Origin of the sequence: Streptococcus timonensis, from assembly GCF_047463455.1 — a bacterium.
Lineage (GTDB): Bacteria > Bacillota > Bacilli > Lactobacillales > Streptococcaceae > Streptococcus > Streptococcus timonensis_B.
This window is the reverse complement of the sequence record NZ_JASHDV010000002.1, coordinates 1-115,343: the sequence shown is the minus strand read 5'-3', so window position 1 is coordinate 115,343 and position 115,343 is coordinate 1. Positions and strand designations below refer to the sequence as shown.

At 38.2% G+C, this 115,343-nt stretch carries 107 protein-coding genes and 1 tRNA gene (1 of these 108 running past the window's edge); 86 read left to right on the top strand and 22 right to left on the bottom strand.

All coding sequences use genetic code 11. From position 1 onward, the window contains the following. On the top strand, positions 1-394 hold the 3' portion of the coding sequence (pyrF, locus tag QM847_RS03805) for an orotidine-5'-phosphate decarboxylase (protein WP_269797419.1). Its footprint begins 308 nt before the window's first position; the window shows 394 of its 702 coding nt (coding positions 309-702); its start codon lies off the left edge, out of view; its stop codon occupies positions 392-394. 31 nt (positions 395-425) lie between these two features. Further along, positions 426-1,058, top strand: coding sequence for an orotate phosphoribosyltransferase (pyrE, locus tag QM847_RS03800; protein ID WP_269797418.1), 633 nt, complete (start codon positions 426-428; stop codon positions 1,056-1,058). 206 nt (positions 1,059-1,264) lie between these two features. Here pyrE and QM847_RS03795 read toward each other — a convergent pair whose 3' ends face one another. Then, the gene (locus QM847_RS03795) at positions 1,265-1,456 is read right to left on the bottom strand and encodes a helix-turn-helix domain-containing protein (protein WP_006155562.1); all 192 of its coding nucleotides are present in this window, start codon (positions 1,454-1,456) and stop codon (positions 1,265-1,267) included. 132 nt (positions 1,457-1,588) lie between these two features. Here QM847_RS03795 and QM847_RS03790 point away from each other — a divergent pair, with 132 nt between their 5' ends. The 9 genes from QM847_RS03790 (at position 1,589) to manA (ending at position 11,294) form a co-directional block, all read left to right on the top strand. Beyond that, complete coding sequence (locus QM847_RS03790) at positions 1,589-2,494, top strand: hypothetical protein (protein ID WP_269797417.1); 906 nt, start codon at positions 1,589-1,591, stop codon at positions 2,492-2,494. A 27-nt stretch (positions 2,495-2,521) separates the two neighbouring features. Continuing rightward, positions 2,522-2,953, top strand: a complete 432-nt coding sequence (locus QM847_RS03785) for a hypothetical protein (protein ID WP_269797416.1) — start codon at positions 2,522-2,524, stop codon at positions 2,951-2,953. Between the two features lie 319 nt (positions 2,954-3,272). Further along, a complete protein-coding gene (gene lctO / locus QM847_RS03780) occupies positions 3,273-4,409 on the top strand; it encodes an L-lactate oxidase (protein ID WP_269797415.1) in 1,137 nt (378 codons plus the stop codon). Between the two features lie 216 nt (positions 4,410-4,625). Beyond that, positions 4,626-5,021 (top strand): CopY/TcrY family copper transport repressor, encoded by a 396-nt coding sequence (locus tag QM847_RS03775; protein ID WP_414353933.1) that lies wholly within the window; start codon positions 4,626-4,628, stop codon positions 5,019-5,021. A gap of 10 nt (positions 5,022-5,031) precedes the next feature. Beyond that, the gene (locus QM847_RS03770; protein WP_004252344.1) at positions 5,032-5,403 is read left to right on the top strand and encodes a cupredoxin domain-containing protein; all 372 of its coding nucleotides are present in this window, start codon (positions 5,032-5,034) and stop codon (positions 5,401-5,403) included. A 9-nt stretch (positions 5,404-5,412) separates the two neighbouring features. Then, the gene (locus QM847_RS03765; RefSeq protein WP_414353931.1) at positions 5,413-7,635 is read left to right on the top strand and encodes a heavy metal translocating P-type ATPase; all 2,223 of its coding nucleotides are present in this window, start codon (positions 5,413-5,415) and stop codon (positions 7,633-7,635) included. Positions 7,636-7,957: 322 nt separating this feature from the next. Then, positions 7,958-9,733, top strand: a complete 1,776-nt coding sequence (spxB, locus tag QM847_RS03760; protein WP_414353929.1) for a pyruvate oxidase — start codon at positions 7,958-7,960, stop codon at positions 9,731-9,733. Positions 9,734-9,841: 108 nt separating this feature from the next. Next, complete coding sequence (locus tag QM847_RS03755) at positions 9,842-10,189, top strand: VOC family protein (protein ID WP_414353927.1); 348 nt, start codon at positions 9,842-9,844, stop codon at positions 10,187-10,189. A 160-nt stretch (positions 10,190-10,349) separates the two neighbouring features. Beyond that, on the top strand, positions 10,350-11,294 hold the full coding sequence (manA, locus tag QM847_RS03750) for a mannose-6-phosphate isomerase, class I (protein WP_414353925.1): 945 nt from the start codon (positions 10,350-10,352) through the stop codon (positions 11,292-11,294). A gap of 42 nt (positions 11,295-11,336) precedes the next feature. On the opposite strand, the gene QM847_RS03745 is transcribed toward manA, so the two are convergent. Continuing rightward, positions 11,337-12,677: a sodium-dependent transporter gene (locus tag QM847_RS03745; RefSeq protein WP_414353923.1), complete on the bottom strand. Its 1,341-nt coding sequence runs from the start codon at positions 12,675-12,677 to the stop codon at positions 11,337-11,339. 249 nt (positions 12,678-12,926) lie between these two features. On the opposite strand from QM847_RS03745, the gene QM847_RS03740 reads away from it, so the two are divergent. After that, positions 12,927-13,667, top strand: coding sequence for a MerR family transcriptional regulator (locus tag QM847_RS03740; RefSeq protein ID WP_414353921.1), 741 nt, complete (start codon positions 12,927-12,929; stop codon positions 13,665-13,667). Positions 13,668-13,695: 28 nt separating this feature from the next. Here QM847_RS03740 and QM847_RS03735 read toward each other — a convergent pair whose 3' ends face one another. The 3 genes from QM847_RS03735 to QM847_RS03725 are packed head-to-tail and all read right to left on the bottom strand — an operon-like array spanning position 13,696 to position 16,249. Beyond that, positions 13,696-14,151, bottom strand: a complete 456-nt coding sequence (locus QM847_RS03735; RefSeq protein ID WP_414353918.1) for an 8-oxo-dGTP diphosphatase — start codon at positions 14,149-14,151, stop codon at positions 13,696-13,698. A gap of 19 nt (positions 14,152-14,170) precedes the next feature. Continuing rightward, on the bottom strand, positions 14,171-15,346 hold the full coding sequence (locus tag QM847_RS03730) for an NAD(P)/FAD-dependent oxidoreductase (RefSeq protein ID WP_414353916.1): 1,176 nt from the start codon (positions 15,344-15,346) through the stop codon (positions 14,171-14,173). 57 nt (positions 15,347-15,403) lie between these two features. Then, on the bottom strand, positions 15,404-16,249 hold the full coding sequence (locus tag QM847_RS03725) for a DegV family protein (RefSeq protein ID WP_414353915.1): 846 nt from the start codon (positions 16,247-16,249) through the stop codon (positions 15,404-15,406). A 124-nt stretch (positions 16,250-16,373) separates the two neighbouring features. Here QM847_RS03725 and QM847_RS03720 point away from each other — a divergent pair, with 124 nt between their 5' ends. The 22 genes from QM847_RS03720 to QM847_RS03615 all read left to right on the top strand — a co-directional run bounded on the left by QM847_RS03720 (position 16,374) and on the right by QM847_RS03615 (position 31,810). Next, complete coding sequence (locus QM847_RS03720; RefSeq protein ID WP_414353912.1) at positions 16,374-16,931, top strand: TetR/AcrR family transcriptional regulator; 558 nt, start codon at positions 16,374-16,376, stop codon at positions 16,929-16,931. Positions 16,932-16,949: 18 nt separating this feature from the next. Continuing rightward, a complete protein-coding gene (locus QM847_RS03715; protein ID WP_414353911.1) occupies positions 16,950-17,417 on the top strand; it encodes a deoxycytidylate deaminase in 468 nt (155 codons plus the stop codon). An 88-nt stretch (positions 17,418-17,505) separates the two neighbouring features. Then, on the top strand, positions 17,506-18,135 hold the full coding sequence (upp, locus tag QM847_RS03710; protein ID WP_269797399.1) for a uracil phosphoribosyltransferase: 630 nt from the start codon (positions 17,506-17,508) through the stop codon (positions 18,133-18,135). A gap of 115 nt (positions 18,136-18,250) precedes the next feature. Beyond that, entirely contained in the window at positions 18,251-18,841 is a 591-nt protein-coding gene (gene clpP / locus QM847_RS03705) for an ATP-dependent Clp protease proteolytic subunit ClpP (protein WP_142557883.1), read from the top strand. Positions 18,842-18,919: 78 nt separating this feature from the next. Continuing rightward, a complete protein-coding gene (locus tag QM847_RS03700) occupies positions 18,920-19,189 on the top strand; it encodes a YlbG family protein (RefSeq protein ID WP_075566868.1) in 270 nt (89 codons plus the stop codon). An 88-nt stretch (positions 19,190-19,277) separates the two neighbouring features. Further along, positions 19,278-20,438, top strand: a complete 1,161-nt coding sequence (locus tag QM847_RS03695) for an ABC transporter substrate-binding protein (RefSeq protein WP_075566870.1) — start codon at positions 19,278-19,280, stop codon at positions 20,436-20,438. 104 nt (positions 20,439-20,542) lie between these two features. Then, the gene (locus QM847_RS03690) at positions 20,543-21,412 is read left to right on the top strand and encodes a branched-chain amino acid ABC transporter permease (RefSeq protein ID WP_250306974.1); all 870 of its coding nucleotides are present in this window, start codon (positions 20,543-20,545) and stop codon (positions 21,410-21,412) included. A gap of 3 nt (positions 21,413-21,415) precedes the next feature. After that, complete coding sequence (locus tag QM847_RS03685) at positions 21,416-22,372, top strand: branched-chain amino acid ABC transporter permease (RefSeq protein ID WP_414353909.1); 957 nt, start codon at positions 21,416-21,418, stop codon at positions 22,370-22,372. Further along, complete coding sequence (locus tag QM847_RS03680; protein ID WP_414353907.1) at positions 22,372-23,136, top strand: ABC transporter ATP-binding protein; 765 nt, start codon at positions 22,372-22,374, stop codon at positions 23,134-23,136. The genes QM847_RS03685 and QM847_RS03680 overlap by 1 nt, the downstream gene beginning before the upstream one ends. Continuing rightward, positions 23,136-23,846 (top strand): ABC transporter ATP-binding protein, encoded by a 711-nt coding sequence (locus tag QM847_RS03675; protein WP_075228228.1) that lies wholly within the window; start codon positions 23,136-23,138, stop codon positions 23,844-23,846. The genes QM847_RS03680 and QM847_RS03675 overlap by 1 nt, the downstream gene beginning before the upstream one ends. A 288-nt stretch (positions 23,847-24,134) precedes the next feature. After that, positions 24,135-24,791 carry a CBS domain-containing protein gene (locus QM847_RS03670; RefSeq protein ID WP_414353904.1) on the top strand — a complete coding sequence of 219 codons (657 nt, stop codon included), beginning with the start codon at positions 24,135-24,137 and terminating at the stop codon, positions 24,789-24,791. Positions 24,792-24,921: 130 nt separating this feature from the next. Beyond that, a complete protein-coding gene (gene rpsF, locus QM847_RS03665; RefSeq protein ID WP_414353902.1) occupies positions 24,922-25,212 on the top strand; it encodes a 30S ribosomal protein S6 in 291 nt (96 codons plus the stop codon). Between the two features lie 11 nt (positions 25,213-25,223). Further along, complete coding sequence (ssbA, locus tag QM847_RS03660) at positions 25,224-25,694, top strand: single-stranded DNA-binding protein SsbA (RefSeq protein ID WP_414353900.1); 471 nt, start codon at positions 25,224-25,226, stop codon at positions 25,692-25,694. Positions 25,695-25,725: 31 nt separating this feature from the next. After that, positions 25,726-25,965 (top strand): 30S ribosomal protein S18, encoded by a 240-nt coding sequence (rpsR, locus tag QM847_RS03655; protein ID WP_000068664.1) that lies wholly within the window; start codon positions 25,726-25,728, stop codon positions 25,963-25,965. 187 nt (positions 25,966-26,152) lie between these two features. Next, positions 26,153-26,662 (top strand): GNAT family N-acetyltransferase, encoded by a 510-nt coding sequence (locus QM847_RS03650; protein ID WP_414253427.1) that lies wholly within the window; start codon positions 26,153-26,155, stop codon positions 26,660-26,662. An 81-nt stretch (positions 26,663-26,743) separates the two neighbouring features. Then, a complete protein-coding gene (locus QM847_RS03645; RefSeq protein WP_414353898.1) occupies positions 26,744-28,144 on the top strand; it encodes a bifunctional Cof-type HAD-IIB family hydrolase/peptidylprolyl isomerase in 1,401 nt (466 codons plus the stop codon). A gap of 1 nt (position 28,145) precedes the next feature. Then, positions 28,146-28,508, top strand: a complete 363-nt coding sequence (locus tag QM847_RS03640) for a S1 RNA-binding domain-containing protein (protein WP_004252382.1) — start codon at positions 28,146-28,148, stop codon at positions 28,506-28,508. Positions 28,509-28,556: 48 nt separating this feature from the next. Then, a complete protein-coding gene (locus tag QM847_RS03635) occupies positions 28,557-29,306 on the top strand; it encodes a tRNA1(Val) (adenine(37)-N6)-methyltransferase (RefSeq protein ID WP_254729660.1) in 750 nt (249 codons plus the stop codon). Continuing rightward, positions 29,296-29,580, top strand: coding sequence for a GIY-YIG nuclease family protein (locus QM847_RS03630; RefSeq protein WP_006148132.1), 285 nt, complete (start codon positions 29,296-29,298; stop codon positions 29,578-29,580). The genes QM847_RS03635 and QM847_RS03630 overlap by 11 nt, the downstream gene beginning before the upstream one ends. An 84-nt stretch (positions 29,581-29,664) precedes the next feature. Beyond that, complete coding sequence (locus QM847_RS03625) at positions 29,665-30,600, top strand: manganese-dependent inorganic pyrophosphatase (RefSeq protein WP_414353896.1); 936 nt, start codon at positions 29,665-29,667, stop codon at positions 30,598-30,600. 63 nt (positions 30,601-30,663) lie between these two features. Further along, complete coding sequence (locus QM847_RS03620; RefSeq protein WP_414353894.1) at positions 30,664-31,176, top strand: YiiX/YebB-like N1pC/P60 family cysteine hydrolase; 513 nt, start codon at positions 30,664-30,666, stop codon at positions 31,174-31,176. Next, positions 31,160-31,810 carry a DUF1803 domain-containing protein gene (locus QM847_RS03615; RefSeq protein ID WP_414353892.1) on the top strand — a complete coding sequence of 217 codons (651 nt, stop codon included), beginning with the start codon at positions 31,160-31,162 and terminating at the stop codon, positions 31,808-31,810. Before QM847_RS03620 ends, QM847_RS03615 begins: the two co-directional genes overlap by 17 nt. 34 nt (positions 31,811-31,844) lie before the next feature. Here the strand turns inward: QM847_RS03615 and QM847_RS03610 are convergent, their stop codons facing one another. After that, positions 31,845-33,290 carry a UDP-N-acetylmuramoyl-L-alanyl-D-glutamate--L-lysine ligase gene (locus tag QM847_RS03610; protein ID WP_414353890.1) on the bottom strand — a complete coding sequence of 482 codons (1,446 nt, stop codon included), beginning with the start codon at positions 33,288-33,290 and terminating at the stop codon, positions 31,845-31,847. A gap of 105 nt (positions 33,291-33,395) precedes the next feature. Between QM847_RS03610 and QM847_RS03605 the strand changes: the two genes are divergently transcribed. The 19 genes from QM847_RS03605 to QM847_RS03515 all read left to right on the top strand — a co-directional run bounded on the left by QM847_RS03605 (position 33,396) and on the right by QM847_RS03515 (position 54,533). After that, entirely contained in the window at positions 33,396-35,018 is a 1,623-nt protein-coding gene (locus QM847_RS03605) for a putative polysaccharide biosynthesis protein (RefSeq protein ID WP_414353888.1), read from the top strand. A 188-nt stretch (positions 35,019-35,206) separates the two neighbouring features. After that, positions 35,207-37,165 carry a peptide ABC transporter substrate-binding protein gene (locus QM847_RS03600; RefSeq protein ID WP_414353886.1) on the top strand — a complete coding sequence of 653 codons (1,959 nt, stop codon included), beginning with the start codon at positions 35,207-35,209 and terminating at the stop codon, positions 37,163-37,165. Between the two features lie 142 nt (positions 37,166-37,307). Then, entirely contained in the window at positions 37,308-38,402 is a 1,095-nt protein-coding gene (locus tag QM847_RS03595) for a cystathionine gamma-synthase (RefSeq protein ID WP_414353885.1), read from the top strand. A 4-nt stretch (positions 38,403-38,406) separates the two neighbouring features. Beyond that, positions 38,407-39,573 (top strand): MalY/PatB family protein, encoded by a 1,167-nt coding sequence (locus QM847_RS03590; protein WP_414353884.1) that lies wholly within the window; start codon positions 38,407-38,409, stop codon positions 39,571-39,573. Between the two features lie 90 nt (positions 39,574-39,663). Further along, complete coding sequence (locus QM847_RS03585) at positions 39,664-42,750, top strand: SNF2 helicase associated domain-containing protein (RefSeq protein WP_414353882.1); 3,087 nt, start codon at positions 39,664-39,666, stop codon at positions 42,748-42,750. Positions 42,751-42,808: 58 nt separating this feature from the next. Further along, positions 42,809-43,399 (top strand): cystathionine gamma-synthase, encoded by a 591-nt coding sequence (locus QM847_RS03580; protein ID WP_414353880.1) that lies wholly within the window; start codon positions 42,809-42,811, stop codon positions 43,397-43,399. Positions 43,400-43,413: 14 nt separating this feature from the next. Next, on the top strand, positions 43,414-44,748 hold the full coding sequence (gene murC, locus QM847_RS03575) for a UDP-N-acetylmuramate--L-alanine ligase (protein WP_414353878.1): 1,335 nt from the start codon (positions 43,414-43,416) through the stop codon (positions 44,746-44,748). A 9-nt stretch (positions 44,749-44,757) separates the two neighbouring features. Next, positions 44,758-45,273 (top strand): GNAT family N-acetyltransferase, encoded by a 516-nt coding sequence (locus QM847_RS03570; RefSeq protein WP_414353877.1) that lies wholly within the window; start codon positions 44,758-44,760, stop codon positions 45,271-45,273. Continuing rightward, positions 45,270-45,770, top strand: a complete 501-nt coding sequence (locus QM847_RS03565; protein WP_269797376.1) for a GNAT family N-acetyltransferase — start codon at positions 45,270-45,272, stop codon at positions 45,768-45,770. Before QM847_RS03570 ends, QM847_RS03565 begins: the two co-directional genes overlap by 4 nt. A 74-nt stretch (positions 45,771-45,844) precedes the next feature. After that, positions 45,845-47,488, top strand: a complete 1,644-nt coding sequence (gene mltG, locus QM847_RS03560) for an endolytic transglycosylase MltG (protein WP_414353874.1) — start codon at positions 45,845-45,847, stop codon at positions 47,486-47,488. Between the two features lie 74 nt (positions 47,489-47,562). Then, positions 47,563-48,045: a transcription elongation factor GreA gene (gene greA / locus QM847_RS03555; RefSeq protein ID WP_269797375.1), complete on the top strand. Its 483-nt coding sequence runs from the start codon at positions 47,563-47,565 to the stop codon at positions 48,043-48,045. A gap of 80 nt (positions 48,046-48,125) precedes the next feature. Continuing rightward, positions 48,126-49,499 carry an amino acid permease gene (locus QM847_RS03550; protein ID WP_414353871.1) on the top strand — a complete coding sequence of 458 codons (1,374 nt, stop codon included), beginning with the start codon at positions 48,126-48,128 and terminating at the stop codon, positions 49,497-49,499. Positions 49,500-49,595: 96 nt separating this feature from the next. Beyond that, positions 49,596-50,006: a GNAT family N-acetyltransferase gene (locus tag QM847_RS03545; protein WP_414353868.1), complete on the top strand. Its 411-nt coding sequence runs from the start codon at positions 49,596-49,598 to the stop codon at positions 50,004-50,006. A 55-nt stretch (positions 50,007-50,061) separates the two neighbouring features. Beyond that, the gene (locus QM847_RS03540; RefSeq protein ID WP_414353866.1) at positions 50,062-50,658 is read left to right on the top strand and encodes an HAD family hydrolase; all 597 of its coding nucleotides are present in this window, start codon (positions 50,062-50,064) and stop codon (positions 50,656-50,658) included. 148 nt (positions 50,659-50,806) lie between these two features. After that, entirely contained in the window at positions 50,807-51,016 is a 210-nt protein-coding gene (locus tag QM847_RS03535; RefSeq protein WP_006150074.1) for a helix-turn-helix transcriptional regulator, read from the top strand. Then, positions 51,006-51,494 carry a DUF6773 family protein gene (locus tag QM847_RS03530; RefSeq protein ID WP_414353865.1) on the top strand — a complete coding sequence of 163 codons (489 nt, stop codon included), beginning with the start codon at positions 51,006-51,008 and terminating at the stop codon, positions 51,492-51,494. The genes QM847_RS03535 and QM847_RS03530 overlap by 11 nt, the downstream gene beginning before the upstream one ends. Positions 51,495-51,601: 107 nt before the next feature. Next, the gene (locus QM847_RS03525) at positions 51,602-53,062 is read left to right on the top strand and encodes a nicotinate phosphoribosyltransferase (protein ID WP_414353862.1); all 1,461 of its coding nucleotides are present in this window, start codon (positions 51,602-51,604) and stop codon (positions 53,060-53,062) included. Beyond that, on the top strand, positions 53,059-53,883 hold the full coding sequence (gene nadE, locus QM847_RS03520) for an ammonia-dependent NAD(+) synthetase (RefSeq protein WP_414353860.1): 825 nt from the start codon (positions 53,059-53,061) through the stop codon (positions 53,881-53,883). Before QM847_RS03525 ends, nadE begins: the two co-directional genes overlap by 4 nt. A 107-nt stretch (positions 53,884-53,990) precedes the next feature. After that, on the top strand, positions 53,991-54,533 hold the full coding sequence (locus tag QM847_RS03515) for a GNAT family N-acetyltransferase (protein ID WP_414353857.1): 543 nt from the start codon (positions 53,991-53,993) through the stop codon (positions 54,531-54,533). A gap of 46 nt (positions 54,534-54,579) precedes the next feature. On the opposite strand, the gene QM847_RS03510 is transcribed toward QM847_RS03515, so the two are convergent. The 4 genes from QM847_RS03510 to QM847_RS03495 all read right to left on the bottom strand — a co-directional run bounded on the left by QM847_RS03510 (position 54,580) and on the right by QM847_RS03495 (position 59,308). Continuing rightward, positions 54,580-55,662, bottom strand: coding sequence for a M24 family metallopeptidase (locus QM847_RS03510; protein WP_414353855.1), 1,083 nt, complete (start codon positions 55,660-55,662; stop codon positions 54,580-54,582). Positions 55,663-55,777: 115 nt separating this feature from the next. Further along, the gene (gatD, locus tag QM847_RS03505; protein ID WP_414353854.1) at positions 55,778-56,560 is read right to left on the bottom strand and encodes a lipid II isoglutaminyl synthase subunit GatD; all 783 of its coding nucleotides are present in this window, start codon (positions 56,558-56,560) and stop codon (positions 55,778-55,780) included. Beyond that, complete coding sequence (gene murT, locus QM847_RS03500) at positions 56,560-57,903, bottom strand: lipid II isoglutaminyl synthase subunit MurT (protein WP_414353852.1); 1,344 nt, start codon at positions 57,901-57,903, stop codon at positions 56,560-56,562. The genes gatD and murT overlap by 1 nt, the downstream gene beginning before the upstream one ends. Before the next feature lie 88 nt (positions 57,904-57,991). After that, entirely contained in the window at positions 57,992-59,308 is a 1,317-nt protein-coding gene (locus QM847_RS03495) for an FAD-containing oxidoreductase (RefSeq protein ID WP_414353850.1), read from the bottom strand. A 339-nt stretch (positions 59,309-59,647) separates the two neighbouring features. Between QM847_RS03495 and QM847_RS03490 the strand changes: the two genes are divergently transcribed. The 17 genes from QM847_RS03490 (at position 59,648) to QM847_RS03410 (ending at position 75,541) form a co-directional block, all read left to right on the top strand. Beyond that, on the top strand, positions 59,648-61,222 hold the full coding sequence (locus QM847_RS03490; RefSeq protein WP_414353848.1) for a DEAD/DEAH box helicase: 1,575 nt from the start codon (positions 59,648-59,650) through the stop codon (positions 61,220-61,222). A gap of 271 nt (positions 61,223-61,493) precedes the next feature. After that, on the top strand, positions 61,494-62,282 hold the full coding sequence (gene codY / locus QM847_RS03485) for a GTP-sensing pleiotropic transcriptional regulator CodY (RefSeq protein ID WP_142557805.1): 789 nt from the start codon (positions 61,494-61,496) through the stop codon (positions 62,280-62,282). Then, on the top strand, positions 62,282-62,857 hold the full coding sequence (locus QM847_RS03480) for a cysteine hydrolase family protein (RefSeq protein ID WP_414353846.1): 576 nt from the start codon (positions 62,282-62,284) through the stop codon (positions 62,855-62,857). The genes codY and QM847_RS03480 overlap by 1 nt, the downstream gene beginning before the upstream one ends. A 77-nt stretch (positions 62,858-62,934) precedes the next feature. Then, positions 62,935-63,020 (top strand) — tRNA-Leu (locus QM847_RS03475). Positions 63,021-63,302: 282 nt separating this feature from the next. After that, on the top strand, positions 63,303-63,914 hold the full coding sequence (locus QM847_RS03470; protein ID WP_269797362.1) for a CPBP family intramembrane glutamic endopeptidase: 612 nt from the start codon (positions 63,303-63,305) through the stop codon (positions 63,912-63,914). Between the two features lie 125 nt (positions 63,915-64,039). Then, the gene (locus tag QM847_RS03465) at positions 64,040-65,317 is read left to right on the top strand and encodes an ABC transporter permease (RefSeq protein ID WP_414353844.1); all 1,278 of its coding nucleotides are present in this window, start codon (positions 64,040-64,042) and stop codon (positions 65,315-65,317) included. A gap of 13 nt (positions 65,318-65,330) precedes the next feature. Continuing rightward, positions 65,331-65,978: an ABC transporter ATP-binding subunit Vex2 gene (vex2, locus tag QM847_RS03460; RefSeq protein WP_414353842.1), complete on the top strand. Its 648-nt coding sequence runs from the start codon at positions 65,331-65,333 to the stop codon at positions 65,976-65,978. Between the two features lie 47 nt (positions 65,979-66,025). Next, the gene (gene vex3 / locus QM847_RS03455; RefSeq protein ID WP_414353840.1) at positions 66,026-67,405 is read left to right on the top strand and encodes an ABC transporter permease subunit Vex3; all 1,380 of its coding nucleotides are present in this window, start codon (positions 66,026-66,028) and stop codon (positions 67,403-67,405) included. Between the two features lie 71 nt (positions 67,406-67,476). Continuing rightward, a complete protein-coding gene (locus QM847_RS03450) occupies positions 67,477-68,133 on the top strand; it encodes a response regulator transcription factor (protein ID WP_414353838.1) in 657 nt (218 codons plus the stop codon). After that, a complete protein-coding gene (gene vncS, locus QM847_RS03445) occupies positions 68,130-69,452 on the top strand; it encodes a sensor histidine kinase VncS (RefSeq protein ID WP_414353836.1) in 1,323 nt (440 codons plus the stop codon). Before QM847_RS03450 ends, vncS begins: the two co-directional genes overlap by 4 nt. Positions 69,453-69,593: 141 nt before the next feature. Beyond that, a complete protein-coding gene (locus tag QM847_RS03440) occupies positions 69,594-70,475 on the top strand; it encodes a class II fructose-bisphosphate aldolase (RefSeq protein WP_001018999.1) in 882 nt (293 codons plus the stop codon). Between the two features lie 130 nt (positions 70,476-70,605). Next, on the top strand, positions 70,606-71,538 hold the full coding sequence (locus QM847_RS03435) for an alpha/beta fold hydrolase (protein WP_414353833.1): 933 nt from the start codon (positions 70,606-70,608) through the stop codon (positions 71,536-71,538). Between the two features lie 51 nt (positions 71,539-71,589). Continuing rightward, positions 71,590-72,135 (top strand): histidine phosphatase family protein, encoded by a 546-nt coding sequence (locus tag QM847_RS03430; protein WP_414353831.1) that lies wholly within the window; start codon positions 71,590-71,592, stop codon positions 72,133-72,135. A 314-nt stretch (positions 72,136-72,449) separates the two neighbouring features. Continuing rightward, complete coding sequence (locus tag QM847_RS03425) at positions 72,450-73,442, top strand: ABC transporter ATP-binding protein (RefSeq protein ID WP_414353829.1); 993 nt, start codon at positions 72,450-72,452, stop codon at positions 73,440-73,442. Between the two features lies 1 nt (position 73,443). Then, positions 73,444-74,262 carry an ABC transporter permease gene (locus QM847_RS03420; RefSeq protein ID WP_003017344.1) on the top strand — a complete coding sequence of 273 codons (819 nt, stop codon included), beginning with the start codon at positions 73,444-73,446 and terminating at the stop codon, positions 74,260-74,262. Position 74,263: 1 nt separating this feature from the next. Next, complete coding sequence (locus QM847_RS03415; protein ID WP_414353827.1) at positions 74,264-75,049, top strand: ABC transporter permease; 786 nt, start codon at positions 74,264-74,266, stop codon at positions 75,047-75,049. 180 nt (positions 75,050-75,229) lie between these two features. After that, entirely contained in the window at positions 75,230-75,541 is a 312-nt protein-coding gene (locus QM847_RS03410) for a hypothetical protein (RefSeq protein ID WP_414353825.1), read from the top strand. Positions 75,542-75,714: 173 nt separating this feature from the next. On the opposite strand, the gene QM847_RS03405 is transcribed toward QM847_RS03410, so the two are convergent. The 8 genes from QM847_RS03405 to QM847_RS03370 form a co-directional block, all read right to left on the bottom strand. Then, positions 75,715-76,362, bottom strand: a complete 648-nt coding sequence (locus tag QM847_RS03405; protein WP_414353823.1) for a hypothetical protein — start codon at positions 76,360-76,362, stop codon at positions 75,715-75,717. 184 nt (positions 76,363-76,546) lie between these two features. Beyond that, entirely contained in the window at positions 76,547-78,184 is a 1,638-nt protein-coding gene (locus QM847_RS03400) for an N-acetylmuramoyl-L-alanine amidase (protein ID WP_414353822.1), read from the bottom strand. Between the two features lie 122 nt (positions 78,185-78,306). Continuing rightward, positions 78,307-78,660, bottom strand: a complete 354-nt coding sequence (locus QM847_RS03395; protein WP_414353820.1) for a DUF3397 domain-containing protein — start codon at positions 78,658-78,660, stop codon at positions 78,307-78,309. 114 nt (positions 78,661-78,774) lie between these two features. Then, complete coding sequence (locus QM847_RS03390) at positions 78,775-79,635, bottom strand: YihY/virulence factor BrkB family protein (protein ID WP_414353818.1); 861 nt, start codon at positions 79,633-79,635, stop codon at positions 78,775-78,777. A gap of 39 nt (positions 79,636-79,674) precedes the next feature. After that, positions 79,675-81,729 carry a cation:proton antiporter gene (locus tag QM847_RS03385; protein ID WP_414353816.1) on the bottom strand — a complete coding sequence of 685 codons (2,055 nt, stop codon included), beginning with the start codon at positions 81,727-81,729 and terminating at the stop codon, positions 79,675-79,677. A gap of 11 nt (positions 81,730-81,740) precedes the next feature. Further along, positions 81,741-81,995 carry a hypothetical protein gene (locus QM847_RS03380; RefSeq protein WP_414353814.1) on the bottom strand — a complete coding sequence of 85 codons (255 nt, stop codon included), beginning with the start codon at positions 81,993-81,995 and terminating at the stop codon, positions 81,741-81,743. Beyond that, the gene (locus QM847_RS03375; RefSeq protein ID WP_414353812.1) at positions 81,988-82,545 is read right to left on the bottom strand and encodes a class I SAM-dependent methyltransferase; all 558 of its coding nucleotides are present in this window, start codon (positions 82,543-82,545) and stop codon (positions 81,988-81,990) included. Before QM847_RS03375 ends, QM847_RS03380 begins: the two co-directional genes overlap by 8 nt. Further along, complete coding sequence (locus tag QM847_RS03370; RefSeq protein ID WP_414354353.1) at positions 82,529-83,485, bottom strand: TIGR01212 family radical SAM protein; 957 nt, start codon at positions 83,483-83,485, stop codon at positions 82,529-82,531. Before QM847_RS03370 ends, QM847_RS03375 begins: the two co-directional genes overlap by 17 nt. Before the next feature lie 194 nt (positions 83,486-83,679). Between QM847_RS03370 and QM847_RS03365 the strand changes: the two genes are divergently transcribed. From QM847_RS03365 to QM847_RS03345, 5 genes are all read left to right on the top strand, one after another. Next, positions 83,680-85,866 (top strand): PTS transporter subunit IIBC, encoded by a 2,187-nt coding sequence (locus QM847_RS03365; RefSeq protein ID WP_414353810.1) that lies wholly within the window; start codon positions 83,680-83,682, stop codon positions 85,864-85,866. A 52-nt stretch (positions 85,867-85,918) separates the two neighbouring features. Continuing rightward, complete coding sequence (locus QM847_RS03360) at positions 85,919-86,737, top strand: endonuclease/exonuclease/phosphatase family protein (RefSeq protein WP_414353809.1); 819 nt, start codon at positions 85,919-85,921, stop codon at positions 86,735-86,737. A 149-nt stretch (positions 86,738-86,886) separates the two neighbouring features. Next, entirely contained in the window at positions 86,887-87,612 is a 726-nt protein-coding gene (locus QM847_RS03355) for a CppA N-terminal domain-containing protein (RefSeq protein ID WP_414353808.1), read from the top strand. Next, the gene (locus QM847_RS03350) at positions 87,609-88,541 is read left to right on the top strand and encodes a serine hydrolase domain-containing protein (RefSeq protein WP_414353806.1); all 933 of its coding nucleotides are present in this window, start codon (positions 87,609-87,611) and stop codon (positions 88,539-88,541) included. Before QM847_RS03355 ends, QM847_RS03350 begins: the two co-directional genes overlap by 4 nt. Positions 88,542-88,550: 9 nt before the next feature. Next, on the top strand, positions 88,551-89,462 hold the full coding sequence (locus tag QM847_RS03345) for a DMT family transporter (RefSeq protein ID WP_414353804.1): 912 nt from the start codon (positions 88,551-88,553) through the stop codon (positions 89,460-89,462). 77 nt (positions 89,463-89,539) lie between these two features. Here the strand turns inward: QM847_RS03345 and QM847_RS03340 are convergent, their stop codons facing one another. Both QM847_RS03340 and rsmG read right to left on the bottom strand, forming a co-directional pair. Next, positions 89,540-90,823 (bottom strand): uracil-xanthine permease family protein, encoded by a 1,284-nt coding sequence (locus QM847_RS03340; protein WP_414353802.1) that lies wholly within the window; start codon positions 90,821-90,823, stop codon positions 89,540-89,542. Between the two features lie 360 nt (positions 90,824-91,183). Beyond that, positions 91,184-91,897: a 16S rRNA (guanine(527)-N(7))-methyltransferase RsmG gene (gene rsmG, locus QM847_RS03335; protein WP_414353801.1), complete on the bottom strand. Its 714-nt coding sequence runs from the start codon at positions 91,895-91,897 to the stop codon at positions 91,184-91,186. Between the two features lie 94 nt (positions 91,898-91,991). Between rsmG and QM847_RS03330 the strand changes: the two genes are divergently transcribed. Together QM847_RS03330 and htpX are read left to right on the top strand one after the other, a co-directional pair. Continuing rightward, positions 91,992-92,552, top strand: coding sequence for a LemA family protein (locus tag QM847_RS03330; RefSeq protein ID WP_414353798.1), 561 nt, complete (start codon positions 91,992-91,994; stop codon positions 92,550-92,552). A 1-nt stretch (position 92,553) separates the two neighbouring features. Continuing rightward, positions 92,554-93,453 carry a zinc metalloprotease HtpX gene (gene htpX / locus QM847_RS03325; protein WP_414353796.1) on the top strand — a complete coding sequence of 300 codons (900 nt, stop codon included), beginning with the start codon at positions 92,554-92,556 and terminating at the stop codon, positions 93,451-93,453. Between the two features lie 43 nt (positions 93,454-93,496). Here htpX and QM847_RS03320 read toward each other — a convergent pair whose 3' ends face one another. Together QM847_RS03320 and QM847_RS03315 are read right to left on the bottom strand one after the other, a co-directional pair. Beyond that, on the bottom strand, positions 93,497-95,056 hold the full coding sequence (locus QM847_RS03320) for an ATP-binding cassette domain-containing protein (protein WP_414353795.1): 1,560 nt from the start codon (positions 95,054-95,056) through the stop codon (positions 93,497-93,499). A gap of 245 nt (positions 95,057-95,301) precedes the next feature. Further along, positions 95,302-95,631 (bottom strand): helicase BlpT, encoded by a 330-nt coding sequence (locus tag QM847_RS03315; RefSeq protein ID WP_414353793.1) that lies wholly within the window; start codon positions 95,629-95,631, stop codon positions 95,302-95,304. Positions 95,632-95,799: 168 nt separating this feature from the next. On the opposite strand from QM847_RS03315, the gene QM847_RS03310 reads away from it, so the two are divergent. The 9 genes from QM847_RS03310 to QM847_RS03270 all read left to right on the top strand — a co-directional run. After that, the gene (locus QM847_RS03310) at positions 95,800-96,342 is read left to right on the top strand and encodes a YceD family protein (RefSeq protein ID WP_414353791.1); all 543 of its coding nucleotides are present in this window, start codon (positions 95,800-95,802) and stop codon (positions 96,340-96,342) included. Then, positions 96,343-96,972, top strand: coding sequence for an endonuclease III (nth, locus tag QM847_RS03305; RefSeq protein ID WP_414353789.1), 630 nt, complete (start codon positions 96,343-96,345; stop codon positions 96,970-96,972). It begins immediately after the preceding gene. A 208-nt stretch (positions 96,973-97,180) separates the two neighbouring features. Further along, a complete protein-coding gene (gene pyrR, locus QM847_RS03300; RefSeq protein WP_142557742.1) occupies positions 97,181-97,702 on the top strand; it encodes a bifunctional pyr operon transcriptional regulator/uracil phosphoribosyltransferase PyrR in 522 nt (173 codons plus the stop codon). An 18-nt stretch (positions 97,703-97,720) separates the two neighbouring features. Continuing rightward, positions 97,721-98,644, top strand: a complete 924-nt coding sequence (locus tag QM847_RS03295; RefSeq protein WP_414353787.1) for an aspartate carbamoyltransferase catalytic subunit — start codon at positions 97,721-97,723, stop codon at positions 98,642-98,644. Positions 98,645-98,690: 46 nt separating this feature from the next. Beyond that, positions 98,691-99,770, top strand: coding sequence for a carbamoyl phosphate synthase small subunit (locus tag QM847_RS03290; protein WP_414353785.1), 1,080 nt, complete (start codon positions 98,691-98,693; stop codon positions 99,768-99,770). Between the two features lie 201 nt (positions 99,771-99,971). Continuing rightward, a complete protein-coding gene (carB, locus tag QM847_RS03285) occupies positions 99,972-103,148 on the top strand; it encodes a carbamoyl-phosphate synthase large subunit (RefSeq protein WP_414353783.1) in 3,177 nt (1,058 codons plus the stop codon). Positions 103,149-103,528: 380 nt separating this feature from the next. After that, positions 103,529-111,409: an SspB-related isopeptide-forming adhesin gene (locus QM847_RS03280; protein ID WP_414353781.1), complete on the top strand. Its 7,881-nt coding sequence runs from the start codon at positions 103,529-103,531 to the stop codon at positions 111,407-111,409. Positions 111,410-111,613: 204 nt separating this feature from the next. Then, positions 111,614-112,321, top strand: coding sequence for a glucosamine-6-phosphate deaminase (locus tag QM847_RS03275; protein WP_414353779.1), 708 nt, complete (start codon positions 111,614-111,616; stop codon positions 112,319-112,321). Positions 112,322-112,621: 300 nt separating this feature from the next. Further along, the coding region (locus tag QM847_RS03270) for a Spy0128 family protein (RefSeq protein WP_414353777.1) at positions 112,622-115,343 on the top strand (2,722 nt) is incomplete at its 3' end.

The window sequence follows — 115,343 nt, the reverse complement described above, 5'->3', positions numbered from 1 at the left end:
ACTTGGAAATCAGGCAAAGTTGATTGCTGTTACACAGTTGACTTCAACTTCTGAAGAGCAAATGAGAGACTTTCAAAATATCCAAACCAGTCTTCAAGAATCTGTCATTCATTATGCCAAAAAGACTGCTGAAGCAGGCTTGGATGGAGTTGTTTGTTCAGCTCAGGAAGTCAAACTCATCAAGGAAGCTACCAGTCAAGACTTTATCTGTTTGACACCTGGAATCCGTCCATCAGGAGCTGCTCTTGGAGACCAAAAACGTGTCATGACACCTGCTGATGCCTATCAAATAGGCAGTGACTTTATCGTAGTTGGAAGACCAATCACTCAAGCCACTGATCCAGTAGCAGCTTATCATGCCATAAAGGATGAGTGGACACGAGACTGGAAATAAGAATATAGTTTAAAATACAAAGGAGAATCCCATGACACTTGCTAAAGACATTGCTAGCCATCTATTGAAAATTCAAGCTGTTTACCTCAAACCAGAAGAACCTTTTACTTGGGCATCAGGTATCAAGTCACCGATTTATACGGACAATCGTGTAACACTTGCCTACCCAGAGACACGTACCTTGATTGAAAATGGTTTTGTAGAAGCCATCAAGGCAGAATTCCCAGAAGTTGAAGTGATTGCAGGAATAGCGACTGCGGGTATCCCACACGGTGCCATCATCGCTGATAAGATGAATCTGCCATTTGCTTACATCCGTAGCAAACCAAAAAACCATGGGGCTGGAAACCAAATCGAAGGTCGTGTAGCCCAAGGCCAAAAAATGGTCGTTGTTGAAGATTTGATTTCAACAGGGGGATCAGTTCTTGAAGCCGTAGCTGCTGCCAAACGTGAAGGAGCTGATGTACTTGGTGTTGTAGCAATTTTCAGCTATCAATTACCAAAAGCAGATAAAAACTTTGCGGATGCTGGTGTCAAACTGGTGACACTTTCAAACTACAGTGAGCTTATCCACCTAGCCCAAGAAGAAGGTTACATCACACCAGAAGGACTTGACCTCTTAAAACGCTTTAAAGAAGACCAAGAAAATTGGCAAAAAGTTTAATATATTGAAATTATAGAGACTTAAACTCTAATTTGAACTTAAATATTATATCTAAAATAAAAAAACACATAAAATAAGATAATTCAAATCTATATTTTATGTGTTTTTTCTAGAATAATTTAATAAAGAGTTTATCACAATTATTGGTTAAATAACTCTATTTAGTTGTTTAGTTACATTAAATCTTTTAACTAACCAAGATGCCATTATTGATTTTGATTGTAGTCAGGAGTTTCTTCGATAAATTCTACGATATCATTTGGAAGACAATCTAAAATACAACATAGCTTTTCTAGTGTCAGTAAAGTTATGTTTTTATTTTTCTTCAAACTATCTAGAGTTTTGTTGTCAATCCCTGATTTTAATAATCTATATTGAGAAATTTCTTTTTTCTTCATCGTAGCCCAAAGGGGGTTAAAACTGATAATCGTTATCAACTCCTTTAACTTAATTATAAGTAAAAAAAGCACTTCTTCATATTGTGTATATAACCACAATATGTTAAAATAGGTATGGAAGGAGAAATATATATGAATAGGGCTATATCTCAGGATGAGAAGGAATTAGATTATTTTTTAGGGATTATTCCTGAAGAGTTTAAATCAGCAAGTTTTAATGATTGGACAATTTGGGATGCATATGCGAGAGGTAGGTTACCTAATAAACGTTGGTCAGAAGTATTTGATAATGGGGAATACCATTCAATGGAAATCATTACTAAAGAAGGTAAAACTTATAAATACTACCCAATTGCTAATCCCCAACCATACCAGACGGTAATTCAAGAACATGTTTCAACTCTTGAAGAGCCTGAACGAAGTAGAGAATTGCTCATTGATGCTGCAATTTGGTCAAAACGTATTGAAATAGCAACGCAGTATTTCTATAATTTAGATAGTAAATATGTTGATTTGATTAATGTTAAACTTAGTGGATTTGGATGGGTTGTTAGGATATTAGGATCTTTGTTTCTAGTAGCCTACAAAGAAAGACTTGGTGAATTTAGTAGCTCTGGCTTGGGTTTTTTAAGTGGACCGTTTGAATATACTGTTTGGATAGCTATGTGGGTTATTCTTTGGTCTCCAATTTATTTTGCTTTTCAACGAGTAAAGAAGGATAAGCCAAAAGCTGAACAAATTCGACAGCTACAAAATGAAGTTACTAATGCTAGAGATTATTTTATAGGAAAAATAAATTGTCTTCCATTTGTTACAGCAAGACAACAAGCTGGCTTGGATGTCCATTATAGTGCTTTTATATATATGATTAATTTGATAGATCAAGGAAGAGCCTATGATATAGGACAAGCTCAAAACTTATATGAAGAATTGAAGAGAAATGAGCAATTAAGACAACAGTTTCAAGAGTTACAAAGACAAGTTAGTTACAATAATAAATTGACAACGATCAATACATTTACAAACTTAATGAAATAATGGATAAAAAACTAAAGGAGAACTATTATGTCTAGAAAACCAAAATATCAACGAGATTACGAAGAAGCAATAGAAGGAATGTGGTGGGGAGTTGCAGTATTTATTGGTGCAATGTACTTCTTGGTTAAAGTAACTTATTACATCGCATTACCATTTTATGCCCTATTTACTCATTTGTTTGAAGAAAAAATGCAACAAAAAGAATATCTAAATTGGATGAGATTTTTACCTTTTACTTGGTTTATTACAGGAGAGACAAAGGAGATGCGACGTGCAGCTGTAAGTAGTGTGTTGCTCCCTATTGTTGTACCTCTATTTTTACTATTTAATCATCTATTTAATATTAAAGCAATCGGTGATGGGTTTGCGATTTTTATCTTTATTCTATTTGGTTTAAGTGTAGGAAGTATTATCGGTACTTATAAAAATTATCAATTTTCAAAAAAACATATACGATAAATTTTGTATACTGTAAAAAATTACCAATAATTAAATTTTAAAAATTATGGCATTTAAAAGCAAATTATAAAATTTATGATAAAACACTCAGGTATTCTTAGAACTACCTGAGTTTTTTTATTTAATGGAAGGTTTATAACCATAGTCTCTGTTTAGGGTAGGATAGGCGGAGTGAATCTGTATCATCTTTAACTTCTAGTTCTTAATCTGTTTACCTTTATGATGAAAAGTACAGACAAATTTTTTGAAAACATCATGAAAAAGGTTTAAACTATTCTAGTAAACAAAAGTAAACGTTTACGTTTAAGGAGGACTATTGATGTCATATAAAACAAGCAATGCAGAAGGACCTGTAGATTTTATAAATACCTATGATTTGGAGTCTATGGCCCAACAAGTTATTCCCAAAGCTTCTTTTGGGTATATTGCGAGTGGTGCAGAGGACACTTTTACTTTGAGAGAGAATATCCGAGCTTTTAACCACAAACTCATTGTTCCTCGAACCTTATGTGATGTGGAAAATCCAAGCACAGAGATTGAATTTGATGGTGAAAAACTATCTTCACCAATCATTATGGCACCTGTTGCGGCTCATAAACTAGCTAATGAGCAAGGAGAAGTTGCGACTGCGCGTGGAGTACACGAGTTCGGTTCACTCTATACAACTAGCTCCTACTCAACAGTTGACCTGCCAGAAATTTCTCAAGCCCTTCAAGGTACACCTCATTGGTTCCAATTCTACTTTAGTAAAGATGATGGCATTAACCGTCACATTATGGATCGCGTCAAGGCAGAAGGTTATAAGGCTATTGTCTTGACTGCCGATGCGACAGTAGGAGGTAACCGTGAGGTAGACAAACGCAACGGTTTTGTGTTCCCAGTTGGCATGCCTATCGTAGAAGAATACCTACCTCAAGGTGCTGGTAAGTCAATGGACTATGTCTATAAATCAGCCAAACAACGCCTATCTCCACGAGATGTTGAGTTTATCGCAGAATACTCAGGACTTCCTGTTTATGTCAAAGGTCCACAATGCCGAGAAGACGTTGAACGCTCACTGGATGCAGGAGCTTCAGGTATTTGGGTAACCAACCACGGTGGTCGACAAATTGATGGTGGACCGGCTGCTTTTGACTCGCTACAAGAAGTGGCTGAAGCAGTAAATAAACGTGTGCCAATCGTTTTTGACTCTGGTGTTCGTCGTGGTCAGCACGTCTTTAAAGCCTTGGCTTCTGGAGCTGACTTAGTAGCCATTGGACGACCTGTCATTTATGGTTTAGCCCTTGGTGGTAGTGTTGGTGTACGCCAAGTCTTTGAACATTTGAATGATGAATTGAAGACAGTTATGCAGTTATCTGGAACACAGACAATTGAAGATGTGAAACGATTCAAGCTTCGTCACAATCCATATGATCCAAGTTTCCCAGCTGATTCACATGATTTAAAATTGTATTAGTAGTAAAATAAACCTCCACTCCAAGTGGAGGTTTTTGAGTTATGTCTTTGTAAACATGAAAGAGAGTTTAAAAAGTGAACTTAACGAGTATATAAGAAAGAATTTTAATACATTTTAAACTATTTTAAAATTTTTAGGAAATTTAGTTGACAAATGTAGATTTTAAGAGTATACTTATATTTATAATTGACAAATGTAGATTTTGGAGGGATAGCAATGCAGATTTCGGACGCAGAATGGCAGGTCATGAAGATTATCTGGATGCAGGGAGAGCAGACTAGTACCGATCTTATCAAAGTATTAGAGAAAAGGTTTAGCTGGTCCAAGTCCACGATCCAGACACTCTTGGCCCGTTTGGTGGAGAAAGAATGTTTGACTCGGGAAAAGCAGGGTAAATCATTTGTCTATTCGGCCCTTTTAACTCTAGACGACAGTAGAGGTTTATTGGTTCAGGATATCAAAGACAAGCTTTGTTCCCGCAGGATGAAGCAGTTACTTGCCGATTTGATCAAAGAATGTGACTTTACCCTAGCTGATTTGGAAGGCTTGGAAGAAGTGATTTCAAAGAAAAAAGCAAGTGCTGTAACAGAAGTAAGATGTAATTGTATGTAAAGGAGACGCTATGTTAAATCTATTTGTATCTATTGTTGTTTTAGGAATGATTGCTTTTATCCTCTTTTGGTTTTTCAAAAAACCGCAAGAAGATGCTAAGAGAGCCCAACAAAAGAATGGCTATCAAGAAATTCGAGTGGAAGTCATGGGGGGATACACTCCAGGAACTATTATCCTTAAAAAATCGCAACCAGCTCGTATTATTTTTGATCGAAAAGATCCTTCACCTTGCTTGGATCAAATCGTTTTTCCAGACTTTGGAGTGCATGCAGATCTGCCTATGGGAGACCAATATGTAGTGGAGATTACTCCTGAAGAAGCAGGAGAATATGGTTTCTCTTGTGGCATGAATATGATGCACGGTAAGATGATTGTAGAATAGGAGAAGACTATGACCGAAATTGTAAAGGCAAGCCTTGAAAATGGTGTGCAAAAAATCCGTATCACAGCAGAAAAAGGCTACCATCCAGCCCATATTCAACTGCAAAAAGGAATTCCTGCTGAGATTACCTTTCATCGTGTGACACCTTCAAACTGTTATAAAGAGATTCTCTTCGAAGAAGAAGGGATTCTAGAACCAATCGCTCAAGACGAGGAAAAAGTCATTCGCTTTACGCCTCAAGACTTGGGTGAGCATGAATTTTCATGTGGTATGAAGATGCAAAAGGGGACCTACACCGTTGTTGAAAAAACTAAAAAGTCTCTCAGTCTTTTACAACGTTTTTGGATTACCAGCATTTTTACCCTACCATTAGTCCTCCTCATGTTTGGTATGCTGACTGGCAGTATCAGTCACCTAGTCATGCACTGGGGAACCTTCTTAGCTACAACACCCATTATGCTGGTAGCTGGAGTTCCCTATATTAGAAGTGCTTGGGCTAGTTTTAAAAAACATAATGCCAACATGGATACCTTGGTGGCTCTAGGAACCTTGGTAGCCTATGTCTACAGTCTATTCGCTCTCTTTGCAGGCCTACCTGTATATTTTGAGAGTGCAGGTTTTATCATCTTCTTCGTTCTTTTAGGTGCAGTATTTGAAGAACGTATGCGCAAAAATGCTTCGCGAGCAGTCGAAAAATTATTAGACCTACAAGCAAAAACAGCAGAGGTTTTGCGTGATGATGTTTATGTTCAAATCCCTCTAGAACAAGTCAAAGTTGGGGATCTCATTCGCGTTCGACCAGGTGAAAAAATTGCCGTTGATGGGACTGTGTTAGAAGGTGAAACGAGTATTGATGAATCAATGGTGACTGGGGAAAGTATTCCAGTCGATAAATCAGTTGGAGATGCTGTTATTGGTTCAACCATCAATAATAGTGGTACGATCATCTTTAGAGCTGAAAAAGTTGGTTCTGAGACTATGTTGGCTCAGATTGTGGACTTTGTGAAAAAAGCGCAAACGAGTCGTGCTCCTATTCAAGATTTGACCGACAAGATTTCTGGGATTTTCGTACCAGCAGTTGTCATTTTAGGACTTCTTACTTTTTGGATTTGGTTTGTTTTCCTAGGAGATAGCTTTGTGACGTCGCTTCTCTACGGAGTTGCTGTTTTGATAATTGCCTGTCCTTGTGCACTAGGACTCGCGACACCGACAGCACTCATGGTTGGAACAGGACGAAGTGCCAAGATGGGGATTCTTCTCAAAAATGGTACAGTTCTACAGGAAATCCAAAAAGTCCAAACCATTGTTTTTGATAAGACAGGAACCTTGACCGAAGGCAAACCAGTGGTAACAGATGTTATCGGAGATGAAGGAGAAGTGCTAAGTTTGGCTGCTTCACTGGAAGATGTATCTCAACACCCGCTAGCTCAAGCTATTGTTAATCGTGCATCTGAACTAGGAATTAGCCTTTACCCAGTGGAAAACTTCCAAGCCTTGCATGGAAAAGGTGTGACTGGGATTATTAATGGTAAGCAAGTCTTGCTGGGGAATGCTAAGCTCTTAGCTGACCTTGCTATTCCACATGATTATCAAGAACGATTTGATTTGCTTGAGAAAGAAGCAAAAACAGTTGTCTTCCTATCAGTGGATGGTCAGTTAAAAGGCTTAATTGCCTTGCAGGATGTCCCTAAGGAAAATGCTCAGGAAGCCATTGCTAAATTGAAAAAACGTGGTCTTAGAACGGTCATGCTTACTGGAGATAATGCTGGAGTAGCCCATGCGATTGCAGAGCAAATTGGTATCGAAGAAGTAATCGCAAATGTCTTGCCAGAGGAAAAGGCGCATGAAATTCACAAGCTTCAAAAGAATGGAAAACTTGCCTTTGTTGGAGATGGCATCAATGATGCGCCAGCCCTCAGTGTAGCGGATGTCGGAATTGCCATGGGCTCTGGGACAGATATTGCCATTGAATCAGCAGACCTTGTTCTTACAACTAATAATCTACTAGGATTGGCACGTGCTTTTGATATGAGTAAGAAGACCTTTAATCGTATTCTACTCAATCTTTTCTGGGCTTCTATCTACAATCTCATCGGTATTCCAGTTGCGGCAGGAGTTTTTTCAGGACTTGGTTTAGTGCTCAATCCAGAACTTGCAGGATTGGCCATGGCCTTTAGTTCAGTCTCTGTTCTGATCAGCTCTCTTATGCTTAATTTTACTAAAGTCGATTAATACTCTTCGAAAATCAAATTCAAACCACGTCAGCTTCACCTTGCCGTACTCAAGTACAGCCTGCGGCTAGCTTCCTAGTTTGCTCTTTGATTTCCATTGAGTAAAAAAAGGCGGTCTTAACCGCTTTTTTTGCTATTCTAAAACAGATTTTCAAAACGCTTTCAAACTGTACTGTAATAGAGAATGGAGTATTCTGAGCATATACTTAGAAATCTAAAATCAAATGTGATAAATTAGGATTGTAAATTTACAGAATCGCTTTCAATTACTATATAAAAGCGCTTTTTGTAAATATATGAAATTATTTTGAAGGAGAGTTTTAATGACTCAAGGTAAAATTACTGCTTCTGCAGCAATGCTTAACGTATTGAAAACATGGGGCGTAGACACTATCTACGGTATCCCATCAGGAACACTTAGCTCATTAATGGATGCTTTGGCTGAAGACAAAGATATCCGTTTCTTGCAAGTTCGCCACGAAGAAACAGGTGCTCTTGCAGCGGTTATGCAGGCTAAATTTGGCGGATCTATCGGTGTTGCGGTTGGTTCAGGTGGACCAGGTGCTACTCACTTGATCAACGGTGTTTACGATGCAGCGATGGATAACACTCCATTCCTTGCTATCCTTGGTTCACGTCCAGTTAATGAATTGAACATGGATGCCTTCCAAGAACTTAACCAAAACCCAATGTACAACGGTATCGCTGTATACAACAAACGTGTAGCTTACGCTGAGCAATTGCCAAAAGTGATTGACGAAGCTTGCCGTGCTGCCGTTTCTAAAAAAGGTCCAGCTGTCGTTGAAATTCCAGTAAACTTTGGTTTCCAAGAAATCGACGAAAACTCATACTACGGTTCAGGTTCATACGAGCGTTCATTCATCGCTCCTGCTTTGAACGAAGTTGAAATCAACAAAGCTGTTGAAATTTTGAACAATGCTGAACGTCCAGTTATCTACGCTGGTTACGGTGGTGTGAAAGCTGGTGAAGTAATCACTGAATTGTCACGTAAAATCAAAGCACCAATCATCACAACTGGTAAAAACTTCGAAGCGTTCGAATGGAACTACGAAGGTTTGACAGGTTCTGCTTACCGTGTTGGTTGGAAACCAGCCAACGAAGTGGTCTTTGAAGCAGACACAGTTCTTTTCCTTGGTTCAAACTTCCCATTTGCTGAAGTATACGAAGCATTCAAAAACACTGAAAAATTCATCCAAGTGGATATCGATCCATACAAACTTGGTAAACGTCACGCCCTTGACGCTTCAATCCTTGGTGATGCAGGTCAAGCAGCGAAAGCTATCCTTGATAAAGTAAACCCAGTTGAATCTACTCCATGGTGGCGTGCAAATGTTAAGAACAACCAAAACTGGCGCGATTACATGAACAAACTCGAAGGTAAAACTGAGGGTGCGCTTCAATTGTACCAAGTATACAACGCTATCAACAAATACGCTGATGAAGATGCAATCTACTCAATCGACGTAGGTAACTCTACTCAAACATCAACTCGTCACCTTCACATGACACCTAAGAACATGTGGCGTACATCTCCACTCTTTGCGACAATGGGTATCGCCCTTCCTGGTGGTATTGCCGCTAAGAAAGACAATCCAGATCGCCAAGTATGGAACATCATGGGTGATGGTGCATTCAACATGTGCTACCCAGACGTGATCACTAACGTTCAATACAACCTCCCAGTAATCAACGTTGTCTTCTCAAATGATGAATATGCCTTCATCAAGAACAAATACGAAGACACAAACAAACACTTGTTTGGTGTAGACTTCACAAATGCTGACTACGCTAAAATCGCTGAAGCGCAAGGTGCTGTAGGATTCACTGTAAATCGTATCGAAGATATCGATGCGGTTGTTGCAGAAGCTGTTAAATTGAACAAAGAAGGTAAAACAGTTGTCATAGATGCTCGCATCACTCAACACCGTCCACTTCCAGTAGAAGTACTTGAGTTGGATCCAAAACTTCACTCAGAAGAAGCGATCAAAGCCTTTAAGGAAAAGTACGAAGCTGAAGAGCTTGTACCATTCCGTCTCTTCTTGGAAGAAGAAGGTTTGCAATCACGCGCAATCAAATAATTCCTCTCGTCGAAAATCAAATGTAAATATTGTAGATTATATTCTTTGATTTTGTAGAGAGAAACTTAAAAGATCGGAGCAATCCGGTCTTTTTATGGAGGATAGTAAATGAATCTAAATCAATTAGATATTATCGTTTCAGATGTTCCCCAAGTCTGTGCTAGCTTGGAGCGTATTTTGGATAAGAAGGCAGACTATGTTGATGATGGTTTTGCTCAGTTCACGATTGGCAGTCACTGCCTCATGTTATCACAAAATCATTTGATACCTTTGGAAAATTTTCAGTCAGGAATCATTCTTCATCTCGAGGTTGAGGATGTAGACCAGAACTACAAACGGTTGAAAGAACTTGGTATCCAGGTTTTAAACGGCCCAGTTGTAACCGATTGGGGAACCGAATCCCTGCTAGTAAGTGGCCCTGCTGGTCTAGTCATTGATTTTTATCGAATGAAATAAGAGCAAAGTGGTGTGTTTTCGACAAAAGTTACAATAGATGAGGGGATTTATTTACTATTTTTATAAAATCTTCTCTCTACTTTATAAGATAAGAAAAAGAGTTCAACTTGAACTCTTTTTTTGCTATAATGAAGGGAGAAAAATCAGACAGGAGATCAAGATGTCAGAACCATTATTTTTAAATTCTGTAATGCAAGAAAAAATCTGGGGTGGGACTAAGCTACGTGATGAGTTTGGTTACGACATTCTGAGCGAAAAAATCGGAGAATATTGGGCAATCTCAGCTCACCCAAATGGTGTGTCTAAGGTAGCCAATGGTCGCTTTGAGGGAATCGATTTAGCTACTTTGTATGCGGAACACCGTGAGTTATTTGGTAACCGTCCGGAACCAGTATTTCCACTATTAACCAAAATTCTTGATGCCAATGACTGGCTCAGTGTTCAAGTTCACCCAGATGATGCTTATGGACTAGAGCATGAAGGCGAACTTGGAAAGACAGAGTGCTGGTACATCATCGCTGCAGATGAGGGTTCAGAGATTATCTATGGTCACAATGCCAAGTCAAAAGAAGAACTCCGCCAGCAAATCGAAGATAAAAACTGGGATTCCTTGTTAACAAAAGTTCCTGTAAAAGCTGGAGATTTCTTTTATGTACCAAGTGGAACTATGCATGCTATCGGAGCAGGTATCTTGATCCTTGAAACGCAACAGTCTAGTGATACAACTTACCGTGTCTATGACTTTGATCGTAAGGACGATAATGGCAACTTGCGCGAGCTTCACCTTGAAAAATCCATCGATGTTTTAAATATTGGTGAGCCTGCTAACAGCCGACCTGTGACTATTAAAGCAGATGACCTGCGTTCAACTCTTCTTGTGTCTAATGATTTCTTCGCAGTTTACAAGTGGGAAATCACAGGAAAAGTTGACTTTGAAAAGACAGCTGACTACAGCTTGTTGAGTGTCTTGGCTGGTCAAGGGAAATTGACTGTAGACGGTAAGGAATATCCTATCCAAAAAGGTAGCCATTTTATCTTGCCAAGTGATGTTGAAGCTTGGACTTTGGAAGGATCAGATTTAGAATTAATTGTAAGCCATCCATAAAAAGAAAAGACTTGAGATTGATTCTCAAGTCCTTTTTTGTATTTACATAAATTGGGCGATAAAGACCACGATGATGATAATTGGGATGATGTAGCGAAGTAGGAAGAGCCAGACTTGGAAAAGTCCTTGTTTCCATGGTCTTTCATCAAGATGGAGTTCCTCCATGGCTAATGTTTTCTTGAAAATATAACCTGTAAAAAGAGACAAGCAGAGGGCACCAAAAGGCATAAGGAGATTGGAAACCAGGAAATCCATGGAATCAAAGAAGGTCTTTCCAAAGATTTGGACGTCTGCCATAAGACCATAGGAAAGAGCTGAAGGAATACCAAAGATAAAGGTCATGATACCTAAAATTAGACTCCATTGATTGCGCTTATTATTGTTCTGATTGGTGATATTACCAACATTAATCTCAAGCATAACGACTGAAGAAGTTATTGTCGCAAAGAGGAAAAGCAAGAGAAAGAGAATATAGAAAATCGTACCAAAAGGCATATTGTCAAAGAGTTGTGGTAACACGATAAAGAGGAGACTTGGTCCACCTTCGGATTGGATATTAAAGGCTGACATAGCAGGGAAAATCGCAAGTCCTGCCATGATAGAAACTGAAATGTTCAAGGCTACGATGGACATACCTGATTGGACCAGCTTGGTCTTCTTGTCTAGGTAGGAAGCGTAAGTCAACATGGCTGTAACACCGAGAGATAAAGCAAAGAATGACTGCCCCAGAGCGTAGAGTAGTCCAGCACTTGTCAGTTTTGAGAAGTCCGGTTTGAGGAAGTAAACCACACCTTCCATGGCATTTGGCAAGCTGAGAGAACGCCCGATAATAATGACAAAGATGATAAAAAGTAGGGGCATCATAACCTTAGATGCTCTTTCAATTCCTTTTTGAACGCCGTTTGAAACGATGAAAATATTCAAGAAGATAAAGGTAGCTTGGGCTCCTAAGGCAATAACTGGATTAGAAATGATGGAAGAGAATTGCTGGGCATAATCTCCATTTTCGATTAGGTGGAATAATCTTCCAATCTCGATACCAAGGTATGCTAGAATCCAACCCCCAATTACACTATAAAATGAGAGAAGGATGAAAAGAGCAAAGGCACCAATCCAACCAATAAAGTTGTACTTTTGATTGTTTCCAAGCTTTCCAAAAGTTTTGATTGCTGATACTCCAGCGCTTCGACCAAGGGCAAACTCTGCCAAGAGGAGAGGAAATCCAATCAATAGTGTCGAGATGAGAAAGACTAGTAAAAATCCTCCACCACCATTGGCAGCAGTCATGTAAGGGAACTTCCATACAGCTCCAAGACCAATAGCAGAACCAGCAGATGCAAGGATGAAGCCCAGTTTTGAGCCCCATTGCGATTTTTCAGACATCGTTAAACTCCAATCTATTTTCTAAAATAAGAAAAGGCTACTTGAGTTGTCAAATAGCCTTCTCTCAATTGCTCTTTTGAGCTTTATTTTTGATTGATAGACTTGATTATCCTATCATGTTTTCTGATGCCTGTCAAGAAAGCGGTTTTCAAGTTTTCACACCTTTCTCAAAAAGTTAAAAATTTTTCGTAAAACCACTTGACTCTGACCTAAGGGGAGGGGTTATACTATACTTGTAAGGAGAAAATCATGTACCATATCAAAGAAGCTGCGCAGCTTTCAGGTGTCTCTGTAAAGACCCTGCACCATTACGATAAGTTAGGACTCTTGGTTCCTTTAAAGTCGGAAAACGGCTATCGAACCTATAGTCAGGATGATTTGGAACGACTTCAGGTTATCCTCTATTACAAGTATCTAGGCTTTTCTTTAGAAAAAATAGCAGAGCTATTGAAGGAAGAAAAGACGGACTTGTTACCACATTTGGCAAGACAGTTGGATTACCTAACTCGAGAAAGGCAACATCTAGACACCTTGATTTCAACCTTACAAAAAACCATTCAAGAACAAAAAGGAGAAATAAAAATGACCATTCAAGAAAAATTCACTGGATTTAGCTACCAAGACAATCAAAAATACCACCAAGAAGCGGTAGAGAAATATGGGCAAGAAGTTATGGATCAAGCCCTCGAGCGACAAAAGGGTCGTGAAGACGAGGCCACAGCCGCCTTCAACCAAGTTTTTCAAGCCTTGGCACAAAACCTTCAAGCTGGTCTGCCTGCAACAGCGGCCGAAAACCAAGAGCAAGCTGCTAAACTCTTGCAAGCCATCCGTACTTATGGATTTGACTGCTCTATTGAGGTATTCGGTCATATCGGTAAAGGTTACGTCTACAACCCAGAGTTTAAGGAAAACATTGACAAGTTTGGTTCTGGAACAGCCCAGTACACATCAGATGTGATTGCAGCTTACGTTCAGACAAATGGAGAATAAATAGGCTAGGAAATTCCTAGCCTATTTTTTACTTCAACTCATAAAACCAATCGTCACCTTCTTTGTAATAAAAGAACTCACTGAGATCTTCTTCAAGAAAAACACGAAGCATATCAGACATATCATCAGTAGCAAGTTTTAGATGAGATAGATTGTCAAAATCCTCCCACCAAACTTTCCCTTCGTCTGAGGACTGGAGTTCACCAGCAAAGTGTTCTGTCTTGTAAAAGAGGACGACATAACGAAAATCCTTGTCATCGTACCAGTTTTTGATACCACAGAGTTGGGGTTTGGAAATGGTCAGACCAGTTTCTTCTTTCACTTCACGAATGACAGCATCGACAAAGGATTCGCCACGTTCAACATGACCACCAGGAAAAGTAATGCCAGGCCAGTCGGGACTAACTCGGTCTTGAACCAGAACCTTGTCTCCGTTTTGAATCATACACATATTGACAAATTCGACTGTTTCTCTTCTATTCATTCTTTATAACCTTTTATTTTTAATCATAATGCAGACTTCCAGCCACCCAGCCAGTACAAAGGGCAGAAGTGATGTTAAAGCCACCCGTGTGGGCATTGATATCTAGCACCTCCCCTGCAAAGTGGAGTCCGGGTACCAGCTTGCTTTCCAGAGTTTTGGGATTGATTTCCTTGAGACTGACACCACCTTTAGTTACAAATGACTTGGCAAGGGACATCTTACCAGTTACTGGGATTTTAAGAGCCTTGATAGACTGAATAAGTTGGTCGCGTTCTTTTTCAGTTAGCTGTTTGACTTTTTCCGGATAGCCTTGGACAAAGAATTCTGCTAGACGTTCAGGGAGCATGGCTTTTAAGGCATTTTTCAAGGATTTCTCACGGTTTTCTTCAAGAAAATTTACTAAGTCGCTCTCAGAAAGTTGTGGCAAGACATCTAGGGAGAGAATTTCTCCACCCTTGACAAAGCTAGACATACGCAGAGCAGCAGGACCAGATAAACCAAAGTGGGTAAAGAGCAAATCATGAGTGATGATGTGTTTGCCATAGCTTAGGGTAACATCGTCTAGGGAAATCCCCTGCAAGGCTTTATGTGGGAAATCCGTCAATAATGGACTCTCGGCTGCCTCAAGCTCGGTAATAGTGTGTTTGAAATGACGAGCGATCTCATGGCCAAAACCAGTTGACCCAGTAGAAGGATAGGACTTTCCACCTGTTGTGACAATGAGTTTATCACAAGTGAAGGTTTGGTCTGCGGACTTAAGGATAAACTGGTCGTCGACCTTTTTAACAGAAACAATCTCCGTTTGAGTAGCAATTTGCCCACCAAGTTCAGTGATTTTCTTTTCCAGAGCTTCGATTATGGTACGAGATTTATCACTGGCCGGAAAGACACGGCCGTGGTCCTCAACCTTGAGTTTTACTCCATTCTCCGTAAAAAAGTTAATAATATCATGGTTGTCAAACTGGGAGAAGACGCTATATAGAAAGCGCCCATTTCCAGGTATGCCAGCTAGTAGGTCATCAAGAGTTCCGTTATTAGTTACGTTACAGCGACCACCACCAGTACCAGCTAATTTTTTTCCGAGTTTCCGATTTTTTTCGATAAGGAGGGTTTTCTGACCGTAAAAGCTACTGGAAATCGTAGCCATCATACCAGCAGGACCACCTCCGATGACAATAGTATCAAAATGTTTCATAAGAGTATTGTACCATAAAAAAAACAAGAGATGATAAGTCATCTCTTGTCTGATTGATTAACCAATTTCATATCCCATGAGAAGTCCGCCATCTTCTGCATAGAAACTACAAAGTCCAGAAGTTGGAAGAATCTTAATTTCAGCTTGCGGGTACTTTTCTCGCAAGAGTTCTGAGAGTTGTTGGCAGAATTTTTCATTGCTGCGGTGAGCCATGACAATACGTCCACCAGCGTAGCCACCTTTAATGATTTCTTCATATGCAGCTTGAAGGGACTTTTTAGCACCACGAGCTTTTTGGAGAAGCTCTAAGGTTCCAGTTTCACTTGCTTCTCCAACCATTCGAATATTAAGTAGTCCGACAACCGCACCGATTAGCTTGCTCAAACGGCCATTTTTAACCAGATTATCTACTTTAGCAAGAACAAAAAGAAGTTTTGTTTTTTCTTGGTAAGCAGTAATTGCTTGGACAACTTCTTCAAATGATAATCCCTGTTCAATTAAGTCGTTTAGCTTTTCAACTAAGAGATCAACCTCTCCACCAGCTGAAAGGCTGTCAATCACATGGATTTTAGTATCGGGATGGTCCTCAAGATAAATATTTTTTGCAAGTTGAGCACTGTTTTGGCTACCAGACAGAGTTCCTGTAATAGTCACAACAAAAATATGTTTTGCTCCATCGAAGGCACGTAAGTAATCATCAGGACTAGGACAGGCTGATTTAGAAGCTTCAGAAGTTGCATACATGGTTTCCATCATCTGATCGATATTAAGATTAGCATCATCAATAAAAATCTGATCAGCCACTTGAATGGTTAGTGGGACACTGATAAACTCAGTATCAATCGCAAGGTTTGGCAGTTGACGATAATCACAACCAGAGTCAGCTACAATCTTCCATGTCATAGAAATTCTCCATCTTTATCACTTATACATTGACAAAGGTTCTGTCTTTTTTTACAATTATATCATGAAAGCTCTTGAAACAAAAGTAGTACATCTCTGTTGTCACAAGTAGAAAGAAATTGTTATGTCTGAACGTAAAATATCTGAAAAATCGCTTGAAAACCTAAGAAAATCAAATCAAGAATCTAATTTGCTAACCAGAGAAGCGATTGAAACAGCTCTTTTGCAACTCTTAGAGAAAAAGGAATTGGCTAAGATTAGCATTTCTGAGTTAGTCAAGCGTGCTGGCGTTTCTCGTGCAGCTTTTTATCGAAATTATGATTCAAAAGAAGAGATTTTAGAAAGTGTCTTTAAACGTAGCGTCCATAACATAATGGAGCAATTGAGTCATTACGATGTTAAAACAGACCTTTATCTCGTATGGGTTCACCTCTTTAGAGAAGCCAAGAAAGAAGCCAAAGTTATTCAGCTTGCCCTAGACTATCACTTAGAAAAAATCTTTGTGCAAGCCATGCAAGAATTTCTAGAAAAATACTATGGAAAGTCAAAAGGAGTCAGCTCTTATCTTCATTCTTTCTGGAGTTCGGCTATTGTCTCAGTCCTTATAAAATGGATTAAAGATGGGATGAAGGTACCCGCTGAAAAGATTGCAGATTTACGCCTACCATTTTTTAAAAAATAGACGATTAGGAGATAAATGATGTCAGATAAAAGACTTGCCTGGGACGAATACTTTGCAGCTCAAGCCTTATTGATTGCCAATCGATCAACTTGTAAACGTGCAAAAGTTGGGGTTGTTCTTGTAAAGGATAACAAAGTGATTTCAACGGGATATAATGGCTCTGTTTCAGGGACTGAGCATTGTATTGATCATGATTGTCTTGTGATAGAAGGACATTGTGTTAGAACTCTTCATGCAGAAGTGAATGCTATTTTACAAGGCGCTGAACGAGGTATTCCAAAAGGATTCACTGCCTATGTTACGCATTTTCCTTGTCTTAACTGTACAAAACAGTTGCTTCAAGTAGGTTGTGAACGTGTTGTTTATATCAACCAATACCGCATGGATGATTATGCCCAATACCTTTACCAAGAAAAAAAGACGGAATTAACACATTTGCCACTTGAGACAGTTCAAGCAGCTCTTAAAGAAGCAGATTTGATGTAGAATTATAAAAAAATAAATGGTTTAGAAAGATTTTTAAACCATTTTTTGATATAATAAGAAGAATAAATTGAAAGAAGGAATTCAGAAAATGGGAAAAATTGAAGTTATTAATCATCCACTGATCCAACACAAACTGTCAATCTTGCGTCGTACTGACACATCTACAAAGGCTTTTCGTGAGCTAGTAGATGAGATTGCAATGTTGATGGGATATGAAGTGCTTCGTGATCTTCCACTTGAAGATGTAGAAATCGAAACACCGATCACTAAAACAGTTCAAAAACAATTGGCTGGTAAAAAATTAGCAATCGTACCTATCTTGCGTGCAGGTATTGGGATGGTTGATGGATTATTGAGTTTGGTTCCAGCAGCAAAAGTTGGTCACATTGGTATGTACCGTGACGAAGAAACCCTTCAACCAGTAGAATACTTGGTAAAATTACCTGAAGATATTGACCAACGTCAAATTTTTGTAGTTGATCCTATGCTTGCAACAGGTGGATCAGCGATTTTGGCTGTTGACTCTCTCAAAAAACGTGGAGCTTCAAACATCAAGTTTGTCTGCCTTGTATCAGCTCCAGAAGGTGTGAAGGCACTTCAAGCAGCACACCCTGATGTAGAAATCTTTACAGCAGCTTTGGATGAACGCTTGAATGAACATGGTTATATTGTTCCTGGCTTAGGTGATGCTGGGGACCGCTTGTTCGGAACTAAGTAGGACACAAAAAGAGGATTATACACATCAAAAAATTGACCTTTTTTGACCAACGAGGTATAATAACCTCATTGTCAGTAGACAACTACTAAATTTAAAAGATCAAAAGGAGAAATGAATGATTCCTGTAGTTATTGAACAAACAAGTCGTGGAGAACGTTCGTATGATATTTACTCACGACTTCTTAAGGATCGCATTATCATGTTGACTGGACCAGTCGAAGACAATATGGCAAACTCAGTCATTGCTCAATTGCTCTTCTTGGATGCGCAAGATAGTACAAAAGATATTTACCTTTATGTAAACACTCCTGGAGGTTCTGTATCAGCTGGTTTGGCGATTGTTGACACCATGAACTTTATCAAGGCTGATGTCCAAACTATTGTCATGGGGATGGCAGCATCAATGGGAACTATCATTGCATCTAGTGGTGCTAAAGGTAAACGTTTCATGCTTCCAAATGCAGAGTATATGATTCACCAGCCAATGGGTGGAACTGGTGGCGGTACTCAGCAGACTGATATGGCTATTGCCGCTGAACACTTACTTAAAACCCGTAAGACTTTGGAGCAAATTCTTGCAGATAATTCTGGTAAATCTGTTGAGCAAATTCATAGAGATGCTGAACGTGATTACTGGATGAGTGCTCAAGAAACATTAGAATATGGTTTCATTGACGAGATTATGGCAAATAATTCTTTGAACTAATAATCCTTAAAAGTAAACTCGACTGAGTTTGCTTTTTTTGATATAATAAAAGGAAGATTTTTAAAAGGAAGCTATATTATGTTTGAAAAAGAGAATCGTTCTGGTCTGATTGTCTATCTTTATTATAATCGTGATGTAAAAAAACTCCAAAGTTTTGGAGATATCTGTTACCATTCTAAAAAGCGTCGTTATATACAGCTTTATGTACCAACAGAAGAAGTAGCTGAATTGGTAGAACGTTTAGAAAAAGAAAAATTTATTAAAAAAGTAAGAGTTTGCCACATTCAAGAACTAGAAACTCCTTTTGTTGGAAACCTTTATCGAAAGGAAGAAAACGTTATCATTTAAAAAAATACAAAAAAGTATTGACAATTTTCTGATAATTCGGTATATTCTTAACATGTCATTAAAAATGAACTTAAGAAGGAGACAAATTATGAAGAAAAAATTCGCATTATCGCTTGTTGCACTTGCAAGTGTAGCTGTTTTAACAGCTTGTGGTGAAGTGAAATCAGGAGCATCGAATGCAACTGGTAACCCAGTAGATGAAAAAGTTATTAAAATTGGTTTCAACTTTGAGGAGACTGGAGCAGTAGCTGCTTACGGTACATCTGAACAAAAGGGTGCTCAACTTGCAGTTGATCAAATCAATGCTGCTGGTGGTGTTGATGGAAAACAAATCGAAGTTGTAGATAAAGATAACAAATCTGAAACTGCTGAAGCGGCTTCTGTTTCTACAAACCTTGTTACTCAATCAAAAGTAGCAGCTATCGTAGGTCCTGCGACTTCTGGAGCAACTGCTGCTGCAGTGGCAAACGCTACTCAAGCTGCTGTGCCATTAATCTCGCCAAGTGCTACTCAAGATGGTTTGACCAAAGGACAAGACTTCCTATTTATTGGAACATTCCAAGATAGCTACCAAGGTAAAATCATCTCAAACTATGTAGCTAATAAATTGAGTGCTAAGAAAGTTGTTTTGTATACTGATAACTCAAGTGACTATGCTAAAGGTGTTGCAAAAGCTTTCCGTGAATCATTTAAAGGTGAAATCGTAGCTGATGAAACATTTGTATCAGGAGATACTGACTTCCAAGCAGCTCTTACAAAAATCAAAGATAAAGAATTTGATGCAATCGTATTACCAGGTTACTACACTGAAGCAGGTAAAATTGTAAACCAAGCTCGTGGTATGGGTATTGACAAACCAATCATCGGTGGTGATGGATTTAATGGTGAAGAGTTTGTTCAACAAGCAACAGCAGAACGTGCATCAAACATTTACTTCATCTCTGGTTTCTCATCAACAGTTGATGTTTCTGATAAGGCAAAAGCCTTCCTAGAAGCTTACCGTGCTAAATACAATGAAGAGCCTTCAACTTTTGCAGCTCTTGCATATGACTCAGTTTACCTTGTAGCAAATGCAGCAAAAGGTGCTAAAACATCTGTAGAACTTAAAGATAATCTTGCTAAAACTAAAGACTTTGAGGGAGTAACAGGAAAAACAAGCTTCGATGCAGATCACAACACTGTTAAAACTGCATTCATGATGACTATGAATAATGGTAAAGTTGAAGCGGCAGAAGTCGTACAACCATAAATTTAAGATAACGAGAATGGGGAATGAGCTTTTTACTCACTCCCTGTTTCGGTATTTTAGAAGCAATTTTATATACAAAAATAATATTAGAAAGAGTGAACTACATGCTCCAACAACTTGTTAATGGTTTAATCCTGGGTAGTGTTTATGCATTATTAGCCCTTGGATATACCATGGTTTATGGAATTATCAAGCTCATCAACTTCGCCCACGGCGATATTTATATGATGGGGGCTTTCATGGGCTATTTCTTGATTAATTACCTACAATTAAATTTCTTTGTTGCCCTACTTCTATCTATGGTCGGTACAGCTATTCTTGGTGTTGTTATTGAGTTTCTAGCTTATCGTCCTTTACGAAATTCAACTCGTATCTCAGTTTTGATTACAGCGATTGGGGTATCTTTCCTGCTTGAGTACGGGATGGTCTATTTCGTTGGTGCCAATACACGTGCCTTTCCCCAAGCCATTCAAACTGTCCGTTACGACTTGGGGCCAATTAGCTTGACAAATATTCAGTTAATGATATTAGGTGTGTCACTTGTATTGATGGTTCTTTTGCAACTCATTGTACAAAAAACTAAGATGGGGAAAGCCATGCGTGCCGTTTCAGTAGATAGTGATGCAGCTCAGTTGATGGGAATCAACGTAAACCGTACAATCAGCTTTACATTTGCTTTGGGTTCAGCTCTAGCTGGTGCTGCTGGTGTCCTTATCGCCCTTTACTATAATTCATTGGAACCATTGATGGGGATGACTCCTGGTATTAAATCTTTCGTTGCTGCCGTTTTAGGTGGTATTGGAATTATTCCAGGTGCAGCTCTTGGAGGATTTGTAATCGGATTATTAGAGACTTTTGCAACAGCATTTGGAATGTCAGATTTCCGCGATGCTATTGTTTATGGTATCTTACTCTTAATCTTGATTGTTCGTCCGGCAGGTATTCTTGGTAAGAATGTGAAAGAGAAGGTGTAAACAATGAAAAATAATTTAAAAATTAATATTCTATGGTTGCTCCTTTTGTTGGCAGGATATGGCTTGATTAGCGCACTTGTTTCAGCCGGAGTACTAAATCTTTTTTACATTCAAATTCTACAACAAATTGGTATCAATATTATCCTAGCAGTGGGACTTAATCTGATTGTTGGTTTCTCTGGGCAATTTTCACTAGGTCATGCTGGATTTATGGCTATTGGTGCCTATGCAGCGGCTATTATTGGTTCTAAATCTCCGACTTATGGAGCCTTCTTTGGAGCTATGCTACTTGGAGCACTTATCTCAGGCTTAGTGGCTTTAGTCGTTGGGATTCCAACTCTTCGCTTGAAGGGGGACTATCTTGCAGTTGCAACACTCGGTGTTGCTGAAATCATTCGTATCTTTATCGTCAACGGTGGAGATATTACTAATGGAGCAGCTGGTATTCTGGGTATTCCAAACTTTACAAATTGGCAAATGGTGTACTTCTTTGTAGTTATCACCACCATCGCAACTCTAAACTTCCTTCGAAGTCCGATTGGTCGTTCAACTCTAGCTGTTCGTGAAGATGAGATTGCTGCAGAATCAGTTGGAGTCAATACAACAAAAATCAAAATTATCGCTTTTGTTTTTGGTGCTATGACTGCAAGTATTGCGGGATCTCTTCAGGCCGGATTTATTGGTTCTGTTGTACCTAAGGATTACAGTTTTATTAACTCTATTAACATCTTGATTATCGTTGTATTTGGTGGTTTGGGGTCTGTTACAGGTGCTATTGTTTCAGCTATTGTATTGGGAATTATTAATATGATTCTGCAGGATGTAGCAAGTATTCGTATGATCATCTATGCTTTGGCTTTGGTGCTTGTTATGATTTTCAGACCAGGTGGCCTTCTTGGAACATGGGAATTAAGTCTATCTCGTCTCTTTAAAAAAACTAAGAAGGAGGAACAAAACTAATGGCATTACTTGAAGTAAAACAGTTAACCAAGCATTTTGGTGGTCTAACAGCTGTTGGAGATGTAACTCTAGAATTGAATGAAGGTGAACTTGTTGGTTTGATTGGACCAAACGGAGCTGGGAAAACAACTCTTTTCAACCTTTTAACAGGTGTTTATGAGCCAAGTGAAGGAACAATTACATTAGATGGTCACTTGTTAAATGGTAAGCAACCTTACAAAATTGCCTCTCTTGGCCTAGGGCGTACTTTCCAAAACATTCGACTTTTTAAAGATTTAACTGTTTTGGATAATGTTCTTATTGCATTTGGCAATCACCATAAAAAGCATGTTTTTGCTAGTTTCTTGCGTTTGCCAACATTTTATAAAAATGAAAAAGAATTAAAAGCTAAGGCAATCGATTTACTTAAAATCTTTGATTTGGATGGGGATGCTGATACTTTAGCTAAAAACTTAGCTTATGGTCAACAACGCCGTTTGGAAATCGTTCGTGCCCTCGCTACAGAACCGAAAATTCTATTTTTGGATGAGCCTGCAGCGGGTATGAACCCACAGGAAACAGCTGAATTGACAGAGTTGATTCGTCGTATTAAGGATGAATTTAACATTACGATTATGCTGATTGAGCATGATATGAACTTAGTAATGGACGTTACTGAACGTATCTATGTGCTTGAGTATGGTCGCTTGATTGCTCACGGAACGCCTAGTGAAATCAAGGCCAATAAACGAGTTATCGAAGCTTATCTAGGAGGTGAAGCCTAATGTCTATGTTAAAAGTTGAAAATCTATCAGTGCATTATGGCATGATCCAAGCTGTTCGTGATGTGAGTTTTGAAGTAAACGAAGGAGAAGTAGTATCCCTTATCGGAGCAAATGGAGCTGGTAAAACAACCATTCTTCGTACCCTTTCAGGCTTGGTCCGTCCAAGCTCTGGGAAAATTGAGTTTTTAGGGCAAGAAATTCAAAAGATGCCTGCTCAGAAAATTGTTGCATCAGGTCTTTCTCAGGTTCCAGAAGGACGTCATGTCTTTTCAGGTTTGACTGTTATGGAAAACTTGGAGATGGGAGCCTTTCTTAAGAAAAATCGTGAAGAGAATCAAGCGAATTTGAAGAAAGTCTTTTCACGTTTCCCACGTTTGGAAGAGCGAAAAAATCAAGATGCTGCTACCCTATCTGGTGGTGAGCAACAGATGCTTGCCATGGGGCGTGCACTCATGTCTACACCTAAACTCCTTCTTTTGGATGAACCATCAATGGGACTTGCACCGATTTTTATCCAAGAAATTTTTGATATAATTCAAGATATTCAAAAGCAAGGGACAACCGTTCTCTTGATTGAGCAAAATGCTAATAAAGCACTTGCTATTGCAGATAGAGGCTATGTACTAGAAACAGGTAAGATTGTTCTTTCTGGAACAGGAAAAGAACTTGCTGCATCAGATGAAGTCAGAAAAGCATATCTAGGTGGCTAAACTAGTCTGGGATACTAGTTTAGGTTGCGAATAAGGATTGCGCAAGTAATCCACATTAGTTCGGGGGACCTTTTTAGTCGGCGGATAGAGAGAGCCTAATAATCCACTCTTTCACCAGACAAGGTAAAACATGAATGAAGAATATTTCTTTCATTCAAAGAGCTCATTTTAGGAGCTCTTTTTTGTAAGGTCATCAGAGTTTTCTGAATCTTGAAAAAGAATTGAAAGCGTTTGATTGCTTTCTTTAAAAGGTGTATAATAAAACTATAAATATAAAGGAGAAGTCCTATGGCAGTTAAAGATTTTATGACACGTAAGGTGGTTTATATCAGTCCAGATACAACAATAGCTCATGCGGCAGACTTAATGCGTGAACAAGGTTTGCATCGTCTCCCTGTTATTGAGAATGATAAATTAGTGGGATTGGTGACAGAAGGTACTATTGCTGAAGCTAGTCCATCTAAAGCTACAAGTCTTTCAATCTATGAGATGAATTATCTGCTTAACAAAACAAAGGTAAAAGATGTCATGATTCGTGATGTCATAACCGTTTCAGGCTACGCTAGTCTAGAAGATGCAACCTATCTCATGCTTAAAAATAAAATTGGTATTCTACCAGTTATGGATAACGGTCAGCTCTATGGTGTAATTACAGATCGCGATGTTTTCAGAGCTTTTCTAGAGGTTTCAGGTTATGGAGAAGAAGGAATTCGTGTTCGTTTTATCACTGAAAATGAGGTCGGAGTTCTAGGCAAGATTGTTTCTTTGATCGTTGAAGAAAATCTTAATATCTCACATACTATTAACGTACCCCGCAAGGACGGTAAAATTATTATTGAGGTGCAAATCGATGGAATGGTTGATCTTCCATTCCTAAAAGAAAAATTTGAAGCAGAAAATATTCAAGTAGAGGAAATATCTCGAACTTCTGCTAAAAAGCTTTAAAAAATAAATTAGAAACACCTTTTTTGCTTGCTAAAAAAATTTTTTTCTAGTATAATAGTTTATTGTGAGCAAACCTCACTTACCCCTTGCAATGTCTTGGGGTCATTAGACCAAAAGGAGGAACATATCAATGACTAAATACGAAATTCTTTATATCATTCGTCCAAACATTGAAGAAGAAGCGAAAAACGCTTTGGTAGCACGTTTTGACTCTATCTTGACTGACAACGGTGCAACTGTTGTTGAATCAAAAGCATGGGAAAAACGTCGTCTTGCATACGAAATCCAAGATTTCCGTGAAGGACTTTACCACATCGTTAACGTTGAAGCTAACGACGATGCAGCTCTTAAAGAGTTTGACCGTCTTTCAAAAATCAACGCTGACATTCTTCGTCACATGATCGTCAAACTTGACGCGTAAGAAGGTAAACTATGATTAACAATGTTGTACTTGTAGGGCGTATGACACGTGACGCTGAGTTACGTTATACCCCATCAAATGTAGCAGTTGCGACTTTTACTCTTGCAGTAAACCGTACATTCAAGAGTCAAAATGGCGAACGTGAGGCTGATTTTATCAATGTCGTTATGTGGCGCCAACAGGCTGAAAACCTTGCTAACTGGGCTAAAAAAGGCTCTCTTGTTGGGATTACAGGCCGTATTCAGACTCGTAGTTACGATAACCAGCAAGGACAACGTGTCTATGTGACAGAAGTCGTAGCTGAAAATTTCCAAATGTTGGAAAGCCGTAGTGCTCGTGAAGGACAAACTGGTGGATCTTATTCTGCACCAACTATTAGTCCTGCAGCACCTACAAATTCAGTACCAGACTTTTCACGTAATGAGAATCCATTCGGAGCAACAAATCCTTTGGATATCTCAGATGATGATTTACCATTCTAATGGACAATTAATACTATAAAGGAGAAAAAACATGGCTCAACAACGTCGTGGCGGATTCAAACGCCGTAAAAAAGTTGATTACATCGCAGCAAACAAAATTGAATATGTTGATTACAAAGATACTGAGCTTCTTAGCCGTTTCGTTTCAGAACGTGGGAAAATCCTTCCACGTCGTGTAACTGGAACTTCAGCTAAAAACCAACGTAAAGTAACAACAGCTATCAAACGCGCTCGCGTAATGGCTTTGATGCCTTTCGTAAACGAAGATTAAAGAAAAGACCCTTACGGGTCTTTTTTTCGGTCCAGTGGACCTCTTTTTTTTGTTCAGGCGTGTCTTTTATCAGACTTTTACAGGACTCCCTGTTTACCTAGTAAGATTCTTTTGTCTTACTAGGTTTTTTCTTTTAATCTTTATTATCGTGCTATAATGGTAGGAGAAAGCTATAAAGGAGAAGCTTATGAAGACGACATGTTCAATTAGAAAAATGCAAGAATCTGACATAAAATATCTATCTCGAGGATTTATCAGACAAGGTTGGCCAAGTAGAGAGGAGGTTTTAACTCGATACTTTGAGGAGCAAGAAAGTGGGGAGAGAGAGGTCTTAGTTGCAGAGGTTGAGGGTGCTGTAGCGGGCTACATTACCATTTTGCCCTCTGCTAAACATGGTCCTTTTGCAGAAGTCTATCCAGAATTATCAGATTTTAATGTATTTGAGCCTTTTCGAAATCAAGGAGTTGGGAGTCAACTGCTAGAAGAAGCAGAAAAACGAGTCGAGCTTGTTTCGATCAAGGTAAGTCTAGGCGTAGGCTTGCACTCAGGATATGGACCCGCCCAAAGATTGTACATCAAACGAGGCTATATTCCAGATGGGACGGGTGTCTGGTATCGAAATCAACCCTTGGAAATGAATGCAACTAGTCAAAACAATGATGATTTAGTTTTGTACTTGTCTAAGGAATTCGAATAAGAGGTAGCAAAATTCTTTGAAGATAGGGGAATTCTCTACTTTATGGTATAATTGAAAGAGTGAATTGAAGGAGGTATTATAATGGATGCCAAGTTAAGATACAAGGCTAAGAAGATTAAGATTATCTTTTTTGATATAGATGATACTTTACGAAATTCAAAGACAGGTTTTGTTCCAACTACTATTCCAACGATTTTTCAACAATTGCGTGAGAAAGGAATCTTGACAGGAATTGCGACTGGTCGAGGTATTTTCGGCGTCGTACCAGAGATTAAAGCCCTCAAACCTGATTTCTTTGTAACCTTGAATGGTGCCTATATTGAGGATAAAAAGGGCAATGTCATTTATAGTAACAAAATTGCTAGAGATAAGGTTGAAGAGTATATTGCTTGGACTAAGGAAGTAGGAATTGACTACGGTTTGGTCGGTAGTCATGCTGCTAGACTATCAAGGCGAACAGAGATGATTAGCCAGGCAATTGACCCGATTTATCCTAATTTAGAGGTGGACCGTGATTTTTATCAAAATGAAGATATTTATCAGATGTGGACCTTTGAGGAGCAGGGAGATGACTTGATTTTGCCTGACAGTTTAGCATCGACTTTGCGTATGGTACGCTGGCATGAACATTCATCAGATGTTGTGCCGATTTCCGGTTCAAAGGCAGCTGGGGTTGCAAAAGTTGTAGACCAATTAGGTTTAAAACCTGAAAACGTTATGGTTTTTGGGGACGGTCTTAACGATTTAGAACTCTTTGATTATGCAGGCATTAGTGTTGCTATGGGAATTTCTCATGATAAAATCAAAGAAAAAGCAGATTATATTACAAAAACATTAGAAGAAGATGGCATCTTTGATGCCTTAGAAGGATTTGGTATGGTAGAAAAAGAATTACATTTTCCACAAATAGACATTGAAGCAGTAGAAGGTCCTTTAGCGACCATTAAAACAAATCATGGGGATATGCGCATTAAGCTTTTTCCTGATCACGCACCAAAAACAGTAGCCAACTTTATTGCTCTATCAAAAGATGGTTACTATGACGGTGTGATTTTCCATCGTATTATTAAAGATTTTATGATTCAAGGTGGAGATCCAACTGGAACTGGTATGGGTGGAGAGTCTATCTACGGAGAGTCTTTTGAGGATGAGTTTTCAGAAGAACTTTACAATGTCCGTGGAGCCCTTTCTATGGCTAATGCTGGGCCAAATACAAATGGTAGCCAGTTCTTTATCGTACAGAACCAACACTTGCCATATTCTAAGAAAGAAATTGCTCGCGGTGGCTGGCCAGAACCAATTGCGGAAATTTATGCTGAACAAGGTGGGACTCCTCATCTAGACCGCCGTCACACAGTATTCGGTCAACTTGCGGATGAAGCTTCTTATGAAGTTCTTGATGCAATTGCAGGTGTCGAAACAGGTGCAATGGACAAGCCAGTTGAAGATGTCGTAATTGAAACTATTGAAATTGAGGACTAAAATGAAAATCGGTGATAAGCTAAATGGCCGTATTACTGGGATTCAGCCCTATGGAGCTTTTGTTGAGTTAGAAACAGGAGTGACTGGACTGATTCATATCTCAGAGATTCGGACAGGATTTATCGAAAATATTTACGAGGTTTTAAAGATCGGTGATGAAGTCCAGGTACAAGTAGTAGATTTTGACGAATATACAGGGAAGGCTAGCCTTTCCATTCGTACCTTGGAAGAAGAAAAACATCAACTTCCTAGACGAAGACGTTTTTCGAATGATCGCATCAAACATGGTTTTGCACCGCTTGGTCGCATGATGCCTGTTTGGACTCGAGAAGCCTTGGAGCATTTAAAGAAAAACAGTAATTGATAAATTTCTAACCATCTTTGATATTATTAAATTTGTGGCAATAGAAGTATGAACGAAGAACAATTATTAAAATCAGGAGAGCGGATTAACCAACTCTTCTCTACAGATATCAAGATTATTCAAAATAGAGAGGTTTTCAGCTATTCGGTGGATAGTGTACTTTTGTCACGTTTTCCTCGCTTTCCTAAAAATGGGTTAATTGTGGATTTTTGTGCAGGTAATGGAGCTGTTGGACTATTTGCCAGTAGTCGCACCAAGGCTAAAATTCTCTCTGTGGAAATCCAGGAACGCCTGGCAGATATGGCAGAACGCTCAGTCCGATTAAATGGCTTAGAAGAGCAGATGCAGGTTATTTGTGATGATTTGAAAAATATGCCTAGCTACATTCAGGGGAGTAAGGTTGATTTGATTTTGTGCAATCCGCCTTATTTTAAGGTAGATCCAAATTCTAATCTGAACGAAAGCGAACATTACCTTTTAGCTCGGCATGAAATTACGACCAATCTTAAGGAAATCTGTCGTAGTGCCCAGAGTATTCTCAAATCAAATGGGCGTTTGGCTATGGTTCATCGTCCTGATCGATTATTAGATATCTTAGCTACGCTCCAACAGCATAATCTGGCTCCAAAACGTCTGCAATTTGTTTACCCTAAACGGGAAAAGGAAGCCAATATGCTTTTGATTGAAGCTATCAAGGATGGGTCCACTAGTGGCTTTAAGGTTTTACCACCACTCATTGTTCATAATAGTGATGGTACTTATACACCAGAAATTCAAGAGATTTACTATGGATCATAAGGCTTATATGTATGTGGTAGAGTGTCGTGATGGTTCCTACTATACAGGCTATACAACAGATGTCAAGAAAAGGATTGCCGTTCACAATAGCGGTAAAGGAGCCAAATATACACGCGCTCGCTTGCCAGTAAAACTCATATTTGCAGAAGGTTTTGATAGTAAGGAAGAGGCCATGTCTGCTGAAGCTCTTTTCAAGCGCAAGACACGTATGCAAAAAGAAAATTATTTCAAAGAGAATCAAAATAGAAATTTAGTCGATTCTTTTGACTTGTAATGAGGAGTCCTTTGACTCCTCTTACTTTTGTCAAAAAGCGAAAAAAATGCTACAATAAAGAGAATAAAGAAACGAGGTATTATCATGTCTAAGATTCTAGTATTTGGTCACCAAAATCCAGACTCAGATGCTATTGGTTCATCTGTAGCTTTTGCTTATCTTGCAAAAGAAGCATACGGTTTGGATACAGAAGCGGTGGCTCTTGGAACTCCAAATGAAGAAACAGCTTTCGTATTGAACTATTTTGGTGTGGAAGCACCGCGCGTGATTACATCTGCTAAAGCAGAAGGTGCAGAGCAAGTCATTTTGACTGACCACAATGAATTCCAACAATCAGTATCAGATATCGCTGAAGTAGAGGTTTACGGTGTTGTGGATCACCACCGTGTGGCTAACTTTGAAACTGCAAGCCCACTTTACATGCGTTTGGAACCAGTTGGATCAGCATCATCTATCGTTTACCGCATGTTCAAAGAGTATGGCGTAGCTGTTCCAAAAGAAATTGCAGGTTTGATGCTATCAGGTTTGATTTCAGATACTCTTCTTTTGAAATCTCCAACCACTCACCCATCAGATAAAGTCATTGCTCTTGAATTGGCTGAATTGGCTGGTGTGAACTTGGAAGAATACGGTCTTGCCATGCTCAAGGCTGGTACAAATTTAGCAAGCAAATCTGCTGAAGAATTGATTGATATCGATGCGAAGACATTTGAACTTAATGGAAACAATGTCCGTGTGGCTCAAGTGAATACAGTTGATATTACTGAAGTATTGGCACGACAAGCAGAAATCGAAGCAGCCATCCAAGCCGCAAATGCAGCTAACGGCTACTCTGACTTTGTCTTGATGATTACAGACATCGTCAACTCAAACTCAGAAATTTTGGCTCTTGGTGCTAATATGGACAAGATAGAAGCAGCCTTTAACTTCAAACTAGAAAACAACCATGCTTTCCTTCCAGGTGCTGTTTCACGTAAGAAACAAGTTGTACCTCAACTGACAGAAAGCTTTAATGCATAATCATAGATGGGGAAAACCATTGTTAAAAAGGAGTTTCGACTCCTTTTTTGCTAGGAGAGAAGTATGTTAGAAAATGGCGATTTGATTTTTGTGAGAGAAGATACAGAAATGGGGCAGGCTATCCAGGCATCTACTGGAAACTATAGCCATGTAGCCATCTTTTTGGACGGACAGATTTATCATGCCACGGTAGAAGGTGGTGTCCTTGCCCAGGCTTCTGAGGACTTCTTTGAAGCTGAAAAAGTCTATGATTTTTATCACTATGAGCAGATTGATTGTACAGAGGTCAAAAAGCGAGCAGAGAGTCTTTTAGGGGCTCCCTACAATGCTTCCTTTTACCCAGATGGAGATGGTTTCTATTGTTCCCAGTTTGTAGCAGAAATCCTCCCTATTTTTGAGACCATTCCCATGAAGTTTGGGGATGATACACAGGAAATCAGTGATTTTTGGAGGGAGTATTACCAGAAACTCGAACTTCCTGTGCCTCTGAACCAGCCGGGGACCAATCCCAGTCAGTTGGCAGCCTCTCCACTTTTAGTATGTAAAGAAAGGAATCTTCATGATTCAGATTTTTAATCCATCACGATTGACACGGCAGCCATTCTTTAGGGACTTGGTGGACTATCTTGATCAGCATGATGATGTTATTCTACGCGAAATTAAGGCTCAGTTTCCAGAAGTTCCAGTTGACAAGCTCTTGGAGGACTACATTAAAGCGGGTTTGATCTTGAGAGAGAATAAACGCTATTATCTCAATCTCCCCTTTCTAGAATCTACAGAATCTCTTGCACTAGACCAAGAAGTCTTTGTAAGAGATGATAGTCCCATCTATCAAGAAATCCTGGAGAAACATTTTCAAACTGAATTGCGCAATCAAACAAATGTAGCTATCCTAGAAGAGTATACGGATTTTGCTCGGGAAAAGATGACCTTGTCTAATTACTTTTATAAGGTTAAGCACCAGTATTCGCTGACAGAAGATCAGCAGAAACTCTATGCTGTTTTGGGGGATGTCAACCCTGAGTATGCTCTCAAATATATGACAACCTTTTTGCTTAAATTTCTAAAAAAAGACCAGCTCATGCAGAAACGTCGTGATATCTTTGTCGATAGTTTAGTTTTATTGGACTACATCATTCAAAATGAAGATGGGAAATATGAGTTGGCTGTAGAATTTGATAAAGAACGCTTCATCTTTATAAAAAAATAAAGGCTAGGAATTTTCCTAGCCTTCTTTAAATATACTATAGATAACGTTCTGCAACAGCAGCATCTCCAGGATAGTCTTCTTTCTTACCTTGGATGATTTGGTAGCAATCAGCTCCTTTACCAGCGATAATCACAGCGTCCAGTTCTTGACTTGTAACAGACATAGCAGCCTTGATAGCTTGCTCACGATCGACAATCTTTTCAACAGGATGATGGATATAGCTACTGATTTCATCTGCAATGGCCATCGGATCTTCATAGTTTGGATCATCAGCTGTTAGAAAGACTTGAATTTCAGGATGTTGATTGAGGAGAAGTCCAAAGTCCTTACGACGACTTTCTCCCTTGTTTCCAGTTGAACCAAGAACTAAAGCAATCTTTCCAGTTTGATGAGTTTCAACAACAGAAATAAGTTTTTTAAGACTGTCACCATTGTGGGCGTAATCGATGAAAACTTTTGCGCCATTTTTCTGTGTGAGAACTTCCATACGACCAGGTACGCGAGTAGTCGCAATCCCTTTTTTGATGTCTTCAAAACTAGCACCTAGACGAAGACAAGCAAGTCCAGCAGCGACTGCATTTTCTTGGTTGAAGTGCCCAATCAACTGGATGTCATAGTCTCCAGCTAATTTACCAGTAGCGGAGAAGCTAAAGGCTTTAGAGTTTTCAATTTGATTACTTGATTGGCTACCGTAGAAGTCATGGTCTTGGTTCTCAACTTGTTCTTTCAGAACAGAGAAGTGATCCATATCGCTATTAATGACAACTGCTCGGCTATTTTTCATCAAAAGACGCTTGTGATAGAAATAATCTTCAAAGGTCGGATGCTCAATAGGACCAATATGGTCAGGACTAATGTTGAGGAAGACACCGACATCAAAGGTCAGGCCGTAGACCCGTTTCACCAAGTAGGCTTGGCTGGATACCTCCATAATAAGATGAGTTCTTCCATTGTCAACTGCCTGCGCCATCATCTCAAAGAGATCAATACTTTCAGGAGTTGTTAGAGCAGATTTAAAGAAAGTCTTACCGTCCAAAGTAGTGTTCATGGTTGACAACATAGCTGGACGATGTTCTTGATTTAAGATGTTATAAGCAAAGTAAGCTGCCGTTGTTTTTCCTTTAGTACCAGTTAAAGCAAGGAGTTTTAGTTTTTCCTGAGGGTTGCCATAAAACTCCATAGCAATCAAACTCATGGCTTTCTTAATATCGCTAACGACGATAACGGGAATACCGACTTCATAGTCCTGCTCAGCTACGTACCAACCAAGCCCTTGTGCGATAGCTGAAAACAGATATTCTTTTTTGAAGGCTGCTCCTTTGACAAAAAAGAGACTATTTTCTTGAGCTTTTCGGCTATCGTAGCAGATGCTATCAAAAACGACATCACTGTGATAATAATGGTAATGTCCTTGGTCAATAATCTCACGGAAGAGATCGTCTTTCTTTAAAATATCTAATATAGTTTCAATCTTTATCATACTTTCTATTGTAAACTGAAAGTCTGAATTTTACAAGTAACAAGGAAAAGTTTATAATGGAAGATAAGGAACTTTTCCTAGTGATTAAAAATGAATGAGGAAGCTATGTCTAACGAAAATAATCATCAGCAAGCCCAGATGTTGCGAGGGACTGCTTGGCTAACGGCTAGTAATTTTATCAGCCGCCTGCTCGGGGCTATTTACATTATTCCTTGGTATATTTGGATGGGGACATATGCCGCTAAGGCAAATGGGCTCTTTACCATGGGTTATAATATTTATGCATGGTTTTTATTGATCTCGACTGCGGGTATTCCTGTTGCAGTCGCAAAGCAAGTCGCTAAGTATAATACCATGAATGAGGAAGAGCATAGTTTTGCCTTAATTCGTAGTTTCTTAGGCTTCATGACAGGATTAGGTGTTTTCTTTGCCCTAATCTTATATTTCATGGCTCCGTGGTTAGCAGACCTTTCAGGTGTTGGAAGTGAGTTAATCCCAATTATGCAGAGCCTATCTTGGGCTGTCTTGATTTTCCCGTCTATGAGTGTTATCCGTGGATTTTTCCAAGGGTTGAATAATCTTAAACCTTATGCCATGAGTCAAATTGCTGAGCAGGTTATCCGTGTTATTTGGATGCTCTTAGCAACCTTTATCATCATGAAGCTCGGTTCAAAAGATTATCTATCAGCAGTTACTCAATCTACTTTTGCGGCCTTTATTGGGATGATGGCGAGTTTTGCAGTACTTCTATATTTCCTATTTAAGGAAGGATTGCTACAAAAAGTCTTTGAAACAAGAGATAAAATAAATAGCAAGCGTCTATTGATTGATACGATTAAGGAAGCTATTCCATTTATCCTAACAGGATCAGCAATTCAGCTCTTCCAAATTTTAGACCAGATGACCTTTATTAATACCATGACTTGGTTGACTAACTATAGCAATGAAGACTTGGTTGTTATGTTCTCTTATTTCTCTGCCAATCCTAACAAAATCACCATGATTTTGATTTCCGTAGGAGTATCAATCGGTAGCGTTGGTTTGCCCCTCTTGACCGAGAACTATGTCAAGGGTGATTTACCAGCAGCTTCTCGGTTGGTGCAAGATAGTATTACCATGCTCTTCTTATTCCTACTACCTGCAACAGTTGGAGTAGTCATGGTTGGTGTCCCTCTTTATACAGTCTTTTACGGTAAACCTGATAGTTTGGCTTTGGGCTTGTTTGTCTTTGCAGTCTTGCAGTCAACTATCCTCGGTTTATACATGGTCTTGTCACCTATGCTTCAAGCTATGTTCCGAAATCGCAAGGCTGTTTTATACTTTGTCTATGGTTCGCTCGCAAAGCTGGTCTTACAATTTCCAGCCATTGCTCTATTCCACAGTTACGGTCCGCTAATTTCTACAACAATCGGATTGATTATTCCAAATGTTTTAATGTACCGTGATATTTGCCAGGTGACGGGTATCCGTCGAAATATTGTTCTAAAACGAACTATCTTAATTTCTATCCTAACCGTAGTGATGTTCCTGCTAGTTGGTTTCATACAATGGATAATAGGATTTTTCTTCCAACCAACTGGACGTCTATGGAGCTTCGTTTATGTTGCTATCATTGGCCTTATGGGAGGAGGCGTCTATGGTGTTCTGAGTCTACGTACTCGACTTTTGGATAAGGTCATTGGACCAGCTAAAGCAGATCGCTTACGTGCACGTTTAAAATTATCATAACAGTTTATAAATAAAACGAACAATTTGAACTTTTTATGTAAAAAAGTCTAAATTGTTCTTTTTTTCTTGAAAAAATACAAAAAAATATAAAAAATGTAGAAAAAAATAAAATTTTAAACATAATTACTTGACTAAAAAAAACATTAGCTGTATAATGATACAAATATTTAAATTTGGAGGTTCTGTTTATGAAAAAGTCTAAGGCAAAATACCTGACGTTAGCAGGCGTCGTCTTAAGTGCTGGTTTGCTTTTGGGAGCTTGTGGTAATTCGACTAGCTCTTCTAAAGTATACAACTATGTATACGCAAGCGATCCTTCTAGTTTGAACTATCTCTTAGAAAACCGTGCAACTACTGGTGATGTTGCTACAAACTTAGTGGATGGTTTGATGGAAAATGACCAGTATGGAAATTATATTCCTTCATTGGCAGAAGATTGGACTGTATCCCAAGATGGTTTGACATATACTTATAAACTTCGTAAGGATGCTAAATGGTATACATCTGAAGGAGAAGAGTATGCTCCAGTTACTGCGCAAGATTTTGTGACAGGGTTGAAATATGCTGCGGATAAAAAATCTGAAGCTTTGTACCTCGTACAAGATTCTGTAGCAGGTTTGGATGATTATATCAACGGAAAAACAACAGACTTTTCAACAGTTGGAGTTAAGGCTATTGATGACCAAACAGTTCAATATACCTTGACAAAACCAGAACCTTATTGGAATTCAAAAACAACTGCAACCATTCTGTTCCCAGTTAATGCTGATTTCTTGAATTCTCAGGGGGACGACTTCGGTAAAGTGGATCCAGCAAATCTTTTGTACAACGGTCCATTTATTCTCAAGTCTTTCACTTCTAAATCTGTCATGGAATACAAGAAAAATCCAAATTACTGGGATGCTAAAAATGTATTCGTAGATGAAGTTAAATTGACCTACTATGATGGTAGTGATCAAGATTCTCTAGTTCGTAGCTTTAGCGAGGGTGTCTATAGTTTTGCGCGTCTCTATCCAAATAGCTCAAGCTTCTCTGGAGTAAAAGAAAAATATAAAGATAACATCATTTATAGTATGCAAAATGCGACATCCTACTATTATAACTTTAACCTAGATAGGAAATCATATAACCACACATCAAAAACGACAGACGCTGAAAAGATGGCCCAACAAGAAGCAGTCTTAAACAAATCATTCCGTCAAGCTATCAACTTTGCCTATGACCGTACTGCTTATGGTGCTCAATCTCAAGGGGAAGATGGAGCAACTAAGATTATCAGAAACTTGCTTGTTCCACCAACATTTGTAACTCTTGAAGGAAAAGACTTTGGTGATGTAGTTGCTTCTAAGATGGTTAACTACGGAAAAGTATGGGAAAATATGAATTTTGATGATGCGCAAGATGCCTACTACAATGCTGATAAAGCTAAGGAAGTCTTTGCTCAAGCTAAGAAAGAACTTGAAGCCAAAGGTGTTCAATTCCCAATTCACTTGGATTTACCAGTTGACCAAACCTTTAAGAAGGGTGTCCAAGAGGCAAGCTCTTTCAAACAGTCTATTGAATCTGTTCTAGGTGCAGATAATGTCGTTATCGATATTCAAATGCTGACTACAGAAGAAATGGATAGTATTGGTTATCTAGCAAATACGGCAGCGCAAAAAGACTATGACCTCTATAACGGTGGTTGGGGACCTGACTATCAAGATCCATCAACCTACCTTGATACTCTAAGTTTAACAAGTGGTGGCTCATTGCAAAACCTTGGTCTAGAACCTGGTGAAACCAATGCTAAAGCAACTGCGGTTGGTTTGGATGTCTATACTAAGATGTTAGAAGAAGCTAATACTGAACAAGTTTTGAACAAACGTTATGATAAGTACGCTGAAGCTCAAGCCTGGTTAGTTGACAGTGCGCTTGCTCTTCCAAACGTTTCTCAAGGTGGAACTCCTGGATTGAGAAGAACTGTACCATTCTCTGCTGCCTTCTCTCAAGCAGGAAATAAAGGTGTTGAATCATACAAATACGTTAAGTTGCAAGATAAGGTTGTTACAACGGCGGAGTATGAAGAAGCTAGACAAAAATGGCTGAAAGAAAAAGAAGAATCTAATAAAAAAGCCCAAGAAGAATTAGCTAAACACGTTAAATAATGACTCTAAATTTAAAAACGGTAATCTTTGATGAGGTTATCGTTTTTCATATAGTTTTAAACTATAACTAGCTCTTGAAAACAAGAAAACGAAGGATCCAAAATAAGTGGTACAATAGTTACTATAGATTTGGAGGTAAAGTATGAGCAAATCATTTCACATCAACACAATTTTAGCCCAAGCAGGTATTAAATCAGATAAAACGACAGGTGCTTTGGTTACACCAATCCACTTTTCAACGACTTATCAACATCCTGAATTTGGAAAATCAACAGGATTTGACTATACACGTACTAAAAATCCAACTCGTAGTAAAGTGGAAGAAGTCTTGGCAGCTATTGAATCCGCCAAGTATGCTTTAGCGACTAGTTCAGGTATGTCTGCGATTGTCTTGGCCTTTAGTGTCTTTCCGGTAGGCAGCAAAGTTTTGGCTGTCCGTGACCTTTACGGTGGTTCTTTCCGATGGTTCAATCAAGTGGAGCAAGAAGGACGTTTCCACTTTAACTATGCCAACACAGAAGAAGAGTTGATTGCTGAGCTAGAAAAGGATGTGGATGTACTTTATATCGAAACACCAACCAACCCTTTGATGTTGGAATTTGATATTGAAAAATTGTCAAAATTAGCTCATGCTAAAGGGGCGACAGTTGTGGTGGATAATACCTTCTACAGCCCTATTTACCAACGCCCGATAGAAGAAGGAGCTGATATTGTCCTTCATTCAGCAACCAAATACCTTGCAGGACATAATGATGTCTTGGCAGGTGTAGTTGTAACTAATAGTTTAGGACTATATGAAAAACTTTTCTACAATCTCAATACGACTGGGGCCGTTTTGTCACCATTTGATAGCTATCAGTTGATTCGTGGTCTCAAGACCTTATCACTTCGTATGGAGCGCTCAACAGCTAATGCTCAAGAGATTGTAGCCTTTTTGGAACAATCACCTGCTGTCAAAGAAGTTTTGTATACAGGTCGTGGGGGAATGATTTCCTTTAAAGTGGCTGATGAGAAGCGTATTCCTCATATCTTAAATACCTTGAAAGTGTTCTCTTTTGCTGAAAGCCTGGGTGGTGTAGAAAGTCTGATTACCTACCCAACCACTCAAACCCATGCAGATATTCCTGTAGAAGTTCGTCATTCTTACGGATTGACAGATGATCTCTTACGCTTATCCATTGGTATTGAGGATGCTAGAGATTTGATTGAAGACTTGCGTCAAGCCTTGGAAGGATAAGACTATGGGAAAATATGATTTTACGACCTTGCCCAATCGTTTTGGACATAATACCTACAAATGGAAAGAAGCCGAGACTGACCGTCAAGTATTGCCAGCCTGGATTGCTGATATGGACTTTGAAGTGTTACCTGAGATTCGTCAGACTGTCCATGACTATGCTGAGCAATTAGTCTATGGCTATACCTATGCTAGTGATGGATTGATTGAAGCGGTTCAAAGCTGGGAGGAAAAACAGCACGGCTATCGCTTTGATAAGGATGCTCTAGTCTTTATCGAAGGGGTAGTACCAGCTATTTCAACAGCCATTCAAGCTTATACCAATGAAGGCCAAGCCGTGCTTATTAACACACCAGTATATCCACCTTTTGCCCGTAGTATTAAGCTCAACAACCGAAAATTGGTCACCAACTCTCTAGTGGAAAAAGATGGACTCTTTGAGATTGACTTTGAGCAATTGGAGAAAGATTTGGTGGAGAATACCGTAAAACTTTATCTACTTTGCAACCCCCACAATCCTGGTGGACGTGTTTGGGAAAAAGAAGTGCTTGAGAAAATTGGACAGCTTTGTCAAAAACACGGGGTCCTGTTAGTATCAGATGAAATTCATCAAGATTTAACCCTATTTGGTCACAAACACCATTCTTTCAATACTGTTAATCCAGCTTTTAAAGATTTCTCTTTGATTCTGAGCAGTGCCACTAAAACTTTTAATATTGCAGGAACAAAAAATTCCTATGTCGTTATTGAGAATCCCAAGTTAAAAATGGCATTCCAAAAACGTCAACTTGCTAATAACCAGCATGAAATATCAGGATTAGGCTATTTGGCTACAGAAACGGCTTATCGTTATGGTAAGGATTGGTTAGGGGAACTCAAAGAAGTCATTGAAAATCATATCAATTATCTAGTTGATTTATTTGGGAAGGAAACTAAAATCAAGGTCATGAAACCTCAAGGAACCTATCTAGTCTGGCTTGACTTTTCAGCTTATGGTTTGTCAGAAGAGGATCTGCAGGGACTATTGAAAAAAGAAGCCAAGGTCATTTTAAACCGTGGTTTGGACTTTGGTGAGGAAGGGGCCCAGCATGCTCGTCTCAATGTGGCCATGCCAACATCAGTTTTAGAAGAAGTTTGTCAACGAATTGTAACCATTTTTGCTAAAGTTTAAAAACTAGCCTTTTAGGACTAAAGTATCCTAGAAGGCTATTTTCATAGGGAGAAATATGGTATAATAAAGAGATAAAGTAAAGGGGAAAATATGGCTAAATTGATTCCGGGGAAGATTCGTACTGAAGGAATAGAACTTTATGAAACTGGAAAGGTTCAAATCATCAAAGAAAAAAACACTCGTCTTTTTGCTCGAGTAGATGAGGAAGAAATTCGCTATAGTTTAGATGATGATTTGGTTTTCTGCGGCTGTGACTTTTTTCAAAAAAGAGGTTACTGTGTTCATTTAGCGGCCTTGGAGCATTATCTTAAAAATGATGAAAAGGGTCGTAAAATTTATATCAATTTAGAGACTGGACAGGAAAAACAAGAAGAAGTTGAGACTCAAGTGTCTTTTGGGAAGCAATTCTTGGATATGATCCAAACTCCTAATTTGCCTAAAAAATATCAAATATCTGTACATGGACAGGTAGAGGCAGGGACTAATCGTATTATTTGGACTTTAAAAATAGGGCTTTCTCCATTTGAAAAATATTATGTCATACGTGACATTCCTTTATTTTTAAAGGTTATAGAAAATCATAAAGGATATATGATTGGTAAAACATATGAATCTGCTATAGAACTTTCTCAGTTTGATGATAGTAGCCAAAATCTCTTGGTTTTTCTACAGGGATTAATAGAAGACCAATCAGATGCTAACCTTTTCTTCAAAAATCAAGGGCGCCATCTTTATTTTCCATTAACCTTTTTTGAGCAAGGTGTAAACCTGTTAATGGAGTTAGACGATTTTCAGTTTGAGCATCAGGTCGCAGCTTATCATCATATCTTGTTTCAAGATTTTGATGGAGCATCAGGTTTTATCTCCTTTAACATTATGGATAATCCAAATTATTATGAGATGGATATTACTGAAGAAAAGCGAAGTAATTCGTTTTATAGAGGTCAGGTTCTGTTTCATAAAGGTACTTTTTATCTTTTGTCAAAAGAGCAAGCTAGTTTATTGGATAAAATAGTAAAATTACCTATGAATAATCAGGGGAGAAAAGTTCTGCAGTTTGATAAAAGTGATCGAGACTTTTTTGCTGCTCAATTAGTTCAACTTTGCAAAATAGGGAAAGTAGTAGCTCCAGAGAGTCTTCAAATCAGAACTTTTCAACCCTTTTTTTACTTTGATAGAGAAGAAGATGGTTCCATTCGATTGGATATGACATTTGACTATAAATCTTGTCTTATAACCTCTCGTAGAGAACTAGAATCCCTCCCCTTTGCAAGCGATATTCAGTTAGAACAAAAGATTTTTCAACTAGCTCTATCCTCTGGATTTGAGGCAGAATTTCAATCTTGGCGTCAAGCTCTTAAATCTGAGGCTATCTTTACTTTCTTTCATAAGGTCATCCCTGAATTTCAATCGTTTGGAGAAGTTTCTATTTCTGGAAAGTTGCAAGAACTTTATCGAGTTCAAAAACCTCAGATTCAGGTTTCTTCACAGGGAAATTTATTAGATATTCATTTTGATTTTCAAGCAATTACTAAAGAAGATATTGACTTGGCTATGAAAGCTTTGGCTAGTCATCAAGATTTTTACATTAACTCATTTAATGAAGTGTTCTTTTTTGATGAGGAGACCAAAAAAGTTCGTCAGGAAATAGAAGATCTGGGTATCGATGAGATTGGAGATGGTTCCTTTAGAGCACGCAAGTCTCTGGCTTATACCATATCTCAGCTATTTAAAAATCAAGAGAACATCTCTTTATCGGATGAATTTCGAGATTTAGCGCGTGATTTGAAACATCCAGAGGAGTTTCCCATGCAAAAAATAGAAATTCAAGCTCAATTAAGAGACTATCAGAAAAAGGGAGTTCAATGGCTTCAGATGCTCCATCACTATGGTTTTGGAGGTGTTTTAGCTGATGATATGGGTTTAGGGAAAACCTTGCAGTGTATCGCCTTTATTAGTAGCCAGATTAAGAAAGATAGTAGAATTTTAATTTTAGCTCCATCTGGTCTAATTTATAATTGGGCTGATGAATTCAAAAAATTTGCACCAGATTTAGACTTGGTCGTTGTCCACGGACTTAAACCGAATCGAGAATCACTTTTGGCAGAAAAACATCAGATATATGTTACTAGTTATGCAACTTTCCGTCAGGATAGTGACATATACAAGCAGATGTCTTTTGACTTTCTATTTTTAGATGAAGCGCAAGTGATGAAGAATGCGCAAACTAAGATTGCTAAAATTTTAAGACAGTTTCTCGTACCATCAATCTTTGCTCTTTCAGGAACCCCAATTGAAAACCATCTTGGAGAACTGTGGTCCATTTTCCAAATCGTCTTGCCAGGTTTACTACCAGAAAAAAATGATTTTATGAAATTATCTGCAGAGCAGGTATCTCAATTTATTAAACCTTTTGTTATGCGACGCAAGAAGAAAGAAGTTCTATCAGAGTTACCTGACTTGATAGAAGTAGTCTATAAAAATGAACTTGAAGACCAACAAAAAGCCATATATCTAGCGCAACTCCAACAGATGAAGGAGCGCTTGGTCCAAGTGACAGAGACAGAATTTCAAAAAAACCGTGTAGATATTTTAACGGGTATCATGCGTCTGCGTCAGATTTGTGATACACCAGCCTTGTTTATGGATGATTATGAAGGGGCCAGTGGCAAGTTAGATAGTTTGCGTGATCTTCTAATACAGATTTCCGAAAGTGGTCACAGGGTTTTAATTTTTTCTCAATTTAGAGGTATGTTGGATCTTATAGAGAAAGAGCTGCCTAGTTTAGGTTTATCATCTTTTAAAATAACAGGTTCTACACCTTCTAAGGAACGTCAAGAGATGACTAAGGAATTTAATCAAGGTGAGAAGGATGTCTTCTTAATTTCACTTAAAGCTGGAGGAGTTGGTCTAAATTTAACAGGAGCTGATACGGTCATTTTGGTTGATTTATGGTGGAATCCTGCAGTCGAATCTCAAGCTATTGGTAGAGCACACAGAATGGGCCAAGAAAAGATTGTTGAGGTTTATAGATTGGTAACACGTGGCACTATCGAGGAGAAGATTCAGGAACTACAAGAACAGAAAAAGAATCTAGTCTCAGAGGTCTTGGATGGAACTGAGTCTCGTGCAAGTCTGTCTCTTGATGAAATCAGGGAAATTTTAGGAATATCGTAAGACAAGACTTGAAAAATCAGGACTTTACGCTATAATGGAGTATTGAAAGGAAATAAAAATGAATCAAAAACGGTTTCCAATAATATCAGATGATGAGATCATGCTATCAGAGATGCCAGTCATGAACTTATATGATGAATCAGACTTTATTAGTAATATCAAGGGAGACTACCAAGACAAGAATTACTTAGAGTGGTCACCAATTATTAAGGATAAACCTTCGAATCAACAACATAATAGGCAAGTTTCTGAAAAAACAGAAAAAAGCTATGCTGAATTGGCTCGCGAAGAAGCAAGAGCGGATTTGAAGAAAAAACGTTCAGCTAGTTATCTGACACAGGATATTACGCATGTAAGACGCCATAAAAGTTCTAAGATTGCTAAACCATCGAAGCAGCCTACGGCTCCTTTCCAAAAGGAGAATCCAGGAGAATATACAAAATACAGTAAAAAATTGACTCAAAGTCATTACATTTTGGCTGAGAATATAGTTCAGATACAAAAGTCTTCTAAAGAGGATAATCTAGGTTCAAAGAAAAACAATTTTGATTTCTTGAAGAAAAGCCAAATATATAACAAAAAAGAAAATCAAGCTGAAAAAGAACGAAAAGTTGCTCAAGAACTTAACTTGACAAATATAACAGAATAATAAAGGGGAATAAGATGGCAAAAATCTATCATTTTATCGGAATCAAAGGATCAGGTATGAGTGCTTTGGCCTTGATGTTACATCAAATGGGACATAAGGTTCAAGGGTCTGATGTTGACAAGTACTATTTTACACAACGTGGATTGGAGCAAGCAGGGATTACTATTCTTCCTTTTGATGAGAAGAATTTGCAGGGAGATTTAGAAATTATCGCTGGAAACGCTTTTCGTCCTGATAATAATGTTGAAATCGCTTATGCAGACCAAAACGGCCTTAGCTATAAACGTTACCATGAGTTTCTTGGAAACTTTATGCGTGACTTTGTCAGCATGGGAGTAGCCGGAGCCCACGGTAAAACTTCTACGACGGGAATCCTATCACATGTTTTATCACATATCACTGATACAAGTTATTTAATCGGAGATGGTACAGGTCGTGGATCTGAAAATGCCAAGTACTTTGTTTTTGAATCAGATGAATATGAGCGTCACTTCATGCCTTATCATCCAGAATACTCCATCATTACCAATATCGATTTTGATCATCCAGACTACTTTACTAGTCTAGAGGATGTATTCAATGCCTTTAATGATTATGCAAAACAAATTACTAAAGGTTTGTTTGTTTATGGTGAAGATGAAGAGCTACGTAAGATTACTGCCAATGCTCCAATTTATTACTATGGTTTTGAAGAGAAAAACAATGACTTTGTAGCAAGCGATTTACTTCGTTCAACGACAGGTTCTACTTTTACAGTCTATTTCCGTGGAGAAAATCTTGGTCAATTCCATATTCCAACCTTTGGACGCCATAACATCATGAATGCCACAGCAGTGATTGGCTTACTTTACACAGCTGGATTTGATCTAGATTTGGTACGTGAGCATTTGAATACCTTTGGTGGAGTTAAGCGTCGTTTCACAGAGAAGGTTGTTAATGACACAGTAATTATTGATGATTTTGCCCACCATCCAACTGAAATTATTGCGACCTTGGATGCTGCTCGCCAGAAATATCCAAGTAAGGAAATCGTTGCTATTTTCCAACCTCACACTTTTACTAGAACTATTGCTTTGTTGGATGATTTTGCACAAGCTTTGAACCAGGCTGATGCAGTTTACTTAGCACAAATCTATGGTTCTGCTCGTGAAGTTGACCATGGTGATGTTAAGGTTGAAGATTTAGCAGCCAAGATTGATAAAAAACATCAAGTTATCACTGTTGAAAATGTGTCTCCTCTCTTAGACCATGACAATGCTGTATACGTCTTTATGGGAGCAGGTGACATTCAATCATATGAATACTCATTCGAACGTCTCTTGTCAAATTTGACAAGTAATGTTCAGTAAGGAATAACTATGGAATTTCCAATATCAATTCGGGAGGCTCAAGCATCTGATTTGGATCAAATCTACTTGATTATAGAAAAGAATGCTGACTCCTGCAGAAATATTAGTAAAGAAATGATAGAAGAACGTATCCGCAACCATGCGGGTACTTTTCTCTTAGCTAGCCTTGAGGAGCAGGTGATTGGTTTTATTATAGGAGCTGATTTAACTGAAACAAGTTCGAAGGATTCAGCTTTTGATATAGACTACGTTCATTCTATTAGTAAAGTGCCTATTATCATTTTAAGTTTGGTGATTCATCCTGATTATCGAGGGCAAGGATTTGGGACACTTTTACTAGCAGCTTTGAAAGAGAGTAGTCGTTTAACCAATAAATCCGGACTTTATCTTCCCTGCACTGATAAAATGCTGTCTTATTTTGAGATTAATGCATTTATCGAACATGGCTTTGCTGAATCGGAAAACAGCAGTGATCCTTATTTTCATATGCATTGGGATAATCCGTATTATCAGGAGGAAATATGATAATCAGAGAAGCAAGACTGGCGGATCTTGATCGTATTCAAGAAATTGAGTTGGAAAACTTCTCTGTGGAAGAAGCGATTCCACGTACTGTTTTTGAAGCACATTTAAGAGAAATTAAGACAAGCTTTTTGGTTGCTGAAAAAGACGGCCATATTTTAGGCTATATTGAAGGACCTGTAGTGCCACATAGATATTTGCAAGATAAATCTTTTACAGAAGAAATTGAAGACCACAGTCATCATTCTGGTGGCTACATTTCAATTACTTGTTTGTCTGTTGCTAAGGAAGCTCAATCTCTAGGTCTTGGCCGAAAATTATTGACAGCTTTAAAGAACATTGCTCTGGAGCACGAGCGCCAAGGTATCAATCTGACTTGCCATGATTATCTTATTAGCTACTACGAAAAGCATGGATTTATCAATGAAGGAAAATCTGAATCTAAGTTTGCAGGAGAAGAATGGTATAATATGGTCTGGCAAAATGAGAAAAAGTTTTAGACAGCCAACTATAGTTGCTTTTATTTGGTTTTTAAGATATAATATTATGGATTATCAACAAGGAGGTAATACCTTTGAGCGAAAATTCAAGAGAAGAAGAAAAGCTAAGTTTTAAAGAGCAAATTTTGCGAGATTTAGAACGACTAAAAAAAGAAGATAGGATTTCAGAACCTACAAGTGACCTATTTGAAACTTTAACAAATACTTATACATCAGAACAAGAAAAACTGGAAAGTAAAACAGCAGAAGAAGAATTAATTGCTAATTCTGTGTCTGCAGTGGATCAATTGATTGCTAATGCACCAAGCGTTCCACCTCGTTCGTTTGCTACCGAAGAAGACTCAGTAGAGTCTGTTGAGTATAATCAACCTGATGTTGTGGAAGAGGAAATTGATTCAACACCTACTAGAGTTACAGTGTCATACCAAACACAAGTTGATTCACAACTTGAAGATCAGGAAAACACTTTTGAGACTAATATTGAAGAAGAAACTGTTGTGATTCCAGTTCAAGAAGATTCAAGCTCAGAGGAAACAGATACCCCTAGACGTAGCCGTAGAGATTCTGTGAAACCAACTAAGAAAAAGAAGAAATTTCGTTTTGTACGATTTTTAGTAACTTTACTTATTCTACTCGCTCTTCTTGGAGTAGGTGGTTTTTATGGATACCGCTATGCTAAGTCAGCATTGCAACCTGTAGATTCATCTTCTAAGCAATTTGTAAAAGTTTATATTCCAAATGGGGCTAATAGTCAAGAAATTGGCTCAATACTTGAGAAATCAGGTTTGGTTAAACATGGTTTACTTTTTACAGCATATGTAAAATATAAAAATTATTCGGATTTAAAATCTGGTTATTTTAATTTACAGAAAAGTATGAGTACTGAAGATCTGATTAAAGCATTACAAGTAGGAGGAACTCCAGAGCCTCAAGAAGTAATCTTTGCAAATCTAACTATTCCTGAAGGCTACACTCTTGAACAGATTTCCCAAGCTGTTGGTCAACTACAAGGTGACTTTAAAGAAGCTTTGACTGCTGAAGCTTTTATGGCTAAAGTTCAAGATGAAAACTTTATTGCTCAAGAGGTTGCAAAATATCCAAAACTTCTTGAAAGTTTACCTGCAAAAGATAGTGGTGTTCGTTATCGCTTAGAAGGTTTTCTATTCCCAGCAACATATACAATTAAAGAGAGCACAACTATTGAAAGCTTGATTGATGAAATGCTTGCTACAATGGACAAAAACCTCTCTCCACATTATGCTACTATCAAGGAAAAGAACCTAACAGTAAATGAACTCTTAACTATTGCTTCACTTGTAGAGAAGGAAGGGGCAAAAACGGAAGATCGTAAGCTTATCGCTGGAGTCTTCTATAACCGTTTGAATCTCGGCATACCACTTCAAAGCAATATCGCTATTCTTTATGCAGAAGGTAAACTTGGTCAAAAAATCAGTCTTGCTGATGATGTGGCTATTAACACAGAAATCAACTCACCTTATAACGTTTATACGAATATTGGCCTAATGCCTGGTCCAGTTGATAGCCCAAGCTTAGATGCCATCGAATCAAGTATCAATCAAACTAAGAGTGATAATCTCTTCTTTGTTGCGAATGTTCAAGATGGAAAAGTCTACTTTGCAGCAACGAAAGAAGAACATGATAAGAACGTTGAAGAGCACATCAATAGTAAACTAAAACAATCAAATAATGCAAACTAAAATTATGTGGTTTTCCACATAATTTTGCTTTAACGAATAAAATATTATAGATAAGTAAAAGAAAGTTGAGAAAAATGGTAGAAAAAACATACCCAATGACGATTGAAGAAAAGGAAAAACTCGAAAAAGAATTAGAAGAGTTGAAACTTGTTCGTCGTCCAGAAGTTGTTGAACGTATTAAGATTGCACGTTCATATGGTGACTTGTCAGAGAACAGTGAGTACGAAGCAGCAAAAGATGAGCAAGCCTTTGTTGAAGGACAAATCTCTAGTTTGGAAACTAAAATCCGTTATGCTGAAATTGTTAACAGTGATGCTGTTGCTCAAGATGAGGTTGCTATTGGTCGAACTGTAACTATTCAAGAAATTGGCGAAGAAGATGAAGAAGTATACATCATCGTTGGTTCAGCTGGGGCAGATGCCTTTGCAGGAAAAGTTTCAAATGAAAGCCCAATTGGTCAAGCCTTGATTGGTAAGAAAAAAGGTGATACAGCTACTATTGAAACACCAGTTGGTAGCTACGATGTTAAAATCTTAAAAGTTGAAAAAACCGTTTAATAGGAAAAAAAGAAGGAGTAGATTTAGGGAAAGCGTTTCCTATCACTCCTTTTCTTAATTCTAAAAATTAAGGAGATTATATGAATTCAGAAAAAAAGCACAAACAGAAAAGTAAAATGGAGCGTGGCTTAACCAATCGCCATGTTCAGGTTATGGCCATTGCCGGAACGATTGGTACGGGATTATTTCTTGGAGCTGGTCGGTCTATCAGTTTAACTGGACCTTCGATAGTCTTGGTCTATATGATTACAGGTGGCTTCATGTATCTCATGATGCGTGCTATCGGGGAAATGTTGTACCAGGATCCAGAGCAACACACCTTTATCAATTTTATTACTCGTTATCTAGGTAAGGGATGGGGCTATTTTTCGGTTTGGTCTTATTGGTTATCAGTAGTCTTTATTGGTATGGCAGAGATTACAGCTATTGCTCACTATGTTCAGTTTTGGTTTCCGTCTTTGCCATTTTGGTTGATTCAGGTTGTCTTTTTAACAATATTAGGGTTGGTCAATCTGATTGCAGTTAAAATATTTGGTGAAGTGGAATTTTGGTTTGCCATGATTAAAATCGTTGCTATTCTTGCCATGATTGTGACGGGTATTTTTATGGTCTTGACTGGCTTTAAAACTCCTTATGGATCAGCAAGCCTTATCAATATCAGTGAGCAATTCTCCCTTTTCCCAAATGGAGGAATAAACTTTATCATGGCCTTTCAAATGGTTTTCTTTGCTTACTTGATGATTGAGTTTATCGGTGTTACAACATCTGAAACTAAGGACCCTAGAAAAGTCTTGCCTAAGGCTGTTAAGGAAATTCCCTTGCGAATTATCTTTTTCTACGGTGGAGCTCTCTTAGCTATCATGTCTATTATTCCTTGGCGTGAGCTTTCTGCGACAGATTCACCATTTGTAACGGTATTTGAACTTGTTGGTCTTAAGTGGGCAGCAGCCTTGATTAACTTCGTTGTCTTGACATCAGCTGCATCAGCCTTGAATTCAACCCTTTACTCAACAGGGCGACACTTGTACCAAATTGCTCATGATTCACCAAACCGTTTCTTGAAAGCTATCAAAGCAGATACACTCTCACGTCACAACGTTCCTCAGAATGCAATCATTGCTTCAGCCGTTTTGATTGGTCTTGCAGCCTTCATCAATGTACTTCCTGGCGTATCAGATGCCTTTGCTTTGATTACAGCTTCTTCATCAGGTGTTTATATCGCTATCTACATCTTGATCATGGTAGCCCATCTCAAATATCGTAAGTCTATGGACTTTATGGCAGATGGCTATCTCATGCCCCAATATCGCTTGCTAAATCCTCTGACTATGCTCTTCTTTATCTTTGTATTTGGAACTCTCTTCTTACAAGAATCAACTGTAATGGGAGCTAGAGGTTCAGCAATCTGGATTGTCGCTTTTGGGATTTACAGCCAATGGAAGTTTAGAAAATAAGTCAGAAGCTCATCAACTCAGGTTGGTGAGTTTTAGTTTGACAGTTCTTTAAAATAGGAATATAATCAAGGCGTAAGTGTCTTTGAGGAGGGTTTGATGCACATTCGATTGGAGAATACAGAGTCTCAGAAAGCGCAAAAAATTGGAGAGTTGGTTCGCTCTTATAATCGTTCCAAAAGGGAAGCAGCTGAAAGTGAGCCACTTAACCTCTACGTTGAAGATGATAGCGGTGAACTCCTGGCTGGTTTAGTAGCAGAGACCTTTGGAAATTGGCTAGAAATCGAGTATTTATTTGTGAAGGAAGACTTGCGAGGACAAGGAATTGGCTCCCAACTATTGCAGCGGGCAGAAAGTGAAGCTAAGAAGAGAAATTGTTGCTTTGCTTTTGTAAATACTTATCAGTTTCAAGCACCAACCTTTTACCAAAAGCATGGCTATAAGGAAGTTTTTACATTGAAGGATTATCCCTTCACTGGACAAAGACACTATTATCAAAAAGATTTGTAAATTAAAATTGGGAATGAAATAAAGTGATTAGATACATAATGATGGAGATAGGCTAATGGATATCATACTAGATATGGGAAATGTTCTATTGGAATGGAACAAGGATAAAATTTTGAAAGCTGTGGCTAAAACAGAAAAAGATTATCTGATATTAGACAAGGCGATTTTCCAGTCAGGTTTATGGGAACGATTGGACCTGGGGACTTTGAGTCGAGAAGAATTGGTTGATAAGATTCTATCCCTATTAGGAGATTGCTATCAGAAAAAGGTTGAAGAAGTCATTTGGAACTGGCCTGCCTATATCGATATTTACACGGAAGTCTTTCCGCTTCTTGCACGTTTAAAGGAAAAAGGCCATCGTATTTTTGTCCTATCTAATACCTCACCAGTTTTTTATGAATTATTGAAAGATCAACTAGCACCTCTAGAAAAGATTTTAGATGGTTTTGTTCTTTCCTGTGATATCAAGGCTATCAAACCTGATCGAAAAATGTTTGAAGAAATCCTCCGTAAATATCAGTTGGATCCAGCAAATTGTGTCTTTCTTGATGATATAGCAGACAACACTAACATGGCTGAAAGTTTAGGCATCAAAGCCTATCAAGTCAAACAGAGAAGTGACGTTGTAGATATTTTGAAAAAATTTGAATAAGCTGAAAACTCTCTATCATTTAGTTGGTAGAGAGTTTTTGTTAAAAAAATCGTACAAAATGACAGATATATATTGCATAATGTAAATTATATGATATAATGAACTTGGAAAGAAGCGAAACTTTTTTAAATCTAAAAGGAGGTAAGAAGTGGCTAAGAATTTAAAATTAAAACTCGCTCGAGTGGAGCTTGAACTGACACAAGGTGACTTGGCAGAAGCTGTGGGTGTGACTAGACAAACTATCGGTTTAATAGAAGCTGGGAAATACAATCCTAGTCTTTCCCTTTGCCAATCCATTTGTAGATGCTTAGGGAAAACTTTAGATCAATTATTTTGGGAGGAAGAAGATGAAAAATAGATTTTATTATTATCAATTATTGGATGAAAGAGAAGAACAACTGATGAATAAAGCTGGTGCAGAGAGTTTTCATATTTCTATCGGATTATTGTTTCTAGCTTATTTCATATCAGTGTTAGCACCAAGCTTTTTTAATCCTAGCATGCTTCTCGCTATTATTATCATAGGGAATTTTTACTTTATCAATCGTGCTCGCAATCTCGGTGTGACCTACTATAGTCGTTTTCATTTTACAATTTTAGGTTGCCTATTATTAACTCTAGTGATTACAGCTACCTTGATGCTACAGAACTACCAGTTCAATATCGAAATTTATCAGCACAACCCTCTACATATTAAGTATATTTATGCATGGGTCATTACATATCTCCTTTATCTTCCTTGGGTCTTTATTGGAAACTTAGGATTAAAAAGTTATGGTGAATGGGCTCAGAAAAAGTATGAAAAAGATATGGATAAGCTCGAGAGCATGGAATAGCTTGTTAGCTTTTTATCAATATCGATAAATTGTGTTATAATAGTACTAAATTATGAGAAAAGAAGAAACATTTTCATCTTTTTACAAATAGGGAAGAAGGACAGTATATGTACCCAGATGACAGTTTAACTTTGCACACAGATTTGTATCAGATTAACATGATGCAGGTTTACTTCGACCAAGGCATTCATAACAAGAAAGCAGTTTTTGAAGTTTTTTTCCGCCAACAACCTTTCAAAAACGGTTATGCTGTATTTGCAGGTTTGGAACGAATTGTGAACTACTTAGAAAACCTGCGCTTTTCTGAGAGCGATATTGCTTATTTGGAATCACTTGGTTATCATGGTGCCTTCTTGGAATATCTCCGTAATCTCAAGTTGGAATTGACTGTACGTTCTGCTCAAGAAGGAGACTTGGTATTTGCCAATGAACCGATTGTTCAAGTGGAAGGTCCTTTGGCTCAGTGTCAATTAGTTGAAACAGCCCTCTTGAATATCGTCAACTTTCAAACATTGATTGCGACTAAGGCGGCTCGTATTCGTTCAGTCATTGATGATGAACCTTTGATGGAATTCGGAACACGTCGTGCTCAAGAAATGGATGCAGCTATCTGGGGAACTCGTGCGGCTGTTATTGGTGGTGCCAATGGAACTAGTAATGTACGCGCAGGGAAGCTCTTTGGTATTCCGGTTTTAGGGACTCATGCCCATGCTTTAGTACAAGTTTATGGAAATGATTATCAGGCTTTCAAGGCTTATGCCTCAACGCACAAAAACTGTGTCTTTCTAGTAGATACATACGATACTCTTCGCATCGGTGTTCCAGCAGCGATTCAGGTTGCGCGTGAACTTGGTGACAAGATTAATTTCCTTGGTGTCCGCATTGACTCTGGAGATATGGCCTATATCTCTAAAAAAGTTCGTCAACAACTGGATGAAGCAGGATTTACGGATGCTAAGATCTATGCATCCAATGATCTTGATGAAAATACCATCCTTAACCTCAAGATGCAAAAAGCTAAGATTGACGTCTGGGGTGTAGGTACTAAACTCATCACTGCTTATGACCAACCAGCACTTGGAGCAGTTTACAAAGTTGTTGCTATTGAAGACGAGAATGGTCATATGCGCAATACCATTAAACTTTCAAATAACGCAGAGAAAGTTTCAACACCAGGTAAGAAACAAGTTTGGCGCATCACCAGTCGTGAAAAAGGCAAGTCAGAAGGTGACTATATTACCTATGATGGTGTCGATGTTGTTAGCATGACTGAAATCAAGATGTTCCATCCAACCTATACTTACATCAAGAAAACTGTCCGTAATTTTGATGCTGTTCCACTCTTGGTAGACATTTTCAAGGAAGGTAAGCTGGTTTATGACTTACCAAGTCTGCCTGAAATTCAAGCCTATGCTCGTAAGGAATTTGATAAGCTCTGGGATGAATACAAACGCGTACTGAACCCACAACATTACCCTGTGGACTTGGCTCGTGATGTATGGCAAGACAAGATGGACTTGATTGATAAGATGCGTAAGGAAGCTCTAGGCGAAGGAGAAGAAGAATGAGTTTGCAAGAAACCATTATCCAGCAACTAGGTGTAAAACCAGTGATTGACGCCAAGGAAGAAATCCGTCGTTCGATTGACTTTCTAAAAAGATATTTAAAGAAACATCCTTTCCTAAAAACTTTTGTATTGGGGATTTCTGGTGGTCAAGATTCGACTTTAGCTGGTCGCCTTGCCCAATTAGCTATGGAAGAAATGAGAGCTGAAACCGGAGATGATTCTTATAAATTTATCGCAGTTCGCCTGCCTTATGGGATTCAAGCCGACGAGGATGATGCTCAAAAAGCTCTAGCATTTATTCAACCAGATGTCAGTTTAGTAGTGAATATTAAAGAGTCAGTAGATGCTATGGCAGCGGCGGTAGAGGCTACTGGAAGTTCGATGACAGACTTTAACAAAGGAAATATCAAGGCTCGAAGTCGTATGGTTTCTCAATATGCCATAGCAGGTTCCTATAGTGGAGCCGTTATTGGTACTGACCATGCTGCCGAAAATGTCACAGGTTTCTTTACTAAGTTCGGTGACGGCGGAGCGGATATTCTTCCTCTCTATCGTCTCAACAAACGTCAAGGAAAACAACTATTGATTGAGCTTGGAGCTGATCCGGCACTCTATGAAAAAGTACCAATCGCAGATCTGGAAGAAGAAAAACCAGGCTTGGCAGATGAAGTTGCACTAGGTGTAACTTACGCAGAGATTGATGACTATCTTGAAGGTAAACAGATCAGTCCAGAAGCTCAAGCAATCATTGAAAAATGGTGGTATAAAGGTCAACACAAACGTCACCTACCAATCACAGTGTTTGATACGTTTTGGGAGTAAAAACCTCCGGGGGAGGTTTTTACCCCGAGTCTAGAAACAGGAGAACGAGGAAGGTCCGGGGGACCTTTTTCTCATATTGACATGAAATAGGAAAGTGAGGTTGTATTATGAAGTCTATTGGTACAAAGACACTACATACCGAACGGTTGATATTGAGACGCTTTTGTGAAGGTGATGCTCAAGCTATGTTTGAGAATTGGGCTTCTCGTCTAGATAATCTAACCTATGTTACTTGGGATCCACACCTGAATGTTGAACAGACTCGAAACTCTATTGGCAATTGGGTAGCATCCTATGACAATCCTAACTATTACAAATGGGCTATTTGTCTCAAAGAAAATCCAGACTATGTCATTGGAGATATTAGTCTGGTCAGTATGGATGAAGAAAAATCTAGCTGTGAGATTGGATATATCTTAGGGATGGACTATTGGGGACGAGGGATCATGACAGAAGCCTTGAAGGCTGTTTTATCATACTGTTTGGATGAGATTGGTTTTGACCAGGTAGATGCTTGCTATGCAAGTTTAAATCCTGCCTCTGGTTGTGTCATGGAAAATGCTGGAATGACTTTTTGGAAGACGATTCCAAATGCAGTTGAACGAAAAGGTTATATAGCTGATAAAATTTATTATCAAATCAAAAAATAAGATGGAAAAGTCTCACTTTTCCATCTTATTTTTTATAAAATACTATTTAACCAAAATAAAGCAAATCTTTGCTGGTACTTGTAAAGAGGTCAAAGCCATCTTTGGTCACAACTCCACAGTCTTCGATGCGGACACCGACTTTACCAGGAATATAGATACCAGGTTCAACTGAGAAGCACATACCCTCTTCGATGACCATGTCGTTTCCTTCCATGATTGAAGGGAATTCGTGGACATCCATACCGATACCGTGACCGAGACGGTGATTGAAGTACTCACTGTAGCCGGCTTTTTCGATAACCTCACGAGCCGCACGGTCAACCTCATGAGCTGTTACACCAGGTTTGATAAAGTCAAGGGCAGCTTGTTGAGCTTCTAGAGTCAAGTTGTAAATATCTATCTTGAACTGGTCAGGTTTACCAACAGCGACTGTACGAGTCATATCTGATGCATAACCATTCACCATCACACCGAGGTCAAAGAGGAGAAGGGCATTGTTTTCAACCTTGTTAGCTCCAGGAATACCATGTGGATTTGCAGCATTATCACCAGTTAAGACCATGGTATCAAAGCTCATTTCATAGCCTTCACGTTTCATAGCAAAGTCAATCTGCGCAATGATATCAGTTTCCGTATTATCAAGAGAGATATTATCAAAACCAACTTTAACAGACTTGTCGGCGTAAACACCTGCAACCATCATCTTTTGCACTTCGTCTGCTGATTTGATGAGGCGCATGCGTTGGATCAATGGAGTTAAGTTCTCAAACTCAGCACTTTCAAAGACAGTTTTCAAACCGTGATATTTAGTTAAGATGAGATTATCAAACTCAACTGCTACACGTTTGAAATCAAGCTCTGGCAAGGCATTTTGAATTTTCTTCCAAGGGTTTTCAGAGTCCACATAACCAACAACTGGGAAAGCGACAGTGCTTGTTGCACGCTCAACCTCAAGGGCTGGGACGAAGAGAAGTGGTTCCTGGTCTGCAAGGACAAAGAGGAACATTTGACGTTCGTGTGGATCACTGTAAAAACCAGTGAGGTAATTGATAGTGACGGGGTCAGATATGACAGCGACGTCTAGCTTTTCTGATTCAAGATTTGTTAAGATTTGTTGTAATTTAGACATATGCTACCTTCTTTCTACCCCTCTATTTTTGCAAAAAATAGTAGAAAAAGCAAGGGAGAAGAAGAAAAGAGCCTAAAAAAATTCCAACAGCTCATAGCATGTTGGAATCTAAATATTAATTGAAGTCAGCTTTGCTCTTAACATCGCCATATTCTTCAGCAACTTCTTGGCTAAGAATATCCTCATAAGCTGGAAGGACGATGTCCTGACCATATTTTTTCTTAAGGGCAGTAGTGACCAAGCGATAGGCTAGATTTGCATTTCGAGATAAGATAGGTCCGTGGAAATAAGAACCGAAAACATTTTTATAGTGAACACCTTCACCGATTTTTTCTTCATTATTTCCATTCCCGTAGACAACTTGCCCCAATGGTTTTTGGTCATCGGAAAGGAAGGTACGGCCTTGGTGGTTTTCAAAACCATAGTAGGTTTCATCGAATTCTTCATTATGAATTTTGATGTCACCAATAAAGCGATTATTGGTTTGGTTGAGTGTGTAGTGTCCCATAACACCCAATCCTTCGATACGTTTGCCAGAAGCTTCAATATAGTATTGGCCTAATAGTTGGAAGCCACCACAGATAGCAAGAACGACACCATCATTTTGGATAAAGTTGTCAATATTATCTTTTTTAGCAGGTAAATCACCAGCAATGATGCTCTGTTCAAAGTCTTGACCACCACCAAAAAAGGCAATATCATAGTAGTTCTCATCAAAATCATCATGGAGAGAAACGATGTCAACTGTCACATGGGCACCAAGCTTTTCAGCTACATACTTGAGCATGAGGATATTCCCATTATCTCCGTAGGTATTCATGAGATTGCCATAAAGATGGGCTATATTTAGCTGGTAAGGATAGTTGCCGTCTATTGATGAAAGTGAAGTATAAACCATTAGTTCATCTCCTTTCTAACAATCTGACGATTAGCTAGTAATTCTCGGAATTCAAGCATAGCTGTGTAGGTCGCAAGGATATAAGCATGTTTGCAGTCTTGATTTTCAATCGTTTTAAGAACTTGTTCCAAGCTGCTCGTTTCAGTGATTTTATCAGCTGGATAGCTAGTGACACGAAGACGACGAGCGATTTCAGAATGACGAACGCCCCCAGCGTTGATTTCTGGAATGTCCATATCAGTAATTTGTTCAAAGTCAGCATCCCAAATCCAACTGGTATCAATGCCATCTGCATAGAATGCATTAAGAAGAACTGATAAACTAAACGGATATGGAGCCAGTTTAATCATCTCAATCGCTTGAGTAGCTCCTACGGGGTTCTTGATAAGAACGAGTGTACATTCCTTATCCCCGATTTGGAAGGTTTCTTGACGTCCAAAGACAGCACGACTCTTATCAAATCCTTGTTTGATAAGTTGTGGCTCAGCTCCGAGGAAGCGAGCAATAGCAACAGCAGCAAGGGCATTGTAGATATTGTAGAGTCCACCAATTTGAATCCCGTATTCTTGGCTATCAATAATGAAGCGAGAGCGATTGTTGGTTAACTCAACCAGTTCTGTCACTCGATAGTCTAAATCAGGGCGTTTGCATCCGCAATTCTCGCAGATATAAGCTCCTAAGTTAGCATAAGTATTAAGTTCATATTTGAGAATGCTGTGGCAATTAGGACATAGGATACCCTCGGTATTGTAGTGTGCCAACTGAGCTGGCCCTTTTTCTAAGTCAAAGCCAAAATATTGAATAGGATTAGGAATGGCTGGCTTGTAGAAAAGTGGGCTATCTCCATTAAGGAGAACCGTAGCAGTAGGAACCTTTCGGATAGCATCCAAAATCATCTTGTAGGTAGTATAAATCTCACCGTAACGATCCATCTGGTCACGGAAGATGTTAGTAATCACAAAAAGACTAGGTTGGATGTAGTCACAGATACGCGAGAGGCTGGCTTCATCGATCTCTAGGACAGCTATGTTTTTACCTGTTTTAGAAGATTTGGCATTCAAAAAAGTAGTGGTGATTCCTGAAATCATGTTGGCACCACTTGGATTGGTTAATACTTGGCCATAGACTTCTTTTAAAATCCCGACAGTAAGTGCTGTTGTCAAAGTTTTACCATTTGTACCAGTTACCACGACAATCTCATAGTTTTTTGCTAGATGATGTAAAATATCTTTATCAAATTGAAGGGCAAGTTTTCCTGGGAGGGTACTTCCACGTCCAAGACGACTTAAAATAAAGTGAGAAGAACGTCCAACTAGGAGCCCAAAAGTAGTTTCAAGTTTCATGTTTCTATTATATCATAAAAGATGGAAAAGATAGAATTGAGATTTTAGATAAGAAAAAAACAGCCCTTTATCGGACTGCTTTCTATTATTAAATCGCAAATAAGTCATTCAAATTTTCAGCCAAGGTTGGGTGAGTGAAGATTTGTTTTGTGAAGTAAGTGTAAGGAATCTTGTTGTCCATAGCAACAGTAATAATATTGATGATTTCTTGTGATCCTTCTGAAAAGATAGTTGCACCGAGAATTTCTTTTGTTTCAGTGTTGACAACAGCTTTGAAGGCTCCACGAAGGTCACCATTTACATGAGCACGAGGCATAGCAGCAACAGGGATTTCCTTAACAGCATATGGAAGTTTCAAATCAGCGGCTTGGCTTTCGGTCAAACCAACTTGTGAAAGTGCAGGTGTGATGAACATAGTGTTTGGCACATTAAGGCGGTCTTCAAGTGTGTAACTGCCATCACCAGCAAGGTAGCTATACACAACACGGAAGTCATCAAGTGAAATGTAAGTGAATTGAAGTCCACCGTTGACATCTCCGACTGCAAAGACACCAGGAACATTTGTTTGACAGTGTTTGTCTACTTTAATAGCGCCGCGTTCAGTTAATTCAATGTCTGTATTTGAAAGTTGAAGTGGCTCTATATTTGGTTTGCGTCCTGTTGCGTAGAGAAGGGCATCGAAACGATAGGTTTCCGTTTCAGTCACAACAAGGACTTGGTCACCATCATTTTTGATTTCAGTAGTATGGATATTTTGAAGTAATTCAATACCATCTTCTTCCATGTATTGCTTAGCAAGAGCTGCGATAGAAGGTTCTGTACGAGGTAGGAAAGTATCTAGAGCATCTAAGACTGTTACCTTGCTTCCGAGTTTATTGTAGAGACCAGCAAACTCAAGACCAATATTTCCACCACCAAGGATTCCAAGTTTCTCTGGTAGTTGTTCCAAGTTTTGGATACCAGTTGAATCAAAGACATTCTTGCTAGTAGCTAGGCCTGGAATAGGCAAAACGTTTGAAACAGCACCAGTGTTGATGACGATAGTTTCAGCTGTTAGTTCTTGTTTTTCATTACCAGCTTGAATTTCGATTACCTTGTTTGAAACAAAGTGGGCTTCGGCATCAATGATATCAACTCCTGTACCAGCAATAGTCGCATAGTTTTTACCATTGAGGCGTGTAGTAACAGTGTTTTTTGTAGCCATGACTTGATCAAATGACAAGTCCTTTTCAGCAGCAACCAACAAGGTTTTAGTCGGGATACAACCGATATTGATACAAGTTCCACCGTACATAGCTTTGCTACGTTCGATAAGGGCAACCTTTTTACCCGCTGAAGCCAGTTTAGCAGCAAGAGTTTTACCTGCTTTACCAAATCCAATGACAATTAAATCGTATGTTAACATTTTTAAATCCTCCTGTTTGATTTTCATTCTAGCACAAGAAAAAAACTTTTGCACAAATCTGCTACGGGAAAAAAAGGACAAAATATTCTCGAGAATTCTTTTGGGAATTGAGCCCAAAAGATAGAAAAATCGTTTACATGATTTAATCAGAGGGTCTGACTATCTTTTAACCCCTTCTTGTGTTATACTAGATAAGTTGCAAAGAAAGCAGTACTTTTCTTTTGTGGAAAAGAAGCAACACGATCTTTCATATAAAGATATGAAAATACGTCATGAAAAGAAAAGTATAAACTAAGCGCTATAGGGTGGCTTCGCACCACCTTTAGAAAGAAGAAATACGTGAAATTTAATGAATTTAATCTTTCTGCTGATTTGTTAGCAGAAATTGAGAAAGCAGGATTTGTAGAAGCAAGTCCTATCCAAGAGCAAACCATTCCTTTAGCTCTTGAAGGAAAAGATGTTATCGGTCAAGCACAGACTGGTACAGGGAAAACAGCGGCCTTTGGCTTGCCAACCCTTGAAAAAATTCGTACAGAAGAAGCAACTATTCAAGCTTTGGTCATTGCACCAACCCGTGAACTAGCAGTGCAAAGTCAGGAAGAACTCTTCCGTTTTGGTCGAAGCAAGGGTGTAAAAGTCCGTTCTGTTTATGGTGGTTCAAGTATTGAAAAACAAATTAAGGCTCTTAAATCAGGAGCTCATATCGTAGTTGGAACGCCTGGTCGTCTCCTAGACTTGATCAAACGCAAGGCCTTGAAATTACAGGATATTGAAACTCTTATCCTTGACGAAGCAGATGAGATGCTTAATATGGGCTTCCTTGAGGATATTGAAGCCATTATCTCTCGTGTCCCAGAAAATCGTCAAACCTTACTCTTTTCAGCAACCATGCCAGAAGCTATCAAACGTATCGGGGTCCAGTTTATGAAAGAACCTGAGCATGTGAAGATTGCGGCTAAAGAGTTGACAACAGAATTGGTTGACCAGTACTATATCCGAGTTAAAGAACAAGAAAAATTTGATACCATGACTCGTCTCATGGACGTGGAACAACCAGAACTGGCGATCGTATTTGGTCGTACTAAACGTCGTGTAGATGAATTGACTCGTGGTCTGAAGATCCGTGGCTTCCGTGCAGAAGGGATTCATGGAGATTTGGACCAAAACAAACGTCTTCGTGTCCTTCGTGATTTTAAAAATGGAAATCTTGATGTCCTTGTTGCAACAGACGTTGCAGCTCGTGGTTTAGATATCTCAGGTGTGACTCATGTCTACAACTATGACATTCCTCAAGATCCTGAGAGCTATGTTCACCGTATCGGCCGTACAGGTCGTGCAGGTAAGTCAGGTCAGTCTATTACCTTCGTGGCTCCAAATGAAATGGGCTACCTTCAAATCATCGAGAACTTGACTAAGAAACGCATGAAAGGTCTCAAACCTGCAAGTGCAGAAGAAGCCTTCCAAGCTAAGAAGCAGGTTGCTCTTAAGAAAATCGAGCGTGACTTTGCTGATGAAGCCATTCGTAGCAACTTTGATAAATTTGCTAAAGATGCCCGTAAATTAGCAGCTGAATTTAGTCCTGAAGAATTGGCCATGTATATCTTGAGTCTGACTGTCCAAGATCCAGACAGTCTTCCAGAAGTTGAGATTGCGCGTGAAAAACCGTTACCATTTAAACCATCTGGTGGTGGCTTCGGAGGCAAAGCCAAGGGTGGTCGAGGAGGCCGTCGTGGTGACGACCGTAGAGACCGTGAACGCCGTGGCAATGGACGTCGTGATGAATATCGTAAAGGTGGACGTTCAAATGATCGATTTGATAAAGAGAAGCGTTACCGTAAGGATAATAAAAAACCACGCAATACTTCAAGCGAGAAGAAAACAGGCTTTGTTATTCGTAACAAGGGTGATAAATAATAAAAAGCGGTTCACTTTGTGAATCGCTTTTTATATATAAGGAGACCTAAATTAAAGTAGAAAAAGTTATACTTGAAGTTGTATTTATAAATTTGTTATCTTGTAATATTATATTATCAAAAAAATAAATGGATGTCAATTATAAATGTTAAAAAAACAGTAAAAAATTGCGAATATAAAAGAATTGTGATGCAATAAGCAATTTTCAGATAATTATTGAAATAAAGACTTTTCTATGTTATAATGGAAGCGATTATATGCGAGGTAAAAAATGGCACATTTATTAGAAAAAACAAGAAAAATCACATCAATTTTAAAGCGTTCGGAGGAGCAATTACAAGATGAGCTTCCTTATAATGCCATTACACGTCAATTAGCAGATATTATTGACTGTAACGCTTGTATTGTGAATAGCAAGGGTCGTTTGTTGGGCTACTTTATGCGCTACAAAACTAATAATGACCGAGTAGAGCATTTCTTCCAATCAAAGACTTTCCCAGAAGATTATGTGCAAGGTGCAAACATGATCTACGATACGGAGGCCAATCTTCCAGTAGAGCATGATTTGACAATTTTCCCAACTGAGAGTCGTTCTGATTTCCCAGATGGTTTGACAACGATTGCACCAATTCATGTCTCAGGGATTCGCTTAGGTTCATTGATTATATGGCGTAATGATAAAAAGTTTGAAGATGAGGATTTAATCCTTGTTGAAATTGCCAGCACAGTAGTAGGAATTCAACTCTTAAACTTCCAACGTGAAGAAGATGAGAAAAATATTCGTCGTCGTACGGCTGTAACTATGGCGGTCAATACACTTTCTTACTCTGAACTTAGAGCAGTATCGGCTATTCTAGCTGAATTAAATGGTAATGAAGGTCAATTAACAGCTTCAGTCATTGCTGACCGTATCGGTATCACTCGTTCTGTAATTGTTAATGCTCTTCGTAAACTCGAATCTGCAGGGATTATTGAGAGTCGTTCTCTTGGTATGAAAGGAACTTATCTCAAAGTTTTAATTCCAGATATTTTTGAAGAAGTGAAAAAGAGGGACTATTAATGACTAAGGCTTTAATTTCTATTGACTATACAGAAGATTTTGTAGCGGATCATGGGAAACTGACTGCGGGTGCTCCAGCTCAAGCAATATCTGATGATATATATGCGGTGACCCAGAAGGCTTTTGAGCGTGGTGATTATATCTTTTTCACCATCGATGCTCATGATGAAAATGATGTCTTTCATCCTGAAAGTAAGCTGTTCCCGCCACATAATATTATTGGGACAAGTGGACGCAATCTGTATGGCAAGTTAGCAGACTTTTATCAGGAGCATGCTGGAAATAGTCGTGTTTTCTGGATGGATAAACGTCATTACTCGGCTTTTTCTGGGACTGATTTGGATATTCGTCTCAGAGAGCGTAGAGTTGATACAGTCATTTTGACAGGAGTTCTTACAGATATCTGTGTCTTGCATACGGCGATTGATGCTTATAATCTTGGTTACCAGATAGAAGTTGTGAAACCAGCAGTAGCATCCATTTGGCCTGAAAATCATGCCTTTGCACTTGGACATTTCAAGAATACACTTGGTGCGAAATTGGTTGATGAAAATTTGCTTGAAATTACAGAATAATACATTTCAAGATGAAAAAATCTGAAAAAAGTCTTGACAATTTTTTTCAAAGTTGATATACTAGTAAAGTAATCGACGCGGGGATGGCGGAATTGGCAGACGCGCAGGACTAAGGATCCTGTGACCGCTTTAGGTCGTGAGGGTTCAAGTCCCTCTCTCCGCATAATAGTGAGCTAGCTTTGGCTAGCTTTTTATTTTTTTGAAAGATGTATAGTGAAAAACATACAAGCTAGTTTTTTGGTATGTTTTTTTATTTTAAAAAGTGCTATAATATAGATAGGAAAGATGGCAAAAAGTTCAGTATTGAAAAATTAGAGAGGTAGTAGTCTAGAAAAGTTTAATCTATCCTAGTATATAACGGTTATTATCGGGAAAGCTTTTATAGTTTAAGTCTTGTATTTCCTGATTTAAAATTAGTTTTTCAAATATGTAAAGGAGAATTGTTATGGCTAATGAACTACAACGAATCATAAGTGCCTTAATTCAATTTCTTTTTGTTATTATACTACCTTATATCTGGTGGTTTTTAATAGTGAGAGGTAAAGTATCTTTTGGGGAATGGATTGGTTTAAAAGCTATTAAAAGGGTTGAAGATTCTTATCTTATCGCATGGATAATTGGTGGCTTTCTCCTGTTTACAATTTTTTCTATGTTTATCTTTCCTCTAACACGTAGTATAGAAACGGCTACTTCGGCATTTTCCGATATGGGTCTTAAAGCTTTGCCAAGTATACTAATTTATAGTTTTTTTCAGACTTCTTTGCCTGAGGAACTTTTATTCAGAGGGTTTTTATTAAAACGATTAGTTAATCATATGCCATTTTTCTTTGCGAATACGATACAAGCTATTACTTTTGGTTTGCTTCATGGAATATTATTTGCCTCACTTGTATCTATAAGAATTACTCTTTTTATTACCTTGTTTACAGGAGTAATCGCTGCTTATCTTGGTTTTGTCAATGAGAAAAAAGCTGGAGGGTCTATTTTAACAAGTTGGATCATACATGCATTAGCTAACATTTTCTCTGGGATAGTTGCTGCATTTTCTCTGTTTTAATCTGGGTGATTTATAAATATAAAGTCAGTAGAAATACTGGCTTATTTTATTTCAGAAATTTTTCTTATTTCATAAACATTTCATATTTGAATATTATAATGGTTTTACAAATATGGAGGTGCTATATGAATCCCACTCAAAGAGCTTGGGCTTACGTCAGCAGAAAACGACTGAGAAGTCTCATATTATTCTTGATTCTATTTGTCTTATTGGCTGGAATATCGGCTTGTTTGACGCTTATGAAGTCCAACAAAACAGTAGAAAACAATCTCTATCGCTCACTGAATACATCTTTTTCGATTAAAAGAATCGAAGCAGATCAGACTTTTCAACTGTCTCAACTAGATGACCTTAAAAAGATAAAGGGTCTTGAGAAGATTTCACCTGAGCTAGAAACAATAGCCAAGTTAACTGACAAAGAAGTCGTTACTGGAGAACAAAGTATCCAAAGGGATGATTTGACAGAGGCTGAAAAAAATCTCATCAGTTTGATAGCTTTAGAAGATTCCTCTAAGGATGTCTCCTTTACTAGCTCTGCCTTTACCCTTAAAGAAGGAAGGCATATCCAAAAAGGAGATAGCAAAAAAATCTTAATCCATGAAGATTTAGCAAATAAAAACAATCTAAAAGTAGGAGATAAGATTAGCTTAAATCCTGGTCAAGTAGAAGGAAATAGTGGACAAAAGCTAGACTATGAAATCGTGGGTATTTTCACTGGTAAGAAGCAAGAGAAGTTTACCGGTCTATCATCAGATTTTAGTGAAAATACAGTCTATACAGACTACGAAAGTAGCCAAACTCTTCTTGGGAATAAGGAAGATCAAGTCACTGCAGCCCGTTTCTATCTTGAAAATCCCAAAGATATGGAAGGCATCATTCAAGAGGTTGAAAAGTTATCTCTTGAAAATCAAGGCTTTCAAGTGGAAAAGGAAAATAAGGCCTTTGAACAAATCAAGGATTCAGTTTCGACCTTCCAAACCTTCCTACAAATTTTCCTCTATGGCATTATGATTGCTGGTGTAGGAGCTCTGGTCTTGGTCTTGTCACTTTGGTTACGAGAGCGAGTCTACGAGGTTGGTATTTTATTGGCGCTAGGAAAAGGAAAAATAGCAATCTTTAGCCAATTCTGCCTGGAAGTTATCCTGGTTTCATTGGCAGCAATTTTACCAGCATTTCTTGCAGGAAATGCTATTACTTCCTATCTCTTGATAACTGTACTAGCAAGCGGTGACCAAGCTGCACTACAAGATACTCTGGCAAAAGCAACTAATCTTTCAACCAGTCTTCTTTCATTTGGAGAATCTTATGTCTTTCTCCTTGTGATTAGCTGCTTGTCAGTTGCACTTTGTTTTATCTTTTTATTTAGAAAATCACCTAAGGAAATTTTATCATCTATTAGTTAATGAAGGAGAAATCATGACTTTACTACAATTACAAGATCTTACTTATCGTTACAAAAACACTGCAGAAGCAGTATTATATAAAATCAATTACGATTTTGAACCAGGCAAGTTTTATAGTATTATCGGAGAATCAGGAGCTGGGAAGTCAACACTCTTATCTCTATTAGCAGGACTTGATAGCCCAGTCGAAGGTGCTATCCTATTCGAAGGCAAGGATATTCGTGAACAAGGATATTCTTATCACCGAATGCACCATATCTCGCTAGTTTTTCAAAACTATAACTTGATTGATTATCTTTCTCCATTGGAAAATATCCGCTTGGTTAATAAAAAAGCTAGCAAGGATACCCTTCTTGAACTTGGTTTAGATGAAAGTCAAATCAAGCGGAATGTTCTCCAATTATCAGGTGGGCAGCAACAACGTGTTGCCATTGCTCGTAGCCTTGTATCTGAAGCGCCAGTGATTTTAGCAGATGAACCAACCGGAAACCTAGATCCTAAGACAGCTGGGGATATCATCGAACTCCTCAAATCTCTTGCTGAGAAAACAGGCAAGTGTGTGATTGTTGTGACCCACAGTAAGGAAGTTGCTCAAGCGTCAGATATTACACTTGAATTGAAGGATAAGAAACTGACTGAAATAAGAACAAACAGTAACTAAAACTTTTAAACATATTAGAAACGGAAGTAAATCTAGAAAGGAATCTTATGTTACACAACGCATTTGCCTACGTCACAAGAAAATTTTTCAAGTCTATTGTGATCTTTCTTATCATTCTCTTGATGGCTAGTTTGAGTTTGGTCGGCTTGTCTATCAAGGGTGCGACAGCCAAGGCTTCTCAAGAAACCTTTAAAAATATCACCAATAGTTTCTCCATGCAAATCAATCGCAGGGTCAATCAAGGAACTCCACGTGGTGCGGGGAATATCAAGGGTGAAGATATTAAAAAAATTACTGAGAATAAGGCCATTGAATCCTACATCAAACGGATTAATGCTATCGGTGATTTGACAGGCTATGAACTGATTGAAACGCCTGAAACCAAGAAAAATCTAACTGCAGATCGAGCTCAACGTTTTGGAAGTAGCTTGATGATAACAGGAGTCAATGACTCTTCTAAAGAAGACAAGTTTGTGTCAGGCTCTTACAAACTGGTCGAAGGAGAACATTTAACAAACGATGACAAATACCAGATTCTCATGCATAAAGACCTGGCTGCTAAACACGGTTGGAAAGTAGGAAACAAGGTCAAACTCAACTCCAATATCTACGATGCAGATAATGAAAAAGGAGCCAAGGAAACAGTAGAAGTCACGATCAAAGGACTTTTTGATGGACATAATAAATCTGCTGTGACCTACTCACAAGAACTGTATGAGAATACAGCTATCACAGATATTCACACAGCTGCCCAGCTCTATGGTTATACAGAAGATACAGCTATTTATGGAGATGCGACCTTCTTTGTAGCTGGAGATAAGAACCTAGATAGTGTCATGCAAGAATTAGGGTCTATCAACGGTATCAACTGGAAGATGTATACCTTGATTAAGAGTTCATCTAACTATCCTGCTCTCGAACAATCTATCTCAGGCATGTACAAGATGGCTAATCTGCTTTTCTGGGGTAGCTTAGGCTTCTCAGTTCTCCTACTTGGTCTATTACTCACACTTTGGATTAACGCCCGTCGTAAAGAGGTTGGAATTCTCCTTTCAATTGGTCTTAAACAAGCAAGTATTCTAGGACAATTTATCACAGAAGCAGTTATGATTGCTATTCCAGCACTTATTTCAGCTTACTTCCTAGCCAACTATACTGCTCGTGCTATTGGAAATACAGTTCTTGCAAATGTCACATCAGATGTGGCTAAGCAAGCTAGTAAGGCAGCCCAAGCCTCTAATCTTGGTGGCGGTGCAGAAGTTGACGGCTTTAGCAAGACTCTTTCAAGTTTAGATATATCCATTCAACCTTCTGACTTTGCTATCATCTTTGTACTTGGCTTGGTTCTAGTAGTACTAGTTATGGCACTTGCTTCCAGCAATCTCCTCTTTAAACAACCAAAAGAACTTTTGATAGATAGTGAATAAAAAAACCTGCTACCTATTCTCACTCAAATGAGATATAATATAGGTAGCATTTTTGTTAGAAAAGGATTTATATGAAAATTCTAATTGTAGAAGATGAAGATATGATTCGCGAGGGAATTAGTGATTATTTGACGGATTGTGGCTATGAAACCATTCAGGCAGCAGATGGCCTTGAGGCCTTAGAACAATTTTCGAATCACCAAGTTGCCTTGGTTCTATTAGATATCCAAATGCCGAAACTCAATGGTTTAGAGGTTTTGTCAGAAATCCGTAAGTCTAGTCAAGTTCCAGTCCTCATGTTGACAGCCTTTCAGGACGAAGAATATAAGATGAGTGCCTTTGCTGCATTAGCTGATGGTTATTTGGAAAAGCCTTTTTCTCTATCTTTGTTAAAAGTACGAGTGGATGCCATCTTTAAACGTTATTATGCTACTGATCGTATTTTTACCTATAGAGACACCCAGGTAGACTTTGACAGCTATAGCGCCAAAGTAGCTGGACAAGAAGTTGCAGTGAATGCAAAAGAACTGGAAATTTTAGACTATCTCGTAAAAAATGAAGGTCGAGCCTTAACTCGGTCGCAGATTATCGATGCCGTATGGAAATTGACAGATGAAGTACCTTTTGATCGTGTTATTGACGTTTACATCAAGGAATTACGGAAAAAATTAGATTTAGACTGTATTTTTACTGTCCGCAATGTTGGTTATAAATTGGAGAGAAAATGAAACGTTCAGGTTTATTTAAAAAGATTTTTATTTATACCTTCTCGGTATTTTCTACCTTGGTCATTTGTTTGCATTTGGCCATCTATTTCCTCTTTCCATCAACCTATCTCAGTCACCGTCAGGAGAGTATAGGGCAAAAGGCTACAGAAATTGCTCAATCCCTTCAAGGCAAGGACAATCAGTCTATCCAAGAAGTCCTTGAACTCTATTCTCGAAGTAGTGATATTAAGGGAGCTGTTAAGGGAGAGATGACTCAGGATAAGTTGGAGGTCAATGACAATCTTCCACTAGATAGGAAGCGTCAGACAGCCTCATTGGTTATTGAAGAAAGAGAAGTTCAAACTAAGGATGGTCAGACGATGACCTTGCAGTTTTTGGCTTCAATGGATTTGCAGAAAGAAGCAGAAGACATCAGTCTGCAATTTTTGCCTTATACGCTATTAGCGTCTTTTATCATTTCACTCCTTATCGCCTTTATCTATGCGAGAACCATTGTTGCTCCTATTTTGGAAATCAAACGAGTGACTCGACGGATGATGGACTTGGATGCAGAAGTTAGGCTGCGCGTGGATTCTAAGGACGAGATTGGGGATCTCAAGGAACAAATCAATAGCCTCTATCAGCATCTCTTGAACGTTATTGCAGACTTACATGAAAAGAATGAAGCCATTCTCCAACTAGAAAAGATGAAGGTTGAGTTTTTGCGAGGAGCTTCCCATGAGCTCAAGACACCTCTTGCTAGTCTGAAGATTCTTCTGGAAAATATGCAAGCCAATATCGGACGTTATAAAGATAGAGACCATTACCTTGGAGTTTCTTTAGGAATTGTGGATGATTTAAGTCACCATGTCCAGCAAATTCTATCCCTTTCTTCGGTACAGGAATTGCGAGATAAGAAGGAAGAAATCAATCTTCTGGATATGACCAATCTTCTATTGAAGGACTATGACTTGTTAGCCAAGGAGAGAAAAATCTCAGTAGAGAACCAACTAACTGATCAGCTCGTTTATCTAAATCCTTCAGTACTCAAGCTGATTCTTTCCAACCTTATCAGTAATGCGGTGAAACACTCTGTCCAAGGTGGTTATCTAAAAATTGGTACAAAGGATGGTTGGGTCTTTATTGAGAACACCTGTACACCTGAGGAGCAAGATAAATTTGAACAATCCTTCACATCCTCTAGTCGCCAAAGTAAGGGAGCTGGTTTGGGGCTCTTCGTGGTCAAAAGTTTATTAGAAAATGAAGAAATTAATTATCGATTTGAAAGATATGAAGATCACTTGGTATTTTATATGAATCTTCTTCAAAAGCCGGAATAAAGGGATTTAGAAAGAGTTTACATATTTTAAAATAGAAGAAATTCAGACGAAACTACGGGAAAAACTAGATTTTTTTATCAAAAAGTGATAAAATGAACAATGTAATGGGATGTCCCAAAAAATATATAGGAGGCCTGACAAATGGCAATCGTTTCAGCAGAAAAATTTGTCCAAGCAGCTCGTGACAACGGTTATGCAGTTGGTGGATTTAACACAAACAACCTTGAGTGGACTCAAGCTATCTTGCGCGCAGCAGAAGCTAAAAAAGCTCCAGTTTTGATCCAAACTTCAATGGGTGCTGCTAAATATATGGGTGGTTACAAAGTTGCTCGCAACTTGATCGCTAACCTTGTTGAGTCAATGGGTATTACTGTACCAGTAGCTATCCACCTTGACCACGGTCACTACGAAGATGCACTTGAGTGTATCGAAGTTGGTTACACTTCAATCATGTTTGACGGTTCACACCTTCCTGTTGAAGAAAACCTTAAATTGGCTAAGGAAGTTGTTGAAAAAGCGCACGCTAAAGGTATCTCAGTAGAAGCTGAAGTTGGTACTATCGGTGGTGAAGAAGACGGAATCATCGGTAAAGGTGAATTGGCTCCAATCGAAGACGCTAAAGCAATGGTTGCAACTGGTATCGACTTCTTGGCAGCTGGTATCGGTAACATCCACGGTCCTTACCCAGCAAACTGGGAAGGTCTTGACCTTGACCACTTGCAAAAATTGACAGAAGCTCTTCCAGGCTTCCCAATCGTATTGCACGGTGGATCAGGTATTCCTGATGAGCAAATCCAAGCAGCTATCAAACTTGGTGTTGCTAAAGTTAACGTTAACACTGAATGCCAAATCGCATTCGCTAACGCAACTCGTAAATTTGCTCGTGACTACGAAGCAAACGAAGCAGAATACGACAAGAAGAAACTCTTCGACCCACGTAAATTCTTGGCTGACGGTGTCAAAGCTATCCAGGCATCAGTTGAAGAACGTATCGACGTATTCGGTTCAGAAGGTAAAGCTTAATCTAGCTTAACCATATAAAACAGAAACCTACCCATTGGGTGGGTTTTTTGTGTTTGAAACTATAGAGAATATGTTGGGAAAGAAGCTATCTAAAGTTGCTAAAAGACTCTAATTTTTGTACAATAATGCTATGAAAAAACTGAAAAAATGGAGTCTTGGCTTTCTTAGTTTCATTCTTTTGTTTTTAGGGGCAACATTCATCTTTCATCGTATCAGTTTGGAAAAGGAACAAGCCTCACTAACACCTGTGGGACAACAAGTTCTTGTCAATGGGCACCAAATGAATGTTTACGTTGAAGGGGATGGTCCAGAGACAATAGTGTTTCTATCTGGTGCTGGAATTGCTTCACCTATATTAGACTTTAAGAATCTAACAGATTCCCTATCCAAAAAATACAAAGTAGTCGTCGTAGAGCGATCGGGATATGGTTTTAGTGAAGATAGTGATCAATCAAGAGATGTGATGACGGTTCTTTCTGAGACCCGTCAAGCTTTGTCTCAAGCCGAAGTTTCGGGGCCTTATGTGATTGTTTCTCATTCAATGGCTAGTCTTGAAAGTCTGGCTTGGCAGGAAAAGTATCCTGATGAAGTGAAAGCCTTGGTTGGTCTGGATTGGGCATTACCAGCAAGTTATGAGGATTTAAAGGATAATCAAGCTTTACTTACTGTGACTTATTGGAGTAGCAAGATTGGCTTGTTACGTTATTTCCCTGAATCCTTTTACATACAAAATCCAACTCTGACTGATGCTGAATGGCAACAATATAAATTACTAGCATATAAGCAGTTGATGTCACAAGCCATGCTTCATGAATCCCGTTTGGCAAAGGAAAATGCCAAGAAAGTTCCATCTAGCATTAATCCGAAAATTCCAGCCTTACTCCTGGTCTCTAATGGTGAAGGCACGACCTTTAGCCAATCAAAATGGCAGCATTATGCAGAGAAATTTTCTAGTGACCAGTCCAATGTTCAAGTTGTCTATATGGATGCGCCTCATGACCTCTATCATTATCAAAGCGATGCTATTGTTTCTCGCATTAAAGAATTTTTAGAGAATAATTGAGGGCTTAAAAATCCATTGAGACTGATGATAATAATTGAAAGGTAATGACTTATGAATAATTCTTATATTTTACTTAGACATGCTCATTCAAGATTTTCAAGTGATGATTTTAATAGAACTTTGTCAGAAAAAGGATTTTCATCTCTTAATCAGTTAGATTTTTTGAATTCTTTTAATATTGATTATTATTTTTCTAGTCCTTATAAACGAGCATTTGAAACGATTAATAGCTCGCCAATTCAATTTGATAAAATAGTTCTTGATAATCGGTTACGAGAGCGAAAATTATCTTCAACCTTTATAAAAGATTCTGAGTTTGAAGACAGTATTAAATATTTATGGCAAAATCCCAGTGAATCTCTTTCAGAAGGGGAATCAAATCAAGATGCACTAGTTAGAGTACTAAATTTTTTAATGGAATTGGAAGAGAGATACTCAGAAAAAACGATTTTACTTAGTTCACACGGGAATTTAATAGGAATACTACTACATCACTTTGATTCCAGTTTTGATTATGAAAAATGGGAGCAGATGACCTTTCCAGATTGTTTTCTAATTGATAGAAATGGGATTGTGAAAAGAATTATGAAAGATTAGTTCTTTGATTAAATAGTGAATTATATTGATCAAAATAGTTTGCTTTTTACAATTCGTAACCTGCCCCTAAGGGCAGGTCTTTTTGGTGTTTTAAGGAAACTATTAAACATAATTTTTGATTTAAAAGTATTATTTTAAGAGAGAAATCTCTAGTTTCATAATCTATAAGCAAACGCTTGCATTCCTTTTTTTATTGGATTATAATAGGTTGGTATAAATCCTTCTGTAATAATATTGAGAAGGTGTAGAAAGTAAGGATTTAGAATATTTGTAGTCAAAAATACAATGTTGTTTCTTACGATAGGGAGATAGATATGGCAATGATAGAAGTGCAACATCTTCAGAAAAATTTTGTGAAGACTGTTAAGGAACCGGGCTTGAAGGGAGCTTTGCGCTCCTTTATTCATCCTGAAAAACAGACCTTTGAAGCGGTCAAAGATTTGACCTTTGAGGTGCCCAAGGGGCAGATTTTAGGATTTATCGGGGCAAATGGTGCTGGGAAGTCAACCACCATCAAAATGCTGACAGGGATTTTAAAACCGACATCTGGTTTTTGTCGGATTAACGGCAAGATTCCACAGGACAATCGCCAAGATTATGTCAAGGATATTGGAGTCGTTTTCGGACAACGCACCCAGCTATGGTGGGATTTGGCACTACAAGAGACCTACACGGTCTTGAAGGAGATTTATGATGTGCCAAACTCGCTTTTCCATAAGCGCATGGACTTTTTGAATGAAGTTTTGGATTTGAAGGAATTTATCAAGGATCCTGTGCGGACTCTTTCACTAGGTCAACGGATGCGGGCGGATATTGCGGCTTCCTTGCTTCACAATCCCAAAGTTCTCTTTTTAGATGAACCGACTATAGGTTTGGATGTGTCGGTCAAGGACAACATTCGTCGGGCCATTACCCAGATTAATCAGGAGGAAGAGACAACTATTCTCTTGACCACTCACGACTTGAGCGATATTGAGCAACTCTGTGATCGGATTTTTATGATTGACAAGGGGCAGGAGATTTTTGATGGGACGGTGAGCCAGCTCAAGGAGACCTTTGGCAAGATGAAGACTCTCTCCTTCGATCTGAAGCCAGGTCAAAGTCATCTCGTTTCTCATTATGAAGGCTTACCTGATATATCTATTGATAGACAAGGAAATAACCTGACTATTGAATTTGATAGTTCCCGCTACCAATCAGCTGATATTATCAAGCAAACCTTATCTGATTTTGAGGTCCGTGATTTGAAGATGGTAGATACGGATATTGAAGATATTATCCGTCGCTTCTATCGAAAGGAGCTCTAAGATGGTCAAATTGTGGAGACGTTATAAACCCTTTATCAATGCAGGGATTCAGGAGTTGATTAGCTATCGAGTCAACTTTATTCTTTATCGGATTGGCGATGTCATGGGTGCTTTTGTGGCTTTTTATCTATGGAAGGCTGTCTTTGATTCCTCCCAGGAGCCTTTGATTCAGGGCTTCAGTATGGCGGATATCACCCTCTACATCATCATGAGTTTTGTGACTAATCTTCTGACTAGGTCGGATTCTTCCTTTATGATTGGTGATGAGGTCAAGGATGGTTCCATTATCATGCGCTTGTTGCGACCAGTGCATTTTGCGGCTTCTTACCTCTTTACGGAGCTTGGTTCCAAGTGGTTGATTTTTATCTCTGTTGGACTGCCATTTTTAAGTGTCATTGTTTTGATGAAAATCTTATCTGGGCAAGGGATTGTAGAAGTGCTGGGACTAACTACCCTTTATCTTTTTAGCTTAACGCTGGCCTATCTGATTAACTTTTTCTTTAATATCTGCTTTGGATTTTCAGCCTTTGTATTTAAAAATCTTTGGGGTTCCAACCTACTTAAGACTTCCATAGTGGCCTTTATGTCTGGGAGTTTGATTCCCTTGGCTTTCTTTCCAAAGGTCATTTCAGATATTCTGTCCTTCTTACCTTTCTCATCCTTAATTTACACTCCGGTCATGATTATTGTTGGGAAATACGATGCTAGTCAGATTCTTCAAGCACTTTTGCTTCAGCTTTTCTGGCTTATAGTGATGGTGGGCTTGTCTCAGTTGATTTGGAAACGAGTCCAGTCATTTATCACCATTCAAGGAGGATAGTATGAAAAAATATCAACGCATGCATCTGATTTTTATCAGACAGTACATCAAGCAAATCATGGAATACAAGGTAGATTTTGTGGTTGGTGTGTTGGGAGTCTTTCTGACTCAAGGCCTGAACCTCTTGTTTCTCAATGTCATCTTTCAACACATTCCCTCCCTAGAAGGTTGGACTTTTCAAGAAATTGCCTTTATCTATGGATTTTCCTTAATTCCAAAGGGATTAGATCATCTCTTTTTTGACAATCTCTGGGCTTTAGGTCAACGACTAGTTCGAAAAGGGGAGTTTGACAAGTATCTGACTCGTCCTATCAATCCTCTCTTTCACATCCTCGTTGAGACCTTTCAGATTGATGCCTTGGGTGAACTCTTGGTCGGTGGCATTCTATTAGGTACAACAGTGACTAGCATTGCTTGGACTCTTTCAAAATTCCTGATTTTTCTAGTTTGTATTCCTTTTGCGACCTTGATTTATACTTCCTTGAAAATTGCTACAGCCAGCATCGCTTTTTGGACCAAGCAGTCAGGTGCCATGATTTACATTTTCTATATGTTTAATGATTTTGCCAAGTATCCTATTTCTATTTACAATTCGCTCCTTCGTTGGTTAATTAGCTTTATTGTACCTTTCGCCTTTACGGCCTACTATCCTGCCAGCTATTTCTTGCAAGGAAAGGATGGACTCTTTAATATTGGTGGTTTGATTCTGATTTCTCTTATCTTCTTTTGCATCTCTCTGAAACTCTGGGATAGGGGATTAGACGCATACGAAAGTGCAGGTTCTTAAAAATAAATAAAGCCTAGTCTCAGGACAGGCTTCTTTTTTTTTTTATAAAATTCTGACCACATAATCTGCCAAATCTACCAGATAGGCAAAACCTATTGTTTGCGATTTTTATTTCTGTTATAGTAGTAATTGTCAAAGGGAGATGAAGCTTCCTAACAAAAAAGAAAATGAGGTAATATCATGAAAAAAGTATTAGGTATCGGATTTTTAATCATTGCAGTAGCAGTCTTATTTTTTGGTTTAGTTGGATGGCCAAGTTTGGATGTTAACATCTGGGCACTTTTTCCAGTAGGTCTATTCTTATTCTTTGCTCTTGAGAATTTGGTTAAAAAAGATTATAAGGCCAGTCTCATGAGCTTGATTATTGCCTTTATCATTGCAAATGCTATTTTTGACATCTTGCCACTTTCAAATGGTTTAGTGATTGGTGCCGGAGTACTGGCCTGTGTGGGGATTAGTTTTCTATTTCCAGATAAAGATATGAAAGTCTAATAAGTTTTTTACCATTATAAACAAACGAACACTAAGGTATATATATAAATCTTCTAAACAGAATAGTTGAACAGATAAATTTTGTCGAGTAAAAAGAAAAAAGAGAAAACCAAATCGGTTTTCTCTTTTTAATAAGCTATTAAGAGTTAATTAAAATAGATAAATAGCTTAGATTATTTGTTGAATCCTGCACCAAAGCGAGTGTTGTTACCAAACTCACGAGTTGCATCATCCAAAGGTTTACCGTCAGTACCCGCAACTGGTTTAGCTGGATAAGTTTCAGCACTTGATACACTGTAAGCTTTATCATATTGTTTTGAAACAGCATAACCAAAACGGTTGTTGTGGTTATTTGCAGCACCTGCTTCTGTAACAATTTCTGTAGCTGGACGTGTTACACCTGGAATTGCTTTTGGATCTGGAGTAGCTGGTTTAGCTGGAGCTGGAGTAGCTGGTTTAGCTGGAGCTGGAGTAGCTGGTTTAGCTGGAGCTGGAGTAGCTGATTTAGCAGCGTTAAATCCTGCACCAAAACGAGTGTTGTGTCCAAACGCACGAGTTGAATCATCCAAAGGTTTTCCATCAGTACCTGCAACTGGCTTAGCTGGATAAGTCTTAGCACCTGCAAAACTGAAAGCTTTCTTGTTTAATGGAGAAACTGCGAAACCAAAACGGTTGTTATGGTTATTAGCAGCATTTGCCTTTGTAACTGTTCCAGAAGTTGGAGCGGTTACTCCTGGGATAGAAGGAACTTCAGTAGCTGCATAAGAAACGCTAGCGATTGCTGACAATGCTAATGCACTTGTTAATAAAACTTTTTTCATTGTTTTATCTCCTCTTTAATTTTTCATTTTATTTCTAAGGCGAACCTTATTATTTTAATTGTATCATATATGTATATATTGTCAAGTATTTATAATTTTAAAAAACGAACTTTTTCATTCAAAGATCTAATAAAGTTAGGTGTTTGATATGAAAAAGCCTCGAGTTATCTCGGGGCTTTTTGCTTTATTTACCAGCATAGTATTGTTGAATACCTTTGACGATACCTTTAACTAGTTTATTTTGATAGGCATCATTGCGGATACGTTGATTTTCATCGAAGTTACTCATGTATCCTAATTCAAGTAAGACAGCAGGTTTATTAGTTTCTCTAAGAACAGCAAAACTACCATGCAGTAGTCCAGCATTTTTGGCACCTGTTTCAGCTAAAAGTGAAGAATGGATAGCTGCTGCTAAGCGGTTGCTCTCACTAATGCGGTCTGGATGATTATGCCATTGAGAATTAATCTTTGTAGGGTAATCAGGGTTTTGTTCATAAGAATATGTTTGAATACCACTGATGTTCGAAGCAGAACTACTTGTAGCATTGAAGTGAATACTAATAAACATGTCAGCATTGGTCTTATTGACCATTTTTGAACGCTCAGTTACAAAATCAACATAAACATCGCTCTCACGAGAAGTTAGAACAGTGTATCCAAGTCCTTCCAGTTCTTTACGAAGTTTTTTGTAAATTTGCATGTTCAAGTCTTTTTCAGCAATGTTATAGTAAAATGCACCGGAGTCTCGACCACCATGACCTGGATCTAAGAAAATAACTTTGGTATACTTACCTTTTTCAAATGCTGGAGTTCCTGAAAGTTCCGCAATCCATTTTCCGTTGCTTTGGAATTGGTGGGTTTTTCCATTGATTTTATGATTTCCAGTGACATAGACACCATCATCTTTTAGGTAGTACCATGCTTTATAAGAAGGATCATAAATCCACTCATTTTTAGCCATATAACCGCCAGATTTTAGATAATATGAACCAATCCATTCATTTGCTGCATATGTTCCACCAGCTTTTATATAAAACCAGCTATTGTAAGTTTTGTCGAAAATCCACTCTTTATTAGCCATAGCTCCACTTGCTTTAAGGAAGTAGTTTCCTTTCCATTGGTTGCTGGCCATAGCACCTTCAGCGTTAAAGAAGTACCAAGTGTTTCCAATGTTTTCCCATTTTAGTTGAGTTGGTTTTCCAGATGCTTGAGCATAGTACCATTGTTCGTTAATCTTTACCCAAGAATTAGTGGCCATAGCACCACTATTTGAGAAAAGATAGCCATTAAAGATTGTGTTGCTCAACATAATCCCATTTTTGTCGAAATAGTACCAAGAATTTCCGATTTTTTCCCATTTTTCTTGAGAAATTTTACCAGAAGAATTTGAGTAGTACCATTTATCAGTTAACTTAATCCAACCTCCACTAGACATAACACCATCATTGTCAAATGCATAGCCATCAAAGGTAGTATTGCTAAGGCGGTTCCCATTTTTGTCGAAGTAGTACCATTTACCTTGGATTTGTTTCCATTTGGTGACGGGTTTATTATTTTCATAGAAGCGCCACTGATTATCTTCTTTTATCCATCCATCTTTTTTTGTCTCAGATACTTTAGCTTCTTCTTTAGGTTTGCTGGCAGGAGGAGTGTTTGTAGTTGTTGTTTGTTCCTCACTCGATGGCAGTTCTATTTTTTCTTTAACTTCAGTTGCCTTATCCCTGATAGTAGTTTCTACTATTTTAGAATCTTCAGCAAAAACAGGACTAGTCAATCCTAAAACTGAAAGTGTGATGGCACTTGCCATAATTGTTTTTTTCACTAAATTATTCTCCTATTTAATTTTTTTATAATGATCTTTAACATACTAAGTATATCAGAAAAGCACTTGTAAAGTAAGTGCTTTGTTTCTATTTTTCAAAATGAAATGCATGAAATTATGGTTTATGCCATCAAAAAGATTTGAACAATCATTATGATATAAATTATAAAAGTAATCAAAAAACCGGCTCTCCAAAAGAATTTAATAAACTTCGGATAGTAAAAACTACGTTTTTTGATAAGAAAGAAAAAGACTAAAATAATTGCTAGTAAGGACAAAACTATCCCAAGTACAGGGAGGTAATTGTGGGTAAATGCCTTTGCAGTAATTAAATAATATTCAAAAATTAAAAATGGAAAGGCTAAATCCGCAAAATTAATACCTTTTTTCTTTAGTTTAAAAAATCTGCTAATAATAATAGCTAAAGCTATGGTTAAAACCAAAAGTAAAACGGAAGCAAGTTTTATTAAAATCATATCATTATTGTATCATAAAGTTTTGATAAAAGAAATCTTAGTCCTTTGATTAATTAACCTTTTAAATCCAGTCTTTAAATAATAGTTAAAAATGTTATTTATGTTCTTACAAAACTAATGAATCTTATATCTCGGATCCTTAAGACTTAGCACACTGGCATTGATAACAGCCCCGAGGATTAGAACTTTGGCAATTAAAATAAACCAAAACATAATTACAACCACGATAATAGAGCTGAAAAAACGGACATCGACAAGATGATTAACATATGTGTTTATAGATGTTGAGAAGATATTCAAAAATAGCATAAGTGTCACTAGTACAAAGATGCTACCAGGTAGAATGTAACGAATACTAGTTACCTTTACATTTGGTAAGAAGTAATAGAGCATGACCAAGATGGCAAACAGAAGTATGTAGATGATAGGACCTGTAAAATCCTGTATATAATCAAACAAAATGCTATCAGATTGCCAATAGTTCTTAAGAAAGTTTAAGAGCATTTGGCCAAACATACTCAAGAACAATGCTAAAGCAAAGAGGACTTGTAATCCAAAACTAACGAGTAAGGACATAAGCTGATGACTGATAAGTCCTCGATTTTTTGCAACACCGTATGCCTTATTGAAAGCCTTTTGAAGGAAATCCATTGATTTTGAAAAAGTCCATAGAGCTGATAAAACTGAAAAACTAAGTAATCCCGTCGATGGTTGCGTAAGAACTTCACGAACAATTTTTTCAATCACTTCAAACATAGAATCGGGTAGAAATTCCTTAAGTGCAATTAAAAAATTAGCGATAGGGATTTGAAAATAGGGAAGGATGTTGACCGCTATCATGATTAGCGGAAAAATCGATATTAACCAGTAGTAAGCGACAGCTACACTAGTTAACTCACTATCTGACTCTTTATAAAAATGTAAAAAAGCTTTTATTAAGGGTCTTTCAGTTAGGTGTATCCACAACTTTTTCATTTTATACTCTCCAAAGTGTTTTATTTTTTAAGAAAAATCCTAATTTCTTCTTACCAACTCCATCATATCATAAGGCAATGTATTAGCAGATTCTTTAAGAGAATAGCTTTCAAGATTGTTGACATTTTGCCTTAATTTTTTTGCATATTGTGCTGAGATGAGTTTTTGTTCCTCAAACTCAAAGATACATTTTCGTTCAAGATAGTAACCTCTAAGCATTTCATCAATATTGTTTGGTTTTATCTTATTGATAACTCGTTCAACAAAAGCACCACTAGTGATATTACTAGTTTCACGTAGCCTTGATTCTTGCATGAAACTGATCAGGGTACTCTTATAGATTCCCTTAAGATTTTCAAGACTTTCAATAATGATTTCCGTATTGGCTAGATAAAGATCAGCAATTTGATCATAATCAATGGCCTGAAGTATATGCTTGTCCTTATCTTTCCATGAACGGAAGGTTTTACCAAATGTTAATATCTCATGAATGATAAAACGAATAATCCGCAATGATACTAGGAAATAATAAGTAATTCTGGAGGCAATGTTTCGATTGATTCCTTTTTCCATATTTTTTAAATAACGTTGATAGACACGATAGCCTCTCTCACCAATCTTGCCTTCTTCATAAGCTTGTTCCAAACTATCACTCTCGATACTAAGGATCAGCAGTTTAAGAGCTTCCCAGTCTTCTTGAATTTCTTTGTTCTCTAAACTCAAAATAAGGTTTTCTATTCGACCATGGTAGTTATCGATAGCTGCATAGAGTGGAACTTTATTTTTTGTTTTATCCAAATCCTTCTCTAACTCGACTGCAACTGCGTTTAAAATTGCGATATGCATGAGTTGGTCAGTTGATGTCTTTTGTTCTTCGGATAAATGTGGAAGTACAACTAAGCCTGTTAAAAAACTGAGCAAGGTTACACCAGCGACTAAAAAGAGAAGTAGCGGATGTTCTTGCTCTAAATTAGTGGGAATGAGCAAGATTGTTGCTATAGAAACTGTACCCTTTACACCAGAAAACGTCAACAGTAGCATATCTTTCATATACTTATGGAGACTTTTTTGGAGTTTTTTGATACGGAATACATAAAAACCGTAAATCATGATGAAGCGAATTGCAAAGAGTAGAAAGGTTAAAAGAAAAATACCAAACAGCAGCAGTAGTTTATTATAAAATGGGCTCTTGAGAATTGGTTCAGAAATCCACTCTAGTTCCATTCCTAGAATGACAAATACGGAACCATTTAAAATAAAGGTCACTGTATGCCAAACCGTTTCAGTGACAGTGTCAACCTGAGCTTCCAGTAGATTTATTTTTTTAAAGCGGCTTGCTTTTAAAATCCCTGCTACTACAACAGCAATAATGCCTGAAACATGAAGGTTTTCTGCTAGATAGAAAGTTAAAAGTGGTAAGCTTAATTCCAATAATAGTTCACTAGCAATATCCGTTATGCGAACACTGAGTAAAAAGGTGTGTAAAAAACGATTAATAATGGCTGTTAAAAAGCCTATTGCAAAACCGCCAATTATTGATATCGCTAAGGAACTTCCAGCTTGAGAAAGAGAAAAAGCACCTGTGGTCCAAGCTATTAAAGCCATACGAAAGGCAACTAGACCAGAAGCATCATTTAGAAGCCCCTCACCTTTTAAGATATTGGAAATCCGTTTTGAAAAGGTGAATCGTTCAGAAAGTGAAGCAAATGCAACAAGGTCAGTAGGCCCTAATGCGGCTCCAACTGCAACACAGGCAGATAAAGGTAAGCTAACCCAAAGGACATGAGCAAGTCCTCCTATACTCAGAGTTGAAATAAAGATAACTGGAAAAATCAAGTAGAGTACAATTCTCCAGTGTTTTAAGATAGAAGTTATATCTGATTCTTGAGCTTCACGAAAGAGGAGGGGGCCAATTACAAGAGCTAGGAATAACTCAGTGTCTAAGTGATACTGATTATTTGGTAAAAAAAGTCCTATCACAATACCCAGTAGAATCTGGATAAGTGGCATTGGCATAAAAGGAAATAGCTTATTGGTAGTACTCGATACGATGAGAACTAGCAAAAAAATGAGGAGATAAAATAGTAAGTCCATACTTGTTCCTCCTATTTATGCTGTCGACAGGCTTCAAAAAGTTCCTTTTGTTCGTGGATTTTTTGATCGATTAGGGAGCAGTCTTTATGCTCGATTTTTTTTTGACATCGCTCCATTTCGAGTGAAATGAGTTTTTTCTTGATTTTAAGCATTCTCTTAGTCATTCGAGCTTCATCCAAAATCCCAACAGCTCGCTCATGCTCAGTTGATTCAACGAAGTTATGGCGCATGGCCTCAATTTTGTCTCGCAGGTATTGTTTATCCATGTCGATACCTTTCTAATTTTTCAATCATCACCAAAAATGGAGGATTATTAACTTGGTTAAGAGTTCGATAAATAGTTGCAGTATATTCTTGTTGAGGTAATTGACTGACATAAGTTAGAACAGCATCTTTTTCAAGATCACCACCTTCATGACCATAATAAATCATGATGGCAATTCGTCCACCCTTGACAAGCCTATTGCAAAGCTTCTCTAGAGCCTCTATGGTAGTGTGAGGTCGTGTGATAACAGATTTGTCAGCAGAAGGAAGATAACCCAGATTGAAAATAGCAGCCTTAAGCTCTGACACAAACTGATCAACAGTTTCATGTCCCTGCAATATTAACTGCACATTGGTCAAGCCAGCTGCTTGCAAGCGTTGATTTGTTTTTTCTAATGCCTGTTCTTGAATGTCAAAGGCATAAACTTGTTTAGCTAATTTTGCTAGAAATAGTGTATCATGGCCGTTCCCCATTGTTGCATCTACAACAGTGTCATCTTTTGTGATGACTTGAGCTAGAAAATCATGTGCCATTTCAAGCGGTCTTTTCATTGTTAAACTCCTGCTTTATTGCTTTACATCCTTGAACATTTCCTCGACGTCTCATTTCAGTTTCGATACTATTTAAAACTTCCCATTTATTAAGACTCCACATCGGGCCGATTAGCATATGTCGAGGTGCATCTCCAGTGATTCGGTGAATAACGATATGTTTTGGAATAATTTCTAACTGATCACAAATAACTTTTACATAGTCGTCTTGACTCATCAATTGCAATCTACCCTCGTGATAATCACGCTGCATTCGAGTGTTGGTCATTAAGTGGAGTAGATGCAGTTTAATCCCTTGGATATCATTATCACTGACACAACGGCGGACATTTTCCACCATCATTTCATGGGTTTCCCCAGGCAAGCCATTGATCAGATGTGCTACAATCTCAATTTTAGGGAATTTTCTCAATCGTTTGACCGTCTCTACATATAATTCATAAGAATGAGCACGATTGATTAAGTCAGAAGTTTCTTCGAAAGTAGTTTGTAATCCCAATTCAACAGTCACATGCATCCGTTCAGATAATTCTGCCAAATATTCGATCGTTTCATCTGGTAAACAATCAGGTCTAGTTCCGATATTAATCCCAACTACCCCAGGTTCATTAATAGCTTGTTCATAGCGTTCTCGAATGACTTCTAGTTTTTCATGGGTATTGGTAAAGTTTTGAAAATAGACCAGGTACTTTTTTACATCAGGCCATTTTCGGTGCATAAAGTCTATTTCCTTATAAAACTGCTCACGGATAGGAGCATCAGGTGCTACAATAGCATCTCCAGATCCAGAGACTGTACAAAATGTACAACCACCATGAGCAACAGTTCCATCACGGTTTGGACAGTCAAAGCCAGCATCAATAGGAACTTTAAAGATTTTTTCTCCAAATAAGTTTCGATAATAATCATTCAAGGTATTATAGGATTTCATAGCTAATATTATAACAGAAATCACTCACAAACTCAAAAACAGCTAGTTTATAAAAGTTTTAAAAATCTCTTTGTATTTAAAAAAAAAATCAATTTTTTTTAAAAAAACCTTTACAAAAATTTTTAAAGTGATATAATTAAAAGTAGAAATACTGCAAACGTTTTCGTAAAACGTTTGCGTAAATAAAAAATAAGGAGATTTGGATGATGAAAGATACATTCAAAAATGTCTTGTCTTTCGAATTTTGGCAAAAATTCGGTAAGGCTTTAATGGTGGTTATCGCTGTTATGCCAGCGGCTGGATTGATGATTTCAATCGGTAAGTCACTTGCATTGATTGACCCAAACCTTGCTCCACTAGTTATTACTGGTGGCGTACTAGAGCAAATTGGTTGGGGAGTTATCGGTAACCTTCATATTTTGTTTGCCCTCGCTATTGGAGGAAGCTGGGCTAAAGAACGTGCTGGTGGTGCTTTTGCTGCCGGTCTAGCATTTATCTTAATCAACCGTATCACTGGTACAATCTTTGGTGTATCAGGAGACATGTTGAAAGATCCAAATGCTATGGTTTCAACACTATTGGGTGGATCAATCAAAGTTTCTGATTACTTTATTAGTGTTATGGAAGCTCCAGCACTTAACATGGGTGTATTTGTAGGGATTATTTCTGGTTTTGTAGGGGCAACTGCCTTTAACAAATACTACAACTTCCGTAAACTTCCTGATGCACTTTCATTCTTTAACGGAAAACGTTTTGTACCGTTTGTAGTTATTCTTCGTTCAGCGATTGCAGCGATTGTTCTCTCAATTGCTTGGCCAGTTGTTCAAACAGGTATCAACAACTTTGGTATTTGGATTGCTAACTCTCAAGAAACAGCTCCAGTTCTAGCACCATTCTTATATGGAACTTTGGAACGCTTACTCTTGCCATTTGGACTTCACCACATGTTGACTATCCCAATGAACTATACAGCTCTTGGTGGTACTTATGATGTCTTAACGGGTGCAGCAAAAGGCACTCAAGTATTTGGACAAGATCCACTTTGGCTTGCATGGGTAACTGACCTTGTAAACCTTAAAGGTACTGACGCAGGTCAATACCAACACTTGTTAGATACAGTACATCCAGCTCGTTTCAAAGTTGGACAAATGATTGGTTCGTTTGGTATTTTGATGGGTGTGGCTGCTGCGATTTACCGTAATGTTGAAGCAGACAAGAAACACCAATACAAAGGAATGATGATTGCGACAGCTCTTGCAACTTTCTTGACTGGTGTTACTGAGCCGATTGAATATATGTTCATGTTCGTTGCAACACCTCTTTACCTTGTCTACTCACTAGTTCAAGGTGCTGCCTTTGCTATGGCTGACGTAGTAAACCTACGTGTGCACTCATTCGGTTCTATCGAATTCTTAACTCGTACTCCACTGGCTGTTAACGCAGGTCTTGGAATGGATATCATTAACTTTGTTTGGGTAACTGTCCTCTTTGCAGTTATCATGTACTTCATTGCTAACTTCATGATTCAAAAATTCAACTATGCTACTCCAGGACGTAATGGAAATTACGAAACAGCTGAAGGTGCTATTGAAGAAGGATCTAACGGAGAAGGGCAAGTTGCTGCAGCTTCTCAAGCTGTAAATATTATCAATCTTCTTGGTGGACGTGCTAATATCGTTGATGTTGACGCTTGTATGACTCGTCTACGTGTTACAGTAAAAGATGCTGAAAAAGTTGGTTCTGAAGCACAATGGAAAGCAGAAGGAGCTATGGGGCTTGTCATGAAAGGACAAGGAGTTCAAGCTATCTACGGACCAAAAGCTGACGTTCTTAAATCAGATATCCAAGATATTCTTGATTCAGGTCAAGTTATTCCAGAAACACTTCCACACCAAATGACTGAAGTTCAAAAAGCTGAAGTAGAATTTAAGGGTGTGACAGAAGAAGTATACTCTGTTGCTGACGGTCAAGTAATTGAATTAGAACAAGTTAAGGATCCTGTTTTCTCTCAAAAAATGATGGGTGACGGATTCGCAGTAGAACCATCTAATGGACATATCCTTTCTCCAGTAGCTGGTACTGTTTCAAGTGTTTTCCCAACTAAACACGCTCTTGGTATTACGACTAAATCTGGTCTTGAAGTTCTTGTTCACATCGGTCTTGATACTGTTAGCCTTGAAGGTAAACCATTTGAAGTAAAAGTTTCGGAAGGTCAAACAGTTGCTGCTGGAGACCTCTTGGTTGAAGCAGATCTAAATGCGATTCGTGAAGCTGGTCGTGAAACAACTACAATCGTTGTATTTACAAATTCAGATGCTATCAAGTCAGTTAAACTAGAACAAACAGGTTCACTTGCAGCTAAAACAGTAGTTGCCAAAGTTGAATTGTAATATGACAGGGGTTGGAAATGTTTTTCCAACCTCTTGTTTATAGGAGAAAAGTATGAAATTTTTAACACTAAATACCCATAGTTGGATGGAAAAAGATCCCCAAGAAAAATTCCGACTTTTACTTCAAGACATTCTTGAACAAGACTACGATCTGATTTGTTTTCAAGAGATTAACCAAGAAATAAGTTCAATTCTTGCCGAAACAGATGAACTTTATCATCCCCTACCATCAGCTGAGCCAATTCATCAAGATCATTATATCTATCTTTTGGTCCAAGAGTTGAAGAAGGCTGGTAGAGAATACTATTGGACTTGGGCCTACAACCATATCGGCTATGATCGATATCATGAAGGTGTTGGAATACTTTCTAAAAACCAAATCCAAGCACGAGAAATTTTAGTTTCAGATGTCGATGATCCTACAGACTATCATACTCGCAGAGTAGCCTTAGTAGAAACGACGGTAGATGGGAAAGATCTTGCAGTTGCAAGTGTGCACCTATCATGGTGGGATAAAGGCTTCCAAGAGGAGTGGGCTCGATTTGAATCAGTCTTAACTGATTTAAATAAACCACTTTTACTAGCAGGTGATTTTAATAATCCAGCTGGGCAAGAAGGTTATCAGACCATTCTTGCAAGTCCCTTATCACTACAAGATGCCTATGAAGCTGCTCAAGAAAGAAGCGGTAGCTATACAGTCCCACCTGAAATCGATGGCTGGAAAGGGAATTCAGAACCTCTTCGAATTGACTATGTGTTTACGACAAAAGATTTACAAGTTAAATACTTACATGTAGTCTTTGATGGACAAAATAGTCCACAAGTCAGTGACCATTATGGTCTAAAAACAGAACTTATTTGGAAAGATTAAAGTCCAAAATATCCTAAAAATAGATTAACTCCCCTTATTTTTTTGAGGGGAGTTTGCTTGTTAATGTTATTAATATAGGTAAAGTTTTTGATTGTATAACTTGTAAAATAGGATAAAATCCTTTAAAATAAAAAGTGTTGGAGGAATTTATGAATGTAAATCAAACTGTGCGTATTATCCCAACGCTAAAAGTAAATAATCGAAATATAAATGAAGTGTTTTATGTAAATACTTTAGGGATGAAACCTTTATTGGAGGAATCAGCTTTCCTATCGTTAGGGGACCAATCAGGTCTTGAAAAACTTGTTTTAGAAGAATCGCCAAGTATGAGAACCCGTAAGGTCGAAGGGATTAAGAAATTAGCTAAGTTAATCGTTAAAGTAAAAAATCCTTCAGAGATTGAAGCTCTACTCGCTCGTATGGAAACTTTACCTAAACTATTTAAAGGAAAAAAAGGCTATGCCTTTGAAATTCATTCACCTCAAGATCACCTTATCCTTCTTCATGCAGAAGATGATGTAAATGAATTAAAAAAGCTTGAAGAGGAAGTGAACTTTTCTAAAAATGATAGTATGATCTACTTGTCTGAATTCGAAATTTCAACGGAAGTTCATTTGCCAAATCAAATTAAGAGTTTAGTTGAAGATATAGAAACAGATAAGAAATTGATATTTAAACAAGCTCAAGGTGAGGATTTACTGATCGAAAATTCTATTACTTGGGATTTGTCTATGTTGAAGTTTCAAGTAGAAAAATTGGATATTCCAAGTCTTAGTCAGAAATTTGAGTCAGTAGGATACTTTGTTCCTAAATCTGAGAAGTTCTTTTTGACAACAGATATTAACAATATCGAATTGTGGTTTGAAGAAGTATGAAGCAAGAAATCATTCAAAAAATAGAGCAACAAATTGAGGCAGGGATTTATCCTGGTGCCTCTTTTGCGTATTATCAGGATGGTATTTGGTCTGACTGGTATCTAGGAGAAGCAAATCCAGAAACAGCGGAAAAGACTATCAATGGTTTAGTATATGACCTAGCTAGTGTCAGTAAGGTTGTTGGAGTTGGCACAGTCTTAATCTTTTTGTGGAAGGAAGACAAGATTGACTTAGATAAATCCATAAAATCCTATCTTCCAGAGGCGGATTATCCAGATATCACCATTCGTCAACTCTTCACACATTCTACGGACTTGGATCCGTTTATTATCAATAGAGATCAGTTGAATGCAGAAGAATTGAAAGAAGCTATGTTTCATTTGAATCGACGAGAGAAGAGGGCTTTTCTATACTCAGATGTGCACTTTCTCTTGCTCGGTTTTCTCCTAGAGAACTACTTTGAAAAAGACTTAGACAAGATTTTACAAGAGCAAGTTTTGGATCCATGGAAGATGAAGGAAACGAGGTTTGGTCCTGTTAACAGTGCCGTTCCGACTGTTCGTGGTCAGAAAGCAGGAGTGGTGCATGATCCAAAGGCACGTTTGCTTGGGAAACATGCAGGGAGTGCTGGATTGTTTTCAACTGTGAAGGATTTAAAAATCTTCCTAGAGCATTATTTACAGGATGATTTTGCTGCAGACTTAAGTCAGAATTTTTCGGATTTAAGTGATAAGGAACGCTCCTTAGCCTGGAATCTTGAAGGAGATTGGCTAGACCATACAGGATATACTGGTACCTTTATCATGTGGAATAGCAATAAGCAGGAAGCTGCTATTTTCTTGTCCAATAGAACCTACGAAAAGGATGAGCGTAGCCAGTGGATACTAGACCGTAATCAGGTCATGGACCTAATTCGTGAAGCAGACTAGGGAGGAAGTATGTCAAAAGCCTTTAAAGGAACTCTTTTTACAGTGATTGCAGGCATTGCCTGGGGCTTGTCTGGAACCAGTGGTCAGTACCTGATGGCTCATGGGATTTCAGCTCTAGTTCTGACCAATATCCGTTTGATTGTTGCAGGTTTGCTCTTGGTTTTATTATCCTATATAAAATCTAAGGAACAATTTCTAGCTTTTTTAAAGGATAAATCAAGTCTGTTTTCTCTCATACTATTTTCTTTATTTGGGCTCTTTCTGAATCAATTGGCTTATTTATCGGCTATTCAGGAGACAAATGCAGGTACAGCGACAGTGCTTCAGTATGTCTGTCCTGTTGGAATCTTGGCTTACACATGTATAAAGGACAAGGTAGCACCTACTATAGTAGAAATCCTTTCTATGTTTTTGGCTATAGGTGGAACCTTTTTAATTGCGACTCACGGTCAAATAGATCAGCTCTCTATGACACCAGCAGGTCTCTTTTGGGGTTTGTTCTCTGCTTTAACCTATGCTCTTTATATCATTTTACCCATTAAACTCATTCAAAAATGGGGGAGCATTCTGGTTATTGGTGTCGGTATGACCATCTCAGGTTTTGTAGCAGTGCCATTTACTGGGATTATCGGTGCTAGTCTACCTATGTCTTTTGATATTTTCTTAGCATTTGCTGGAATTATTCTCATCGGGACTGTTTTTGCCTACACGGCCTTTCTAAAGGGGGCAAGTATGATTGGGCCAGTCAAATCTAGTCTCTTAGCCTCTATTGAACCAATATCTGCTGTATTCTTTGCTTTCATGATTATGGGAGATATCTTTTATCCTTTGGATTTTCTTGGTATGGCAATGATTTTATTAGCGGTAACTATTATTTCATTGAAAGATTTAATGCTAGAAAAGAAAAAGCAATCAGCGTAGAGGTTATGTTATCTTATCAAAAAGTTAGTATTGAATATAAAAAATCCACTCAAAAGAGTGGATTTTATTTTTTTACATTAGTCTTTATTTTCGTATGGCAAGATCAAGTTCAAAATGATACCTGTCATTGCTGATAGGGCAGTACCTGAAAGGGTAACTGGACCAAGTTTAAGGATTGCTCCACCAAGTCCAAGTACCAACATGGCACTTGCTATGATAAGGTTACGCATTTGACCAAAGTCTACACGTTCCTTGATCAATACTTTCAAACCGTTGCTGGCGATAACTCCGTAAAGAAGGATTGACATACCACCAAGTACGGAATTTGGAATTGTTGAAATCAAGGCAGTGAATTTTCCAAGGAAACTTAGTGAAATGGCGATAAGGGCTGCGTTACGAATAACTGATACAGAAGCGATACGAGTCATACCGATAACCCCTGTGTTTTCACCGTAAGTAGTATTAGCAGGACCACCAAGGAAGGCAGATACAGATGTTGCAATACCGTCACCAAGAAGGGTACGGTGAAGACCTGGTTCTTTCAAGAATTGACGGCCACAGATTTGGCTTAATACTGTATGGTCTCCAATGTGTTCTGAAATTGTTACAATAGCAATTGGTAGGATTGCAATTGTTTCAGGACCGAAGTATAGGTTGTACTCTTTGAAGGCACCACCTGTGCTAAATGGTAGGTAGAAGCCAGGAACTTCAAACCAGTTAGCCTGAAGAACAGGTGAGAAGTCTACGAGACCAAGAAAGACTGCAAAGATATATCCACCAATAATGGCAAAGAGGAAAGGAATGATACGAAGGAATCCTTTTCCTTTTGTATTGATAAAGGCAGCGATGAGGAAGGTAACCACAGCTACAAGAGCATTTTTCCAGTTGCCATCAGCAACAAGACCAGCATTTGTTACCGCTGAACCTGCAAGACCAAGACCAATTACGATAATCATAGGTCCGATAACGATTGGTGGTAAAAGTTTATCAATCCATTTTGTACCAGCAAAGCGGATGCTAGTTGAAACAAGAACGTAGATTAAACCAGTTAAGATAACCCCTGTTTGAGCGGCAGAAACATCGCCACCCAATTCCTTCATAGCAAGAGACATTGCAGTGATGAAGGCAAAAGAAGAACCGAGATAGACTGGAACTTTAAAGCCAGTAGATACCATGTAAATCAGTGTTCCGACACCTGATGCAAAAAGGGCAACAGATACAGGCATTCCCAAAATCAGTGGTACCAAGATGGTGGCACCAAACATGGCGAAAACGTGCTGGAAACTGAGTAGGATTCCCTTACCAAAAGAAGGACGTTGGTCAACGTCGAGTAACAAATCAACAGTTGATTCTTGTTTCATAAATACCTCACTTTTTGGGCATCAAAAAAGAGCCCATTATTTTACAGCAATAGGCTCTCAGAGTAAGACTTCTTTAAAAAGAGAATTATCTCATTCTTAAAGAATTTCATATATTTCTGCGTCTTCGTCACCTCACGGGATGACATTAAAAACCTTTGCTTGTGATAGTATAGCAGAAAAAAATGATTTTGTAAATCATTTTTTCCCGAGCCCTGAAATAAGAGAGCGAGGTATGATTTTGTAAATCATTTTTTCCCGAGACAAGAAACAAAAAAGCGAGGCATGATTTTGTAAATCGTTTTTTCCCGAGCCGAGAAACAAAGACACGAAGTTGATGCTGACTCAGTTTAAATAAAACAATTAAAGTGGGCGTTTATTTGGCATACCAGCCTTACGTGGATATTTGTTTGGAGTTTCCTTTTTCTTTTCTACAATGGTGATGTAGCGAGGGTCTCCATTAGGAAGTGTGTAGCTGATGTTATCTTCAACCTTACTAAAGAGAAGATTGAGAGCATTTTTGGCTTCCGTCAATTCCTCTGGTGCATTACTGGCCTTAAGTGCCAAAAGTTTTCCTCCTACCTTTAGATAAGGGATCGTTAATTCAGACAAGACCTGCATGCGAGCAACTGCACGAGCTGTCACAATGTCGAATTGGGCACGAAAATTCTTATCTTGAGCAAAATCTTCTGCGCGACCATGGTAGAAGTGAACACCTTCTAGTTCTAGCTCCTCAGCTAAAAGCTGAAGAAAGTTAATGCGCTTATTGAGTGAATCAATGATGGTCACATCTAGCTGAGGGTAGAGAATCTTCATAGGAAGACTTGGGAATCCTGCACCAGCGCCAATATCCAGTAACTTAATTTCTTGGTTTTCTATCAACCCTTGTAGGATAGGAGCGATGGAATCATAAAAGTGTTTAAGATAAACTTCTTCCTTTTCTGTAATAGCAGTTAGATTGATTTTTTCGTTCCATTCGACTAAGAGTTCAAAATAGCGCTCAAATTGAAGTTTTTGCTGGTCAGTAAGAATAATATTTTGTTGGTCAAGTAATGTGTAAAATGTTTCTGGTTTCATAGTTCTGTCCTTCTTTTATGTCATCTTATTTTACCACAAAAATATGGAAATTTGATATACTGGTACTAATCTTAAATGAGAAAGGAATCCTACTATGTCTTGGATTATTTTTGGAATTTCTACTCTTCTTGTTTTCTTTGTGGTTATTAGTTATAACAGCCTAGTTAGAGGACGTATGCAAACAAAGGAAGCATGGAGTCAGATTGATGTTCAGTTGAAGCGTCGAAATGATCTTTTGCCTAACTTGATTGAAACGGTTAAAGGTTATGCGAAATATGAAAGTTCTACACTTGAAAAAGTGACTCAACTTCGAACACAAGTAGCGGCAGCAACTACACCTGCAGAAGCCATGAAAGCTAGTGATTCACTGACTCGTCAGATATCTGGTATCTTTGCGGTGGCTGAGAATTACCCTGACTTGAAAGCTAGTAGCAACTTTGCTAAATTACAAGAAGAATTGACTAACACAGAAAATAAAATATCTTACTCTCGTCAGCTTTATAACAGTGTCGTTAGCAACTACAATGTTAAATTAGAAACCTTCCCAAGTAATTTGGTTGCTCTGATTTTTGGGTTTAAAGCTTCTGACTTTCTTCAAACACCTGAAGAAGAAAAAGCGCTGCCTAAGGTTGATTTTTCTAGTCTAGGTGAGTAAAATGCTGTATCAACAAATTGCAAGTAATAAACGTAAAACAATAGTTCTTTTAACTGTATTTTTCCTTCTATTGGCTTTAGTAGGTTATGCAGTAGGCTATTTATTTATGAACTCTGGTTTGATGGGAGTAACTTTAGCTATTCTTATTGGACTTGTCTATGCAGTATCCATGATTTTCCAATCTACAGAGATTGTTATGAGCATGAATGGGGCGCGTGAAGTTGACAGAAATGAAGAACCAGTTCTCTATCATGTTGTGGAGGATATGGCTATGGTAGCTCAAATTCCAATGCCACGTGTTTATGTTATCGATGATGCTAGCTTAAATGCGTTTGCCACAGGTTCTAATCCTCAAAATGCTGCTGTAGCAGCTACATCAGGACTGTTAGATATCATGAACCGTGAGGAGTTAGAAGCCGTGATCGGTCATGAGGTTAGCCATATTCGCAACTACGATATTCGTATTTCAACTATTGCTGTTGCTCTAGCTAGTGCGATTACGCTATTATCAAGTATGGCTGGTCGTATGATGTGGTGGGGAGGTGCTGGCCGTAGTCGTAGAAGTAATGATCGAGATAGTGGGGGACTTGAAGTGATTATGTTAGTTATTTCTCTCCTAGCCATTGTTCTAGCACCTCTTGCAGCAACTTTAGTACAATTAGCTATTTCTCGCCAACGAGAATTTTTGGCGGATGCTTCAAGCGTAGAACTAACTCGTAATCCTCAAGGAATGATCAATGCTTTACAAAAATTAGACAATAGTCAACCCATGAGTCATCATGTGGATGATGCTAGTAGTGCACTTTATATTAACGATCCTCAAAAAAGAGGTTTCTTAAAAAAACTATTTTATACGCATCCACCTATTTCAGAACGGATTGAGCGTTTGAAACATATGTAAAAAACATCCAGAGGTTTTCCTCTGGATGTTTTATTTCCAAAAGTTAAAGATCTTGTAAATCAACTACTTCCAAACCATGCTCTGTCAGACTATAGATACTCGTACAGACTTCTTTTAAAAAACGTCGATCATGCGAAACAGTGACAAGACCACCAGAATAATTGGCAAAGAGTTTTCTGATTTCTGGTTGAGAAGTTGGAGAAAAATTTCGTGTGGGTTCATCCAGAAGTAGAAAGTTTGGTTTTCGCAGAACTAAATTCAAAAGAAGAAGTTTACCTTGTTGACCACCAGATAAGGAGTGGATTTGGTGGTGCATCTCTGGATAGCTGAAATTAAGACTGGCTAAGTAAGATTGGATTTTCTGTATTTCCTCTTTGTGTCCAGTTTGGCTGAGAAATTCTACTGGGGATAGATCAAATTGTAGTGTTTCTTGGTAATCTTGTGGCATAAAACCAAGCGAAATCTCTCTTTTGCCGCTTAGTAGTTGATGTAACTTTGCTAAAAGAGTGGATTTGCCAACGCCATTGGGACCGATAATGCCGATTTTATCTTGACCACGGACAGTGAATTGTAGCCCTTGGGACAGAATTCGTTGGCCAATGGATAAAGTCTCATTTTCTAGTCGAACTAAGACTTTTGAAGCCACTAATGGCTCTATATCTGAAAAGAAAAGTTGGATTTGTTCCTCTTCAAGTGGCTTTTGGGTCATGGACTGAGCTGCTTTTTCGTAGCGTTTTTCTTGAGAAAGAACATTTTTCATCTTTTTAGCTAATAGGCGCCCAGCAACATCATTTTTAGTATTTCTCAAGGCAGTTTCGACATTTTGCTTAACTCGGCGATGCTTTTCCATGGTTTTGTCATGGGCTCTCTGGTCGTTAGCAGCTTGCTGGCTTTGTCTGGCAAAATTAGCCTTTCTCTGATCACTATAGCTATCGTAATCTAAATGCTCTACTAGCGTTTCCGCTTCTTTCCGGTGCTTGACCAGTCGCAAGTGGATAATGGTGTCTGCAGTTTGAGAGAGAAAATCTTCATCATGAGAAATGAAAATAACGGTTTGCCTCATCTTTTGAATATGTTTTTTTAGCCAATTAACCATCTCTCTATCCAGGTCATTTGAAGGTTCATCTAAAAATAAAATCTCAAAGGGTTTGGCAAATTCATGGATGAGCTGAATTTTTAAAGCTTCACCACCCGAGAGACTACCAATTTCTTGATCACTTACAAAACGACTGCTGTCAAAGTGTAATTCATCAGACAAGCGATAGAGAATGCTGTAGTCCAAATCTGTAGACTCTAAAAAGAAGTAATCGTGTAGAGTTCTATTTTTTAGCTCCTCAGGTAACTTTTGAGGAATATAGGCCAGTGATTGAAAATCAGAATGGATGTCTCCTTTGATAGTGAAATTTGGCAATTCTTCCCCCATTAAAGCTCGTAGTAAGGTTGATTTTCCATTTCCTTCTTCGCCTATAATAGCAACCTTTTCTCCGTCTTGGATGGTAATGTTTAAATCGGAAACAAGGTCTCTTAAATCTTTGTTTTGTGTGATGGTCAGATGATTGATTTTTATCATATGATTGCCCTTTCTAGAATTTTCATAGTGCATAACAAAAAGCTCTACTTTACCTAGTAGAGCCAATCGTCTATGTCAAAAAAACTCTTTTAAAAGGGCTGAAAATCCAGCAAAAAAAAAGAGCACACAAAAAAGAGACAGAAACAAGATCTACTAAATAAAGGTTCTTTATTTGATAGACTTAGTTGTTCATGTCTCCCTTACCTCCGAGTATTGTTGGAATCATCATACTCTTTTTGAGAAAATTTGTCAAGATTAAGCTAGAAAATCTTCTATTTTTAAAACCCAAAAACAGGTCCATAGAGTGTCAACGTATGTTTAACGTGATCGTAGTGAAACTTATCATAGTTTCGCCAAGCAGTGCGAGCCTGGTCATTTAATTTCAGTGAGCCAAGTCCAATCAAAAGACTAGTCCGTTGGTAAAAGCTTTCCAGTTCAATTAAGATAGCATTGTCTAATTTCTCAGCTTTTTTCAGTTCTCTGAGAATTTCGTCTATATTTTGCTGTAAGCGTAGATCATCAGGCAATCCCTGTTTACAACTTTGTATTGTTTGGTTTAATTCTGAAACGAGCTGATAGGCTTCAGCTAAAAGAACTTTGTCTTCCATATGAGCTTCCTCCTTTGCTCATGTATTGATGCCTATAGTATAGCACAAAAAATATATTTGTCATAATAAATATATCAAAAAACACAGAAAGATATTTTAGATGTTTAGATATCTTGCTTGAGCTCTTTTCATGGTATAATCAAGAAAGTAATTCTTTATGGAGGAAGTATGAAATTAAATATCCAAGAAATTCGTAAGCAGCCTGAGGGTTTGTATTATGAGCAACCTCTAGACTTGTCAGCTGACTTACGTGAGCGTAACCAAGAAATTTTAGACGTAAAAGATATTGTCGCAGTTGGAAAGGTTCAGTATGAAGACCGTATGTTTTTCCTAGACTATCTCTTGTCATATACAATTGTCCTAGCTTCTAGTCGTAGTATGGAACCTGTAGAATTGAAAGAGTCTTATCCAGTGACAGAAGTCTTTATGGAAGGTGCTACTAATCAACTGGATCAAGAAGTTCTTGATGATGACTTGGTTTTACCTATCGAAAATGGTGAAATCGACTTGGCAGAAAGTGTTTCAGATAATATCTTGCTCAATATTCCAATCAAGGTCTTAACGGCAGAAGAAGAAGAAGGTCAGGGATTTGTTTCTGGAAATGACTGGCAAATCATGACAGAGGAAGAATATCAAACTCAACAAGCAGTCAAAAAAGAAGAAAATAGTCCTTTTGCTGGCTTACAAGGATTATTTGACGGAGACGAGTAGATGGTTTTATCCAAGAAACGTGCCCGTCATGTTATAGAGGAAATTATTGCTCTTTTTCCAGATGCTAAGCCTAGTCTTGATTTTACTAATCATTTTGAACTACTGGTTGCAGTGATGTTGTCAGCTCAGACGACGGATGCTGCAGTAAACAAGGCGACTCCAGCTCTTTTTGAAGCCTTCCCAACGCCTCAAGCCATGGCGGACGCCAGTGAGAGTGACATTGCTAAACATATTTCTCGTTTAGGACTTTACCGCAACAAGGCTAAGTTCCTCAAGAAATGTGCCCAACAACTATTAGAGGATTTTAATGGTCAAGTTCCTCAGACCAGGGAAGAATTAGAGAGTTTGGCAGGTGTTGGTCGTAAAACAGCTAACGTGGTCATGAGTGTAGGATTCGGGATCCCAGCTTTTGCAGTGGATACTCATGTGGAGCGTATCTGTAAACACCATGATATTGTAAAAAAATCAGCAACACCACTTGAAGTCGAAAAGCGAGTGATGGATATTTTGCCTCCTGAAAAGTGGTTGCCAGCCCATCAGGCTATGATCTATTTTGGACGTGCCATTTGCCATCCCAAAAACCCTGAGTGTGATCAATATCCTCAGTTGTATGACTTTAATTCCTTATAAGTTTTTTATATGGTTTTTTCTTGCAATGCTAATCCCTTTGTGATATATTAGTAGCAATTAAATATTCCTTTAATCCTGTCCCGTGAGGCAGGCAAGGAGCCACAGCAAGTAGAAGCACAAGTCTATCCTTTTTTTGGAGGAGGGCTAGCTTAACTATACATTCTGAAGTCTCCTTGGTGAAGGAGACTTTTCTTTTTGGAGGTTTGTCATGAAGACAAAAGAAGTTGTTGATGAATTAACTGTTAAGCGTGCCATTACTCGTATTACTTACGAGATTATTGAACGTAATAAAGATTTGAATAAAATTGTTTTAGCAGGGATTAAAACACGTGGTGTCTTTATTGCTCGCCGTATTCAAGAACGCTTGGAACAATTGGAAAATCTATCAGTTCCTGTTGTAGAATTAGATACTAAGCCCTATCGAGATGATGTTAAAAGCGGTGAAGATACTTCCTTGATTTCTGTAGATGTGACAGATCGAGAAGTTGTTTTGGTTGATGATGTTCTCTACACTGGTCGTACCATTCGTGCAGCCATTGATAATATCGTTAGCAAAGGTCGTCCAGCTCGTGTAAGTTTGGCAGTACTTGTTGACCGTGGTCACCGTGAGTTACCGATCCGTCCAGATTATGTCGGGAAAAATATTCCAACCAGTCGTTCTGAAGAAATCATTGTTGAGATGACAGAACTCGATGGTCAAGACAGAGTTCTGATTACCGAGGAAGCTTAAACAGCTGAAGGAGTAGCCATGTCGGAAAATCAACAAGCCCTGCAACATGTAGTATCGATGGAAGATTTGACGGTTGATCAAGTCATGAAACTGATTAAGAGAGGCATCGAGTTTAAAAATGGCGCTAGTAAGTCCTATACAGATAAACCTATAGTTGCCAATCTCTTTTTCGAGAGTTCAACCAGGACTCACAAATCTTTTGAAGTGGCAGAGATTAAACTTGGTCTAAATCTCTTGGATTTTGACGTAAAGACCAGTTCAGTTAACAAGGGTGAGACACTCTATGATACCATTTTGACACTGTCTGCCCTTGGTGTAGACGCCTGTGTTATTCGTCATCCAGAGGTAGACTATTACAGAGAATTAATCGCGAGTCAAACTATCAAGACTTCTATTATCAATGGTGGGGATGGTTCGGGTCAACATCCGAGTCAGAGTTTACTCGACCTAATGACTATATATGAAGAGTTTGGGAACTTTCAAGGACTTAAAGTTGCCATTGCTGGTGATTTAGATCATTCGCGCGTAGCTAAGTCTAATATGCAAATTTTAAAACGTTTAGGTACAGAACTGTATTTTGCAGGCCCTGAAGAATGGCGAAGCCGAGAATTTGCTGATTATGGTAAGTTTGTAACCATTGACGAAATTATTGATCAAGTAGATGTGATGATGCTGTTACGTGTTCAGCATGAGCGCCATGAAAGTGGAGTAGTTTTTTCAAAAGAGAGCTATCATTCTCAGCATGGTTTAAATCAAGCCCGTTATGAACGATTGAAAGAAAAAGCTATTATTATGCACCCTGCTCCTGTTAATCGTGATGTAGAAATTGCTGACCATTTGGTCGAAGCACCAAAATCACGTATTGTTCAGCAGATGACCAACGGTGTATTTGTAAGAATGGCTATTTTAGAATCCGTTTTGGCAAGTAGAAATATTAACTAACACAAGACGTTAAAAGACGCCTGAGAGCGTCCACGAGAGGTGAATTATGACAAAAAGACTTCTAGTATTAGAAGATGGAACAATCTTTGAAGGTAAAGGCTTTGGAGCAGATATCGATGTGACTGGTGAAATTGTCTTCAATACAGGGATGACAGGTTACCAAGAATCTATCACTGACCAGTCCTACAATGGACAGATTTTAACCTTCACTTATCCTTTGGTAGGAAATTATGGAATCAACCGTGATGATTATGAATCCATTAGTCCAACCTGTAAAGGAGTAGTGGTATTTGAAGAAGCCCGTAGAGCTAGTAACTGGCGCAACCAGATGACCCTTGACGAATTTTTGAAATCTAAAAAGATTCCAGGTATTTCTGGTATTGATACACGCGCCCTTACAAAAATTATTCGCAAGCATGGAACTATGAGAGCAACTATTACTCATGTCGGTGATAGTATTGATCATATTTCAGATCAACTTCAGGCAACGGTCTTACCAATTGATAATATTAAGCAGGTTTCTACTAAGACTGCTTATCCTGCACCAGGTGTTGGCTTAAGTGTTGTTCTTGTTGACTTTGGACTTAAGCATTCGATCTTAAGAGAACTATCTAAGAGAGATTGTAACGTAACGGTTGTACCTTACACAACAACAGCAGATGAAATTTTACATTTGAATCCAGATGGTGTGATGTTGTCAAATGGTCCAGGTAACCCTGAAGATGTTCCACAGGCACTTGACATGATACGTGGAATTCAAGGTAAAATTCCGATTTTTGGAATTTGTATGGGCCACCAACTCTTTGCCATGGCTAATGGCGCTAAGACCTATAAGATGAAGTTTGGTCACCGTGGTTTCAACCATGCTGTTCGCGAGATTGCAACAGGGCGCGTGGACTTCACTAGTCAAAACCATGGTTATGCAGTTAGCCGTGAGGACTTGCCAGACCATTTAATTATTACCCACGAAGAAATTAATGACAAGTCTGTTGAAGGTGTTCGACATAGACACCAACCAGGTTTCTCTGTCCAATTCCACCCAGATGCAGCTCCTGGTCCACACGACGCAAGCTACCTATTTGACGAGTTTATCGAAATGATGGAAGCTTTTAAACAATCAAACTAAAGACGAGTGAGAAATCGTCGGAGAATTTATTTAATGGCAATCAGAGAGTTGCCGAATAGAAAGGAGAAGGGTAGTTCGTATTTGCTGAACTTAATACGAGCTACGGACGGTGCTAAAAAGATAGTTATTCCTAGAACTAACAGTTCTTCGTCATAACTCCTATTTTAGCTTTGTCCGCTTGACGCCCTTAATATCTTATAAATGCCTAAACGTACTGATATTCAAAAAATTATGGTAATTGGTTCTGGTCCTATTATTATTGGTCAAGCTGCTGAGTTTGACTATGCTGGAACCCAGGCCTGCTTGTCTTTGAAAGAAGAAGGTTATGAGGTTGTCTTGGTAAACTCAAACCCTGCAACCATCATGACGGATAAAGAGATTGCAGACAAGGTTTACATCGAACCGATTACACTTGAGTTTGTGACTCGTATTCTCCGTAAGGAACGTCCAGATGCTTTGCTTCCAACACTTGGAGGGCAAACAGGGCTTAACATGGCCATGGAATTGTCTAAAAATGGCATTCTTGATGAATTGGGAGTAGAACTTCTCGGGACTAAATTGTCTGCCATCGACCAAGCTGAAGACCGCGATCTTTTTAAACAATTGATGGAAGAATTGAATCAACCGATTCCAGAATCTGAAATTGTCAACACAGTTGAGGGAGCAGTTGCCTTTGCAGCAACTATTGGCTACCCAGTTATCGTCCGCCCAGCCTTTACTCTAGGTGGTACTGGTGGTGGTATGTGTGCCAACGAAGCAGAATTGCGAGAAATTGCTGAAAATGGTTTGAAGTTGTCACCTGTTACCCAGTGTTTGATTGAACGTTCTATTGCCGGTTTCAAGGAAATTGAGTACGAAGTCATGCGTGACTCAGCTGATAATGCCCTTGTTGTTTGTAACATGGAAAACTTTGACCCTGTTGGAATTCACACAGGAGACTCCATCGTATTTGCCCCTGCGCAAACCATGTCAGACTATGAAAACCAAATGCTTCGTGACGCGAGCTTGAGCATTATCCGCGCTCTCAAGATTGAAGGTGGATGTAACGTTCAGTTGGCACTTGATCCTCATAGCTTTAAGTATTATGTCATCGAAGTAAACCCTCGTGTATCTCGTTCATCAGCCCTGGCTTCTAAGGCGACTGGTTATCCAATCGCTAAATTGGCTGCTAAGATTGCAGTAGGATTGACCTTGGATGAGGTTATTAACCCAGTTACAGGATCAACCTATGCTATGTTTGAACCAGCGCTTGACTATGTTGTTGCTAAGATTCCTCGTTTCCCATTTGACAAGTTTGAAAAAGGTGAACGCCGTCTTGGTACTCAGATGAAGGCAACTGGAGAAGTTATGGCCATCGGTCGTAACATCGAAGAATCACTTCTTAAGGCTTGTCGCTCGCTTGAAATTGGTGTTCACCACAATGAAATGCCTGAACTTGCAGAAGTCTCAGATGATGCCTTGATTGAAAAAGTTGTCAAAGCACAGGATGATCGTCTCTTCTACGTATCAGAAGCCATTCGTCGTGGTTATACACCAGAAGAGATTGCAGATTTGACTAAGATTGATATCTTCTATCTTGATAAACTCTTGCATATCTTTGAAATTGAGCAAGAATTGGGTTCTCATCCACAAGATCTAGTAGTCCTAAAAACAGCAAAACTCAATGGTTTCTCAGATCGTAAAATTGCTGAACTCTGGAATACTACAGCTGACCAAGTTCGCCAACTACGTTTGGAAAACAAGATTGTCCCAGTTTACAAGATGGTGGATACTTGTGCAGCAGAGTTTGAATCAGAAACTCCGTACTTCTATTCAACCTATGGTTGGGAAAATGAATCTATCAAGTCTGATAAGGAATCTGTTCTAGTCTTGGGTTCTGGTCCAATCCGTATCGGTCAAGGGGTTGAGTTTGACTACGCAACTGTTCACTCTGTTAAGGCAATCCAAGCTGCTGGCTATGAAGCTATCATCATGAACTCAAACCCAGAGACAGTTTCAACAGACTTCTCTGTATCTGATAAACTCTACTTTGAACCATTGACATTCGAAGATGTTATGAATGTTATCGATTTAGAGCAACCAAAAGGTGTTATCGTTCAGTTTGGTGGTCAAACAGCTATCAACCTTGCTGAACCGTTAGCAAAAGCTGGTGTAACTATCCTTGGTACTCAAGTTGCTGATCTAGACCGTGCCGAAGACCGTGACCTCTTTGAGCAAGCTCTCAAAGACTTGGATATTCCACAACCACCTGGCCAAACTGCAACCAATGAAGAAGAAGCGGTGCTCGCAGCTCGTAAGATTGGTTTCCCAGTTCTCGTTCGTCCTTCTTATGTCTTGGGTGGACGTGCCATGGAAATTGTAGAGAATGAAGATGATCTTCGTTCTTACATGCGTACTGCGGTTAAGGCAAGTCCAGACCATCCAGTTCTTGTCGACTCTTATATCGTTGGACAAGAATGTGAAGTTGATGCCATCTCAGACGGACAAAATGTCCTCATCCCAGGTATCATGGAGCATATTGAACGCGCTGGTGTCCACTCAGGTGACTCCATGGCTGTTTACCCTCCACAAACCTTGTCTCAAAAGGTGCAAGACACGATTGCAGATTACACTAAGCGTCTGGCAATTGGCCTCAACTGTCTTGGGATGATGAACATTCAGTTTGTTATCAAGGATGAGAAAGTATACGTCATTGAAGTAAACCCTCGTGCTAGCCGTACTGTACCATTCCTTTCAAAAGTAACCAATATCCCTATGGCACAGGTAGCGACTAAGTTGATTCTTGGTCAAAGTCTCGAAGATCTTGGTTACCAAGATGGACTTTACCCTGAAAGTACACGAGTTCATATCAAGGCGCCAGTCTTCTCCTTTACCAAACTAGCTAAGGTAGACAGTCTGCTTGGTCCTGAAATGAAGTCAACAGGGGAAGTTATGGGATCAGATACGACTCTTGAAAAAGCTCTCTATAAAGCTTTTGAAGCTTCATATCTTCACTTGCCAACCTTTGGGAATGTTGTCTTTACCATTGCTGATGATGCAAAAGAAGAAGCTTTGGATTTGGCTCGTCGTTTCCAAAATATTGGTTACGGAATTCTTGCAACTACAGGAACAGCAGACTTCTTTGCAAGTCAGGGATTGAAAGCACATCTTGTTGGTAAAATCGGTCATGATGAGCATGATATCCCAAGTTACGTCCGCAAAGGAAAAATTCAAGCTATCATCAACACAGTTGGCACCAAACGGACAGCTGATGAAGATGGTGAGCAAATCCGTCGCTCAGCAATTGAACATGGAGTTCCTCTATTTACAGCTCTAGACACAGCAGATGCAATGTTAAAAGTACTAGAAAGCAGAAGTTTTGTCACAGAGGCAATTTAATGAAAAAGGTTCTCAAAAGAGAACCTTTTTATTACAATAATATAAATTTAGTTATGAAATTACATTCATAAGTAAAAAAAAGAATTACAAATATAATTTAAAAATATAGTATAACTTTATTTCGAGACAATTAATAAATCCAATGAAATAAGTAGTGTATACTTAAAAACACAAAAAAATAATATAAAAACTAAAATTGATAGAAAAGCAAAAAGTAAACGTTTTCAGAAGCACATAATTCTTTGAACTATTTAAATTCTTATGATAAGATGAAGATGCTAAAGAAGTTAGAAGAATTTTGTATTTTAAAATCAAAAATATTAAAACATCAAATTGTTTCTGACTAATAGTAAAAATATTAAGAAGGAGAACTTATCAATATGATAAGAAAAGAACAACAACGCTTCTCTTTGCGTAAATACAAGGTCGGTGTTGCATCAGTATTTTTAGGAACAACTCTTAGCTTTATGATGGCTAATAGTGGTGCTGTATTAGCTTCCGAGCTTCCTGCACAACCAAGTTCTGAGGAAAAAACTGAGATGGTAAGTCATGATGATCCTATTGGAGAGTCATCTAAAAAGGAAGAGGTTTCTACAGAAGTAGTTCCTGAAATAAAAGAAGATGTCGCTAAACCTGAAGCGACTGATGCAAATAGTATTGTAGAACTTCAACCTGCTTCTGAAGTTAAAGAGGAAGCAAAACCAGAAACTACTGAAGCAAAATCTGAAGCTGAAGCTACAGAAGCTTTCAAACCTTCTGAAACAAAGGAAGAAGTAAAACCAGCTGTTTCTGAAGAAAATAAACCAAAAGTACGTAGTCGTCGTGCAGCTGATGACCATAATGTTACACCGATTGCGACAGAAACCTATCTAAAAGACGGTGAAAAAGCTACACCAGAAATGTCAAACCCAAATGGTGCAACTGTTAATTCCCAAGCAGTGTCAGCTGGTTATGAAAGGAAAGAAGGTGATGTTTATACTTATAGTATTGTAGAACTAACTGAGTTTAATAAACGTTACAATACAAACTACTACTCTCGTTCATACAAGAGATTTGATGATTCTACTGAAACAACTGTCGAATTAATTGATAAGAATACTGGAAATGTAGTTGAAACAAGAACTATTTCTGCATCAAGTGGTATTCAAAGCTTTACAACTACTAAGACAGCTTCTAATGGAGAACTGACTTATCAGGTTGATTATAATAAAGGGGTAGCTGCTAGTAAGGCTGAAGCACCTCAACCCTTCCTTCAATATGGTTTTGAAGTTGGAGATAATATCAAAAATCTTGTGGCAAGTGGGCATCAACTGACTACAGAGGAACAAAAACTGTTCAATGCAGTTTATAAGGCTCGTACTTCAACAGATATTATTAACGTTGTAGAACCAGCTTATAATGGCCGTAGGATTACAGATACAAATAGTAAAATCCCTAGATTTGTTGAAAAAACAACTTACTATAAAGTCGTTGATAGAAGTAACCCAACATTCAATGCTAACAAAACAGATAAAACTGTCCAAGATTATAAAGATAATGGAAACGAAGTAGATTTAGCTAAATACACAACTAAAGCTATGGAAGGACAACATTTTACTGCTTCAGGTGAGCGCGAATTTGACGGTTATAAACTCTATCAAGCAGCAGATCCAGATACTACAACTGGCTTTGTAAGTCGTCCTTATAAAGTTGGGACAAAGTTTATGGATGCTGAACGCGCAGGAATTAAACGTATTAAAGAAATTGTTGGAGAAGATGGTTCAGTAGTTGTTCGTGTTTACTTATTAGATCCAAAACAACAGGACAAACGTTCTGATGGTACTTTGGAAACAGATGGTTACATGCTACTCGCAGAAACTAAACCAATCAAACCAGGTGATTATAACAAACAAGAACTAGCTGTTAAAAAGACACCTCTTACGACTATTCCACATAAAGTAACCGATCCAAGAACACAACAAGTTACAGACTACCCAAATGGTAAGGAAATTCCATTTGACTTCCAAAATGCAGCTGGCTATATACCTAAGAAAACGGTATTTGTACCATTCTTAGGGGACAATATTGGACACCTTTCTCCAAATGCACAGTTGGAAAGAGGAAATTATGGTATTGGTACAAATGTTGACTTATTAAACTCTTTAACGCCTTATAAACAACCGATCTATTACTATGTAAAACGCGAACCAGCTAAAGTTACGCCTGAATTTGAAAAGGAACTTGATGGACGTGTATTAACAGATGGGGAATTTAGCTTCAAGTTAACAGAGGAAAAGAGTACTCCTGATAAACATGAAGAAACAGTCACAAACAAAAATGGTAAGGCAACATTTAGTGAATTATCATTTAGTAATCCTGGTACCTATAAATACAAGATTACAGAGTTAAAAGGTTCTGATACGAACGTTGATTACGATGCAATGACAGTTACAATGACAGTTACTGTAACTGAAAAAAATGCAGTGGGTGATCTCGAAGCAACAGTTAAGTATAGTTCTGAAGGTGGATTTAGTGCAGACGCTAATGACAAAATCTTTAATAACTATGTAGTTTCACCAGTAGTTACTAAGTTTGATTTCACGAAGAAACTCGCGGGCCGCCAACTTAAGGAAGGTGAATTTAGCTTTGTCCTGAAGAATGCAGCAGGTGAAGAAGTTGAAACTGTTAAAAATAAAGAAGACGGTACTGTTACCTTCTCTGAACTGTCATTTGATAATACAAAAGTTGGTAGACATACTTATACAGTAGAAGAGGTTATTCCAGCTACTAAAGAGCTAGGGATGACTTATGACACTATGAAAGCAACGCTTACTGTGGAAGTTGCTAAAAATGGACATGCCTTAACAACTGTAACAAATGTAAGCTCAGCAGGTGGAGTAAATGAGAATGGAGAATCTACAGATGGAACTGAAGATAAAGAGTTCAACAACAAGATTACTCCTCCAGAGACTCCTGAGTTCCAACCAGAAAAATTTGTTCTTAACAAAGAAAAATTTGACATCACTGGTACAAAACTCGTTGACGATGATGATGAGTTGACAGACGAGTACGCAGATACAAATTCAAACCCTTATGCTGACAAAACTACTAACAACGAAGCAGAAAACATCAATACGAAGGTTGTTGAACGCGGTGAAAAATTAGTTTACCAAGTATGGTTAGATACTAAGAACTTCACTGATAGAAACAATATCCAATCGGTTGGAATCTCTGATACTTATGATGCTGATAAATTAACGGTTAACTCTAGTGAAATCAAGGCTTACGATAGTGAAACTGGTAATGAAGTCACTGATAAGTTTGATATTAAGGTTGAAAATGGTGTTATTACAGCAACATCTAAGACTTCTGTAAACAAATCATTAGGTGATGTAGATAATACACAAGTTATCGATACAACTAAATTTGCATTTGGTCGCTACTATAAATTTGATATTCCAGCAACAGTTAAAGATTCAGTTCCAGGTGGAGTAGACATCGAAAACAAAGCCAACCAAATCGTCCACGTTTATAATCCAGTAAGTAAAACAGTTGAAAAACCAGAAAAACCTACTCAAAAACGTGTGAACAGTGTTCCTATCGAAGTAGAATTTAACTTCACTAAGAAACTAGAAGGTCGTGAACTGAAAGCCAACGAATTTAACTTTGTTCTGAAAGATTCAAAAGGTAAAGAAGTTGAAACAGTTAAGAACGATGCAGATGGTAAAGTAAAATTCAAAGCTCTTAAATATGAAAAGAGTCAAGTTGGTGAACATAAATACACTGTTGAGGAAGTAGCAGGAGCAGATGCAACAATTACTTACGATACGATGAAGGCTGAAGTTAAAGTTACTGTTTCACATGATGGTACTGCAAAAGCTTTAATTGCAAATGTAACTGAACCAGCTGATAAAGAATTTAATAATACAGTTACACCACCAACTGAACCTAAGTTCCAACCAGAGAAGTATGTCTTGAATACAGAGAAATACTCTATTACAGACAACAAATTGTTGGATGACGATAAAGAGTTGGAAGACAAGTACAAAGATACTAATACTAACCCATATGCCGATCAAACGAATAACAACGAAGCTGAAAATATCAATACTAAGACTGTTAAACGTGGAGATAAATTAGTTTATCAAGTTTGGTTGGATACTACTAAATTCACAACTGATAACAAGGAGAAGATACAATCAGTTGGAATTACAGATGACTTTGATGAAACTAAGGTTGATGTTGATAGTACTAAGATCAAAGCTTACGATTCAGTATCAGGCGATGATGTAACAAATAAATTTGATATTACAGTTGAAAATGGAGTAATGACAGCGACGCTTAAAGCTGGCAATACTAAGTCACTTGGTGATGCTGAAAATACTCAAATTATTGACACAACTAAATTTGAATTTGGACGTTACTATAAGTTCGATATCCCAGCAGTAGTCAAAAATGATGTTGATGGTGGAGTAGATATTGAAAATACTGCGACACAAGTAGTTAACTACTACAATCCAGTTACTAAGAAAGTTGAAAAACCAGAAAAACCAACTGAAAAACGTGTGAACAGTGTACCAATTTCAGTAGAATTTAATTTTACTAAGAAACTAGAAGGTCGTGAACTGCAAGCCAACGAATTTAGCTTTGTTCTGAAAGATTCAAAAGGTAATGAAGTTGAAACAGTTAAGAACGACGCAACTGGAAATGTTAAATTCTCAGCCTTAGAATACAAGAAGGGTGAAGAAGGTGTATACAACTACACTGTTGAAGAAGTTGTAGGAACAGACGCGACTGTTACATATGATACTATGAAAGCAGAAGTGACTGTGACAGTATCACATGATGGTACTGCAAAAGCTCTTATTGCAACTGTGACTAATCCAACTGACAAAGAGTTCAACAATACAGTAACACCACCTGAAGAGCCTAAGTTCCAGCCAGAAAAATATGTTGTCGCTACAGAGAAATACGATATTACTGGTGACAAACTGCTTGATGACGATAAAGAATTAACAAACAAGTATACAGAAACAAATACTGATCCATATGTTGATAAAGATAACAACAATGAAGCAGAAAACTTAAATACTAAGACTGTTAAACGTGGTTCTAAATTGGTTTACCAAGTATGGTTAGATACAACTCAATTTGATGCTAATAACAGAGATAATATTCAATCAGTAGGAATTTCTGATAACTACGATGAAGCTAAATTAACTCTGAATGAAGCTGATATCAAAGCCTACGATTCTGTAACAGGAGCTGACGTAACAGATAAATTTGATATTGCTGTTAATAATGGAGTTATTACAGCAACTCTCAAAGTTGGTAACACTAAGTCATTGGGGGATGCAGAAAATACTCAAATTATTGACACAACTAAATTTGAATTTGGGCGTTACTATAAATTTGATATCCCAACAACAGTTAAGGATGATGTAGCTGCAGGTGCAGATATCGAAAATACTGCAGCTCAAGTAGTGAACTACTATAATCCTACTACTAAGAAAGTTGAGAAACCAGAAAAACCAACTCAAAAACGTGTCAATAGTGTTCCAGTTCCAGTGGAAATGAACTTCACTAAACGTTTGGAAGGTCGTGAACTTCAAGCAAATGAATTCGAATTCGTCTTGAAGAAAAACGGCGTTGAAGTTGAGCGCGTGAAGAATGATGCTACTGGTAAGATTGTCTTCAAGGCTCTTGAGTTCGGTCGAGATGATCTTGGTAAGACATACAACTACACAGTTGAAGAAACTCCTGGTACAGATGCATCTGTCAAATACGACACAATGGTTGCTACTGTGAAAGTTGTTGTATCTCATGATGGTACAGCTAAAGCAATCGTAGCGAATGTAACAGATGCTGTTGATAAAGAATTCAACAATACCGTAACCCCACCAACTGAACCTAAGTTCCAACCAGAGAAATATGTTGTTTCTGAAGAGAAATACGATATCACAGGCGACAATCTCTTTGATGATGATAAAGAGTTGGCAGACAAGTACGCAGATACCAATGCGAAACCATATGCGGATGATGCATCAAACAACGAAGCTCAAAACTTGAACACCAAGACTGTGAAACGTGGCGACAAGTTGGTTTACCAAGTATGGTTGGATACAACTAAGTTTGACTTAGCAAACAAGGATAATATTCAAACAGTTGGTATCTCAGATGACTTTGATGAAGCTAAATTAGATGTAGATAGTACTAAGATTAAAGCTTATGATTCAGTATCTGGAGCTGAAGTAACTGAGAAATTTGATATCAAGGTTGAAAACGGAGTAATGACTGCAACTCTTAAAGATGGCTTCACCAAGTCATTGGGTGATGCAGCTGATACTCAAGTTATCGACACAACTAAATTTGAGTTTGGTCGCTACTATAAATTCGATATTCCAGCAACAGTCAAAACTGATGTTGCTGCTGGTGTAGATATTGAAAATACGGCAGCACAAGTAGTCAACTACTACAACCCGACTACGAAGAAGGTTGAGAAACCAGAAAAACCAACTGAAAAACGTGTAAATAGTGTTCCGATTTCTGTGGAATTTAACTTCACTAAGAAGCTTGAAGGACGTGAGTTGAAAGCTAATGAATTTAGCTTCACATTGACAGATCAAGACGGAAACCTTGTTGAAACAGTTAAGAATGATGCTTCTGGAAATGTTAAATTCTCAGTTATTGAGTACAAGAAAGGTCAAGAAGGAACTTACAAGTACACAATTGAAGAAGTCAAAGGATCTGACTCTACGGTTTCTTACGATACCATGAAGGCTCAAGTAACTGTTGAAGTCAAGCACGATGGAACTGCTAAAGCTCTTGTTAAGACAGTAACAGATGCTGAGGATAAAGAGTTTAATAACCGTGTGACACCTCCATCAACGCCAGAGTTTAACCCAGAGAAATACATTCTTAATGAAGAAAAATTTGATATCACTGGTAACAAACTTCTGGATGATGATAAAGAATTGGCAGATAAGGTTGCTGATACAAATGCAAATCCTTATGTTGATCAAGCTGATAACAACGAGGCTCAAAATATTAATACCAAGACACTCAAGAAAGGTGATAAGGTTGTTTACCAAGTATGGTTGGATACAACTAAATTCACTGAAGGTCACAATATTCAATCCGTAGGTGTAACGGATAAATATGACAGTGAAAACTTGGATGTTAATGTAGCCGATATTAAAGCATACGATTCAGTAACAGGTGAAGACGTAACAGCTAAATTTGATATTGCAATCGTAAATGGTGTTATTACTGCGACATCTAAAGCTGATTTAACGAAGTCACTTGGTGATGAGGAAGCTACTCAAGTAATTGACACTGCTAAGCTAGCATTTGGACGTTACTACAAGTTTGATATTCCAGCTCGTATCAAAGAGTCTGCCAAAGAAGGTGTAGATATTGAAAATACAGCTTCTCAAATCGTTCATCAATATGATCCATCTAAGAAGACAGTTGAAAAACCAGAAAAACCAACCGAAAAACGTGTTGTAAATATTCCGGTTAAAGTTGAATTCAACTTTACTAAGAAATTAGAAGGCCGTGAATTGAAGGCTGGTGAATTCACCTTTGTTCTTAAAGACAAGGATGGAAATGTGATTGAAACTGTAAGCAATGATGCAGAAGGTAAGATCAAGTTCTCAGCTCTTGAATTCAAGCGTGGTGAAGAAGGTACACACCTCTATCACGTTGAAGAAGTAAAAGGCACAGAGGCTGGTATGGAATACGATGGAATGGTTGCTACTCTGGTTGTTACAGTAACTAAGGATGGAAAAGTGTTGACTCTAGCAACACAAATGCCAGAAGATACCGAGTTTAATAACAAGGTAACACCACCAACACCACCGGTAACACCGCCAACACCACCAGTGACGCCACCAACACCACCGGTAACACCGCCAACACCACCAGTGACGCCACCAACACCACCGGTAACGCCACCAACACCACCAGTGACGCCACCAACACCACCAGTGACGCCACCAACACCACCGGTAACGCCACCAACACCACCAGTGACGCCACCAACACCACCGGTAACACCTCCAACACCACCAGTGACGCCACCAACACCACCAGTGACGCCACCAACACCACCGGTGACGCCACCAACACCACCAGTGACGCCACCAACTCCTGAAACACCTAAGGAAGGTGAATTACCAAATACAGGTGAGCAGTCAACTGCAGTTGTTTCTGCAATCGGTGCAGTCCTTGGACTCTTTGGTTTTGGATTGGTTACCAAGCGTAAAGAAGATGAAGTTTAAACGAATACCTTTTAAGATTGGTTAAGTTTCTGATTCTTATTCAAGAAAATGGAGAGGGCTTAATTGCTCTCTCTTTTTTTCATTTTTTCTTTTTCATTATGAATTCAAGTAAATACAATCTCTTCTGAAAAAATAAATCGTTTTCACTTGACAAAAATTGGTCTATACCATATAATGAAAGAAAGAAAAACGGAGGAAATGGTTATGAAAGTTATTCAAGTGGGTAATCCAATTGAAGGTGGGAAAGTTGCCTTTGATATTTTAAAAGAAAAATTAGAAAATGGTGCTAAAACACTAGGTCTTGCGACAGGAAGTAGCCCTCTCGAGTTTTATCAACAAATCGTTGAAAGTGATCTTGACTTTTCTAACTTAACAAGTGTGAACTTAGATGAATATGTAGGACTTGATGGAGGTAATCCTCAGTCTTACCGTTATTTCATGCAAGAAAATCTTTTCAACAAAAAACCATTTAAAGAAAGCTTCTTACCTCGTGGTGATAAAGACCACGCAGAAGAAGAGGTAGAGCGTTACAATCAAATTCTTGCAGACCATCCAGTAGATTTGCAGATATTGGGAATTGGGCGCAATGGGCATATTGGGTTTAATGAACCTGGCACACCATTTGACAGCCAAACACACCTGGTTGATTTAGATCAGTCTACAATTGAAGCAAATGCTCGATTCTTTGATAAAATCGAAGATGTACCTACCCAAGCAATATCTATGGGAATCAAAAATATCTTGGATGCCAAGTCTATTCTTCTCTTTGCCTACGGTGAGTCAAAAGCAGAAGCTATCGCTGGAACTGTCGAAGGACCAGTTACTGAAAGCCTTCCAGCAAGTAGCCTTCAGAACCATGATGATGTTATTATTATCGCAGATGCTGATGCACTTAGTTTATTAAAGAAATAAAAATTTATTGACTATATAATAGGAAGCTATTCAAAATTTTTTGAATAGCTTTTTAAATTCCGGATATCATAAACTTGATTTTTCAAACTTTTTCATATGTTATATTTTTATAAAAAATGTACGCTATAAAAGGAAAAAATCTAAAAACTTAAAAAAGATAAAATTATAGCAAAAATATATTAAATTATCGACTTTTTGTTTTCGATTTCATTGACTTTTAAATTGAAATATAGTACTATTGTCTTGGATTATTTAATAATTCAATATATTTTAAAAAATAGGGAAAGAAGGAAATATTTAATGGTGAAAAAGTTAAAGAAAAAGCCGTTTTTAATATTTTTTGTATCAGTTCTGACCTTCCTGAGTGCATTGTTCTTATCGACCAATGTCGCTTATGCGGATGGGAAAGAATTAACGGGTGTAGTAACTGATATAAGTGTCCTCAACATGTCGGATTCCAAATTGGAACCGAATTCAGATGGTACTTATCAGATTATTACCAATCGTTCAAATCAGTTCTTTGTTCAATTTGACCTCAAGCAATATGATGGTAAATTGGCCAATGGCGATTACTTTGATGTAGATATTCCTACACCGGTAACTGTCTACAATGGAACGACTGAATTGTTCGATAAGGAAACAAAAGTGAATATCGGTACAGTAGTTGTTACTGCTAATGGTGATAACCAAGGTGGTAAGGCACGTGTTACTTTGAAGAACCTTGATGAGTTCCAAGCTAAAACAGGCGGGGATACCGTTAAAGGCGTGAAAGGAAATTATGCAATTACTTTCTTGTTCAAGAGTGACCAAACAGCAACACCACTAACTTTTGAAAACAAGGGTGTTGGTAAAACAATCACACATACCTTTACATCTAAGACAGTTGACAGCAAGCAAGAAGGTTTCGAAAACTTTGCTAAGGTTGGTAACGATGTAGTAAGTAAAGAATGGACTTCAGCAAAGTTAGCAGCAATTGGTTCAGTAGGTAAAGGTGACGTATACTCTCCATGGAGAATCCGTGTTAACACAGGAAGACAAGACTATGGTAAAAACTTAGTTTTGAATGACTTCCTTCCAAATACATCTGAATTTGCTCCTATCCAGTATATCCCAGAGTCATTGGTAGTTTATTCTTCTGCTACATTGAACGATGGTACTTCTCAAGTTCCGGATGATGCTAAGAAGATGGTAGAAGGTACTGACTATACTGTAGCTTGGAATGAGAACTATACTCAGTTCAAGCTTATCTTTGCAGATGGTTCTAAATCATACTGGGTTGAGTACCATACAACTACACCTGGTGATGGTAGAAAAGTTCAAAACGTTATCCAGTTGACTACAGCGGATGGAACTGCACTTCCTTTCCGCAGTAATCGCACAAATTTAGAATTCAAAGCTGAACGTGTATCTCTTGTAAAAGGACAAATCGAAGCTTCTACAGCCTTCAAGATTAAGATCAACAAGACAAATGCTTTCACATTGGTTCCAGTTGCAGGTGCGGTTTACACAGTTAAGTCAGAAGATGGGACTATCTCTACAGAATTGACTACAAATGAAAAAGGTGTGGCAATCTCTGATGAGTTTGACCAAAAATATGTCGGTAAGACATTCATCATCAAAGAGAAAACAGCTCCTGCTGGATATACTCTTGATGAAAAAGAATACAAGGTAGTTCTTGGAGCTGAAGGTTCTAAGATTAACCTTCAAGACGAACCAATCGCAGCAGATTTCTCAATCACTGCTAAGAAAGTAATTGCTGGAAATCGTCCAGTAGCCTTGAAAGATGGTGAGTTCAAGTTTGATTTGTACAATGCAAACAACTTGACTACTCCAATTGCTTCAACAACAAACAAAGCAGATGGAAGCATCACATTTGAAGGTTTGAAAGCTAAAGGTCCTGGTACCTACAACTATGTCATCAAAGAAAATACTGAAACAAAAGTTCCAGGTATCACATTTGATGAAAACTCATACGAAGTAACAGTCGTTGTTAAAGCTGAAGGTGGAACACTTAAAGCTGAGGTTACAACTCAAACACCTACTTTAACAAACACATATGAGCCATCACCAGCTCGTGCTACATTCAAAGCAACAAAAGAATTGGTTGGTAAAGAACTTGCTAATGAACAATTTGAGTTTGAATTGAGTGAAGGTGGTAACGTCATTGCAACGTCTTCAAATGGTAAGACAGTCAATGGTGTTGAAGCAGCAACAAATGAAGTAGTCTTCTCAGTTCTTTACACTGAAGCTGGAGACCACGAATATACAATTACAGAAAAAGCTGGTACAGCAGAAGGAGTTACATACTCTAAAGAAAGCTACACAGTTCATGTTAAAGTTGTAGATAATGGTGAAGGTAAACTCGTAGCTACTGTTACAGAAGCAAATGAAGCTCGTAAGTTTACAAACACATATAAAGCAACTCCAGCAGAAGCTGTGATCAAAGCAACTAAAGAATTAGTTGGTAAAGAACTTGCTAAAGAACAATTTGAGTTTGAATTGAGTGAAGGCGGAAACGTCATCGCAACATCATCAAACGGTAAAGAAGTTGAGGGTGTTGAAGTTGCAACAAACGAAGTAGCCTTCAAACTTTCATACACTGAAGCAGGCGAGCACGAATACGTGTTGACAGAAAAAGCTGGATCAGTAGCAGGAGTTGAATACTCTAAAGAAAGCCACACAATCCATGTCTCAGTAGTAGATAATGGCGAAGGCAAACTAGTTGCAACTGTTAAAGAAGCAGATTCAACTCGTAAGTTTACAAACAAATATAAAGTATCACCAACAGAAGCAGTTATCAAAGCAACTAAAGAATTAGTTGGTAAAGAACTTGCTAAAGAACAATTTGAGTTTGAATTGAGTGAAGGCGGAAAGGTCATCGCAACATCATCAAATGGTAAAGAAGTTGAGGGTGTTGAAGTTGCAACAAACGAAGTAGCCTTCAAACTTTCATACACTGAAGCAGGCGAGCACGAATACGTGTTGACAGAAAAAGCTGGATCAGTAGCAGGAGTTGAATACT

Excerpts from the sequence above, each read along its gene's own strand:
- pyrE (WP_269797418.1), top strand. The coding sequence starts at position 426 with ATGACACTTGCTAAAGACATTGCTAGCCATCTATTGAAAATTCAAGCT.
- QM847_RS03795 (WP_006155562.1), bottom strand. The coding sequence starts at position 1,456 with ATGAAGAAAAAAGAAATTTCTCAATATAGATTATTAAAATCAGGGATT.
- QM847_RS03790 (WP_269797417.1), top strand. The coding sequence starts at position 1,589 with ATGAATAGGGCTATATCTCAGGATGAGAAGGAATTAGATTATTTTTTA.
- QM847_RS03785 (WP_269797416.1), top strand. The coding sequence starts at position 2,522 with ATGTCTAGAAAACCAAAATATCAACGAGATTACGAAGAAGCAATAGAA.
- lctO (WP_269797415.1), top strand. The coding sequence starts at position 3,273 with ATGTCATATAAAACAAGCAATGCAGAAGGACCTGTAGATTTTATAAAT.
- QM847_RS03775 (WP_414353933.1), top strand. The coding sequence starts at position 4,626 with ATGCAGATTTCGGACGCAGAATGGCAGGTCATGAAGATTATCTGGATG.
- QM847_RS03770 (WP_004252344.1), top strand. The coding sequence starts at position 5,032 with ATGTTAAATCTATTTGTATCTATTGTTGTTTTAGGAATGATTGCTTTT.
- QM847_RS03765 (WP_414353931.1), top strand. The coding sequence starts at position 5,413 with ATGACCGAAATTGTAAAGGCAAGCCTTGAAAATGGTGTGCAAAAAATC.
- spxB (WP_414353929.1), top strand. The coding sequence starts at position 7,958 with ATGACTCAAGGTAAAATTACTGCTTCTGCAGCAATGCTTAACGTATTG.
- QM847_RS03755 (WP_414353927.1), top strand. The coding sequence starts at position 9,842 with ATGAATCTAAATCAATTAGATATTATCGTTTCAGATGTTCCCCAAGTC.
- manA (WP_414353925.1), top strand. The coding sequence starts at position 10,350 with ATGTCAGAACCATTATTTTTAAATTCTGTAATGCAAGAAAAAATCTGG.
- QM847_RS03745 (WP_414353923.1), bottom strand. The coding sequence starts at position 12,677 with ATGTCTGAAAAATCGCAATGGGGCTCAAAACTGGGCTTCATCCTTGCA.
- QM847_RS03740 (WP_414353921.1), top strand. The coding sequence starts at position 12,927 with ATGTACCATATCAAAGAAGCTGCGCAGCTTTCAGGTGTCTCTGTAAAG.
- QM847_RS03735 (WP_414353918.1), bottom strand. The coding sequence starts at position 14,151 with ATGAATAGAAGAGAAACAGTCGAATTTGTCAATATGTGTATGATTCAA.
- QM847_RS03730 (WP_414353916.1), bottom strand. The coding sequence starts at position 15,346 with ATGAAACATTTTGATACTATTGTCATCGGAGGTGGTCCTGCTGGTATG.
- QM847_RS03725 (WP_414353915.1), bottom strand. The coding sequence starts at position 16,249 with ATGACATGGAAGATTGTAGCTGACTCTGGTTGTGATTATCGTCAACTG.
- QM847_RS03720 (WP_414353912.1), top strand. The coding sequence starts at position 16,374 with ATGTCTGAACGTAAAATATCTGAAAAATCGCTTGAAAACCTAAGAAAA.
- QM847_RS03715 (WP_414353911.1), top strand. The coding sequence starts at position 16,950 with ATGTCAGATAAAAGACTTGCCTGGGACGAATACTTTGCAGCTCAAGCC.
- upp (WP_269797399.1), top strand. The coding sequence starts at position 17,506 with ATGGGAAAAATTGAAGTTATTAATCATCCACTGATCCAACACAAACTG.
- clpP (WP_142557883.1), top strand. The coding sequence starts at position 18,251 with ATGATTCCTGTAGTTATTGAACAAACAAGTCGTGGAGAACGTTCGTAT.
- QM847_RS03700 (WP_075566868.1), top strand. The coding sequence starts at position 18,920 with ATGTTTGAAAAAGAGAATCGTTCTGGTCTGATTGTCTATCTTTATTAT.
- QM847_RS03695 (WP_075566870.1), top strand. The coding sequence starts at position 19,278 with ATGAAGAAAAAATTCGCATTATCGCTTGTTGCACTTGCAAGTGTAGCT.
- QM847_RS03690 (WP_250306974.1), top strand. The coding sequence starts at position 20,543 with ATGCTCCAACAACTTGTTAATGGTTTAATCCTGGGTAGTGTTTATGCA.
- QM847_RS03685 (WP_414353909.1), top strand. The coding sequence starts at position 21,416 with ATGAAAAATAATTTAAAAATTAATATTCTATGGTTGCTCCTTTTGTTG.
- QM847_RS03680 (WP_414353907.1), top strand. The coding sequence starts at position 22,372 with ATGGCATTACTTGAAGTAAAACAGTTAACCAAGCATTTTGGTGGTCTA.
- QM847_RS03675 (WP_075228228.1), top strand. The coding sequence starts at position 23,136 with ATGTCTATGTTAAAAGTTGAAAATCTATCAGTGCATTATGGCATGATC.
- QM847_RS03670 (WP_414353904.1), top strand. The coding sequence starts at position 24,135 with ATGGCAGTTAAAGATTTTATGACACGTAAGGTGGTTTATATCAGTCCA.
- rpsF (WP_414353902.1), top strand. The coding sequence starts at position 24,922 with ATGACTAAATACGAAATTCTTTATATCATTCGTCCAAACATTGAAGAA.
- ssbA (WP_414353900.1), top strand. The coding sequence starts at position 25,224 with ATGATTAACAATGTTGTACTTGTAGGGCGTATGACACGTGACGCTGAG.
- rpsR (WP_000068664.1), top strand. The coding sequence starts at position 25,726 with ATGGCTCAACAACGTCGTGGCGGATTCAAACGCCGTAAAAAAGTTGAT.
- QM847_RS03650 (WP_414253427.1), top strand. The coding sequence starts at position 26,153 with ATGAAGACGACATGTTCAATTAGAAAAATGCAAGAATCTGACATAAAA.
- QM847_RS03645 (WP_414353898.1), top strand. The coding sequence starts at position 26,744 with ATGGATGCCAAGTTAAGATACAAGGCTAAGAAGATTAAGATTATCTTT.
- QM847_RS03640 (WP_004252382.1), top strand. The coding sequence starts at position 28,146 with ATGAAAATCGGTGATAAGCTAAATGGCCGTATTACTGGGATTCAGCCC.
- QM847_RS03635 (WP_254729660.1), top strand. The coding sequence starts at position 28,557 with ATGAACGAAGAACAATTATTAAAATCAGGAGAGCGGATTAACCAACTC.
- QM847_RS03630 (WP_006148132.1), top strand. The coding sequence starts at position 29,296 with ATGGATCATAAGGCTTATATGTATGTGGTAGAGTGTCGTGATGGTTCC.
- QM847_RS03625 (WP_414353896.1), top strand. The coding sequence starts at position 29,665 with ATGTCTAAGATTCTAGTATTTGGTCACCAAAATCCAGACTCAGATGCT.
- QM847_RS03620 (WP_414353894.1), top strand. The coding sequence starts at position 30,664 with ATGTTAGAAAATGGCGATTTGATTTTTGTGAGAGAAGATACAGAAATG.
- QM847_RS03615 (WP_414353892.1), top strand. The coding sequence starts at position 31,160 with ATGATTCAGATTTTTAATCCATCACGATTGACACGGCAGCCATTCTTT.
- QM847_RS03610 (WP_414353890.1), bottom strand. The coding sequence starts at position 33,290 with ATGATAAAGATTGAAACTATATTAGATATTTTAAAGAAAGACGATCTC.
- QM847_RS03605 (WP_414353888.1), top strand. The coding sequence starts at position 33,396 with ATGTCTAACGAAAATAATCATCAGCAAGCCCAGATGTTGCGAGGGACT.
- QM847_RS03600 (WP_414353886.1), top strand. The coding sequence starts at position 35,207 with ATGAAAAAGTCTAAGGCAAAATACCTGACGTTAGCAGGCGTCGTCTTA.
- QM847_RS03595 (WP_414353885.1), top strand. The coding sequence starts at position 37,308 with ATGAGCAAATCATTTCACATCAACACAATTTTAGCCCAAGCAGGTATT.
- QM847_RS03590 (WP_414353884.1), top strand. The coding sequence starts at position 38,407 with ATGGGAAAATATGATTTTACGACCTTGCCCAATCGTTTTGGACATAAT.
- QM847_RS03585 (WP_414353882.1), top strand. The coding sequence starts at position 39,664 with ATGGCTAAATTGATTCCGGGGAAGATTCGTACTGAAGGAATAGAACTT.
- QM847_RS03580 (WP_414353880.1), top strand. The coding sequence starts at position 42,809 with ATGAATCAAAAACGGTTTCCAATAATATCAGATGATGAGATCATGCTA.
- murC (WP_414353878.1), top strand. The coding sequence starts at position 43,414 with ATGGCAAAAATCTATCATTTTATCGGAATCAAAGGATCAGGTATGAGT.
- QM847_RS03570 (WP_414353877.1), top strand. The coding sequence starts at position 44,758 with ATGGAATTTCCAATATCAATTCGGGAGGCTCAAGCATCTGATTTGGAT.
- QM847_RS03565 (WP_269797376.1), top strand. The coding sequence starts at position 45,270 with ATGATAATCAGAGAAGCAAGACTGGCGGATCTTGATCGTATTCAAGAA.
- greA (WP_269797375.1), top strand. The coding sequence starts at position 47,563 with ATGGTAGAAAAAACATACCCAATGACGATTGAAGAAAAGGAAAAACTC.
- QM847_RS03550 (WP_414353871.1), top strand. The coding sequence starts at position 48,126 with ATGAATTCAGAAAAAAAGCACAAACAGAAAAGTAAAATGGAGCGTGGC.
- QM847_RS03545 (WP_414353868.1), top strand. The coding sequence starts at position 49,596 with ATGCACATTCGATTGGAGAATACAGAGTCTCAGAAAGCGCAAAAAATT.
- QM847_RS03540 (WP_414353866.1), top strand. The coding sequence starts at position 50,062 with ATGGATATCATACTAGATATGGGAAATGTTCTATTGGAATGGAACAAG.
- QM847_RS03530 (WP_414353865.1), top strand. The coding sequence starts at position 51,006 with ATGAAAAATAGATTTTATTATTATCAATTATTGGATGAAAGAGAAGAA.
- QM847_RS03525 (WP_414353862.1), top strand. The coding sequence starts at position 51,602 with ATGTACCCAGATGACAGTTTAACTTTGCACACAGATTTGTATCAGATT.
- nadE (WP_414353860.1), top strand. The coding sequence starts at position 53,059 with ATGAGTTTGCAAGAAACCATTATCCAGCAACTAGGTGTAAAACCAGTG.
- QM847_RS03515 (WP_414353857.1), top strand. The coding sequence starts at position 53,991 with ATGAAGTCTATTGGTACAAAGACACTACATACCGAACGGTTGATATTG.
- QM847_RS03510 (WP_414353855.1), bottom strand. The coding sequence starts at position 55,662 with ATGTCTAAATTACAACAAATCTTAACAAATCTTGAATCAGAAAAGCTA.
- gatD (WP_414353854.1), bottom strand. The coding sequence starts at position 56,560 with ATGGTTTATACTTCACTTTCATCAATAGACGGCAACTATCCTTACCAG.
- murT (WP_414353852.1), bottom strand. The coding sequence starts at position 57,903 with ATGAAACTTGAAACTACTTTTGGGCTCCTAGTTGGACGTTCTTCTCAC.
- QM847_RS03495 (WP_414353850.1), bottom strand. The coding sequence starts at position 59,308 with ATGTTAACATACGATTTAATTGTCATTGGATTTGGTAAAGCAGGTAAA.
- codY (WP_142557805.1), top strand. The coding sequence starts at position 61,494 with ATGGCACATTTATTAGAAAAAACAAGAAAAATCACATCAATTTTAAAG.
- QM847_RS03480 (WP_414353846.1), top strand. The coding sequence starts at position 62,282 with ATGACTAAGGCTTTAATTTCTATTGACTATACAGAAGATTTTGTAGCG.
- QM847_RS03470 (WP_269797362.1), top strand. The coding sequence starts at position 63,303 with ATGGCTAATGAACTACAACGAATCATAAGTGCCTTAATTCAATTTCTT.
- QM847_RS03465 (WP_414353844.1), top strand. The coding sequence starts at position 64,040 with ATGAATCCCACTCAAAGAGCTTGGGCTTACGTCAGCAGAAAACGACTG.
- vex2 (WP_414353842.1), top strand. The coding sequence starts at position 65,331 with ATGACTTTACTACAATTACAAGATCTTACTTATCGTTACAAAAACACT.
- vex3 (WP_414353840.1), top strand. The coding sequence starts at position 66,026 with ATGTTACACAACGCATTTGCCTACGTCACAAGAAAATTTTTCAAGTCT.
- QM847_RS03450 (WP_414353838.1), top strand. The coding sequence starts at position 67,477 with ATGAAAATTCTAATTGTAGAAGATGAAGATATGATTCGCGAGGGAATT.
- vncS (WP_414353836.1), top strand. The coding sequence starts at position 68,130 with ATGAAACGTTCAGGTTTATTTAAAAAGATTTTTATTTATACCTTCTCG.
- QM847_RS03440 (WP_001018999.1), top strand. The coding sequence starts at position 69,594 with ATGGCAATCGTTTCAGCAGAAAAATTTGTCCAAGCAGCTCGTGACAAC.
- QM847_RS03435 (WP_414353833.1), top strand. The coding sequence starts at position 70,606 with ATGAAAAAACTGAAAAAATGGAGTCTTGGCTTTCTTAGTTTCATTCTT.
- QM847_RS03430 (WP_414353831.1), top strand. The coding sequence starts at position 71,590 with ATGAATAATTCTTATATTTTACTTAGACATGCTCATTCAAGATTTTCA.
- QM847_RS03425 (WP_414353829.1), top strand. The coding sequence starts at position 72,450 with ATGGCAATGATAGAAGTGCAACATCTTCAGAAAAATTTTGTGAAGACT.
- QM847_RS03420 (WP_003017344.1), top strand. The coding sequence starts at position 73,444 with ATGGTCAAATTGTGGAGACGTTATAAACCCTTTATCAATGCAGGGATT.
- QM847_RS03415 (WP_414353827.1), top strand. The coding sequence starts at position 74,264 with ATGAAAAAATATCAACGCATGCATCTGATTTTTATCAGACAGTACATC.
- QM847_RS03410 (WP_414353825.1), top strand. The coding sequence starts at position 75,230 with ATGAAAAAAGTATTAGGTATCGGATTTTTAATCATTGCAGTAGCAGTC.
- QM847_RS03405 (WP_414353823.1), bottom strand. The coding sequence starts at position 76,362 with ATGAAAAAAGTTTTATTAACAAGTGCATTAGCATTGTCAGCAATCGCT.
- QM847_RS03395 (WP_414353820.1), bottom strand. The coding sequence starts at position 78,660 with ATGATTTTAATAAAACTTGCTTCCGTTTTACTTTTGGTTTTAACCATA.
- QM847_RS03390 (WP_414353818.1), bottom strand. The coding sequence starts at position 79,635 with ATGAAAAAGTTGTGGATACACCTAACTGAAAGACCCTTAATAAAAGCT.
- QM847_RS03385 (WP_414353816.1), bottom strand. The coding sequence starts at position 81,729 with ATGGACTTACTATTTTATCTCCTCATTTTTTTGCTAGTTCTCATCGTA.
- QM847_RS03380 (WP_414353814.1), bottom strand. The coding sequence starts at position 81,995 with ATGGATAAACAATACCTGCGAGACAAAATTGAGGCCATGCGCCATAAC.
- QM847_RS03375 (WP_414353812.1), bottom strand. The coding sequence starts at position 82,545 with ATGAAAAGACCGCTTGAAATGGCACATGATTTTCTAGCTCAAGTCATC.
- QM847_RS03365 (WP_414353810.1), top strand. The coding sequence starts at position 83,680 with ATGATGAAAGATACATTCAAAAATGTCTTGTCTTTCGAATTTTGGCAA.
- QM847_RS03360 (WP_414353809.1), top strand. The coding sequence starts at position 85,919 with ATGAAATTTTTAACACTAAATACCCATAGTTGGATGGAAAAAGATCCC.
- QM847_RS03355 (WP_414353808.1), top strand. The coding sequence starts at position 86,887 with ATGAATGTAAATCAAACTGTGCGTATTATCCCAACGCTAAAAGTAAAT.
- QM847_RS03350 (WP_414353806.1), top strand. The coding sequence starts at position 87,609 with ATGAAGCAAGAAATCATTCAAAAAATAGAGCAACAAATTGAGGCAGGG.
- QM847_RS03345 (WP_414353804.1), top strand. The coding sequence starts at position 88,551 with ATGTCAAAAGCCTTTAAAGGAACTCTTTTTACAGTGATTGCAGGCATT.
- QM847_RS03340 (WP_414353802.1), bottom strand. The coding sequence starts at position 90,823 with ATGAAACAAGAATCAACTGTTGATTTGTTACTCGACGTTGACCAACGT.
- rsmG (WP_414353801.1), bottom strand. The coding sequence starts at position 91,897 with ATGAAACCAGAAACATTTTACACATTACTTGACCAACAAAATATTATT.
- QM847_RS03330 (WP_414353798.1), top strand. The coding sequence starts at position 91,992 with ATGTCTTGGATTATTTTTGGAATTTCTACTCTTCTTGTTTTCTTTGTG.
- htpX (WP_414353796.1), top strand. The coding sequence starts at position 92,554 with ATGCTGTATCAACAAATTGCAAGTAATAAACGTAAAACAATAGTTCTT.
- QM847_RS03320 (WP_414353795.1), bottom strand. The coding sequence starts at position 95,056 with ATGCACTATGAAAATTCTAGAAAGGGCAATCATATGATAAAAATCAAT.
- QM847_RS03315 (WP_414353793.1), bottom strand. The coding sequence starts at position 95,631 with ATGGAAGACAAAGTTCTTTTAGCTGAAGCCTATCAGCTCGTTTCAGAA.
- QM847_RS03310 (WP_414353791.1), top strand. The coding sequence starts at position 95,800 with ATGAAATTAAATATCCAAGAAATTCGTAAGCAGCCTGAGGGTTTGTAT.
- nth (WP_414353789.1), top strand. The coding sequence starts at position 96,343 with ATGGTTTTATCCAAGAAACGTGCCCGTCATGTTATAGAGGAAATTATT.
- pyrR (WP_142557742.1), top strand. The coding sequence starts at position 97,181 with ATGAAGACAAAAGAAGTTGTTGATGAATTAACTGTTAAGCGTGCCATT.
- QM847_RS03295 (WP_414353787.1), top strand. The coding sequence starts at position 97,721 with ATGTCGGAAAATCAACAAGCCCTGCAACATGTAGTATCGATGGAAGAT.
- QM847_RS03290 (WP_414353785.1), top strand. The coding sequence starts at position 98,691 with ATGACAAAAAGACTTCTAGTATTAGAAGATGGAACAATCTTTGAAGGT.
- carB (WP_414353783.1), top strand. The coding sequence starts at position 99,972 with ATGCCTAAACGTACTGATATTCAAAAAATTATGGTAATTGGTTCTGGT.
- QM847_RS03280 (WP_414353781.1), top strand. The coding sequence starts at position 103,529 with ATGATAAGAAAAGAACAACAACGCTTCTCTTTGCGTAAATACAAGGTC.
- QM847_RS03275 (WP_414353779.1), top strand. The coding sequence starts at position 111,614 with ATGAAAGTTATTCAAGTGGGTAATCCAATTGAAGGTGGGAAAGTTGCC.